Raw genomic sequence first — 113,831 nt, 5'->3', positions numbered from 1 at the left:
GTGGCCCTTAAAAATGTGCGCGAGGGGCAAACACTTGCCGATTTACTGGCCCTTCCCGACGTGGCAAGCAATCCGATTGTCAGCCAATTGGCCGAACGGTTTGATGCGTTACGATCCGAATATGCCACCCTTGATCAACGTTACGGTCCCAAACACCCGGTGATGAAAAGCAAAGCGCGGGCGCTTGATGATTTGCGTGCAAAGGTTATGGAGGCGGCAAAGGCGGCATCGCGATCAGCCCACCACGCGCTGGATTTGGCGGTGGCCGGGGCGGCGGAGAAACTTAAACTGGTCACCGCACAGCGCGATCAGTGGCAAGCGCGCTTGATGGAACGCCATGACCGTATGCAAGGGCAGGCGGCGTTGCTGCGCGCGGTGGAAGCTGCCCGGTCAGAGGTGCTTGAACTTGGTACCAAGACCCAAAATCTGCAGCGTGAATTTGCAGCCTTTCGTGGGGATATGGATATTTTACGCCCCGCTGCGGTTCCGAGTACGGCGGAGTTTCCCAATCGGCGTGATCTTTATCTGATGGCGGTGCTTGCGGCTCTGTTTGCGGCGGTGGTCGCGGCGATGTTGCGCCATTATTTTGATCAAACCATCGATGATGATTTTGACGTCGAAGCACGTTTTGGTTCGCGTCTTTTTGCCCGCATCCCGATGATCGGGCCGCATGATTTAAGTGCTAAAACCGACACTGCCGGCAATGAAGCGGTTGGGCATTTGGCGGTGTTGATGCGCATTTTACGGCAAGGGGTGCCGGGCGAAAAGGACGCGCCAAGTCGAGCGCAAGCCCAAGTCATCGCGATGACGTCGGCGATGAGTGGGGAGGGTAAAAGCCACCTAACCCGACATGTTGCGCGTGTACTTGCGGAGTTTGGCGCGCGCATTTTGGTGATCAATGCCGATTTGCATGATCCGGGCACGGGGTTGGTGCACGAAGGGGCCGATACGCCGCGTGATGTTAACAGCGCGATCATGGGCGACATGACTGCGGTGTTGGCCGGGGATTGTGCGGTTGGTGATGCGATTTGTCGGGTTGATGCGGGCGGCTATGACTATCTTGGTGCGAACCTTCCTGTGCCCGGCAATATTGCGACCGGGCTTCTTGAAGCCGGGTTGGGGGACCTGATTTCTGGGCTTCGGGGGCACTATGATCACATCATTGTCGATACGCCGCCGATCTTGTCGGTTGCCGATGCGATTGTCGCGATGGGGGCGGCGGATGTGCGGTTATTTGTGCTGCGTTGTGGGCACAGCAAGAAACGCGATATCGCGCAGGCGATGGACCAAATGCTGGCCGTTGGGATTGTGCCCGATGGCGTGATCCTAAACGGTGCACGGCCCAGACGGGCCTATGGCGTGGCGCCGTCCGCTACCCCGTTGACGGAGGACATGGGATGAACTTTCCGTCATTAAGGGGCTGGATGGTTTTGGCCGTTGGGGTGATGATCTTGGCAGTGGGCGGCGTGCGGCTGGCGCATGAAATCGATGCGGCGTTGGCGGTGGATCGTATCGAAAACGGGTTTCGCAATGGGGATGGATTTGCGGCGCAGGCCCGGCAGGAAGCATTGCGGGACGCTGTTACTTCGGGCGACACCGAACACGTGCGCGAACAGGCAATCGCGTATTTGAAATCGGCCCCGTTTGATCCGGTTGTGATGTCGGTGCTGGCCCATAGTCGGATGGCAGAGGGCGATGATGCGGGGGACCTTGATCTTAGGGCTTTGTCGGCACGCTTTGATCAGGCGGTGCAGATTGCACCCAAAAATCAGCTGGTGCGTGCCCTTCGCGATGACGCGCAGCATCGGCTGCTTTTGCGCAGCCAACCCACAAAAGCCCCAGCGGCAAAATAAGGGCAGGCAATGTGATGACCCATCCGACCGAGGCACTAACAACAAAGATGCATATGCCCGCAAGAAACAGCGCGCGGTGGTTTGGCGATTGCGTGCTGCGCCAGGTTTTAACACCGGCATATAGCGCGGTGATCAGCACGAGTAGCATCATTGGAATGCCAAGCGTTAGGGCGAGGTCGAGCCAGAGATTATGGCTGCTAAACCAGTTGGCATCGGTATTTAGGCCGGGGGTGGCAAAATGATCCATGACGCGTGCAATGCTGCCCGGGCCAAATCCGGTGATGGGGCGTGCCATGATGGCATCAATCGCACTGGCCCACGCATCATCGCGCTGGATCAAATCACGGCGGGCAAGATCGGCAAAGCGGGCGGCGACTTCAGGGCTGGTCAGGGCGATCAACACCCTGCCAAACGCCGCTATTCCAGCAAGGCCGAGTCCGATCAGGGCACGGTGCGACCATCGGCTGGTGGGTATGTGCAAACAGCCAAAGACGATGAGGCAAAGACCCGCGATGACAAGGCCGCTGCGCGAATGGCTTTGCAGCAGGGCAAAGCCAAACACCATCGCAAGCGCCAGCCAGCCGCCCTGTTGATCCAGCCGTTTGCCAATCGACATGCTGGTTTGTCGCATGAAGCAAGACAGGCTGGCGATGATGCCCAGCACCATCAAAACAGCAAAGGCATTACGGTTGGCAAAGCTGCCGGTCCAGTCGCTCAGATGGGCCGTTTTGGCAAACCAGAACGTCGTTTTCCACCCCATCATATCGGCGAGGGCCGCAAGCCCAACTTGAATCACGGCCGCACAGATGATGGTGATACAGACTTGCTGAACAAAGCGATGGGGCTGCGTTTGGGCGAGCAGCGCGCCAAGCGTAAGCGATGCGGCACACCAGATGAGATCTGTAACGCTACCTTGCCACGCATGGGGATAAAGCGCGATGTGATCGGCCTTAAACGGGGTGGGTTGGCTTGGCCAGATGGGCAGCGATTGCAAGATCATCCATCCCGATACCAACCCCACCAAAAGCCAGAGGTTTCGAATGTAGCTTGGGATGAGGGGTGGTTTGGCTGTCGTGCGGCTGAGGCTGATCGCGATCAAGCCGATGCCGGTCAGGATCGACAAAATGCCCATGGCCCAAACCCGTGCGCCGCCCAACAAAATCGCCGCCAGAATGATCTGGACCAACAGGCAAATATGGGCCAACCGATAGAGCAATCAAACCCCCGCGTCGCATTCCTTTGGTTGAAAAACAAGGCATTAAAGGTAGCGCAAAATTTCTTTGTTGTCGCATGTTCTGATCCGCGTGCTGTGCGGTGGGGCAGCCCATGAGCACAGGAACCCGTCCGATCACCCAGCATATGTGCGTAAGCACAGCGGCGCATTTCCCCATCTGGCTGTTGCTGGTCGGCAATGGAGTGATGATGACGTCGCTGTGGTTGATTGCCGCCGGGGGGATGTCGGCCAAGATTTTGCTGCTGGCGTTTTGGGCGATGATGCTGGCCGGGCAGGGACGGCGCATCGTGATCCCGCCCGGCATTTTGGTCGGGCTTCTGATGCTGGTTGGGCTTTTACTCGTTGTGGCATCGGGCAGCGGGGCGATGATCGAAAAGCTGCGTTTGATCGGCAATATTTTGATGTTGCCGGTGGGTTTGGCGGCGGGGGCTGTGATCGGGCGGGCATGTTTGGGCGTTATGATGCCTGCCCTTTTGATTTATTTGCCGCTGTCGAGTGCGTTTTACATCACCCATGAAGGCTTGCGGCTTAATCAACCATTTCTGTTTTTGGGGCTTTTTGCCCTGTGTTCGGTGACGATGGCAGGTACTGGCACGGCTGTTGGCAAAGGCATTGGCGCGGTTTCTGGCATCGCAGTTTTGCTAAGCCAGACCCGGATTGCGGTACTGGCGATGCTGGTGAATGCGTTTGGTTTGCTGCGCCTGTCACGCGCCAAGACGTGGCTTCTGGGCTTTGTGGTCCTGATGACCGTGGGCGTGATCGCCTCTGAGGTCTTGCCGAGGCTATCGATGACGCACAGTAGCGGGCGGCTTTTGTTTTGGCAGGCCTTTGCCGATATGTGGATCAATGCCTCCAGCACGCAGCAATGGCTGGGATTTGGGGCGGGCGCGGTCGAGGATATTTTATCGGGTTTTGCATCATTTTCCGCTTTCGGCGCACTGCATAATGATCATTTCCGCATCCTGTTTGAAACCGGCATTGTCGGTGCTTTCTTTTGGATATTGGGCTGGATCGTGATGATTTGGCGGATGCGTTCATCGCGATTGGCGGTGTGCATTTTACTGTCGGTGGTGCTGACCATGGTGACGGATAATACGCTTACTTACGGGCATTATTTGATGTGTTGCGGCCTTGCCGCCGGGATTGCGTTGAGATCGGATAAAGCAAATGGATAAGGCGCGCCTGATTGAAGCACGTGACCGGGTGTTGCGCCAGATTATCGCGGCGGATTATGCCGGGGCCGATCCGTTTGACGGGCTGGAAAGCCAAGTGTTTAAGGCATCTGGCCTTGGTCGGTTTCGTATCGCACGGTTGTTATGGGTGCAGGCGATCAAGCGTGGACCGGGCGCGTTGCGCAAAGCCGCCGTGATCCCGGATATGGTGAACCCGAAAACGCTGGCCCTGATGAGCGGGGCGGGGGGCGGCGTTGTTTTGTGTGATGTCACCGCACGTTTGGTTGGCTTGCAAAATCATGATGGCGGGTGGGGATATCCGTTTGCGTGGCAGGCGCGTGCGTTTTACGCCAAACGTCATCAAAGCAACGCGATTGTCACAAGCTTTGTGATGGATGGCCTTTTGGCGGCGGGGATGGCGCCAGATCATCCGGTGCTGCAAAATGCGGCCGATTTCATCGAAAGCGCGCTTTGGCGGGATGGATATTTCGCCTATTTCGCCGATACGGATGCCGAAATTCATAATGCCAGCCTTTGGGCGGCGTTTGTGCTGCTTTCGGTACGACCGGGGAATGACAAGGCGACGCACGCCGTTTTGCGCGTGGTAGCTGCGCAAAACGCCGATGGCAGTTGGGCCTATGGCATCCGGCATCATCATCAATTTGTTGACGGGTTTCATACGGGGTATGTGCTCGATCTTTTGGATCGGCTGCGCCTTGGCGGCATGATGGGGCTTGATGAGGCGATTGACCGGGGCTTTGCATTTTATCGCAGCGCATGCTTTGACACCAATGGCCTGCCGCGCAATTTTGCCGGACGCGATGGGCCGATGGATGCCCATAATGTCGCGCAGGCGATGGCAACCCTATGCCGGTTTGGCAATTACGCGGGGGCAAGTCGCATTGTCGATTTGGCCGTGAAACATTTGTATGATGAAAGGCGCGGGCTTTTTTATGCCGGGATTGGGCGGTTTGGCCGGTTTGGTCCAGACCGGCGGGTTTATCTGCGCTGGACGCAAAGCTGGATGGTCTGGGCACTGTCGATTGTGATAGAAAACGGGGCTATGACAGAGTTATGTGATCCACAAACGCCGCTTTCATTTGCCCACCCCGACCCGGATCGGGCGGCGAAGGAAAAGGCATTGCAGAATATGCCCGAAGATGATTTTCGTGCCTTGTTCGCGGTGACGCGCAAGGCGGCATCGGCCAAACGCAAAGCGGGTGATATGGACGGGCTTTATGGGCTGACGCGCGGGCTTAAGACCCTGCAACGGATTTCCGGGGATCGTGGGTTTGTGTTGCATGCTGGTCCGTCGGAATTGCCGAAAAAAGCACCGTCGTGACCTTATGAATTGCCCTTGGCCCGGATTTACGAAATAACCGCGACACGCCCCCGAAACTGAAAGCCACCAATGTCCAACGCCTTTCCCACATTGCCCATTGATAGCGTCCTGCCGGAGCTGTGTTCTGCGCTGGAGAACGGGACCAATGCGGTGTTACAGGCCCCACCGGGCGCGGGCAAGACGACCAAGGTGCCATTGGCACTTCTTGATGCCGGGTGGCGCGGGGATCAGAAGATCATCATGCTTGAACCACGGCGGCTGGCAGCGCGTGCAGCCGCCCGGCGCATGGCCCATATTTTGGGCGATACCGTTGGCGGGCGTGTTGGTTATCGCGTGCGGTTTGACAGCAAGGTGAGTGATCAAACCAAGGTCGAGGTCGTGACCGAAGGCATTTTGGTCCGCATGATTCAGGATGACCCGGAATTGTCCGGGGTTGGTGCGGTGATCTTTGATGAATTTCATGAACGATCACTTGATGCCGATCTTGGCTTGGCACTGGCGTTGGAAACGCAGGGTGCACTTCGTGATGATCTGCGCATTGTTGTCATGTCGGCCACCCTTGATGGCGATCCGATTGCCAAGCTGATGCATGATTGCCCGGTGATCACCAGTGAAGGCCGGGCATACCCGGTTGATACGACCTATATCGCGCCGCGGGTGGATAATTGGGGCAATATCCGCATTGACGCGGAAATGACATCGGCGATCAAGGCGGCATTGACCCGCGAAACCGGATCAATTTTGGCATTCCTGCCCGGACAGGGTGAAATCACGCGGGTTGCCAATGCGCTTCAGGGCAATGTTGGCAAGGACGTGATCATTGCACCGCTTTATGGTGCGATGGATACCAAGGCGCAGGATATCGCCATAGAACCGGCCCCTGATGGCCTGCGCAAGGTGGTGTTGGCGACGTCGATTGCCGAAACGTCGTTGACCATTGATGGCATTCGGGTGGTGATCGATAGCGGGTTGCAACGCCTGCCGCAATTTGATCCGGCATCGGGGATGACGCGGTTGGTAACGGTGAAATCATCGCAAGCCAGCGCAGAACAACGCCGGGGCCGCGCCGGGCGTTTGGAACCGGGCAGTTGTTATCGCCTGTGGGCAGAGGCCGAACATCGTGCCCGCCCGGCCTTTACCCAGGCCGAAATATCGGTAGCGGATTTGGCCCCCCTGACCTTGGAATTGGCGCGCTGGGGCGTTTCGGACCCGACCAGCCTGCCGTGGCTTGATGTGCCGGATGCGGCCAAAATGGATCAGGCGCGTGATGTTTTGCGCGGGCTTGAGGCCCTTGATGACGCCAACCGCATTACGCCAATGGGAACCGCCATGGCCGGGTTGCCCGTCCATCCGCGCTTGGCGCATATGATGTTGCGCGGCGATATGTTGGGCTTGGTCGATCAAGCTTGCGCCTTGGCGGCGTTGCTGTCGGACCGCGATTTCATGCGCGCGCGTGGGGCGGATTTGCGCCTGCGGGTGGAGGCGATTTTAAACCGCCAAGCCCCCAAAATGATCACCGAAGCCGCCAAACAGCTTGGACGTCGGTTAAGGGATGCGGCGAAAAAGGCCGGTCTTAAATTGAAATCCGCTGGCAAGGTGGATCGCGTTGATGAAGTTGGCTTGCTTCTGACTTTTGCCTATCCCGACCGGATTGGCGAACGGCGCAAAGGACAAGACGCGCGTTATCGCCTTTCGGGCGGGCGCGGTGGGGTGTTGCCCAATGGCGATGGGTTGGCCTCAGAACCCTATATCGCGGTGGCGGAGCTTGATGGGCAGGCCCGCGAAGCCAAGATTTATCTTGCCGCACCGTTGTCGCGCGCGACCCTTGAAACCCATTTCGCCGAGCAGATTACCGAGGGCACCGAAGTTTTCTGGGATGCGCAATCAAGTGCGGTGCGGGCGCGCTGGCAACGGCGGATCGGGGCGCTTGTGTTGGAGGAAAAAGCCACCCATGACGCAGCCGACCCGGATGCGATCACGACCGCGATGATCGAAGGCGTGCGCCGTTTGGGCCTGCATTGTCTGGCGTGGGATAAGGCGTCCGAGGGATTGCGTGAACGGCTGGCGTTTTTGCACCGGATTGATGGGGATACGTGGCCGGATGTCAGCGATGATGGATTGCTGGCGTCGCTTGAAACGTGGTTAGGCCCGTATCTGAGCGGGATTACCAAACGTGCGCAGCTTAAACAGATCAATATCAGCGAAGCATTGCTGTCGGGGATTGATTGGCAACAGCGCCAAGAACTTGATCGCCTTGCACCGACCCATTGGCAAGTGCCGACCGGATCAAACATCCGCATTGATTATAGCGGCGATACACCGGCCCTTCCGGTGCGGATACAGGAAATGTTCGGTGCGACCGAAACACCGATGGTGGGCGGTGGCAAGGTGGCGGTGACGCTGCATTTACTGTCGCCCGCCCAACGCCCCATTCAAGTGACAAGCGACCTGATCGGGTTCTGGAAAGGATCCTACGCCCAGGTCAAAGCCGACATGAAGGGGCGCTACCCTAAACATTATTGGCCCGATGACCCGCAACAAGCCGAACCAACCCGGCGGGTGAAAAGCAAGATGTGACGGGGCGTAGGTCAGCTGCGGATTTAAGGTTTTTACGCGCTTCGGTGCTGATGTAAATCGCTCTGCCTAAGAAATGCGAGCCGGTTACGGCTTTTCCCATTCCATGATGTGGAAATACGGAGCCCGGCGGTATCGCTCGTACATGGTGCCATGTTCTGGACCGGGTAGCGGTTCGTCAAAATGGCGGAGCACGAGATTGTGCGATAACAGAATTTGCATATAGCGGCTAAACGGCCGATGCCAGTTCTTGATGCGAATGCCCCGCCATTGAACCCATTCGGCGCGTTCTTCCATATAGCGATCAAGGCAGAAATGCTCCGAGCCATTTTCACCTTTCACCCAGGTTGTTGGCGTTGCCGCGGTGTTGAAACTGTTCAGGTTGGCAATAAGTAACGTCCCGCCAGGGCGCAAAACACGCACCATTTCAGAAACCGCCGTGTCAATATCGGTGATATCGATCATGCTGAGATAACTGGTGACGAGATCGAATGCTCCGTCAGGGAGATCAAGGTTTTCGGCATACTGAACATGGTATGTGCCGTTTGGGTGACAGGACCGGGCATGTTCGATGAGGCGTTCTGTGGGATCAATGCCAGTGGTGGTGATGCCCAAATCGGAAAGCATGCGACAAAACCGTCCTTCACCGCAGCCGACATCAAGAGCAGTGGCAAATTTTTGTTTTTTAATGCGTTCGAGCATGGGGCGGTCGAGGACATGTTGACGGCTAAAATCGCCATCGGTGGCGTTATCAGCAATCCACGCGTCAGCAGATTCATTCCATCCCGTAGACATTTTGGGGCTCCGTTAATGGTGAAGATAATTTAGAGGGCGGCGTTAGAACGGATTGCAAAGGTACGCTATGCGTGAAGTTTGTGTGTTTTGATGGCGCGGGAAATCACGATAGACGCGTTGCGCGAGCTATACCGCGTAGCTGACCTTTAGGACTTCCAGCTCATCCTCGCCCGATGGGGTGCGGACGGTGACGACGTCGCCGACACCTGATTTCATCAGCGCACGGGCGACGGGGGAGATCCAGCTGATTTGGCCATTGAGGCTGTCGGCTTCGTCTTCGCCAACGATGCGGATGGTTTTTTCTTCGTCGCGCGCATTGATGTAGGTGACCGTGGCACCAAAGAAGATATGGGCGTGATCGGGTTGTTCTTCGGGGCGGACAACTACGGCGTCTTCGATCCGTTTGCGCAGATACCTTACCCGGCGGTCAATTTCGCGCAGGCGCTTTTTGCCATAGATGTAATCGCCATTTTCCGACCGATCGCCATTGCCCGCCGCCCAATGAACCACGGCGACGACTTCGGGCCGTTCCTTTTTCCAAAGGTGGTCGAGTTCGCTTCGTAAGGCATCGAGGCCTTCGGGGGTGATGTAAATCGGTTTGTCCATGGCCGGGTTTTACCCCAAAGCATGGTCGACGAAAAGGGGGGAAACAAAAGCCGCCCCCGGATGAGGACGGCCTTTGTGAACTGGTTAATTCGAACGTGTTGGCAATTACGCCTTCGCCACCCGTAATGCGCGGTCATCGATGGGCATATGGACCAAGGCGGCAAAGACGCCAAGGGCGACCGAGGTCCACCAGACCGCATCGAAATTGCCCGTCAGGTCATAGACAAGGCCCCCCATCCATGCGCCAAAGAACGCGCCGATTTGGTGGCTGAGCATGACAATGCCAAACAAGGTCGCCATATAGCGCGGGCCAAACACCTGTGCAATCAGGCCACTGGTCAGCGGCACGGTGGAAAGCCAAAGCGCGCCCATGGAGGCGGAAAACAGCAAGATGGTTTCCGATGTTTTCGGGGCAAAGATAAAGATCATGATGACAAGCGCGCGGGTGCCATAAATGAAAGACAGTCCATTTTTCTTGCGCCATTTGCCGCCAGCCCAGCCCGCCGTCAACGTGCCGACAATGTTAAAAAGCCCAATCACCGCCAAGCCGTCAGCGGCGACAGAGCGCGGCAGTCCACAAAGTTCGGTAAAGGTTGGCAAGTGGGTGGCAATCACCGCGATGTGAAACCCACAGACAAAGAACCCGGCATTGAGCAAGACAAAGCCGCGATGTTTGCGCGCCTCGTGAAAGGCGGCGATCAGGCCTTGTGGCCCCATGTCTGGGGTGGCATTTGGGCTGCCGGCTTCGGCCTTGCCGGTCATGGCAAAGGCAGCCGGGACAATCAGCATCGAAATCGCCGCCAAAATGCCAAGGGTGGTGACATAGCCCATGGAACTGTTGAGCGCCTGCGATGTCGGGGCCATGATGAATTGACCAATCGATCCGCCGGCCGAGGCCAAGCCAAGCGCAAAGCTGCGCCGTTCGGGGCTAAAGGCGCGGCTGATGGCGGCCAGCACCACCGGGAAACTTGTGACACCAACCCCGGTGCCGATCAAAACGCCCGCCGTCATATGCAATTCGCCCGGCGTTCCCGCCACCCCCATCAAATAAAGGCCCGCGGCATAAATACCGGCCCCCGCAATCAATGTGCGTGTGGTGCCAAACCGATCGGCAATCGCGCCAGCAATCGGTGCGGAAATGCCCCACATCAGGTTTTGAATGGCAAAGGCAAGGCCAAAGGTTGTCGCCGTCCAGCCGGTATCGGTCAGCATGTCTGGAATGAACAGGCCCAGCGATTGGCGCACGCCGAGGTTGAGCGACAGGACCAAGCAGCCGCAGAGCAACACCAGCCATGGGAACCATTTTGTGGCGCGCAAGATGGTCATGCGCGTCGGGCTGGGCGGGGCCATTTCAATTGGTTTGCCTGGCCCGGGGCCAGCATTGTTCGTGGGGCGCATCGATATTCCTCCGAGGGGCGCGTTTTTTTATTTGAGGTTGATTTTGCCAGCGACGGCGCACGACGTCCAATTCATTTGTCGTATCAGGCAGATAACTTTTGCGCATTGTGGGCGTTGGACATGCTGCCCGCTGTGATCACGATGTCGCGGACCTTGTCGATAATATCGGAAAGATCGCTGTTGGATCGCCGATGGATCAAGGCAATACCCATCGGCCAATTCATGCCCGGAATATTAAGGATGCGAATATGGTCGCGGGCGGGGCTATGCAGACAGAAACGGCGTGCCATGATGCCGTAACCCGCACCGGCGGCAACCATTTCGATTTGTAATTCAAGGGCGGAAACTTCGAGCACGGATTTAAAATCGATCCCGTTTTTGCGCGCCCATGCTTTGCCTAGGGCGCGGAATACACAGCCTTCGGGCATCAGGACCATGGGTTTTTGGGCCAATTCGTCGATGGTGGTCGGCGGGGTTTTGACCGATTTCGGGCCAATTGCAACGATTTGATCATCAAGCAGTTTTTCGCTGTGTAAATGGGCCGGAAGATCGCGGCTGAGATCAATGCCGACATTGCCGTGAAGGCCATCAAGCGACAGCATGGCGTCAATTTCGCCGCGGCGCAAAAGCGGGAGTAATTCGGTTACCCAGCCGCTTTTTATCGATAAGGCGATGTCGGGGAAGGATTGATGAAGTTCGCGCAATTCCGATGCGGCCATGAGCGGCGCGACACCGTGGCTTAGGCCCAGTCGAAAGGGCCCTTGCGTCATTTTGTCGCTGGTGACGGTGGTATTGAACCCTTCGAGACGACGCAAAAGATCGCGGGCTTCGCGCAGGGCACGATGGCCCGCTGGTGTGGGTTGGAGGGGCTTGGTTGTGCGGTCAAACAATGATGTGCCGATTTGCTGTTCAAGCCGTTGGACACGGCGACTAACCGCAGGCTGGGTCAGGCCCAGCCGGTTGGCGGCATTATGAAAGGACTGGGCGTCGGCAACGGCAATCAAGGTTTCAAGTTCGCGGGTGTCCATGGCGCATTCCTGACCGGTCAACGATCATGAAATTGTCGCGCAAAACCAAACGTCATACAAGAAATCTATCATAAGTTGATTTTGATGCATTTTACGCATCGCAATCTTTAATCGGTTTGGGCGTTTTTGAGTTTGTCTTTATAGACGACAGATGCCGCCGTATAGCCGCCTTCGCCACCATCCAAGAAATGGAAATGGGCGTCATTGGTGATGGAGGGCACGATGCAGGTCATGATCGCCGATTGTTGGCGATGGGTGCCAAAATAAATATCGCCGCGCTGTTCGGCATCTTGCAGATAGCCGTCAATGTCATCGGCCAGTTCTTTGCTGCAATTGACCGTCATCCAAAGGCCATCGCCGAACTTTTTAAAATCGGTGTTGTAACCGGTATAGTCGCGGTAGCGTTTGGGATCAAAATCGCCCAGTTTCCAGCCGGTTTTCATCAAGATGAACGCCACCAGCGCGATATAAAGGGCTTTGAACCAGGCCTTTATATAGCCGCCTTCGATATGTGCGGTGGCCTCGGCTTCAAGGCGTACACCCGATGGTGGAAAGGCAAAGTCTGGCCCGTCTTTGGGGATGGGGCTGCTATTGCGCGGGCCGCGTTCAAGGAGCTTAAACAGCCCGGTGGTGACAGCTTCGAACTTTGCCAAGTCGGATCGCGGTTGGACAATGATCGAGACGATTTTATCGGTGCCCTCAGCCGTGATGGGTGACCAGCGACAGGATAAACCGGTGAGATCAGGGCGTGTGCCGGGTGGGGCGGGTTCAACGGCGTTTTCGCCGTCTTTCATGCGGTCTTCGGCCCATTTTAGGCCCTTGCCATTAAACATGGCATAGGCAACCGGCTGAGACACGGCATAGCGGGCAACACGCACATCCCGGCCCGTGGCCCGGATATCGGCAATCGAAATCAATGCGACGCGCAGATCAAAATCAAGGGTTTCAGCAGCCCACGTTGCGGTGGCGGCAAGGGCTTGGCGCACGGCATCGATTTTATCGGGCGGGCAGGCAAAATTGGCCCCGTCACCGCCAAAAATAAATGGATAGTCCGAATGGCCCAAGGCGTTGCTGACCGCACAAATCACCGATGCGCCAACGATGTTCACATCCTTAAACCGGCCGTCTGCGATGGCCTTGGTCGAGCCGACAATATCGGATGTGCCAATCCACCAGTCATCGGGAAGCGGTTTGTAAACCGAGCGATCAAGACCCTGGGCAAAATCATCAAAGACCGGAATATCAAGATACGCATTGGTCACGGCATGTTTCCATGTGAAATATTCGGTATCAGGCACGATTGCCCTGACCAACATGTTGATGGCAAAGACTGTTTTCAAGAGTCCATGCGTCCATGCCCGCCCGATTTACACCCCGGTCATGTGATCAATAATGGGGGGGCGGTGCGTCGTCTTCGGGGGCGGTGCGCAGGAAATCGACCATCTGTTTGACATCGTCGGTCATTAATTTATTGCGGCGTTCCAAAAGGTCGATGCGGTCCCACTGGCTTTTGATCATGTCAGACAGGTCATTAATGACGGTGTCCATGTGGGCGATCTTGGTTTCAAGATCGGTAATGCGGCTTTCCGCGTCTTTGTGGCTCATGCTGGTATCTTCTGGAAATGAAATTAATGAGGCGTTGCGACAGTTCCTACCCTGTGGCAGGAGTGAGGTCACCCTAACATATTTTGTGAGCTCATGACCGATTTATCCGTGCTTGTTTTCGTGGTGATGATTTCGGGCCTGATTGCGCTTTATGCGATCCGGTTAAAGGCGGTGCCGATGCCCAGTTTTGCCAAGGCGCGGTCTGAAATCATCGCCTATATCCCCAAGGATACCAAAACCCTGACCGATTTTGGATCGGGGTGGGGGGATTTGGTGATTGATATTGCGCGTAATCGCCCCGACATCGCGGTGACCGGGATTGAGCTTTCGCCCGTGCCCTATGCGATCAGTCGAATGCGTGCGGTGTTGGCGGGCAAGCCCAACCTGACGCTGATGCGCGGGGATTTTCGCACCTTGGATCGCGATCCGGGCGATGTGGTGGTGTGTTTTCTGGACCCGCGCATTATGGCCGATGTGGGGAAGGTGCTTGAATCGCGGATGGCCGAGGGCGCGATTGTGATTTCGCGCGCCTTTGCCATTCCCGGCTGGCAAGCGTTTGGCGAGGTGCCGATGAAATCGGGATCAGATTATTTGTATCTGTATCGGATCGGGCGTCATCGCGCTGCATAGGCCGCCATTTGGCATAGCGGGATGCGGGGCATAGGTGCGCGCGGTGGTTGGCGCATCAGCCGCCCAGCATGGTGTTTGACGTAATTTCATGCTGCGCGGCAGGGTGCGTTTTGTCGTTAGTCTTCTTCGTAGACTTTGATCAGGGCGGAGTGATCAAGATTGCCGTCGCCCATGGCAATCAGTTCGTCATAAAGCTCGAGCGCCAATCGTGAGAAGGGCAGTTCAAGGCCCAATTCGCCCTCGGAAAATTCAAGCGCCTGATAAAGGTCTTTGCGCTGGGTGACAGCCTTGCCGCCCGGTTCGAAATTCTGTTCGATCATGCGTTCGCCGTGTTTTTGCAAAATCGTTGAATCGGCAAAGCCACCGGTCAAGGCTGTGCGCAGTTTGGCCATGTCCACGCCCGCTTCGTCGGCCATGGAGAAGGCTTCTGAGACGGCACCAATGGTGATGCCGACAATCATTTGATTGGCTGCCTTGGCAATTTGGCCCGCCCCGACATCCCCGACATGGGTGACCCGTGACCCCAACACATCAAAGACGCGTCGGACACGGGCGAAATCTTGTTCATCGGCCCCGACCATGATCGACAGGGTGCCGTTTTCAGCCCCAACGGTGCCGCCCGAAATCGGGGCGTCAATCCAACTGCCACCGGCATCTTCGACCGCCTCGGCAAAGCGCCGCGTGGCTTCGATGGCGGTGGTGCCCATATCGACAACAATGGTGCCTTCTTCGATGCCGTCGACAATGCCGTCTTCGCCAAGAAGCACGTTTTCAAGGGCATCGGTATCGGCAACGCAGATGATGACGATGTCCGCATCGGCAGCGGCATCGGCAGGGGTGCCTGCGGTGGCAATGCCCTGATCCTCAAACGCGTTGAGGGTTTCGGGGTTGCGGGTGTTGACTGTCAGGACCGCACCGGCTTTTTCAAGGTTTAGCGCCATTGGGCGCCCCATTAAGCCAAGTCCGATAAATGCGATATTTTCCCCGGAAAGAGCGGTCATGATAGCAGTCCCTCATTATCGGTGGTCAAACGCAAAGGCGCGTTCAAAAAAGGTACAAAGATACCTACGTGCACAAATATCCTTGCGTCTTATGACGCAAGGATGTGTCGGCAAGTTGGCAAGGCCATATCACATTGTGGCATCGCGGGTCTGTAACCTAAATTCAACAGACCCTTATAAAGCTGCAATTAGGGGATTTGTTCCCGATGCGCTTTTGGCGTGCCCCACATTTCGATCCATGGTCTTTGCGCAATTTTCGATGAGTACAGCGAACAGGGATGTGGTGTCGTGGTGGTTAGAAATCGCCCGGTCGGACATAGCGCGCGGCCATGGCGCGTTCGATTGCGGCCCCTGCAAGACGATCAATATCAAGCTTATGACGCAGCAGTTCGAGCATGCGCAATTCTTCCTGACTGATTTCACCGTCCGACAAGACAATCTCGCAAGCGAAGACATAGGCAGTTTCGCGCAGCTTACGCGGCAGGGCGTCGCGGATCATGTTAAGCGCGCGATCCATCCCGTCATCTTCGCTCATCAGTGCGGCGCAGTCGCGCGCGACACTTGTCACTGCGTCATTGTCAAAACCAGCGAAAATCGGAAGATACCGAACCCGTCGACCCATCGCCGAAAGTTCGGCATCGGTGATGTCGTTGTCCGATGCGGAAACCATAACCATGGTGTAGATCAAGGCATCATGATGCGTAATCATGTAGGGTTCTCCTTATCCAAGACGCTTGCTTGGCTTTTAGTACGCAAAAGCATGTCAATCGGGATCACCCGAAAAGTGTCGATGCATGTGTCCCAAGCGTTTGACGGAGAGCAAAACGCAATGTGACACGCGCTAGACAAGAAAAAAGGTAAGCCGATAATCGCCGTCGGGCAACAGTTAACCGATTAAACTTTCTTGATTTTAAGGATTGCGTAGGGAAATCGCCGCATTCTAGACGTGCTGATCGTTCGGGGTATTTCGCGGTATCGTTGAGAACAGCGTTTGGGGATATAATAAAAAAGACACAGGTGCAAAAGAATAGCAAAAACACCGTAAACGGGTAGGGTTTCGGGAAAAATGCCTTTGCACGCGATGGGGTAGAAGTTTATGGTCGCGCAGCGATAACAACGATGACGAATAAAGCGGGTATGGGAGACATCAACCCAATCAATTCTGCGGGAACCCTTGCGGAACTGATCAGAAATTTGCGTATGCCATCAGGTGTCTATGACCCTGTCGGTCAGCGTGCGCTTGTTAACGCGCCGTGGTCTTTGTTATGTCCATCCAAAATCGAAGCCGAGGTCTGGCACGATGTTAAGGACCTTGGTCGGCTTTCAACAATTCTGTCCGATTTGCCTGATGAAATCAGCAGCACCAGCGGCTATTACAGTCGCCGGGGGGAAGATGATGGTAAGTCGGTTATTCTTTTTGCCTGGACCCAGCTGGTTCAGGGCCAAGAATATGTGCGGTTTTTGGTGCTTGATACCAAGGCCCCGTTTGGGATCGGATCGCTTGTTTCGCCGTTGCCGGTTCTGATCTTTGAGAAAGATGGCGGTTTGGCCTGTGCCAATAAGGCCGCCGAACGCATTTCCATGGATATGGGGTTTGCATCCCCGCTTTCGCTGGCACATCCAAATGATCAGCGCGCTTTGTTTGGCGCCGATGGCCCGCAATTTAACGACGATTTTGCGCGTACTGTTCATTACGGACAGCGGTTTTTCGTGTGGCAATATATGACGTTGCTTGGCACCGATTATGTTGTTTTGTTCGGCCAAGAACGCACGCGCGAAGAAAGTTATCACCGCGCCCTTCGTCATGTTGTGCACGGCATTGTCGATGTGAACGCGCAAGGCACCCTGATCAGTGTGACCGAAGAAACCGCCACCCTGTTTAATTTTGACTCGGTCCGGGACGTTGTGCAGGCCTATTCGCGCCATCCTGAAACGTTTTTTGCCGATGATGCTGATCGCATCCAATTGCGCCGCGATCTTTTGGCGGGCACCGGTGTGCATGGCCGCGATGTTGAAATGCGCCGGTCCGACGGCAGTCAGCTTTGGGTGCGGTTTAACGCCACTGAAATTCATGCCGAAGGTGGCAAGTTGCTTGGTTATAGCATCACGGTCACCGACATCACCAAAACCCGTCAGGCGGAATACGACCTGCGGCGGCGTCAGGAACGTTATCGCGCGTTGGTTCAAACCGCGGGCAGCGTGATTATGTTCCTGGATGCCGATGGGCGCATTCTTGAATATAACCGCGAATGTGAATGGACGTTTGGCTATTCCTGGATGGAAGCCGCCGGGCAGAACTTTTTTGATTTCCTGTTGGTGGAAGAAGACCGCGACCGGGTGCGCATGGCCATCCGTCGGTTGTTGTCGGGTGAAATCATCAAGGACGAGGTGTTTTCGTTTAAACGGCGCGATGGCGATATCCGGCTTTTGCAATGGAATGCGCGCGCGCACTTTGGCGAAGACGGCGATGTGGCCGGGGTGATTTGCATCGGTCAGGATGTGACCGAAAAACTATCGATTGAGCGTGCCTTGCGGCTTGCCGAAGAAAAGTATCGCGGCATTTTCGAAAACTCCGCCGAGGGTCTTTATCAAAGCAATCCGCTGGGCAGTGTTTTGTCGGCCAACCCGGCACTGGTTTCGATTTTGGGGTATGGCTCGGTCGAGGAATTGCTGGCCCAAAATCAGGAGTTACACCGCCATTACTTAAACCCGGTCAGCCGATTTAGGATGGCGGGGCGGCTGTTGCGCGATGGCTATGTGCAGGGCTTTGAAACCGAACTTCGCCGCGCCGATGGCAAAATCATCTGGGTCGAAGAAAATGCCCGTCTTGTGCGCGATGAAAACGGACGACCGTTGGTGGTTGAAGGATCGATCACAGATGTCACGGGCCGTAAACGCAGCGAAGCCCGCATTCAGTTCCTGGCCCATCATGATGGGTTGACCGGCCTTCCGAACCGGACCCTGTTTCAAGAACGTCTTGCCCATGCGGTTGAAACCAGCAAACGCGACCGGCGCAATTTCGTTTTGATGATGTTTGACCTTGATAACTTCAAGGACATCAATGACACGCTGGGCCATCCGATTGGCGACCTTTTGCTGCAAGGTGTTGGCGAGCGGATGCGGGTTTGCCTGCGCAACGAAGATGTGGTTGCGCGTTTGGGCGGCGATGAATTTGCGGTTCTGATCCATGAACCGGGCACGGTTGAGGAAATTACCTTTGTCGCGCAGCGTTTGATCGAACGCGTGTCCGAGCGGTTCATGCTTGATGGCAATGAAGTACAGGCGTCAACATCAGTCGGGATTTGCTTGTATCCGCAAGACGGGCGCGATGAAAAAGACCTGCTGCGCAATGCCGACCTTGCGCTTTATTGTTCCAAGGCCGAAGGGCGCAACCGGTATCATTTCTTTGAGCCGCGGCTTCAGGTTGAGGTTCAGGAACGCAAAGCCATGGAGCGCGATCTGGGCCATGCGATTGAGCATGACGAGCTTGAGCTGTTTTATCAACCGATCATGGATATCACCCGCCATCAGATCATTGGCATGGAAGCATTGGTGCGCTGGTTTAGCCCGTCACGCGGCGAAGTCAGCCCGGTCGAGTTTATTCCGGTGGCCGAACGTATGGGCATTATCGCCGATATCGGCAAATGGGTCTTGTACCGTGCGTGTATGCAGACCAAGGCATGGTTCGATGCGGGCTATGGCGATTTGACGATTTCGGTCAATTTGTCACCGCTGGAACTGGCCCGGCACGAAGATTTGATCGAAAGCGTTGGCGATGTTTTGGAACGATCCAAGCTTAACCCCCAGCAGCTTCAATTTGAAGTGACCGAAGGGGCGGTGATGGATAATCCGCGCGAGGCGGCCATCACGCTTGGCATTTTGCGCAACCAAGGCATGCGGATTGCGATTGATGATTTCGGTACGGGCTATTCATCGCTGGCGTATCTTAAACGGTTCCCGGTCGATAAGATCAAGATCGATCGATCCTTTATCATTGATATTGATAGCTCCGACGGGGATGCGGCAATTGTCCGCGCGGTGGTGTTCCTGGCCCGGTCATTTGGCATGGCGGTCAATGTCGAAGGGGTCGAAACCGAAACCCAGCTTGAATATATCGCATCCGAAGGGGTGGATGAGGTGCAGGGCTTCTATTTCAGTCGGCCCATTCCGGCTGGTGATATGGAAGTGTTGCTTAAGGCCAATGTGGCTGGTGCGACCACACTTCCGGTGAAAACATCTGGCCCGGCCTTATAGGTTTTTTTGATCGGGCGTTAACGACCAGCGCCGAATGCGACGCAGCGATCAAAACGCACAAAGTTCGAACCTAGTTTGAACATTATCAGGCCCGCCAAAGGATATTGGCGGGCCTGTTTTTTGCGAGATGTGCAGATTAAGCGGCGGACTGTTCGCACAGATTGCCAGCCCGTTCACACAGCTTTTCGCGGTTGATCTGAACCCGACAGCCAAAGACAGGATTTTTGGAAATCACGCCTTGGCGTTTGAGGTCGGCAATCATCCGGCTTGCGGTTTCGGTGGTGGTCGCGATGATGCTGCCCAGCTTTTCTCGGTTGGGCAGGGCGACTTCGTCCTTGTTTGCCGCCCATAACAGGAACCGGCAAATCCGGCGCATGGCCGACCCTGTGCCAAAGCTGATCTTAAGCTGCTGACCATCCATGACTTCGCTTGCCAAAAGCGACATCACGGCGGATTGCATGCGCGGATCGTTTTGCTGTGCGATGCGGAGCCGTTTGATCGCAATGCGCTTAATCACAGATGGCGCAATGGTTTCGATCATCAGTGACGGCGTCGATACCGCCAGCATTTCAAGGCCGATCAAATCGCCGGGGCGATAGACCCGACACACTTGTCGTTCGCCGTCTTGGGTGTATTGGCAGCGCATGGCTAGCCCACTTAGAACCAGATGGGCATAGGTTCCGTCTTCGGCATGGTGGCCCAAGCAGGCGTCTGACGGCAGGGTTAAAGCAGCTGGTTCTGCAAGTTTTTCAATTAGGTTTAAGGCGTCTGCTTTGTTCATGGGTTTTCCCCCATTGGCAAAATGGAGATACGCGGCAAGGCGGGTCGCGTATCGACACCAGTCTGTGGACCCGGCATGGCATCCGGGAACTGCCCCAAAAAAGGGGGCAGATATCGCTGTTTTAAGGGATCACGACAGATACACCGATGGCGTTAAGTGCCAAGATTGTGCACCCAATGCGACCTTATTTCAGGGGATCGTCGCCCGATGGTCGTTGGGCCGTGCGGATCTGAATTTAAAACAGGCTTAGATAAGATTTAAATCGCGTGGGGCGGTGCGCGCGGCGAGGCAGCGATGGGGCAAAAACCGTGCAGCCGTGCCGTGATATGAAGGGCGGTTACCTTGTTAGAAAGCTTAACCCGATGCACCATCGGCAGTTCGGGTTCAACCGGCATGCCCACCGCATGATTGCCAAGGCCGCAACTGGCACACTGGAACCCTTCATAGTTGCTTGAACTATGCGGGGACGGACGGCCGTTTTCGGCGGCTTCTGCCGGGATCGAGATCGTTTTGATCCCGTTTGCGGTACAGATGATCAGCGGGACATAGGTTTGGGCGCTTTCCGACTGTGCGCTGGCTGCTTTGTGTACGGTCGCCGCCAGGGCAACAGGGGCGTGCATGAAGCCGAACATCACCGAATGCACAAGCAGCAACCACCCCACAAGAAGGGAGAGCATGCGACGGGCAACCGATATGTGATTTCGGACAACGAACACGTCTTTTCGATCCATATTGGAAAGATACGGATTTTCAATAGACCTTTGATGACCGCATGTCAAAGGCCCGATCTGTGAACCAGTTCCTTGTTTTTCTTTATAATCGTTCTGAAAAGACGGGCTGATCGCCGCCATCGGGCGTCACGTGGTTTTTTTAGGGATGGATGGGCCGGTCGAGAAACGGAATATGGTCACCCCGGCAATGGCAATACTGCCCCGGACAAGGGCGAGAAAATCAGGTGTCATCGCACTTAGACTCCATACCCGTACGATGGCAGATATTCCCAGCATTGAGGTCAGCCCACGCCGTGACATGCCGTCAGGTAATCAGATCGATAAATGCGGTTTCGTAGTTTGGGATTGATCTTCAAACCTGGGCAATTCGCGACCTGATTAGACCTTTGTCCGAAGGCGGGTATATATGCCTCGCGGTTGGGGGCGTTTGGGCATAGGGTTCTTTGATCGCACAGTTATGAAGAGTGATGAAGTTCTTGGAATTGGCGCGCATTGGCGCCCAGTAGGTCATCAGCGGAGACCGCCATATGCCCGTGCCCAAACCAAAAACACCCACGCCCAAAGCAGACAGTGGTGTGAAATCCGCAGATAAAGCCAGCTGGACAGCAGCGCATCTGAATGTTGCGGTGCTGGTTTTAACCGTTGGTGCGATTGTCCTGCATTTTGCCCTGATGCCGTTTGCATGGCCACGGGTGATGGGATTTGATCTGATCAATTTGCCGCTGTTTGCCATCGTTTTGTTTGGTGGCGGGGTGTTGGTGGCCGAGATCATCGCCAAGGTGCTGAGCCGCGATTTTGGTGCGGACTTTTTGGCCGTGCTGGCCTTTGCCACTGGGGTTGTCCTTGGTGAATATCTGACGGCAACGTTGATTATCTTGATGCTGAGCGGCGGGCAGGTGCTTGAAGCGTTTGCCATGCGTAAGGCGTCTTCGGCGCTAAATGCGCTGGCCGATCGGATGCCGACGGTGGCACACCGCAAGGACGGCGAAGACATTACCGATATTGCGCTTGAGGAGATTGCGGTTGGGGACTTGATCGCGATTTTCCCCCACGACACGGCCCCGGTTGACGGGGTGGTGGTCGATGGGCATGGCAGCATGGATGAAAGCTATTTGACCGGTGAACCTTATGTGGTGGCAAAGGCACCGGGCGCGTCCGTTTTGTCGGGCGCGATCAATGGCGATGCGGTCATTGTCATTCGTGCTGAACGCCGCGCCGATGAATCACGTTATGCCCAGATCATGCAGGTAATGCAGGATGCGGAGCAAAAACGCCCGAAAATCCGCCGGATTGGGGATCAGATCGGGATATGGTTTGCACCCTTTGCCCTGCTGGTGGCGGGATTGGCATGGTATTTCAGCGGGGATTCTGTGCGATTTTTGGCGGTGTTGGTGGTGGCAACGCCCTGTCCGCTTTTGATCGCCATTCCGATCACGATCATGAGTGCCATTTCCATGGCGGCCCGGCGCGGGATCGTAATCCGAGATCCAACTGTGCTGGAACGTTTGCCGACCTGTCGCACGGCGATTTTTGATAAAACTGGTACATTGACCTATGGCCGCCCGGAATTGGTGGAAGTGTTGCCCGCATCCGGTCATTCCCAAAGCGATGTGTTGCGCTTTGCCGCCAGTCTGGAACGGTATTCCAAGCATCCCTTGGCGGTGGCTGTTTTGGCCGCAGCGAAGGAGCGCAATCTGGCGCTTGGCGATGTTGGCAAGGTATCGGAAAAGCCGGGGCAGGGATTGGTTGGGGTGGTGGATGGTCATGATATTGCCGTGACTCACCGCAATAAGCTGGTAAAGGCCGATCCGGGCATGGCCGAGATATTACCGCCCAGTGTCAGTGGGTTGGAATGCGCGATTATGATTGATGGGGCATATGGCGCGACATTTCGGTTCCGCGACAGCCCGCGGGTTGAGGGGCGCGATTTTGTCGGGCATCTGGGGCCGGTGCATCATTTTAAAAAGATCATGTTGCTGTCGGGCGATCGCGAAAGCGAGGTCAGCCACCTTTCAAAGTTGCTCGGCATTGATGAAAGCCTGGCATCGCAAACGCCCGAACAAAAAGTCGCAATTGTGCGCCGTGAAACCGCCAAGGCCCCGACATTGTTTATGGGCGATGGCATCAATGATGCCCCGGCCTTGGCGGTGGCAACCGTCGGGATTGCCTTTGGCAAACATAGTGCGGTGACCGCCGAGGCGGCCGGTGCGGTCATCCCGGAAAGTTCGCTTCAGACTGTCGATGAGCTTTTCCATATCAGCACGGCGATGCGTGTGATTTTGCTGCAAAGTGTGATTGGCGGGATGGTGTTATCCACTCTTGCCATGGGGTTTGCGGCGATGGGCTATATCAGTCCGGTGATGGGGGCGGTGCTTCAGGAAGGGATTGACGTGATTGCGATTGTCAATGCGCTGCGTCTTGCCATCCGTCATGACATCCAGGCCGACATGACCGGGAATGACGCCGGGGATTAATCGGGCGGTGCGATTGGGAATACGCCATAAAAAAACGCGGCCCGGATTGGGGCCGCGTTTTGTCATAGGCGTTTGAATTGGCTGAGTTGATCGGGTGTTAGGCCCGGCTTTCGCGCAGTTTACGTTGCGGCAAAACCACCAGATAGCGATCAAGCAACCAAACCACGATCATGGATGCGCCAACGGTCGGGTAAATGATCCCGCCAATGGCAAGGATGGCGGTTACGACGGCGAGCTTGCGGGTGTCACGCGGCATTGGCGGAACACCCAGCGCACCCGACGGGCGGCGTTTCCACCACATCACCCCTGCCGAAATCGACATGAAGATGATCAGGGCACAGACCGCCAAAAGGCCAAGCTGATTGGCGACGCCAAATTCCTGACCCATGTGGATATTGATCGCCAGTTCCATCAGTCTCCCAAAGAACCCGTAATCGTGATAGCCCATGTCAATCAGCGGGCGACCAGAATATTGATCAAGGTGAATGACCCGTTGCTGATCAAGGTCATTGGGGTAAACGGATGCACTATAAACCCCGGTTTCGCCACGCGGCATCGCCACGGTATAGCCCGGTTTAATGCCCATGGCGTTGAAGTCGGCAATGGCGGCATCAATGCCAATCGGTTTTGGTTTGACGGCGTTTTCGGCGGTTGTATTGCCATCGACCGATTGCGGCAGCGGGATGTTTTCGTTGGTCCAGCTTGTATCGCCAAACGCATCAATCATCGGCACGGTCGACAGCGGCACATCAACACGCACACCAGACGGATAGCCGTTTGGCGTGCCATTGGCGAACTTGTTGGCATATTTGCCCCAAAGCGGGGACCAGAACATGCCGGTTGCCGCCATGAACAGGATAAATACGCCGATGAAAAGCCCGGTCACGGCATGGGCATCGCGCCACCAAATCCGACGTTTTGGCGTATCACGCAAAGAAACAACGCCGCCCTTTTGCGCGTTGCGCGGCCACCAAAGATACATGCCGGTCAAAACCAACAGAACGACCCAACCCGCCGCAATTTCAATCACGTAATTGGGGATGGTGCCAAATTCGACCAAGCTGTGAATATGGCGCACCGTCCACATCAAGGTGGTGCGATCAGGCATGTGACCAAGCACTTTGGCGTTATAGGGATCAACATAGACCGCTTCGCGCGTGCCTTGCTCGGTCGTCATTACGATTTCGGTGCTGCGATCCGCAGAGGCGGGCGGGGTGACCTTAGCCGGGCTGCCGGGTACGACTTTTTGTGCGGCTTCGATTTGTTGTTCCATCGACACCGGGGTGCCAGATGTATCTTCGACGAATTTCAGATCGGAATGATACCAGTCGTCGATTTCATCGCGGTAGATATAAGCCGCCCCCGTGATCGACATCATGATCAGGAAGGGCAGAACAAAAAGGCCCGCGTAAAAGTGCCAGCGCCAGACAGCGCGATACAGGCTGTTATTGCCCTTGTTGCCATCTGCAACCGCGGCAGAGGAATTGGTAGATTGGGTCATTGATTTAGTCCGTTCACAGATGTCGCGCATCCAAGCATGCCGTGGCACGCCGGGGCAGACATCGTAATTTCAGAAAATTCGAAAATCCCAAAGCCGATCACATGCGTTTAGATCAGGCACAGCGTGCGATGACGCTGTGGTGCTGTTGATCGAAACGCGATCAGGCCGTGGTGAAATGGGGAACGGACGGGCGTGGCGGGGCACGCGGTGATGCCGCAATCGGGCAAAAATCATGCAGCCGTGCAGTGATATGAAGGGCGGTAACCGCGTTGGACAGGCGGACACGCACCATGTCGGGCAACTGGGCCTCGACCGGCATGGCGAAGGTGTAATTGCCCAGCCCGCATAACGCACATTGGAAACCCTTAACGGCGGGGGAGCCACCGTCTGGTGTGGTTTTTTCCCCATCGGGGGACACAAGGATGGTTTCCAGCCCGGTGCCCGTACAAATGACAATCGGGATGTATTTCTTACCATTGACGATAGAGGCCAGCGATACGCCTTCGGCCTTGGCCATTGGCACATGCATAAAGCCAAACATCACGGTATTGCACAGGAAAAACAGCGCCACCACAGCCGAAAGGCCGTGTCTGCATCGCAGCGGAATGTGGCGGAACATCAACACAATAGGCAATCCATGAAAGGTAAGTCTGCTATCGTGTAATCCGCAACGCGAGACTTGTCAAAAACTTGTGCCATGCGTGTTCTACATGGTGATGTGTTTGGTTGCCTGAAGCTGTTTAGGTTCATCGAAATTGCTTTGGGACGATAAGCGAGACTATTTGATATCGGAGCCTAATGTTAGTGAACGCTTATATCACTATGCTACTCTATCGACTTGGCGCTTTAACCAATGAGCTTGTGGGTGAGTAAATGACACGCTTTTTTACGGCAGTTATCGGAGCCTTGCTTGCGTTGTTTTTCTATCGACCGACCTATGCCGCAGATTTGGCTACTTGTGGAGTAAGTGAAGGTTACGCTTATTATCCTAAGATCGGCATGGCAGCATCGGACCCAGCAGCAGGGCGATGGTCCGAAGATCGTATAAGTGATGGACGTTTTACTCTTACGCTTGCCGAAGATGATACGCTGGACCTTCTTGTGCTTGATGCTTTAGGAGGGATTTTTTCTGCGCGGGCGGCTGGTGGCTTAGTCAGGCTAGCTGGAAAAACAGATGAAACACTTACGGTTGTCGTCCTTTATCCTGAACGATCTATCGAAACGTATACCTTTGTTCGCGATAAAGAGGGGAAGGCCGAGGCGATCTGGACCGTAAATCGCTTCGGTTCCGCTGTTCCCAAAGCTGCCGCTTTTCGGGCCAGTTGTAGTTTCTTGTCATTCTAGCTGGCGTCTATGGCAGGGCTCTACAAAAAGAGGCCACAATGAGGTGCGTAAAATCCCGAGAATAATTAAAGCGCAACACGTTTAGGCTAATTGGCATGCAGGTTACGTAACCGGATTAGCTGGAACCATGTTGTCGCGCCTGCGTTTATGGTGTCTGATACGTTTTAAAGATATTGGCGAAAACAAACCAAAAGGACAAAAGCCATGACCATTGTGGTAAATGACGGCACGCCGGAAATGCGCGGGTTGCTGGAACGAGGACGCAAGCGTCTGCGCAATGTTGGCGTGATCTTGATGATCCTTGGGGTTCTTGCGGTGGCGTTTCCCTTTGCCACGACGATTGCGTTTAAAACCCTGATTGGCTGGCTGTTTATCATTGGTGCGGTCGGGTATTTTTACGGCGCATTTCATACCGATACGCCAAGTCGTCGCGGGCTTGATGTGGTTCTGGGCGTGGTGTTTGGCCTGATTGGATTTTGGTTGGCGTTCTTCCCATTGACCGGGATTGTGACCCTAACAGTGTTGCTGGCAATTGCCTTTGTCGTGCAGGGCCTTGTCGAAGCCATCATGGCGTTCTGGCTTAAGGAATTTCCCGGCTGGAAATGGATGCTGTTTTCCGGCGCGATTGCGATTTTGGTCGGCGGCATGATTTTCGCCGAACTGCCAAGCTCCGCCACGTGGGCGATTGGCCTTTTGCTGGGCGTAAACCTTTTGTCGTCGGGCTTTGGTTATTTGATGGTGTCTATGGCGATGGGCAAAGTTTCCAAGCCAGAAGAAACGCAGGCTTGATCGTTTAAAGTCTTAATCGGCTGAACGCGCGGGTTTATTCCTGATCCTTGGGATGCAGGAAGGCCCGCGTTTGTTCAATCGCCTCACGCAATCCAACGCGCTGCACATCGACGTCTTCGGGGAAGGCGCCCAAAAGGCGTGATGGCATGCGGTTATCAAGCAGGACAAACACGCCGCGATCTTCGGCACGGCGGACAAGGCGGCCAAAGGCCTGCTTCATGCGCAAGCGCGTCAGCATGTCGTCATAGCGTGCGCCGTGGAACGCGGATTTACGTGCCCGGTGCAGAATGTCGGGGCGCGGCCATGGTACGCGGTCAAAGACGATCAAACGCAGGCTATCACCCGGCACATCGACCCCATCGCGTACCGCATCGGTGCCAAGCAAGCAGGCATCGCGTTCGACGCGGAAAATATCAATCAGGGTTGAAACATCCATGCCATCAATATGCTGGGCCAGCAATTGCAGACCCGCATCATCCATCGGCCCGGTCAGGCGTTCATAGACCGCACGCAGGCGCGTGATCGCAGTAAAAAGCCCAAGTGCGCCACCGCCTGATGCCAAAAACAGTTCCCGGTAAGCCGCGGCAATATGGTCCGGGTTATCGCGGCCCAGATCATTGACGATGAACACACGGGTTTGTTCGCGGTAGTTATAGGGGCTTTTCATGGCTGCCCGGACCGCAGGAAGCGGCATGTGCGATGCGCCTGTGCGATCCTCGGCCACGGCCCAGTCGAAATCTTCGTCCCCGGTGCCATCGCGAAGCGTTGCCGATGTCACCACCATGCCATGTGCGGTGGGGGCCAATGCCAAGGTCAGCGGCAAGGTCGGGTCAAGGTAATGGCGGTGCATGCCCACATCAAAATCGCGGCCAAACTGGCGTTCGATGGCAAACCAATCAACAAAGGTTTCCGGCGTGCTTTCGACCAAGGATGCCAGCATTTCGCGCCAGGCTGCGACCTGCATGATTGCGCGGCGTTCGAGGGACCGAATGGCGGCGTCAAGGCGTTGACGTTCGGCGGATTCAAGTTCATCGGCCTTTTCATCAAGCATATGGGCGATGATTTTAATCAGCAATTTGGCCGGTTTTTCCATCGCGCCAAGGGCGCGGTCCAGATCCGCCGCACTGGCCAACACCGCATCGACGGCGGGCTTGCAATCGGTTTCAATCGAATAGCCGCGATCCCCGTCAGCAGCACGTGCGATGACTTGCGCGCGGACATGGGCCAAAAACGTTTCCGCTGGGCCCTTGGCATATTCAGAACCATCATGAATGCGCGATAGCCATCCCTGTTCGGGCAGGCATTGGGCGGCGACAATGACGGCATTGACCGCATCACGCAATTCATCGCGATCGACAATCAAGGTTTCAAGCCGCTGTTTCAGGCCGCGGGCGCGTGATGATCCTTTTTGCTCCGCCCCCAAAAGCCAGCGGCGCAGTTCTTGGCCTTCTTGGCCGGTCAGGTGCGATGAGAACGCCTTGTCGGCGGCATCAAACAAATGATGGCCTTCGTCAAAGACATAGCGTGACGGCATCGATGCATCATCAAGCCCACCAAGTGCGGCCTGAACCATCACCAGTGCATGGTTGGCAACCACGATTTCGGCCGAGCGCGCCCGACGCACGGTTTTTTCGATAAAGCAGCGCGAATAATGTGGGCAGGCAGCATAAATACATTCGCCACGCTGATCTGCAAGCGCACCGGTAAACCGGTTGCCCAGCAATTCGGTCAGCCATGCCGGAAAATCGCCGCCGACCATGTCGCCATCGCGGGTATGCAGCGCCCAACGGGCAATCAGCCCCAGCGGGGTTGCCTGATGGGGTTGCTGATTAAGCGGTCTTTGGGCTTCTTCGAAATTCAAAAGACAAAAATAGTTTTCCCGCCCTTTGCGCACGACGGCCTTAAGGCGTTTGTCCTTGGGATCGTCATACAGACGGTCGAGTTCCTGATCGATTTGGCGTTGCAGGTTGCGGGTATAGGTGGAAATCCAAACCGCGCCGTCATTTTTCTGCGCCCAAACCGATGCGGGTGCGACGTAGCCAAGGGTTTTGCCGGTTCCCGTTCCGGCCTCGGCCAGAACAATATTGGGCGCGCCATCATGCAGGCGCGGGCCAAAGGCCGAACATACCGAGGACGCATAATCGGCCTGTTGCGGGCGTTCTTCGGCCCCGTCGCCCAAAAGTTCTTTGAGGCGTTTACGCGCATCTTTGGGATCAACCGGATTGTTGGCTGGCGGCGGGGGCGGGGCATGTTCCGCCCATTCGCCCAGTTTCTTCCAGACTTTCAATCCTTCATAGACCGCGTAACGATGCGGTCCGTCCCCATCGGCCCCCAAAGCGGCCAGAACCGACACACCCCACGGCCAATGCCCGCGCGCCATCGGCCATGCAATGGCGGTGGCGGGCGCACGTTTATTGCGATGAAGGGTGGCAAGTTCCTGCAACAGGCGTTTCATCGCCTCGGCCAAGGCTTGCGCCTGTCCGATCAGATCGTCGGCCGGCTTTTGCCCGGTGGCCAGCGCAATGCCGCGCGGGGTTGGCACACAAAATTGTGCCGGGCGGACAAAGGCAAACAGTTCAAGCAGATCATGGGCCGGAAACGGATCGGATTTCAAACGCCGGGCACAGGCCGGGGTATGGACCAAGATCGGCCGCGATGACCGCGCACGTTTTGCCGCCGCCCCATGCGGGAGTTCTTCGATCTCGCCATCGGGGGATAAAAACACAGCATGGCGCAATCCCACGACCATAACAGGCGCGTTAGGCGGCACAAAGCGAGGTGTGTTTTCGTCGGAATGATGATCGAGCATTTGGGGCACTATAAGCATAGCCTTCGGCTGGCGCCACAGGGGAAATTAACCTATGTTGGAATTTATCGAACTTGACCCCAATCGCAAGAAGACGACACCCGATGGCAGCCCCCAATACCCGCAATCAACATTTCTGGCGTGATGAGACATTACCGTTTGTCGAGTTGCGGCGTGTGGTGGATGGGCATGCGGTTTGTTATGAGCGCCACAGCCACGATACGTTTTCCATCGGGGTGGTGACGGGCGGTTTTAGTACCTATTGGAACCGGGGCAAAACCCTTGAGACCCAGGCCGGGTCGGTGGTGATCTTGAACCCGGAAGATGTGCATGGCTGCAATCCGGTTCAGGGGGCGGATTGGTGTTATGACATGTTGTTTGTCGATCCCGATTGGCTTTTGGACGTTCAGATTGAAATTGATGCCGATGCGGCGGGAAAATTTGCCATGTTTTCCGACACGATTAGCCATGATCCTCGCCTATATGATGGCCTGCGCGATGTCGCCGATACCCTGATCAATCCGGATGTCGATGCGTTTGGCAAGGAAACCGCGCTGGTGTCGTTCTTTGGGGATTTGCATGTGCATCTGAACCAAAACGGGGTTCTGCGTGGGGCGGCAGTTGCGGCGGGCGCGACCGGGGCTGTTAATGACCGTAAAATGGCCGAGGTTGGCGAATATATCCGCACCCATTATGCGCAAAACATTCAATTGACGGAGCTTGCCGCGTTGGTCGGTTATTCCCGGTCCTATTTGGTGCGCGCGTTTAAAAAGACATTTGGCATGACGCCCTATGCCTATTTGATCAATTGCCGCATTCAGCAGGCGCGCCATGCGCTTCGGCGCGGTGAACGGATTGTTGATGTGGCAATTGATACCGGCTTTGCCGATCAGGCGCATTTCCAACGGATGTTTAAACGCCTGACCGCGATTACGCCACGTCATTATGCCCGGCCACAGGCGGCGTGATCGTTTGGGGTGTGGCCGAGATATGCGGCGTTATTCCAAAACCAGATAAAGCGCGCTTGCGGCAAGTAAGCCAGCCATGACGCGGTTAAACAATCGAATGCGCGCTGGTTCGCCCAAAAAGCGCGATAAAAACGCCCCGGCATAGGCCCAGCATGCGATTGAGCCAAAGCAGATCACAAAGTAAATCGCGGTAAATTCCCAGATCAAGCTGGTGCTGCCATTGGCGGCATAGGCCCCCATGCCAGCAATTGAGGCCAGCCATGCCTTGGGATTGATCCATTGCATCACCGCACCGGTCAGGGCAGAGGGACCGGCGAAAGAAAGGCGTCTTTGTTTGCGGTCGCGGTTGCCAAGATCGCCGCTGCTGGTGAACAGTTTAAAGGCCATAAACAGCAAAAACGCGACCCCCGCCCACTGGATAATGACGGTCAAGTGCGGGAAATCATCAAGCAATTGATGCAGACCCAGCCCAATCAGCAGCAACAGCAAGCAAAAGCCAGCCGTGGCGCTTAAGACCAATCCCAAGGACCGGCGAAAGCCAAGCTGCACGCCAGATGTGAGGACGACAATATTCACGGGTCCCGGCGTGATCGAGCAGGCCAAAGCAAAGGCCGCCATGGAAAGATAAAGGCTGAGTGCGGAAAGGGTGGAGGCATCTGCGTGCATGGAACGTTTCCTGTGATCGGCTGTTGATTGCCGCCAATCTGGGCCAAGTCGCGCAGGGTTTATTGAATGAAATAATCCTTTGGCCAAAAACGCACAAAAAAACGCAACCGAACGGGGGGGCGCTCGGTTGCGGGAAATTTGGCTGTTCGTGTTCTTATGTTTTTGGTGTTTGCGGTGCTTTTGGTCTTAGTTGACCTTTAGGTCCATCAGCAAGCCAGCGCAGGCGGCGGCAATTTCATCGGTTGGCTCGGCGTTGCCGGGCATGGTGGCCCAACCTTTGGCAATGACGAAGTCATCACGTTTGTACGAGCTTTCATCGCGCAGCGCTGCAAGCTGTTCGAGCTGATTATTCGGTGTCATGGTCTTGAACTGGGCAACGCAAATCGGCGCCATGGCCGAGATGGCCGATTGTTTGGCGCTGTTGTCCGCCATTTCTTGCGCGGTTGAGCCTGAGACGACGGTGTCGGTGCTAAAGCCAACGATGGTGATAAGGACCGCACCAATAATACCGCCCCAAATTGCGGGTTTGACCCACTGGGGGATTGTCATAGACATCATAAAATTCCTTTTGTCAGGCGACGTAAGTGGTTTTCACCGCGCCATTGAATGGAATTACAATATCACGTCTGTATATTTTAAATTGTATTATATTATTATATTTAACTAAGGGAAATAACGTTTTGGGTGTAGGGTGCTGGGGTTCGATTTTTATTTTTGAAATTGACCGAATATTTAGAGTTCCAGCATTAATTCAAAATAAAAGATGCGATCCACGCCGCGCCGCCAGCAATCATGGCATAGCGCGCCGCCTTACCCAGCGTGACCAAGATTAGAAACGGGATAAAGCGCACCCGCATCACCCCGGCAAACAGGGTTAGCGGATCACCAATGATCGGCAGCCACGAAAACAGCAACACCCAAAGCCCGTATTTGCCAAACCAACGTGATGCGCGATCCAGCTGATCAGGCGAAACCGGGAACCAGCGCCGATCCCGGAACTGATCAATGTAAAGCCCCAGCACCCAATTGACCACCGATCCCAAAACATTGCCCGCCGTTGCCACCACAACCAAAAGCCAGGTTGCGTGATGGCCATTGGCAATCAGCCCCGCCAAAGCCGCCTCGGACGTGCCGGGCAGAAGGGTGGCGGAGGTGAAGGCCGATAGAAACAGGCCCGCGAGCAGGGTGAATGTCGTGGTCATGGGGTTCGATAGACCGGAATGAGCGGGGCGTCCAGCACGTATCGATCACAAACTGTGCACGAGTACGTCAGAAAAGCACACTCATAATAGGTGTTTCATGATGTCAGATAGCGTGAAAATCAAAAATTCGATTGAGACTGTCGGAAAACTCGTAAAGACAGTCATTGCAGATATTCAGGCGCGGCCAGATTACTCCGGCTCGGGTCAGTTAAAGGCAATGGTCAGTCAGTTGCGCACATTTTCCCAGCACGTCTTGAATAATGAGACCAACGGGACAGCGCAGACCTATCAGGAGTTGCGGGCAGAAGCATTGCAGCGGATTGTCCCTGAAGTTCATAAACTGATAGATGCTAATATTGAGATGGCAGGCCTTGGACAGCTCAATACCGCAAGAAAAGTTCAACCATCCGTCCTGCAATCACAGAACAAGACGCTGCAAACTTTACTCAACGCTCTTGAAATGATGATTGCCCTAATTGGCGTGCCGTCATCTACCTCTCAATCCAGTGGCACTGGTGCCCACCCGTCTGGCACAGAAGCAGCGGGGAAACCCGAACCAGCAATTCCTTCTGCGGATGTTATGGCGCCCGCGCCTCCTGATCAGCGATTTACGGGTACAGTTTCTTTCGATGGTGTCATGCCGTTCAAGGAAGTCGAACAAAGTGTTTCCGCGTCGCTCATGAGTCATCAATAAGGTCAATCGGAAGGATTATAAAATGTGGAATATCGATCTGACCAATTTGCTGACTGCGACGATTGCCAATGTTAATCGCGCCAACGTCATCAAATTCAACAACAGCTGGGTCCATGCAGGAACCAACAATAACGTACATGACTTTGTGATGGTCTATCGCGCCATGGTTTACCATCCGTTTGCCAATCCGGCACCTGTGTTGCCAGGACAAAACGGAACCCCATGGGCCGCAGGATGGCTGGGGGCAATAGGCAACGCCAACGTCGAAGCAACCGTTCCGATCGGTCGGACTGATCGATATTTCGATGGTGTTGGTGTGGCGCATATTCAAATTGATACCACTCAAAACGTCCCACAAAATGCAATCAATGTGGTGAATGATACCATCCTTGAAAATACTGACGGGTTTGAAGATCCTCGTATTTTCCGTGCTTATGGGCAGTATTATTTGCATTCGCATCGCTATCAGCCCGACCCGACACGCGCGGCGCCAGCACCGGCAGATCCGGTTTATGATGTTCAAGGAAACGTTGTTCAGCCCGCGGCAGGTCACGTGTTATGTGTAAAGGTGAACGAGTTAACCATTGATTTGGTCAATCATCAGCATGCTCTAGGTCCTGGGCGCTTTTATGGTTTGAATGTTTCAACCCAGATGGAGAAAAACTACGGATTCTTTGAAAAGAATGGATATTTGTGTGCGGTTTATGGATTGACCCAGCAAGGAAATCCACTGACCGTTTTTCAAACACAACAAAATGCCAATACCGGGAACGCGTTGTTTGCGACGGCTGTTAATGATGATCTACGCTGTAACAGTGCGCATCCAAACCCAGGCAGCATGGTTTTGGATGTCGAAAATTATATAAATGACATGTTACCGGGGGCAGCGCCCCTTGTGATGTTTTCCAGCAGCGGACCCTTGATTCCCAATCCAGCAAACAACAACACAAGGATCGGGGTTGGGCATGTCAAAATTATCCACCCGGTTTTGTACAGCTATACTTGGTTTCTGGCTGATCTGATCGTGCTTATTGCAAGCCCTGGGCAAGCAAATATTCCCAATCGTCCAATGGACGGTCCTGCTGCAATTGCCGCTTATAGAAATAACAATGGATTTGCTGATTTGGTAGATCAGTATTTCGCGGTAAATTCAACATGTGGGGATACTCTTTTCGCGCAACGTTTTGGTCGTGTTGCTATACCTGCAGATAATCAGGCGGTCTTGAATGCTCTGCAGCGGCGGTTGTTGAGGAGTTCGCTTGCTGATGTGGTGCTTACAGCAAGGAACAACGCGAATGGTATTGTGATGCCGTGGGGTAATAACCGTTTTGCCTGGGCAACGGGCATTTTGGCCAATCCTGCTGGAAATGATCTTATTCTCCATCCGATGGCTTTCTATTTCAGCTTCTTTTACGAACTGGATATGAATAACGATAGCATGGTTCGACTTTCGAATGCTTGGCTGGTTCATGATCAGGCAAATCCTGCATATTTGCAATTTGCTGAAAATGTTGCCCCGCTTGGCGGTGACCTGATCATGGGATTTGGTGAAAATGACAACCGAGTAAAGTTTTGGCGGTTGTCCGGGAATGAGTATAATCAAAAAATGATTCATATACCGCAGAACTTTAACCCCGCTAACTTCCAGTTTCTCCGTCAAGGTATTCAACAGACTGTTTTGTAAAAAAAACAGCCCTGTTTGACCGTTGGCGAATGGAAACGAGAAAGGCCCGGTGCAGGGGAACACCGGGCCTCTGTATGCCGATCGACGATTGCGTGAGGTGCCGACCAGCAGGAGGGAGGTCGTGCTTAGGCAATCGTCGTGGTTACGTCGACATTGCCGCGTGTGGCATTGGAATACGGGCAGATGGTGTGGGCCGTTTCGACCAGTTTTTCAGCATCGGCTTTATCAAGGCCCGGAAGTGAAACTTTGAGTTTCACGGCAATGCCAAAACCGCCTTCGCTGCGTGGGCCAATGCCAACTTCGGCATTTACCGTCACGTCGTCAGGGACTTTGATTTTGGTCTGACCTGCGGCCGCTTTCATCGCGCCGATAAAGCAGGCGGAATAGCCCATGGCGAACAGCTGTTCTGGGTTGTTGCCATCCCCGCCAGCGCCACCGAGTTCTTTTGGTGTGGCCAGCTTGATATCAAGGCTGCCATCATCGGTTTTCGCGCGGCCATCACGGCCACCAGAAGCAGAAGCGTGGGCGGTATATTTTACATCAACAGACATGGTTTTCATCCTTTGTGAGAACAGTGGTTCGGTTTGGGTGATTACCCGGCTGCCAATTTGATATGTCGCCGGGAGGCGGCGGGCGCAACCGCACCCACCAGAATTAATTTGAAACTTTTCGACTTATTTGTCGTGCAGGGCGCTATGCAGATATTGACCGGCCTGGGCAATTGCGCCTTTGGCAGCCGGGGTGTCGGCCAGAACATTGAGCATGACAAAGTCATGGATTGTACCGTTGTAACGTGTGGTAGTGACCTCAACGCCAGCTTGTGCCAGCTTACGGGCATAGGCTTCGCCTTCGTCGCGCAGCACGTCATTTTCAGCCGTGATCACAAGGGCGGGTGCCTGGCCTGATAACTGATCGGCAGTCGCGTGGATCGGCGTGATTTTCGGATCTGTGCGGTCTGCCCCGTCTGGCAGATACTGGTTCCAGAACCAATCCATCGCCGGTTTGGTCAACCACGGGCCATTGGCAAATTCGGTATAAGACCCATTGTCGAAATTGGCATCGGTGACCGGGTAAAACAGGACCTGTGCGGTGATGGCCGGTTCGCCGCGTTCCTGTGCGAGTAGGGAAACCACTGCCGTCATGTTGCCGCCAACACTGTCGCCAGCAATCGCCAGGCGGGTCGGGTCGATATTTAGCTGTTCGCTGTGATCGGCGACATATTTGGTCACGGCGTAATCTTGCTCGATGGCGACCGGATAACGCGCTTCGGGGGAGCGTTCATAATCAACAAAGACCAGCGCAGCATTGGCGCGCACAGAAAGTTCACGGACCAGTCGGTCATGGGTTCCTGTATCGCCCATCACCCAACCGGCACCATGGAAATAGACAATCACCGGCAGACGATCCTGATTGCCTTGCGGGCGGATGATCCGAACCTTGGTCGCACCGGTCGGGCCGACAGCAAAGGTGGTATCGGTGATATCAACAGCCGGTTTGGCAACATCGCCTGATTGGGCGCCAGAAAGAACGTCACGGGCCTGGTTCGGGGTCAAGGTGTAGATGGCTGGGCCACCCGATGCCGACAGAGCATCAATGAAGTTTTGCGTCGCAGGTTCAAGAACCGGGTTCGCCAACGCGGTGGACGCAGACAGGGCTACGGTCAATGCGACGGCGGCTGAAGCAACTTTGGTTTTGAAATTGGTCATGGTCTTAATCCTTTGGTTTGGCCTGCCAGCTTGGCGGCGTTTCATTTTGCTATTTTTATATCGCACACGATTTAATCGTTCGCGATATAAAAATAGCTATGCCAGGTATGCAATAAAATCGCTTGCAATTTGATCGTGTGCGATTTAAATTGATGGGCTTTGACTTCAAGAAAGCTATTGGGCCGCCAAAAGTAGTTCGGCCCCACGCCGTCTCTTTTGGCGCATGGACGGGCCGGGTTTCTTAAAGCTGCAGAGTTACAAAGAACTGTTGAAAACGGGATGAAGCCGATGGACGACACACCAAATAAGGACGACTTTCTGCAACTGGAAAACTTTCTGTGTTTTTCAGTCTATGCTGCCAGTCACGCCTTTAACCGTATCTATAAGCCGTTGCTTGATCGGCTTGGCCTGACCTATCCGCAATATTTGGTGATGGTGACCCTTTGGCAGGATGATGATCAATCGGTGCGCAGCATTGGTGAGAAACTGTTTCTTGAGTCCAGCACGTTGACACCGCTTTTGAAGCGGCTTGAGGGTAATGGTCTTGTCACGCGTAAGCGCGACCCCGAAGACGAGCGTTCTGTGCGTGTCAGCCTGACAGAAGAGGGCAGGGCCTTGCGCGAAATGGCGCTGGAAGTCCCAGCCTGCATTTTGGATGCGACCGGGCTTGATATCGCGTTAGCAAAACGTCTGAACCGTGATCTTAGAACGATGCGCGATCAGCTTGAGGCGGTTGCCAAGCAGCTTTGAGACCGGCCTATGCCGAACCGGCGGCTTTGCGGTCCAGGTGATAGGTCAGGGCCCAGCCAAGTGCTGTTTTAAGTGCCTGTTCAGTTAGGGGCTGATCAAAGGGCAGGATAATCGCCCGATTGCCCTCGCACGTTAGGTCGGCGGATAGAAGACTGCGGGTGCGGTCAATCAGATCGGTTTTGCAATCAAAGAATACCATGACCTGATCGGGTGTTTTTGCCTTCCAGTCGGCGCGAATGGTGATGCCCGATCCCGATTTTGCCCGCCATGCCGGTTCGCCCCACTTTAGGCTTTCGGTCAAGGGGCCGATGGTTTGATCGCTTTGTGCAATGTCAAAAATCCAGCCGCGGATGGTCAACATCACCTTTCGGGCTTTCGGTGGATAGTGATCAAACTTCGCCGCGATACCGGCATTTGCAAAATCGGGATGTGTCATCATCAGCCGTGGGTTAGATGCCGGTCGACAGGCGGCTGATGGTTTGAACCAAAAGCCAAACGCCACAGACCACAAATGTCAGATGCTGCATCAAGACGCCCGGCACGATCAGGCTGCTGGTGCGGGTCAGGGTGCCAATGGCGTGTAAAACACGCGCCACAAACAGAACCAACGCAACCAACCAGATGGCATCAGACGTTGCCAAAACTGCCTCAAGGGCGAGGATCAACAAAATGCACATCGGTGCATTTTCGATGAAGTTGCCATGTGCGCGGATGCGCCGACGCAAGATCTGATCATCGCCATCCCCCATTGCCAAGCCCAGTTCGCGGCGGCGGAGAGAGACAAACAAGCTAAGGGCGGTGAGCATCAAGGCAAAGAGAGCGGTCAGGCAAATCGTCACGGGAAGCGGCAGCATGGTGCAATGTTCCTTATTTCAGTTGGGCGCAGGGGCGCTCCTATTGCCAATAGAACCACCGAATGGGTCTGCTATCAATAAGGTCTATTAAAACCTATCTCGATCTCATGAAAAGGGCGGCCCCGTTTTCACAGGGCCGCCCGGTTTTGTTTTAGAATTTGATCGCCGTGTTAGATATTGCGCAGGCGATCAAGGAAGTTTTTGACCTGCTCATCAAGGTTGCGGGCTTCTGCCGCGAGTTGGCTTGCACCTTCTTGGACGTTGGAGGCCGCTTCGCCGGTTTCTTGCGACGTATTACGCACAATCCCGATAGAGGAAGACACTTCGTTTGTCCCAGCAGATGCCTGTTGGATATTGCCGGAAATTTCGGCAGTGGCGGCACCTTGTTCTTCGACGGCGGATGCGATGGCCGTGGCAATTTCGTTGATGCTTGAAATTGTGGCGGTCACCCGGCCAATCGCGCCCCCGGTGTTGTGGGTTTCTGATTGGATCGAGCCGATTTGCTGGGCGATTTCATCGGTTGCCTTTGCCGTTTGATTGGCAAGGTTTTTGACTTCTTGTGCCACGACGGCAAAGCCTTTGCCCGCTTCGCCAGCGCGTGCGGCCTCAATTGTTGCGTTCAGGGCCAGAAGGTTGGTCTGAGCAGCAATGTCGCTGATCAGGCTGACGACTTCGCCAATTCGATCGGCGGCCTCTGCAAGGCCGGTGACCATCTCGTTGGCATTGGATGCTTCTTCGACGGCGGTGTTGGCGATGTCAGACGATTTGGATACCTGGGAACTGATTTCCTGAATGGAAGCAGACAGTTCTTCGGTTGCCGATGCCACGGTTTGAACGTTGGCACTGGCTTCGTCGGCGGCCGCGGCGACAACGGTTGCCTGTTCGGAACTTTGATCCGCAGCATTGCGCATCTGATGGGATACGCGTTCCATGTTTTTTGCACTGTCAGACACATTGACAACAATGCCGCCCACCGATTTTTCAAATTCGTCGGCCATTTGGGTGCGGGTGCGGTTGCGTTCTTCGCTGGCGCGTTTTTCGGCTTCGAGTTTTTCACGCTCCGCCTGTTGCATGCCAGCCGATGCTTCCTTAAAGGATTCAAGCGCCTTGGCAATCGCACCAATTTCATCGGAACGGTTCAGATAGGGGATTTCAACATCGAAATTGCCCTGTTGAAGATGGTCAATCACACCGGCAACCCGGGTCATTGGACGGGCAACAAGGGTATTGGTGGAAAACAGGATAACGCAAATCACAACCACCAAAAGCACGACGCCACCAATCAGGGTGACATTGCGAAGATTGTCCGCCGGTGCATAAACGGTGGCCAGCGGCACATTGACCACAACGCCCCACTTATCCGGGTAGCCATTAATTTCGACAGGGACAATCATGTGCATGGTGTCGCTGTCGTCGATGCGGCGCGCTTCGCCCGATTTCAGGGCGTCAAGAATGGCAGCGTCAATTTCGTTTGCATTATCAAGTTTGGTGCCACGGATATCGGGATTTTCATGGGCAACCCAAGTTCCCTGTGCCGAGACCAAATTAACCGTGCCGGTGCCAAACGGTGTCAACTCGGCAAAGCGTTGGGAAAGTGCGTTGAGTTCAAGGTCAACACCCAGAACGCCGATGAATTTGCCCGCTTCGTCTTTTACCGGGTAGACAAACGAGGTCATCACCACGTCGCGCCCTTGAATGTCATAGGTAATGGCATCTGTGACATAGGGCTGATTGGTGGCTTTGGGGGTGGTGTAGTAGGCGTTTGCTTCTGGGTTATCAAGGCCGGTCAAATGGTACGGCGTGATGCCGTTGCCGAAATTATAGTAATAGGTGATGTATTTGCCCGAACCGTCGCCAAAGGGATCGCCTTCGTTCTTGTAATCGGCGTCTTTGCCATCAAGCGCATTTGGTTCAAAACCGGCCCATGCGCCCGCAAGGGATGGATTGTTGATCAGGGTGCGATTGAGAATTTCGTTATAGGCGGCGCGATCTGCCCCGTCGTTACCGCGAATGGCACCAAAGGCCCCGGCCAGGTTTTTTGCCGCCGACATGCCGCTATTGAGCACGCTACCAGCTTGTTCTGCGTGGTGACGCGCCACCGCGCGGGCTTCGCCAGCGGTGAGCTCTTCGGTTGTGTCACTGGTTTTAACTGTTTGAAGAAAAATGCCGACAATCAAGCAGGCTGCAATTGCAATTGCACTGACAAGTGTCAGCTTTGCGCCCAACGACAGGTTAGAAACGCCCATTTAACCATCCTTTTCAGCCTACGCTTATGGGTAGTGGTGACTTAAGATGTATCTTTATTATTGTTTCAACATCTTAGATGAAAGCGCAAGACAATAGTTTACGCACCTTATACTTTCGTACGTTGGCAGTATTGATGGAATTTCAAGCGGTTGGCGAAAGAATATTTATGAAACCTGATCTTCGTTGCGTATCTCTCCAAACACTTCGTGGGCGGGAACGGGTTTGCTAAATAAGAAGCCCTGAAACTCAGGACAGCCCATTTTGCGCAGGAAGTCACATTGTTCAGGCGTTTCGATGCCTTCGGCTGTGACGCGCAAATCCAGTGCGTGCGCCATGGCGAGCATGGCTTCGATAAGGGCGGCGTCGTTGTTGTTATCGGGCAGTCCTTTGACAAAGGCGCGGTCGATTTTAATCCGTTCAATCGGCAGGCTTTTGATCGACCGCAGGCAGGAATAGCCCGTGCCAAAGTCATCAATCGCGAGCGAAACCCCAACATCGCGCAATTCATGAAGCATGCTGATCATGCTTGCTTCGTCTTGCAGCATGCTTTCGGTGATTTCGAGTTCGAGATATTCCGCCGGAAGGTCAGCCGCGGTTAACGCATAACGTACCGCATCGGCGAAGCTTGGCATCTTTAATTGGCGTACCGATACGTTGACGGCGATTTTGATGTTTTTGCCAAGTTCAACTTGCCAGCGTTTTGCCTGTGCGCAGGCTTCGCGCAGCACCCAATCGCCAACTTCAATGATCAGACCACTTTGTTCTGCGACGGGGATGATTTCGTTGGGGCCAATCAGGCCGCTTTGGGGGTGGTTCCAGCGCAGCAGTGCCTCGACCCCCAAAAGGTCGCCGGTCATTGCGTCGACTTTTGGCTGGTAGTGCAAAACCAATTCATTGTTTTCCAACCCGCGGCGTAGCTCAAGCGAGCGCGTCATATATTTGGTCGCCGTTTCGGTCATTTCGGACTGGTAAAATGCATAGGTGCGCCGACCGCGTTTTTTGGCAGCATACATTGCCGTATCGGCCAGTCGGATCAGGTCTTGGCGCGCGGACGTATCGGCAGGATAAAGCGCAATGCCGATGCTTGCGGACATGGTCATTTCATGGCCGACAATGTAAAACGGGCGCTGTAATTCGGTAAGGATCGCCTGCGCCAGTTGGGCGGCATCGGCCTCGTCCATGATGTTTTCACGGATAATCAGGAATTCATCACCGCCAAGGCGCGCGGTTGTATCAAACCGATTGGTTGCGGCATTAATCCGGTTTGCCGCCACCAAAAGAACCTGATCGCCAGCCGTATGACCCAGTGTGTCATTGATGTTCTTAAAATCATCAATATCCAGAAACAGACAGGCCAACATTGAATTGTTCAGATCGCACCGTTCCACCGCACGGTTCAGGCGATCTGTTGCCAGAACCCGGTTGGGCATGCCGGTCAGGCCATCATATTGCGCCAGATAGCGCAATTCTTGTTCGGCCTTGCGAATGGCGGTTCGGTCGGTCACAACCGCGACAAAGTGGGTCAATTCATGGGCATCGTTTTCAACGGCAATAATGCGGATGGAAAGTGACAGTTCATTGCCGGTGGCATCGGTGATTTCCACGTCATGCTGCCAATGGCGGGTACGGCGCAGGGTTTCTGATAATTGGTGATAAAAGTCCGGGATGTCCGGATTTTCATCGATGAAATAGGGCGGTTTATTGAGCGTGTTTTCCGCATCTTTGCCCGTAATCCGGTAATATGCGTTATTGGCACTTGTAACGTTAAGGTCCGTATCAAGGATCAGAATCCCGTCCTGTGTGGTTTCATAGACGGTGGTTGCATCGCGCAGCTTTTCATTGGCTTTGCGCTGTTCGGTGATGTCTTGCATCATGCCGACAAGACGGCGCGTTCCAAGATGTTCGTTGATAAACAGCTTGCCGCGGGCGCGGATCCAGCGGACTTCGTCGTGATCGTTAATTCCCTTGAACACGACATCATAAAAATCACCATGTTCGATGGCGTGATTGAACGCCTTCTCAACGGCGCTGCGGTCTTCTGGGACCACGCGGTCAAGAAACGTTTTCAAGCTTTCGGTGACGGTTTCGGCATCCGTTCGTACGCCAAAATGCCCGATGCCCGCACTTTGCATTTCCTGGGTATGAACATCAATTTCCCAGCAGCTCATTTGGGCGGCGGTCATTGCAAGCGACAGGCGCTGCTGGGTTTCGCGCAAGGCTACTTCGGCTTTGCGCCGTTCCAATGCCATTTGAATGGTGGCGTGCAATTCACGTTCAGAAAACGGCTTAAGCAAAAAGCCGTAAGGGCGGGTTTGCTTGGCACGGGCCAAGGTTGAATCTTCGGAATAGGCGGACAAATAGATCACCGGGATCATCAGATCCTGTGGGATCCCAGCCGCCGTTTCAATGCCATCGATATCACCATCAATACGGATGTCCATCAAAATGATGTCTGGCGGATCAAGCGATATCGCCTTAAGCGCATCGGCCCCTGCACTATGTGCTGACGTGCGTTCATAGCCGAGCTTTTCAAGTTGCTTGCGCAAATGCAGCGCAATCACTCTTTCATCTTCGACAATCATGACATGAACTGACTTGGGCACTGCGCATTAGTCCTTTATGGTGAAGGTAATGGTAAAGCAGGTTTTAGGTGTGGTCTCGATGCTCAGTTTTCCACCAATTTGTTCGGTGAGAAGCTCAATCAATTGAAGACCAAGACCAGAACTATTTGAGATGGAAAAGTCAGTGGGGAGCCCAATGCCGGTGTCTGAGACACTGAGCTCCACCGTTTGGGCATCGGTCATTTTCGTGGAAATCAGGATTTCACCCGACTGATCTGCGTTAAAGCCGTGTTTTAACGCATTGGTCAAAAGTTCATTGGTGACCAGACCACATGGCACGGCCTGATCAATTGCCAGCTCGACATGGGCCAGTTCACTTTTGATCCGAACCTGATCGGGATCGATGTTATAGGCCGCAAGCAACGAAGAAATCAGGGATTCACAGAAATTGGCAAAATCGACTTTGGCGATGTTTTCGCTTTGATACAGCGACTGGTGGATTTGCGCCATTGATCGCACCCGGTTGCAGCTTTCGATCAAGGCTTCGCGGGCTTGATGGTCTTCGATGGTCGCAGTTTGCATGTCCAAAAGGCTGTGGATGATTTGCAGGTTGTTTTTGACCCGGTGGTGGACCTCGGAAAGCAATGTTTCCTTTTCCTTGAGTGACCGGGCGATTTGTTCTTCGCGGTGTTTGCGTTCGGAAATGTCGGATATGGCAGCCAAAATCACCTGCCGGTCGCCACTGGTGATCGGGTTTAAGCCGATTTCGACGGGAAATTCGCTGTTGTCTTTGCGCAGTGCATACAGATCACGCCCCGGCCCCATCGGGCGCGCATTTGGATTTTTGGCATAGGCACTGCGTAGGTGCGGATGGCCATCGCGCATGCGGGCAGGGACGAGCATTTCGATGGGCTGTCCAAGAAGCTCGGCCCGGTCATATCCAAAGATGATTTCGGTTTGGGCGTTAACCATTTCTATTTGCCCGTCGGCACTAATCAAGATCATCGCGGTTGGCGCATATTCGACCACGCGTTCAAATCTTTGGTCAGCAGTATCTGCTGACGGTGTTGGGGCCATAATCTGTGATACGGCATCGCGTTGCGACATTCTTAAACCTCAGAACACTCTGGGCATGCATACAGTTCTGATTGTTTTGCCAAGAACTGGGATGACATGCTTGGTCGCTATATATGGCGGACCTTGCAAAGTTGGGTGCGCAGGCTCCGCCAATGAGATGGTGTCGCAATTCTCTAAGTTTTCTCATATTTGCGTTTTTAGAAAGATTACAACTACACTTTTGGAGGGGAGGTAAATTGTTTTATTGGCCTGATTATCTTGAAAAAGGCCGCATTGAAGCCCTTGCGCGATTTGACGTCTTTGCTGGGTTATTGGGGTGTTTGGGGCCGTGATAATTGGCTGCTATGTGCAACAGATACTTGATCTTGGCGGTGGGTGAGGTATAGCTTCGCGCACGCGCAAGATTGTTGTGATCCTGTGCGACCATATTTTCCGTAAATTCAACCACCCAACTGATAAACAAGGTTTCAAAAATGACAGCCGATCTTCGCGATGCCGCACTTAACAGCAACGTCTGGGCTTTTCAGGAAGCCAGCAAGCTGGTCAAGCGGTATAAACAGAAGGCGCCTGAAAAGGGCTATGTCCTTTTTGAAACCGGTTATGGTCCGTCGGGTTTGCCCCATATCGGGACCTTTGGCGAAGTTGCCCGCACGACCTATGTGCGCCGCGCCTTTGAAACCATGTGCGATATCCCGACCAAGCTTTTCTGCTTTTCCGATGATATGGATGGCCTGCGTAAAGTGCCCGACAACATCCCCAACAAGGAGATGGTTGCAGAGCACCTTGGCAAGGCGCTGACATCGGTGCCAGATCCGTTTGGCGAACATGAAAGCTTTGCCCACCATAACAATGCGCGCCTGCGTGAGTTTTTGGATGGCTTTGGTTTTGAATATGAATTCAAATCATCAACCGATTGTTATCGTTCGGGCATGTTTGATGAGGCACTTCTGCGTCTGTTGGAACGCTATGACGCGGTTCAGAAAATCATGCTGCCGACCCTTGGTGAAGAACGCCGGGCGACCTATAGCCCGTTCATGCCGGTTGAGCCGGGCACCAATAAAGTCCTGATGGCGAAAGTTACCGAACTGAAACCCGAAAGCGGATCAATCGTTTACGAGCATCCGGAAACCGGTGATTTGGTTGAAACGCTGGTGACGGGCGGCAATTGCAAACTGCAGTGGAAGCCAGACTGGGCGATGCGTTGGTATGCGCTGGGTGTTGATTACGAAATGGCCGGCAAAGACCTTATTCCGTCGGTGGAGCTTGGCAACAAGATCGTTAAGGCGCTCGGTGGTACGCCGCCAGAAGGCTTTAACTACGAACTGTTTTTGGACGAGAACGCACAGAAAATTTCCAAATCCAAGGGCAATGGCCTTTCGATGGAAGACTGGCTGAAATATGCGCCAGAAGACAGCCTGTCGCTGTTTATGTTCCAGAAGCCAAAAACTGCCAAACGTCTTTATTTCGATGTCATCCCGAAAACCGTCGATGAATATCTGACCTTTGCCGAGAAACTGAAAACCGAAACCGATCCGACCAAGATTTTGCAAAACCCGGCGTGGCATATCCATGCGGGCACCGCACCGGACCGCAAAATTCCGCTGTCCTTTGGCATTTTGCTGAACCTTGTTTCGGTCTGTAATACCGAAGACCGCGATCTTCTGTGGGCGTTTATTTCGCGCTATGCCAAGGGCGCAACGCCGGAAACCTCACCGTATCTTGATAAACTGGTTGGCTATGCGATCAATTATTATCGCGACTTTGTGAAGCCGACCAAAAAATACCGTGCCGCGACCGAGGCAGAGCAGGCCGCATTGAAAGACCTGCGCGATGCGCTGTCAAAGGTTGCACCGGGCACCGAGCCGTCTGACATCCAGACCGAAGTGTTCACGGTTGGGAAGAACCACAATTACGAAAACCTGCGTGAATGGTTCAAAACCCTTTATGAAATCCTGCTGGGGCAGGAACAGGGGCCGCGCATGGGCTCGTTCATTGCGCTTTACGGCATTGACGAAAGTGTCGCCCTGATTGACCGCGCATTGGCGGGTGAAGACCTTAGCGCGTAAGTCTGACATACAGAATTTCCAAAACAAAACAGCCCTGCATCGATCCATGATGCAGGGCTGTTTTGTTGTTTGATGGGGGGCTGTGTGTTAGTCGGCCTGCAAAGCCAGACGGCGCTTGTCCATTTCGATGCGCCAAATGGTGATGATGTTTGTGGTCATCACCAGACTTTCGGCCAAAATCCCACCGAGCGAGCCGATGGCGACGTTGCTTAGCACCCAGAAGAAAGCGGCAACAAACAGCCACCAGCGCATGATGCTGCCGCGAAAGGCGAACATGCCGACGGTACCAAGAATGCCCGCAATTAAGGCCGGTGCATCTTTCCAATCCTGCCAGCCGACAATGGCAACCCCAATCGTTGCTGCCAAAAGGGCCGCCATGATGAAAAGGTTACGGTGATAGCGCCGTGCAAGAACGATCCGGGTTATGACAATGCAGGTAACCCCCGCCGATACCCAGCTTCCCAGCAGAGCAAACTGCACGGCAAAAGCCACGTTGGCGGCAATCAGAATGAGCAGAAGTTTGTTGTCATCTTTATTGGCAAAACCGGCAATGCAGAGCGCAAGGGCCAGAAAGGCGACGGCTTGGCCGATCAGCCAGCGCGGAGTTGCGTCGATGAGAAGCGTATCAAGCATGGGGCTGCCGTTGTTTGGTGTGGGTTTGTGTGGGCGGCTTGGAGGCTCGGCGCGCGTGTGGCGTGCGTTGGGTGGCGGGGCAACGACCTCAGCGGCGTAGGGGCTGCCGCTTTTCTGCGTCGGATTCAAATGGCCCGCCGGTCGGGGCGGGCCATAAAGGTTTCGTAAATGTGTTTTGTCGGTTAGCCGGGTTTACGCATGTCGTAATCGTCAGGATGGCGGAAGATAACGGCGCCAGCTTTGATCTTCAAACGGGGACAACACGATGTGGCGGGCTTTTTGCCAGCCAAAGCCAAACGCCATCACCAGACCACCGACGATAAAGCATACCAGTGCCACCGTGATGGAGGGATCAATGGACGCTTGATTAAAGCCGGAATTTGCCAAATAGCCGACATAGATCAGGCCGCTTATGATCGGAGAGCGTCGATCGAGGATCAGCGAAAACAGCATGGCAATGATGATGACCGGGATCATTACAAGCGCGGCAGCATCAAACAAGGCCGCGACCGAATGAATGGTCATGGGCGCGCCGATCACGTAAAGCCAAAAGGCACATTCCGCCCAGCCATTGACGCGCTTGGGATCCTTTGTATCGACAACAACACCCAACGCCAGCAGCAAAAGCCCGGTCAGGGTGATCATGTAATCGATATACTGGTTCAGGCTTTGGCCAAAGGCGGTTAAAAGCAGCGACCACAAAACCCCAACAATGCCAAAGGCAATCAGGGCAAAGGATGCCGGCAGGCGGTACCGCAGGAAAAACGCGACCTGAAAGGTAAAGCCGACAACCGCGACCAACAGGGCGGTATTGACCGATGTGCTGCCAAGGGCCCAGACGCTATCGAGGTTAAAGAATTCCGACGATGTGCCGATTGCCTGCATGTAAATCATCACGGCATAGATCATTAAAGTCGCGCAAAGCGAGACCATAATCACAATCGATGGCAGGGTGGCTTTGAGCTTGCCTGCGACATATTCGGCCAGCAAAACAAACCCGATCATGGCCGCCAATGGTGCGATCCAGAAAGAGGCGCTGTTGGAAAACAGGCCCCACAATATAAACCAGCCGATGCTTAGAACGCTGATGCCCAAGGCCAGAAAGATGTCGTTCATGCCGCGAAACAGTGTGAATTTTTCTGTTTCAATTGCTTCTGGCGCATGGTTGGTCAGGTACTGCGCAAGGGCGATATAGGCCTCGCGGTCGAGCACCCCGGCAGATACGGCTTCCTCGATATCGGCAAGCGAGTATTGGTTGTTTTTCACAAATCGGCTCCGGCCAGGCTTTTATGAATTGGGGGCACCAAGGGCCATGCATTATCGTCCTTGGTGTTGGGGGACTGTTGATACACGGTCAGCCCCTTGGACGCAATTTTCCAAAATTTCGGCCAATCTATTGGGGCCTTAAACCGCGGTGCTTAGCTCATCATTGGTGATCAAAAATCGGGCGCATATCATTCAATAAATGCTGTTGTGCCTGTGTAAACTGGATAAATAGCAAGATCACGAAACAGGATATTTTCAATGGGGATGTGGCAGAAATCAATGATCGCCGTGGCATGCAGCAAACCGTTGCGCGCAATCGGCGAGGCAATTGGACATAAAACCGGGCTGGCGGATCAGTTCGTCAGTGCCGGGGATGTTGCGGGCCATGTTGCACGTGCCGAGGCGCTTGCGCGTGATGGCATACGTGTTTCAAGCTTCTATCTTGGCGAATATGTCACGGATTTAAGCCAGGTGCGCGAAACGGTGGCGCAATTGGACGCGCTGGTGCCCGTTCTTGATCAAACCGGGCTGGATATTCACATTTCCATCGATCCGTCGCAATTGGGCTATATGCAGGATCAGGCGATTTTGGATCGGAATGTTGATCATCTTGCCGCCAAGCTAAACGAAATTGGTCTGGAAACGCCCCATCGCACCATTCGTCTGATGATCGATATGGAAGATATCGACATGGTTGATGATACCTTGCGCCTGCATCATCGCTTGGCCGATGGCGGATACCAAGTGGCGCAAACGTTGCAAGCGCGCCTGCATCGGACCAAGGCCGATCTGCGCGATATGATTGCGCGCGGTGCGATGGTGCGGTTGGTAAAAGGGGCGATGGCCCCGCCCGATGATGTTGCCTTTACCAAGCGCGATGATATTGACGAAAACTACTTTCGGTTATCCACCATGATGTTATCGGCCGAGGCCAAACGAAATGGGTTTTTCCCGGTGTTTGGGACGCATGATCGCAAATTGGCATGGACGATCATTGAGCATGCAAAGGCACAAGGCTGGTCACCTGAGCAGTTTGAGTTTGAAATGCTTTATGGTGTGAACCAACCGTTGCAACGCGAATTGGTGGCGGCGGGGCATCGTTTGCGGCTTTATGCGCCGTTTGGCAAAGATTGGTGGGCCTATGCATGGCGCCGGGTTGGCGAAAACCCGCGGAACCTTGGGCTTTTGATGCGATCAAGTATGTCCAAGGGGCGCTAACGCGGCCCTTATGACGCCGCGAGTTTATGTGCTCGCGGCATTTCCTGTTGATTGGCGGGGCGCGACGCCGTACCTTTGCTATAAGTTAGTTAACTTACTTATGGTGATAGGTGCGCGTGATGGCCGGTAAATTATCCTCCGAAGAAAAGCGTGCGAAGCTTGCACGGGCGGCGATGAATGTGATTTGGCGCGATGGCTATCATGCGGCCACCATTCAAACCGTTGCCAAGGAAGCCGGATTACCCGCCGGGGGCGTGTTTTACCGGTTTCCCAAAAAGCATGACTTGGCCTTGGCGGCGATGGAAACCATGCAAGATGAGTTCATTCCGCTTTTGGCGACGATTGCGCCCAACGGCACGCCCAAACAGCGTGTGTCGGTATTTTTTGATTATCTGGATGCGATGACACCGCGCCGGGTGATGCATGGCTGTCCGGTTGGGAAATTGATGCTTGATCTGCCCGGCGATACCGATTTTGCCCCGACACGTGAAACCGGGCAGGCGATTTTTAACGCCCTGATCAATTGGCTGGCCGATCAAATGCGCCAAGCTGGCGTGTCGGGGGATATTGCCCATAAAACCGCCCAGCGTATGATCGTGCGTTGGCAAGGCGCGATTGTTTTGGCGCATGCAATGAATGATCGCAAAATCCTTGATGATGACATCAACGATTTGCGCCAGTTGGCCGGGGACTTGATGGATCGCTGAGGATAGTATGTCTGGTTTGGATGGCGGTTTTGCCAACCTGTGAACCGATCGGCAGGACCGGGAAGATCAGCGCGATTTGATATATTGCCATGATGGAGCCAATTTTAGGCGCTATGGTTGCAGATAAAGATTTGGGCACATCGGCGAAAACAGCGATTGTTTTGGCAAAGGGAGCAACAGCAACACCATGAAGATTTTTAAAACTGCGATTGCGGGCGTTTTGGTGGCGATGCTGGCAGCCTGCGCAACCGGGCCACGCGTTTATACCGATGCTGACCCGGCCACGGATTTTGGCCGTTATCAAAGCTTTGCCTTTATGGAAGGGGCCGGTAAGGCGGAGGACGGGGATTATAAAACCCTGTCGGGCCAGCGGATTGAGGATGCGGTTACCAGCGCCTTGCAAGCCCGCGGGTATCAGCTTGATATCCATAATCCCGATTTTCTGGTGAACTTCAATCTGGCGACAGAAGAAAAAATTCAACGATCCGCACCGGTTTACGTTGGCGGACGGCACGGATATCGCAATGGCATGTATGTCGGCTGGCCGGGCTATGTTCAGCCGGGATATGCCGATAGCTATACCCAAGGGACCCTTAATATCGATTTCGTGGACCGCGAGACCAATCAAATGATCTGGGAAGGATCGGCGGTTGGTCGTGTCACGACATCCATGCGTGACGCGCCAAATGCCGCGATCCGCAGTGCGGTGGCATCGATCTTTAACAAGTACCCCTATGTCGCAGGGCGCAGCGCGCCGATGGCCCCAGCGCAGTAGGAACCGCCAAATTATTCTGAGACGCAAAAGAAAACGGGCCGGAAATTCCGGCCCGTTTTGTGTTGTCTGAAAGTGTTTTTTAGTCTTCGCTGGCGTCTGTGAAGGCCATGTAAAGCTCTTGCGCGCGGCGCGTGATTGGGCCAGCTGCAAGGGTGCGGTCATCCAGTTTGACGCACGGGGCGACCTTGTAATAGTTGCCGGTACCAAAGATTTCGTCAGCGTTTTCAACGTCGCTGTATTTGCAGGTTTTTTCAACAACCTCGAACCCGTCGTCGCGCAAAAGCGTGATGACGCGCTGGCGGGTCAGGCCGTTCAGGAACGTACCGTTGATGGCCGGGGTGTAAACAACGTTATCTTTGGCAAAGAACAGGTTGGCATAAGAAAATTCAGCAACATTGCCAATCGGGTCGAGCATCACGCCGGTGTCAAAGCCATCGTCATTGGCCTCGGTCACGGCACGGCCGACATTGGGGTAAAGGCAGGCGGCCTTTGCCTCGGTCGGGGCACTTTCGGGGGATGGACGGCGGAAGCTTGATTTGCGTGCGGTAAAGCCGGTTTTGACCGCTTCGGGCATTTCCGTGACCGAGATGCACAACACAAACTGCGCGCTTTCCGGGGTCGGGGCGAGGAAACCTTCGCCGCCAAACACAATAGGCTTGATGTAAAGTGCCAGGGACGGGTCGAACTTTTTGACACCTTCTTTGACCAAAGCAACGATTTCATCCGCGGTGATGGCGGGTTTAAGGCCCATTAATTCGGCCGAGCGGATGACGCGCGCGCAATGCGGGTAAAGATCGGGCATCTTGCCGTTCATGCGGCGCGCACCATCAAACACGGTCGACGCCATCCAGACACCATGGGTTTGCGGACCAAGGATGTTTGGGTTGCCTTCTAACCATTCGCCTTTGAACCAGGTCCAGGTTGTGACAGCGGTGGCGGTGTGTTCAGCGGTGGCATGAGCCATTGGGATGCTCCTGATTGACTTTGAAAGGGCCAAGGACGCAGCGATTTGTCGCCAAGGTCTTGGCATTATTTGTGGGGCGATGTGTTCTTCGGCAACGACAATAAGGTTTTTGCCCGATGCGGGTCAAAGAAAAGATCACAGTTTATCTTCAATCTATATGTGACAAATAATGTCATCAAATCTTTCAATACGTGTAGATAAATGATTTTGTATAGCTGTCTGCTTGATCAAAAATATGACCGGGCCAGATCAGCCCGGAAAACTGATAACAGCCATAGGACGCATGAGTATGCCTGATCTTGAAGCACGATTTTCACACGCACGCGACGTCATTCGCGAGGCGGGCAAACGCGCCGTGGACTATTATGACGGCACGGCAGGTGATCTTAAGATCGAAATGAAGACCAATGCGCTTGATATGGTCAGTATCGCCGATAAAAACGTTGAAGCGATCATTCGTGACCGCATCGCCGATTCCTTTCCCGAGGATGGATTCCTGGGCGAGGAAATGGGGATTGAAAAAGGTGACAATGACTGTCTTTGGGTGATTGATCCGATTGACGGCACGGCATGCTTTGTCAATCACATGCCGACCTGGTGCATTTCGGTTGCGCTGATGGTGGGCAATGAGGTGGTGTTGGGCCTTATTTATCATCCGTGCGGGGATGAGCTGTTTACCGCGATGAAGGGCGATGGGGCCTATGTGAATGGTGAACCCATCGAAGCATCGCGCTGCGCAAAAGTCAGCGACGGTGTTTTGGGGATTGGTATTTCGCATCGGGTCGGCAGTGACGCAATTGTGCCGCTGATTGGTGATTTGCTGGACCGTGAAGGCATGTTTATCCGCAATGGTTCATGTGCGTTGATGATGTCCTATGCCGCCGCCGGGCGTTTGATTGGCTATTACGAGCCCGATATCAACGCATGGGATTGCATGGCGGGCATCATTCTGATGCGTGAGGCAGGTGGTTGGACCAATGCGTTTTTGGAAATTCCCGATGTGCTTGAAAAAGGCGGGCCGATTTTGGCCGCCGGGCCGCATGTGGCAGATGAGCTATCGCACATGACCGGGATTATGCGTTAAACGCCACAGACCAATCGATTTGGCCGACGAAATAGGGGCGGGCGATGTTATTCGCCTGCCTTTTTCTGTTTGGCACGGCGTTGATCCAGCATCCTGTGTTCAAGGCGCGATAGTTCGCTGTTGATGGCTTTGATGTCGAGCGGTTTGGTGCAATGGGCATCAAAGCCGGCCTCGCGGAAGGCCGACAGATTGTCGTTTGAAATATCGGCCGTAAGCGCCAGAACCGGAATATCCGCCTTGATCGGATCATCAAGTTGACGCACGGCGTGGGTGGCGGCAAGACCATCAAGAACAGGCATATGCACATCCATCAAAACCCCGTCGAAATCCTCGGTCGATAGGATATCAAGGGCGGCCTGACCATCGGCAGCGGTGGTGATGGTGTGGCCCTGCATTTCAAGAAGCTTCTGGGCCAAGATGCGGTTGATTTCGATATCTTCGACCAGCAAAAGGTTCCAGGTTTGCGTGCGCGGGCCTTCGTCAACGGGGGCGTCTTCCGCGGTTTGCGAGGTATCGAGCGCATTTTCACTGGCACGGGGCAAGGTAATATCAAACGAGAAGGTGCTGCCGTCGCCTTCCTTGCTTTCGACCTTGATCGTCCCGCCCATGGCATGAATGATTTTCTGACAGATCGCAAGACCAAGCCCGGTCCCGCCATAGCGCCGGGTGGTCGAGGTGTCGGCCTGTGCAAAGGCCTCGAAAATAGATTTCAGTTTGTTGTTGGGGATGCCAATCCCGTCATCGCGCACGGCAACATGGATCGACAAATCGTCATCGGTCACAGCAACCGGCGTGACATCAAGCGTGACATTGCCCGATTTGGTGAATTTCACCGCATTGGAGACAAAGTTCGTCATGACCTGTTTCAAGCGGACCGGATCACCCACCACCCAGCGTGGCATGTTTGGCGCGATGTTAAGGTGAAGGCTGTTTTGCTGTGCGCGGGCCGGCACAAGCATCATCGAGGAGACTTCTTCGCAGACTTGGTGCAGGTCAAACGGCACTTCTTCGAGAATGAGTTTGCCAGCTTCGATCTTTGACAGGTCAAGAATATCGCCAATCAGCGACAAGACGTGCTTACCGGCACTTCGGATGGTGGCAAGGTAGCCGCGCAATGTGTCCTGCGAGGGATCTGCATCGAGCGTATCTGTTGCCAACTGGGTATAGCCAAGGATTGAGGTCATCGGCGATCTGAATTCGTGGCTCATATGGGCGATGAATTCTGATTTGGCCCGGTCGGCTTGTTGCGCTTGGTTCATGGCATTTTCGGCATCGGCGCGCGCGTGTTCAAGTTCGCTTGTGCGGATTTCAATCAGCTCGACAATTTGCCGTTCTGTCCGGGTCAGCGACCGCAAATACATCGTCAGCAAAATCGATATCGTGGTGCCGAAAATAAAGATCGCCCAAGGTTGCCAGTACAGAATGCCGGTAAAGGTCGTCTTTGATTCGTGAAGATTAATCGTCCAGTTGCGATAGCCAAAGCTGAATGTTGAAATATTGGGGTTAAAGGGAATAGCGCGTTCGTTGGCGAGCTTTTCAAGTGCATCATCAGCGCCGAAGTTTGAATAAATCAGACGCGGTCCCCCATCGGCATCAAAGTCCGCCAGATGAAGTTCATAGTTTGACGGCAGGCGAGCAACACGCGCCGCACGGGCGATCATGTCGGTCAGGCGCAAGATGCCAATTGCGATGCCAAGCGGTGGCCCATCCGGATCGCGCCGGTTTTTCACGCCCAACAATGCCAGCGATGTCACAACCGTCGACTTTGATGGGGTCAGATTAAGCGGTTCGGTCAATGTCACGTTGCCGGTGCGAAGGGCCCTTTCAAGCGCCTTTTTGCGGGCAGGATCACTGGCAAGGTCAAAGCCGGTACTGCGTTCATTCCCGGATCGCGGGAAGACATAGAAAATCGGGTAATAGGCATCGCTTTGCGGGGCGCGAACGAGTTTCCCGTTTTCAAGGCTGCGGATTTCGAAATCTTCGACGCCGCGCAGATGCGCATTTTCCTCGACCAACTCACGCGAACGGTGATCAACATAGGGTGCCCATTCAAGGGCCGCGACACCCGGCCGACGATTGACCCAAGGAGCGATCATGGCATCAAAAGTGTTGAACGACACATTGCCATGCACATCAAACAGGGTCCGCACCGCGACGAGGGAGTCTGTGCCACGGCCCAGTTCTTCGCGAAGGGATGCTTCGAACGCGCGGCGATATTGTTCGGTTTGTGCGCGGTCGGCCTCATCTAGTTGGTCATAGGTGTACCAACCGGCAACGGCCGAAAGCAAAACGCCGAAAATAGCAACAAACAGCGCCAGATTGCCGCGCAGGCGGTGAATGTCTTGGGATACTTTGCCATCATGCGCGCGCTGCGTGATGTAGGACATCTTTTCAAGGCTTGCGGCCAAGACGATGGTGATCAGCGTGACGGAGATGATGTAGCTGTAAATCTGGCGCGTGCCGGCACCGAAATTCTGCGAAACGAAACCGCCGGTGCCATGCGACGTAAAGACGATGATGTCAAACATGATCAAGGCATTGATCAAGGTCGCGCCCAGCAAACCAAAGCGAACGGCCGCCCAGATCAGGAACGGCAATGACACAAAGATAAAGATGAATTCAGACCGCGAAAGCGGCGGTGTCATCAAGACGACGGAGCTTAGTATAATCGCGGCAAGGGAAATGAAGGCCAGTTCAAAATAGTAGCTTGGTTTGTGGTCCTTCCACGCATGATCAAACAGCCGCAAAATGAGCGGCGTTCCAATCAATGTGCCCGCCATGCTTGAAAGCATCCAACCTTCCCAAAGGGCGGGCAGGCGATCAATATCCGCAAAACCCGTAGCCAAACTAATCAAGCAGCCCAAAGATGCCGATAGCAGTGGTGCGCCGGTTGCCGCGACAACAAGGAAGCCGGTCAGGCATCGCATCGATGAAAACGGATTGGCCGAACAATACCGATTGATAATGAAAGCAGGCAGGGCGGTGGAAAATGTCGTGCTTATGGCAAACAAGACCCCGGTAAAGATCGGGAGCGTGCCTGTCATAGTAAGGGTCAACGCGCCGCAAAATACCGCCGGGAAATAGCGCCAGCCCCACATGATCAGGCCGGCCATTGCAATGCCGGTCGGCAACCAGATCAACCATTGCGCCGTTTCATGATACGGCAGCAGAATCCCCGCCTTTCCGGTCAGGAAATACGCGGCCGCAATCGCCAAAAAGCGTAAGATCTGGTGGCGCTGCAAATGCAAGTAACGTCCTTCCCGGGATTAAGGTTGCTGAGCTTAATGTAGGGTTGAGGATTAACGATTTGAATAACGGATGCCGCTTACATGCAACATTATTTTTGCGTGCAAATCTAGCTTTGTTCTTTGCTTACTGGCTGCACCATAAAATACGCGCCACCCAATCAAGTTCCTGGGCGGTGATAAAGCGGTCTTCATAGGCTGGGTTCAGCGATTTAAGCTCAACACCAAGTGCGCCGCGGCGGACCAGTTCCTTGGCCATGACTTCGCCCTCGATGGTTTTAACCACAACCCGGTCATGGGGGCGGATGTTTGACGCGGGGCTAACAATGATCAAATCCCCATCGCGAAAGACCGGTGCCATGGAATCGCCTGCAATGCGCAGCCCATAAGCGGTTGGGTCATGCATGGCGGGGAATGTAATGTCTTCCCACGCGCCGCCAACCGGATAGCCCGCATCATCGAAATAGCCACGGTTGCCCGCCTGGGCAAAGCCAATCACCGGAATGCGCCCGGCACCATTGCCGTCAACAAGTTCGGAAAACTCGCGAAAACTGACATCGGTTACCGAAAGTACTTTTGAAATGCTTTCGGTCGATGGCCAGCGGGTTTTGCCCTGACTTGTGGTGCGTTTGGATCGGTTAAAGGTCGTTGGGTCCAACTGTGCCAAACGCGCCAATCCCGACGGTGTTAAACCGTGGTCGGCAGCAATCTGATCAAGGGCGGCCCAAATTTGTTGATGTCGGATCATGCGATATTCTAACAGGAAGAAAAGAGAAAGCGGAAGGAATTAATTCCTCACCTCTGGAGGCAGTGGGTGGAGCTTTGCGCGACCTAGCGCACATCTCTTAATCTGAGAAAGGAATCCGCAAATGGAAGAGGTGCTATTGTAAAAAGTAGACTATTCGCAGAAGAAACTGGTTTTGCGGTATCCATCGACAATATAGTCGCCCCCAGTTTTTTTAGCGGTCAGTGTGTGAATGCAGGAATCTGAATACGGGATGTAGGTGGTCGTTGTTGGCCCGGAAACCGCCGTCATTCCACTCGTTATGACCTGCCATTGATAGGCGCGTCTTCCGTCATCAAGCTCGATTACGTTGATGGGGGGACCGTAATCGAGCATGGGTTCTTTTATTGATTTACCGATATAGCTGTTCATCATTTGGCTGGTGCAACTTGCCAAGACGAATAGCCCTAAAAACACGAGTGCTCTCATATCGATTTCCCCCCTTCGATAACGACACAAAATCATCTCATACTCTTGCTGTAAAATCGACCTCATAGAGAGAATTACGGGTGATGCGCGCACAGAGTATGGTTATGGGATGTTCTTATAAAAGAGGGAAATTAATCCTAGTTGTATGCTTGATGTACCCCAACGTCCTAAGTGCGTTTGAAATCAAACGAGACCGGATGTTCGATCTGACGCACGGCAATGCGCCATTGCAGGAATAACAATGCGGGCAGCGGAAAGCTGATCATGGGAGTGTTGGCAAAGAAAAACCTGCCCTGAATGTCAGGGCAGGTTTCAAGATCATCTTTGAGATTGGTAACGGTTTAGAATGGCATCGAAACGCGGATTTCGAGCGATGATGTGTCGGCGTCATCATCGTCATTGGCAATCGACATCATGTGGCTAAGCGCCAGTTCACTGGTCAGTTGACCGCTGTCAAAGCCAAGACCGGTTCGCATGCGCTGATTGCCAAATTCATTCAGGTTGCTGGCAAAGAACGGTTTGACGATGCCTAGATTGCGTCCTTTATCGTCATGGAGCGCAAAGCCATAGGTCACTGTGCCGCCGATGGTGTATTCGGTGTAATCGGTTCGTCCCGCAAGGTAGCTTGCCTCAAGCGCTGCATTCAGGCCGGTGTTCCGATCAGAAAGCCGCACGCCGCCGCCGATGTTAACGGCCATTGCATCATCGTTGATTTCATCGGTGAAATCATAAACGATTTCGGCGTCGGCAAATGGCGTTATCGCAAGGCTGTTTGTGGGGTGAAGGTCATAGGATGCCTCCAGCGACGGGGTGATCTGGCGGGTATTGGACCGGATGGTTCCGACGGCTGTGCCGTTGCTTTCGGTATAGCTGTCGACTGTCTTGTGGGCGGCGATCACGCCAACCGACGGTGTGACGGCAAAGTATGGCAACTCGGTCAGCGGGGTAACGCGGTAAGATCCCCTAAGGGCGGCGTACCACAATTGGGACTCCGTCTTGCCTTGCACTGCACGGTTGTCCCGCGCGGTGTCGATATTACCCTGGCCAAATCCTGCTTCGGCGACGACAGTAAGATTATAGATCGGGCGGTAAATCGCATAGGGCGAAACGACCCAGCCTTTTTCTTCGTAGGTGCCGGAATTGAAGCTGGTCGTCAGGTTGGTGTCATTATAGCCCAGTGACACACCCGCCGTGAGCGCCGGGGCAAAACTGTAATCGAGCCCGATATTATATCCCCAGACATCGCCGTCATACCGGTTGTCAGTTGTGCCGGAAACATAATCATTATCAAGCGAGGTAAAGGACCCATGGCCCCAAACGGTGAAGGGGGACGGGGTGTTTAACGCCGACCGTCCGTCCATCGCGTTTGTGCCGCCGTTCATACCCTGATCCGTCGGGCCAAGGCCAAGTGCCGTTAAGCCCGCACCGGTCGAGCTGTCAAAACTGCCCATCATGGCCATCCGGCGCAGTGCATCACCGCCATCGGTGATGCTGTTGCTGTTGCGAGTGCCGTTGTTATCGGAAAAGGGCGCGGTCAGGTTGCCTATGAGGTTTGTTGTATCGTCGTCCGTCGGGCTATCTGCGCCATCACCTGCAGTACCAGCGCCGCCAGCGCCACCAGCTGCACCCGATCCGGCGGCCCCGGTGACAGCGGAAACGCGCGCGCCGATATTCTGCTGGATCACAGTTGTTTGCGAGCGTGAGACCGAGGAAATCGCGGTTTTACTGGTGGTTTCGTCTGAGGTGTTTGAGTCTGTGCTCAGCGCGGTACAGGTGACTGCGAAGGTCATATTTGCAGAACCTGACGGGTCATTTAAAATAAGTTTTGCGTTCGAATCGGTCGTGGTTGCCGTATAGGTAAAGACTTTGAAGGCACCATTTGCGAGCGCTTCGCCATTTACCCCGCCAGAGGTAATGAATGGCGTTCCGTCGCTGTTATCATATGCAATGCCGATATTTACCGAACTTCCTGATGAGTTCTGAGCGGTAAACGAATAGCTGTCCCCCGTATTTCCCTGTCCCGTGAGCGACAGTTGGGAATAGGTGTTGCCATTAACTGTCGCGCAAATGTTCGCTGCCCCATGAGCACTTGTCGTCAGAAAAGACGCGCCCGATAGCCCTGCTATGACAGCAGAAGCAGCAACAATACGGTTGCGCTTTTCATAGGTAAAAATACTCATGGTTTCCCCTAAAATCCACTTTTTCAACGTTGGGTGTAGAGGGGTTGACAGTGCTTGTCTATAGGAACCGTTCGGGGGGCATGTCTTTTCTTAATTATTGATTTTAAAAAGGTTCTTCTTCTTGAGCACGTGCGACACGGAAAGAGTGAACTGTTACAGCTTGGGAATATGATCCACTACCAGCAGATTCTTTGCGCAACGGCGCGCTACCATTGGTTGTGTACCGGAAGATGGCCGAAATGCGCCGCTTTGTCGGAAAGCGGGAATCGCATCCTTTCAGGCTGTTTTTGAAAAATAGGAAATTAATCCTTTACATAAAGAACAAAAGGGGATTATAGCTTGTGCATCAACACCGGAATTGCATCCGGAGGTCGCAGCGATTTTATCGAGTTGGGGCATAGAACGGCTTGCACAGCAGCCGTCACAGTATGTAGCGCCCGGCTTTTGATGGCTTCGCGATAAGGGGAAATCACTGATCACCACGCATTTCAGGCGCATGGATATGCCATGCGTCAACGGTCGATCACATCCTGTTTTTGGCGGTTGGCGTACGTTTTGGGCGTGCCGGTGTTGAGATGGAGTTCAACAAGCAGGAGGGCGACGTGACCGAACAACGACTTTTTCCAAAACCGCTTTCTGAGCGGCCCATTACACGGTTCGCCAGTGCCGAACAGGCGTGGTTTTGGTTTGTGCGCTGTCAAACCGCACGGATCGAAGGGGCGCGTGTGGTTGCCGATGCGGGCGAGGTGGTTCGTCCGTGTGATCCCGATGATGTTTATAACGCGGTGATGCGCCTGGCGCGCGACGGGGTTTTAACCAACCGGCATTTGCAGGTCCTTGAATATTATGGATTAATTGAACGTGCACCCGATCCGCGCGATGCCCGCGAAAAGCCGAAATATGACCTTTGGTGTGCGACCATGGACGCGCTTGAGCCGGTCTTGGTGGCCCGCGATATTGTCGAGGTACGCCCGCCGGAAACCTTTCACGATGAAGACGTCATGATGGAAATGATCGGGGATTTATCACCATGCGGAACGTGACATTTCGGGGGAATCCTGGCGAAAAAAGCGATGCGGTTGTGGGCCGTGCCGATGTTCGCGGCATGGCACGCAATTGGGCGGAACAATCTGCATCCGGTCGGGAGGTTTCGGTTCTGGTGGTGTTTGGCGACGCCCCGGAAAAGAAGCTTTTGCGCTTGCTAAAGCCCGGCTTTCGCCATTGTTTTGTTTTGATTTCCGGGGCGCGGGCCGGGGAATGGATTTGCCTTGATCCGCAAAGCCATCGCATCCGATGTGAAAGCTGGTGTTATTCACCGCTGTTTGATCCGGCATCTTATTACCGGGCGATTGGATATCATTGTATTTGGGCGTCTTATCCGGCGTCGGTCGCCCATCATATCCGACTGGGCCCGATGAGCTGTGTTGAGCTGATCAAGCGGCTTTTGGGGGTTTCCGGGGTTTGGATCATCACGCCATGGCAGCTTTATCGTGCACTTGTTAAGCGCGGTGAAAAGACGCTGACATCGGGGGATGTGCATTTTTCTGAAAAATGTTCTTGATTTGTTCTTTTTAATGTGACATAAGAGACAAATCAACACCACAACTGCGCCCGCACGGCTTTTGGCCTTGCGGGCTTTTTGTTTTGGGCGGCGCAGAACGCGACCCGCATCGGCAGTGATGTCGGGACCGCCCAAACAATCACCAAAATAATGACCCGAGCATTCAACCCCCCGCGCACTTAACCAAAAGGAGGCCCCGATGGGCAGTTTGTTTTCAACGCCAAAGCCGGCGGCCCCGGCCGCACGACCATCGGCGCAACCCGCACCACCCAGCGAAAGCGAAAGTGCGGAGGATGCCGCACGGGCAGCACGGCAAGAAGCGTTGGAGCGTCGGTGTTATGGCCGGGCGGGCCTGATTGCGACGGGGCATCGTGGCTTGTTGTCAGATCGGATTAGCTCGGCGGTGAACGGGGCGGCGGGCGGTAAAAACCTGTTGGGGGATTAGGCATGGCACGCAGATCAAAGCGGACGCGTCACAATGGGGCATCTGGTCGAGGCGGTAACGCAGCAGTGCATGCAAGCATCCGCGCCGGGGAAAATGGGGGAATTGGATTGGAACACCACCAAACCAAAGACACGACCAATGCCAATACGGTTACCAATACGGTCGGCACCAGCCAAGCTGGATCGACCGGCGTCGCGGGGCAATCGAAGGCCAGCGGCGATAAGCGTGAGATTTCGATTCCCGCCCTGCGTCACCGTTATCAAAAGGCGCTGGGCCAGCGGCGCACATGGTTGGCCCATTGGCAGGAATGTTATGAATTTGCCCTGCCGCAACGCAACGGGGCAGCAACCCAAGCCAGTGGCAGCAAACGACTGGATCGGGTGTTTGATTCAACTGCCCCCGATGCAGTGGAACAATTGGCAGCCAGTTTGATGGCGGAAATCACGCCGCCGGCAGGGGGGTGGTTTGACCTTGATCCGGGTGGCAACGTCGCGGACGAAGATCGGCAAGTGTTGACCGCGCAATTGCGGCGGGCGGTTCGCATTTTGCAGGGGCATTTTGATCGGTCCAATTTTGCGGTCGAAATGCATCAGGCATTTTTGGATTTGGTCACGGCGGGCACGGCCTGTTTGCGGCTTGAAAGTGATGATTTCAAAAGCCCGTCGGCCTTTCGTTTTGCCGCCGTTCCGCTGCGTGATCTGGTGTTTGAAGAACGCGCCAATGGCAAAATGGACGCGGTGTTTCGCAAAATGGACCTGACCCGGTCCGACATCTTCGCCAATTGGCCCAATGCCAAATTGCCGATGGCGGTTAAGGATAGTGATGACGCGCAAACGGGCGAAAAACGTTACGGCGTGATTGAAGCGGTAATGCCCTATGCCGATGGGCGACAAGGGTATTGTTTATGCGTGTTTTTTGCCGATGCGACGGGCGAGAACAGTATGTCGACCGGTGATGAGGTTTTGCTGCGCGATCATTTCGATGTGTCGCCGTATATCGCCTTTCGCTGGATGAAGGCACCGGGCGAGGTTTATGGACGCTCCCCGGTGATGAAGGCGCTGCCCGATATCAAAACCGCCAATAAGGTGGTGGAACTGGTGCTTAAAAACGCCTCCATCGCGGTGACCGGCATTTGGCAGGCCGATGATGATGGGGTGCTTAATCCGGCAACCATTCGCCTTGTGCCTGGCACGATTATTCCAAAGGCGGTCGGGTCGGCGGGGTTAAAGCCGCTTGACGCGCCGGGTCGGTTTGATGTGTCGGACTTGGTACTTTCGGATTTGCGCGATCGTATCCGGCGTTGTTTGCTGGCCGATCGATTGGGGCAGGTTGATCAACCGGGCATGACCGCGACCGAGGTGCTGGAACGTGCGTCGGAAAATGCCCGATTGTTGGGGGCGACCTATGGCCGGTTGCAGGCCGAATTACTGTATCCTTTGATTCGGCGCGCCTTGTTCATCTTGGCCAAGCGCGGCGAACTTCCCGACATTCCGATTGATGGGGATGTGGTGGTGTTGCGCCATGCCGCCCCGTTGGCCCAACTGCCCAAACGCGTGCAGGCCGCACAGGCCCTTGATTGGTTGTCGCGTATTGCCGGTCTTGGCCCGGATGCGATGAACGAGGTTGATGTGCCCGCCATGGTTCATTGGCTGGCCGATCAGTTTGGCGTGCCTGACCATTTGTTGCGCCCGGTTTTGCCACCTGAAATTCAGGCGTTTGACGGACCAGTTTCCGACATGCAGGAGGCCCCATGACGAACGCAACTGAAAGTGCCAACGGCTGGAACTGGTTTGATGCGGCGGGCGAAGAACCAGAAGCCATTAGGGCCAAAGAGATTGATCATTGGCAGGCATGCTTTGCAACGCCTGCCGGGCGGCAAGTTCTGCGGGATCTGGAGCGGCAGTTTATCCAAACCTCGCTGGGTCCGGCGTCAAACAATGCCGCCCTTTGGATGCGCGAAGGACAGCGCGGCTTGGTGTTGCAGATGATGCGCTTGGCGCAGGCCATCGATATTGGCCAAACCGATAAAGCGTCAAATGCAGGCAAACAAAATAGTCAGGAGACAGCGGTATGACACACAGCGTTTTAAGCAACGATACCCTGTTGTCCCCGGATGGTGTTGGCGCGCAGACAGCGGATGCTTCCGCGCTAGCGCCGGGGGATGGTCCGCTTTTGAACGCCACCCCTTTGGATGGGGGCAATCCGGCGGATGAAGCCCTGACCAGTGATGCGGCAGAGGTTGCTGACCCCGCTGGGCAAGAGGGGCTTTTGGAGCCGGAACTCGTTGCGGTTGATCCCGATTTGGTTCCGGAAAGGCCAGAGGATTATGCGCTGAACCTTGATGAAAATCTGGGGGATGCAGATCCGGCGTTGAATGCGCGGTTGCATGCGGCGGGGTTTAACAATGCCCAGGCCCAGCTTGTTTATGATCTGGCTGGGGAAATTATCCCGACCATGGTCGCGCAGGTCCAACAGGCCGGACAGCGCGCCACAGATCGTGCCGCCTTGGTCGCGGAATTTGGCGGTCCGGAAAGCTGGAAGGCACTGGCACCCAAGATTGAAAAATGGGGCCGTGAAAACCTGCCCGATGCCGCCTTTGATGCGATGTGCCAAACCGCAAGTGGTGTGCGCGCCCTGCATCGATTGATGACCGGGGGCCGCGAAACCGGATTGGGCAATGCAGGGGCATCAGACGCCCAATCCGATACACGGTCGGATATCCAGCGCAAAATGAACGATCCGCGCTATTGGCGTGACCGGGACCCCGTCCTCATTGCCGAGGTCCAAGCCGCCTTTGCCCGTATGCGAGGTTAATCTTTGGCGTTGGTGTGCGTTGCCCCGTCTGAGAAATGCGGGGTCGGTTGCTCTGCTGCGGTTGGATAAATCGACACGGCGACGGGGCTGTGTCCTGCCTCAATCGCGGCATCGACCATCAGCATGATGTCACGCAGATCGTCACTTTCAAGCGGGATGCCATTCTTGGGCGAGCAACCACCATTTAGAGCCAGCTCAGACGCCGATGGTTTGGCCGGGGCTGTTGATGCCGTTTCTGTGTCGGTTGCCGGTGCAGCATCATCTGCTTTGGCACGACGGAGCATCAAGGATGCGTGATCGTCGCGGTTTAGGATGATGTCGCCTTTGGTGATGCTGTAATCGCCAAGATAATCGACAAGGTCGCCGTCACGGATGGCATCGCTGCAGAACGGGAAAATATCAAGCGGACGGAACCGATCCCCGTCACGCAGCCAAAGGGCAACCGCACCGCTTTCGGTCATAATTTGCAGGGCAACGGGCGCACCTTTGCTTAAGCCGACTTTATCAAGCTTGGCCTGAAGGCGCTTTGGCAAGGTGACAGGGGCCTTGGGGGCTTCGCCAAACAGCAGGCTAATGCGATGGGTAACGTCTTTGAAATAGGCCGGGATCGGGGTGAAGGGCAGCGCAAAATATCCTGCCGCACCGATACCGATCAGGGCAATCAAGGCAAACAGTATTTTACGCACGACACAGCTCCAACTCAAATTCTGATCTAACGGGGAAAATGCTTAAGGATGCGCAAAAGGCCCAGCTTAGCTGTTCAATCTTACCACCCCAAAGGCACACATGCCGCCAATTAAACGCCCAAGAATGACCAAAAGATGACCGGGTCGGGGTCGAAATAAGGCGGGGCTGCCTTTTTCATCATCGCCGCACAACAGGACCAACCAAATCAAGGGGAAACCACACAATGAGCGATACGATTGATCAAAGTTTTGTCGACCATTTTCAGGCCGATGTGCATCAGGCCTATCAACGGATGGGATCGAAGTTGCGCAATACGGTGCGGGTTAAAAACAGTGTGAAGGGCGCGACCACCGTTTTTCAAAAAGTCGGTAAGGGCACCGCCACCACCAAGGCCCGCCACGGCAAGGTGCCGGTGATGAATGTCGACCATGAAGCCGTGCGCTGTGATCTGCGCGATTATTACGCCGGTGACTGGGTTGATGCGCTTGATGAGCTTAAAATCAACCATGATGAAAAAATGGTTCTGGCCAATGCGGGCGCCTATGCACTGGGCCGGAAAACAGATGAGCTGATCATTAATGCCCTGACCGCGACGGCGGATGTTTTGCCCGACAATACCGATGGCATGACCTTGGATAAGGTCATGATGGCGTTTGAAGGATTGGGCGAACGCGATGTGCCCGATGATGGTCAACGCTTTGCAATTGTTGGTTGGAAACAATGGTCTGAATTGCTTCAGATCGACGCGTTTTCGCGCTCTGACTATGTCGGGGATGATGATTTGCCCTGGAAGGGAACACAAGCCAAACGTTGGCTCGGGACCCTTTGGATGCCCCATTCGGGCCTTCCGGTGGCAAGCGGTATTCGGTCTTGTTTTTGGTATCACCGCACGGCGATTGGCCATGCGATTGGCTCGGAAGTTCAGTCTGATATCACTTGGCATGGCGATCACGCAGCGCACTTCGTCAATAATTCCATGAGCCAGGGTGCAGCCCTGATTGATGGCGATGGCGTGACCTGCATTCAGGCGCAGGAATAACGCGCAGACTTACCCCGGTTTCTATTCAGTATGCCGCGCGAGATTCCCGCCTTCGCGGGAATGACTGGCGGTTCATGCGTCGGCTTTGGGCACCGTCCCCCCCCGCGCAGAGCCTGTGCCCGCGAAGGCGCGGTACGGAGGCCTCGCGCCGTAAACGCCCAACCTCATAACGATCAAACAAACAGGAGCTTCTGATGGCAGAAGGTTTTAAGGCCCGGAACCTGAGCGTTCTGGCCTATGCCAATGGTTTTACCCTTTGGCATTATATCACCCCGGATGTGGCCGCGGATGTTGATACGTCGGGCTATTTTGCAGATGCGCGCGATATGTTGCGGGTGGGTGATTTCATCATCGCCAACACCAACCGCGATGCCACCATTTCAGGCGGCATGTTCGTTGTGGCGGCTTCGGGGGCGAATGGCGTTGATGTTCGCGACATGACCGCGATTGGCACCGGTAATACGGATTAAGCCAAAGCACGCCGCCAAAACCGCATTTCCTCTTTCATCTTTTCCCTTTTCCACCCGCCTCGGCAGCAAGCGTTGCCGGGGTTTCTTTCGTTCTAACAACGGGATTGTATATGTGTAACTGCAACAAAATCACGATTTGTACTGAATTTGATCCGGTTCAGATTGCCGGCCTTCAGGTGCCGATTGCCTCGATCCATGCGTTTGCGACCCAGATCGTTCCGGACGGCTATCTGATCTGTGATGGTTCGGAAGTCTCGCGGACGGACTATGCCGACCTTTATGCCGCCCTTGGCACCGTATGGGGCGAGGGCGATGGCACGACCACGTTTAATATTCCAGACCTTCGCGGCGAATTCCTGCGTGGTTTTGACGCGGATCGTGGTGTTGATGCGGATCGCCAGTTTGCCAGTGCGCAGGCCGACATGTTTAAGCAGCATGGCCATACGTCGTATTACAGCTCTCACTACACAGGATACGGCACAGGCGGAAATTCATGGGCTTCCAATTTCGCATCTGAACCAGGCCATCCGGCGAACGCCAATATGCGGACGACCATTGAATTTATCTCCGACTCACTTGATGCGTCGGCAGGTACTGAAACCCGTCCACGTAACGTGGCGGTGACTTATGCGATCAAGGCAGCCAATCCGGCTTCAGCCTGATATCCCAAACCCTTAAGTCAGCATCTTTTCCTTCTTCAAACTCCCCCGGCAGCGTGCGTTGCCGGGGTTTTCTTTTGACCAACCAAGGAGACTGCCCATGCAAGGTTCTACCCCAATGGAATGCGAAATTTTGAACGTCATTCAAGGGGCCGGCATCTGGCCTGACTGCGATGATAAAACCCAATTGCTGCAGGCCATCGAAACCCTGATTTCGGCCGGCGGTTCTGGCAGTGGCAACACCGTCGTGATCGGCAGCGAAATCGGCACCGTTTCGGCCTTTGCCATGCCAACCGCCCCGGAAGGCTGGCTTGTCTGTGATGGTTCGGCCGTGTCGCGCACCGATTATGCTGATTTGTTTGCTGCCATTGGCACGGTTTGGGGCCACGGTGACCAGATCACAACCTTTAACCTGCCGGATTTGCGCGGTGAGTTTGTTCGTGGCTTCGACGATGGTCGTGGTGTGGATGAAGGGCGTGTGTTTGGTTCGACGCAAAGTGACGAAATCTCCAGTCATGACCATGGCTTCGCAGATCAACTCGGTGCAGCAACTTATAGTAGCGACGGATATATCGTGGCTGGTGGACCTCCGATAAACCAGTTGCTGACCAACTCCGTTACCGACGCATTTGGCGGATCTGAAACCCGCCCACGCAACGTCGCGATGACTTATGCGATCAAGGCGTTTTATCCGACTGCGCCGTCGGGTCAGTAAGTCGTCTAACCCAAATCTTTTTCGTCTTTGTTTGCCCCGGCGAGTTGGTCTCGCCGGGGTTTTTTATGCCTAAAATGGAGAATACATATGCAGTGTTTGAGCCCTGTTGAAAGTGAAGTTCTGAACGTCGTTTTGGCGGCAGATATCGTTCCGAACCGGATGGATGACACACAGCTGTTGCAGGCCCTTGAAAGCCTGTTTGGCGCTGGTGGTTCTGGTGGCGGTTCCGTCCCGGTTGCAACCATTTTGCCATTTGCCGGAATGAGTGCGCCGGATGGCTTTATGCTGTGTGATGGCGCCGAACTTCTGGCGAATGAAAACGTCGATCTGTTTTCTGCCATCGGCACCACCTATGGTACCGGGCAGGCACCGGGCAGCTTTAAGCTGCCAGACCTTCGCGGTCGTGCGCCGATTGGTACCGGGCAGGGTGACGGTCTGACGGAGCGAGTGATCGGTTTTATTGGTGGTGAAGAGGTCCATCAGCTCACTGTTGACGAGATGCCGCGCCACCCGGGACACATCGATGCAGGGGTGGGGCAGTCCGGCGATAATGCTGGTTCATCTTCAAGTTACAACGGGATTTTTGAGGGCGGTGATCAGCCGCATAACAACATGCAGCCTTATCTGGTGGTGAATTACATCATCAAGGTTTGATGATTTTCGGGGTCCGGTTCGCCGGGCCCCGTTTTTGTTTGGGGGATCAAATGGCGTTAAGTGATGTGGCCCTGTGTGCGCGTGCGTTGGTGATGATCGGGACGGCGCCGATTTCATCGTTTGAAGAAGACAGTGCGGAAGCTGAAATTGCTCGGATGCTGTATCCGGTTATTCGCGATGGCATGTTGGCGGGCTATCCCTGGCGGTTTGCCGCGCGCAGCGCATGGTTGGCACAGTTAAGCCGACAGGCAAAGGCCGAGGCCGATGAAACATCTGCGTCGCCGACACGTGGATCAAACTTGTTTGCACTGCCCGGCGATTTTATTCGGTTGCTGTCGCTTGAAACCGATGGTGGGAAAATCGGGCGGTTTGAGCTGCGTGATCAAGCGGTTTTGTGTGATGCGGGGTCGGCGCATCTGACCTATGTCGGGCGGCTACCCGAGGCGCGGTTTCCGGCCTGGTTTGATCTGGCCTTGATTGCGCGGTTGGCGGCCGAGTTTTGCCTGCCACTGACCGAAAGCAGTTCGCGGGCGGAATATCTGTTTAAACGGTCCGAGGACCAGTTTCGCGCCGCCCGCCTTGCTGATGCGCAGCAATCCACCCCGCATGCGATTGATGATTTTTCGCTGATTGCGGCACGGGGGTAGGGGCAGAACCTGTTTGGCGAGATTCCTGCCAGTGCTGGAATGACGGCGTTGCATTTCATGGTTTGGGCATCGTCATACCCGCGCAAGCGAGGATCTAGCGCCGCAGAGCAAAAGCCCGATTTAACACGCATTTATGCCAATGACAGGAGCCCCAGATGGCACGCCGCGTTCTTGAGAAAAACACGTTTTCGACCGGGGAGCTGGCGCCGGAATTGTGGGGGCGGTCGGATTTGAATGCCTATGCCAATGGCGCAGCACGGCTGCGTAATGTATTTATTGAGCCGTCTGGTGGAGTGCGGCGCCGGCCGGGCATTCGGTTGCTGGGCAAATTGCCCGGTCCGGTGCGGTTGATCGCGTTCGAGTTCAATACAGAGCAGGCCTATATTCTGGCGTTTGGCGATTATGAGGGGCTGGTGTTTAAGGACGGGGTGGCGACCCATTGGTTTGAAACCCCGTTTGGCGTGCAGCACCATGATCTTTTGAACTGGACGCAAAGTGCCGACACATTGTTGGTCGTCCATCCGGATGTCGCCCCCATGCGCTTGACCCGCACCGCGGATAACAGCAATGCCCCATCGGGCGGATGGGTGATGTCGCGATGGGTGTGGCGGGTCACGACCTTTAAGACCTGGCATCCCTATTACAAATTTGGCGAGCCGGCATTGGCGGTGAAGCCATCGGGGATCAGTGGCACGGTGACGATTACGGCCAATGCCGATTTGTTCGTGGCGGGACATGTTGGGACGTTGTGGCGGGTGCAGGGGATTGAGGGCGAAATCATCACGGTGATTGATGCGCGCACCGCGAAATTCGCGTTAAAGCAGCCGCTGCCAAATGCCAATGAAACCAACGACTTTGAAGAACAGGCCTTTTCGGATGTGCGCGGGTGGCCGCGCAGCGTGACCTTTCATCAGGACCGTATGGTGATTGGCGGATCGCGCGATTTGCCCAACCGGTTGTGGATGTCCAAATCGGGGGATTTGTTTAACTTTGACCTTGGCGAAGGGTTGGATGACGAGGCGATTGAATTTGCCCTTTTGGCCGATCAGGTCAATGCGATTACCGGCGTGTTTGCCGGGCGGCATTTGCAGGTTTTCACCAGCGGGTCGGAATGGATGGTAACCGGTGATCCGTTAACACCGGCCAATATTCAAATCACCCGCCAAACCCGGATTGGCAGCCCAAGCGACCGTACCGTGCCCCTGGTCAATATTGACGGGGCGACGGTGTTTGCCGGGCGCGGTGGGCGTGAAATTCGTGAATTCCTGTTTACCGATGTTGAGCAAGCTTATGCGTCGGCGGATTTGGCATTGCTGTCACGCCATCTGGTGCATCAGCCAAAGGATCAGGCCTATGACGCGGATCGGCGGTTGCTGCATGTGGTGATGGCCGATGGCAGCCTTGGCACATTGACCCTGTATCGCAGTGAAAACATCACCGCCTGGTCATCGCAATCGGTCAAAGACAGCCGGTTTCACGCGGTGGCGGTGTCGGGGCGGGATGTTTATGTCGCGGTTCACCATCCAAATGGATATTTCCTGGGCGTGTTTGATGCGGATTTGGGGCTTGATCTGGCGATCCACCAACATGTTGACCCGGGGCAGGCACCGCGCCGTCATTGGGGAAACCTTGATGCGTTAAGTGGTCAAACGGTTGCGTTGTGGGCGGGCGGGCAATTGATCCCCGATCAGACCATTGGCGGTGGAACCGTGACGGTGCCCGCAGATATTGGTGCGGTTGATGCGATCAGTGTCGGTTTGCCCTTTACCCACGAAATTACCGCCCTGCCACCGGCCGCGTCGGACGGCACACGCCCGCATGGAGGCAACGCGGTGCGGCTGATTTCGGCGACCTTGCGACTGCAAAAGACCGGGCAGCTTCGCATGGATACGGGTCGGGGCCTGCGCGATGTGCGGCTGCCGGTGTCTTTGGCGGGGACTGTTGATAGGACTGGTGATGGGACCGGTAATGGGGATGTTGGCGCAGATGGCGCAGGTGGCGTAGATGCACCGCACGGGCTTTATAGCGGGGATATCACCCTGCGCAGTCTGGGGTGGCGGCGCGGCAGCGGCGGGACGATCAAAAGCGGATTATGGCGGATTGCCGGGGACCTTCCCCGGCCTTTTTTATTGCTGGGTGTGGCAAGTGAATTGGGGGTGAATGACTGATGGGTGGATTTTCATCAATTGTACCAATGGCAGCATCGGCGTTGCAAACCGGGCAGCAGATTTCGGCCAATCAGGCAAGGCAGCAAAATGCCGTTGCCCAAACCGAAGCCCAACGCAAAGCCGACCTTGCGGCGGTTGCCGCCGCCAATGCCGAGCGCGACGCCAAACGTGCCGAGGAACTGCGCATCCGTAAGGCGCAAATTCGGGCCCGGCAAGGCGCATCGGGCATGATGGCCGGTGGTGCGGGATCGGCCAGCGCGGTCTTGGCTGGATATGACACGGTTGCGGCACGTGAAGGCGCACGCGATGACGCCAAAACCGCACGGTCGCGCCGCCAAATCAATCAAGATGCCGATTGGCGCGAAAGGTCGCTTTTGCGATCCGCACAGGATGACACGGTGGCCCGGTTAAGTGCGTGGTTTGCCCGACGCGATGGGTGGAGCAACTAACCGAATAGGCATATCGAATTGCGGTAAATCAGGGGACGGAGGGATCAGGGATATGGGGGCGGTTTTTACCAATCAGGTGACGGCATCGGTCGGATATAAAGGCGATGGCCTGCGCAAAAGCTTTCCGTTTGGGTTTGATGTGTTTGATGCCGGGGATGTGCAGGTTTCAGTCAATGGCAGCGTTGTGACGGGCGGATTGCACATTGCGCTGTCCAGTGGCGATACCGGAACCGGCGGCACGGTTGTCTTTGAAACGCCACCCGCATCGGGGGCCGATATCATCATAGCCCGGGTACTGAAATTGCGCCGTTTGAGTGCCTATGGCGCGGTCGGCAGTCCGCGCGGGGATGCGATTGATCGCGATCTGGATTATCTGACCGCCGCCCTTGGCGATGTGGACCGCGCCCTTGGCGGGGCGTTGCGCCTGCGGGAACCCGATTTGGATCAGGCATCGATGACGTTGCCAATGATTGATGCCGGGCGGGCCTTGGTGTGGAACGATGCGGGTAATGGGTTGTCGAACGGCCCCAACGCCACGGAAATTGCGCAAGCCGAGCAAAACGCGGTTCTTGCCAGCACGGCCGCCAACCGGGCAGAAGCGGCGGTGATCCGGTCAGAAACCGCGCAAAAGGCCTTTGTGCAAAATGATGCGGGGGCGGTGCTAAACCTTGATTTTCGCAGTCAGAACCTTTTGGGCTGGGAAGATGAACGGCGCATGCCGGTGATCGATACGCCGACCAATCGCAGCATGGATATTCGCGAAACCGGATCGCTGGTGCGGTTGTCAAACGGGGCGCGTTTAACCTTGCCGGTGGCGAGTGTGGCGCGCAACGGGGTGCGGTATCGGGTGTTTAACGGGGATGGCACGCAGGTCGATATCATGGCGGCCAGTGGCGATGTGATCAAACCGGTTTGCGGTGCTGCGGATACAAACCTTTATCGCCTGCCAATTCGCGGCGATGTGGTGGATGTGGTCTGTGATGGCGGGAAGGGCGGCGCTAATGGGGCGGAGGGCACGAATGCACGGTGGTTTGCCGTGCCGGTGCGTGAAAGTGGCCCGATCGTCAAATTGCTGCGGACTGCGCGCCAAGATATACCGGCCGGGGGCGCGTTTTTGATCGAATGGGATCAGGTGATTGAGGATAGCCACGGTCTTTATGACAGCGCACTTCATGGCATTAAGGACCTGATGCCGGGCTTCTATCATGTTGATGTTGGCGTGAAATTCCCGGTCACCGACGAGGTGGTGATGGCGAACCTGTATCTTGAACGGTTGGCCGGGGCTGGAACAGGAACAGGTGCAGGAACAGGAACAGGTGCCGGGGCTGGGGTTTGGTCGACCCACCTGCAATCATCGGACATTACCGCCATTGGCACGGGGGCGTATCATACCTTGCGGCTTAGTGGGGTGGCGCGGATTGATGCGGGTGGGACAAATGGCCTTCGGGTTCGGTTGATCCATAGTGACGCGACCACCCGCCAGATTGGCGATAGCAGCCTTTTGACCTGGTTTCACCTGCACCGCATTGGCGGATAGCACGTTATCGGTTTCCAATACGCAGATTTTAACCATAAGGAGCGCATCAGATGGGATTGCGTTATCAGCCGCTTTCGGCCTGTTTGACGTTTCGCCGGGCCAGCACAAAGCTTATCTTTGGCCGCGATGGCGTGCTGCAAACCCGCGCCATTGATGTGCCGGGGGATGATTATGATGCGCTTGGTCGGGCCAAGGGGCTTTTGATCGAAGGGGCGGCGACCAATTTGCTGCGCTATTCGACGGCATTTTCAAATGGTCTTTGGCAAAAGGATGCCGGTGTTAGCGTTACCGAAAGTGCGATTGCCGCGCCGGATGGCAGCATGACGGCGATGGTGCTTGATCTGGCAGGTGGTGCCGGTGACGCAAATGGCCTTTATCAGACTGTCGGCGATTTGGTCGTGGGCGAAACATACAGTTTTGCGGTATGGATGCGGGCGGTTTCGGGCACGGTCGACATTACCCTTGGCGGGATTGATGGCGCGTCACCCCGTGGCTTTACGGTGGATGAAAAATGGCAACGTGTCTCGATAACTGCACCGGCGTCGGACAGCACGCGCTATCTTAAAATCAGTGCCGATGGGGGAAACGTTCCGGCGTCTGTGGTTATTTGGAATGCGCAGCTTGAACGCGGCGTGACCCCGACCAGCGACATCATCAGTGATGGCATTCCCGCCAGCCGCGCGGCCGATGATGTGCGGCTTGATCCGGGTGATTGGTTCGCGCAAGGGACCGGGACGTTTGTGTTTGATCTGTCCTTGCCACCCGCCTGGGATGGTATTTGGCGGATTGTGCAGCTTTATTCCACAAGCTTGAATGATGATCATCTTGATCTTGGCTATGACAGTGCGGCCGATCAATTGCGGGTGAGCTTGCGCAAAGATGGCACCTCCATCGTGACCCAGTCACTTTACGGCAGGCTGACACCCGGAACCGATGCACGCATTGCGCTGGCGTGGGAAGATGACGGGATTGCGGTTGGCCTGAATGGCGCTGTCTTGCGGTCGCCAGATGGCTTTGCCATGCCGCGCAATTTAACCAACATCGTGCTGGGAAGCTTTGGCGGCAGCGACATGGCCTTAAACGGGCATGTGCGCAATTTGTCCTATTGGCCGGAACGGCTTTCAGACGCTCGGATTTTGGCACTTTCGGCTGTGTAAGGATGGGCGATGAACGAACCAAACAACACCGATCCATTGACGGCTTTGCGCCAGGATCTTTTGCGGGATTTACCCGGTGATATCAAACGGGTGCGCAATGCCTATCGCCGGGCCGCACAACAGGCCGCCCTTTTGCGCGAAGCCAAGGATTTCACCGCCCATCAGGCCGCCTGCAAGGCGGGGCTTAGCCATCTTGAAAGTCTGATTAAGCTGCTGCGCTGGGCGTCGGGTTCCGACAACGGGCCCAACAACCGGGATGGAAGCGGCAAGGGGAAGGTCGGTGAGGATGTTGAGACGTTGATTAAGGAGGCACGGGCGGCATTGGCGGGGCGTGAAGGGTAGGCGGGGCGTTTCTGACATTAGGGTAGTGGAGCGTTTGGCTTGAGGTCCCCGCCTTCGCGGGGATGACGGATGTTTAATTGCTGCACAGAACAAATCGTCATGCCCGCGCAGGCGGGCATCTCGAGGATTGGGGACGTGCGGGTGCTTGTGACGGATCGGGAACGTTTTGCCATTTGGCGTAATTATGCTATATATATGCCAAATGGAGGTGCGTGATGGAATTTGCGATTGTGGAGCCGACGGGCGCGCGGCCCGGAACGGCGGCGATTACCGAGGAGGAAGCGGCGGCATTGGCGCGTGCCACGGTTAATCTGTTTGGCGTTTGGGGTTTGAGCGATCAGGAAGCGCGGGTTCTTTTGGGTGATATGCCCGCACGCACATGGGCGCGGTGGAAGAAAAAGGATATCGGGCGGATTGACCGTGATTTGCGAACGCGCATGGCGATGCTGATGGGGATTCACAAAGGGTTGCGATACCTGTTTCGTGATCCGGCACGCGGCTATGCGTGGATCCGCAAGCCCAATGCGGCCCTTGGCGGTGTCAGCGCGCTTGACGTCATGATGCGCGGCGAAATCATGGATATTGCCGATATTCGAAGTTACCTTGATGCCGAACGTGGCGGTTGGTAATGGCGGGCGATGATGTTGTCACCCGGCATGTTGCTTGGCCGAAATCGGTGCGGATGATCCGATCCATTTATCCGCCGATTGATCTGTTTGAAGACATTGCCGATCCCGCCGATTGGGAGGCCTTGGCATCCGCCGAAGCCAAGATGAACCCACGCATTCGCGATAGCATTGGCAATCTTTCAAAGGTGCCGGTCGAGAGGCGGGTTTCCGGGCCGGGGGCGGGTTATGTGATGGCGCCGGTTGTGCATTGTTCCCCCTATCGACCGGGGCGGTTTTCCGATGGCACATATGGGCTGTATTACGCGGGGGATTGCCAGTCAGTGGCGATTGCCGAAACCGTGCATCACCATGCGGCAACCATGCGTGCCACCAATGAAGAACCCGGTTGGACATCGCAGTTTCGCGAACTGGTCGGCAAGATTGATCATGTTTTTGATGATGTTAGCGCGATGGGTGATCTACTTGACCCGGATGATTACGCAGCGTCGCAGAAATTTGGTGCCGCCCGGCGCGAAGCGGGATCGGATGGGCTTTATTGGCCCAGCGTGCGCTTTGACGGCGGGCAGTGCATTGCGGCGTTTTGGCCCGATGTGGTGAGCATCCCGGTGCAGGGCGATCATTTTTCCTATCACTGGAATGGCGAGGTTGTTGATTACGTTCGCAACCTGACGCGCGAAGAGACGTGGCGGGTGATTTAGGTGGGCGTGTCCCGTGGTTTGGGGCATGGTGCGCGAGATCCCCGTCCCCGCCTTCGCGGGTACAGGCTCTTGGCGGGGCGGACTGAGGGAGTGGCGAAAAGCACTGAGATCTTTGTGTAATGGCATCACATCCGTGATTGCCGAGACGTCCTTGAACGCTGCCGACTTCGGATGCGCAGCGATGTATATCCAACATTCGAAAGGACTTATCATGAAGAATGCGATGATTTTTTTGGCCAGCCTGATGCTTCTGGCGACCCCCGCCCTTGCAAATGGTAGTGGTGAGGAATCGTCGAGCTCAAGCTCGCAAGACAGCCTGATTGAGTTTGCTCAGGGCGCAACCCAAAAACAGCAATGCTGGTCAGCCAAAAACTGCACCGGCAAGGTCCTGAGCAACCGTGACGCCCACAACTGCAAGGTCAAGTCCAAGGGTAAATCCTGGGAAAGCAAGTTTGGGGTATGCACAAACCTTTGAGGTGAAATTTCCATCATCACGTAAATGGCATTCGGCGGCAATCGTCGCCGGATGCCTTTGTATATTGGGCATAGAATAATATGATCGTGTGGGGGATCGCGCAAATGGCCCGCTTTGCCGAATTCGTCTGGATTTGGGATCGGATGTTGGGGCTGTCGTTGCCAGCGCATCATCGCACAATGGCCGATTGGCTTGAAGAATGTTGGAACGCCGGGCGTCATGAGCTGTTGCTGATGGCGTTTCGCAATTCGGGCAAATCAACATTGGTGGGGTTGTTTTGTGCCTGGCTTTTGTATCGCGATGCCAATCTGCGCATTCTGGTCTTGGCGGCCGATCTTGATTTGGCGAAAAAGATGGTGCGCAATGTCAAACGCATCATCGAGCGCCATCCGCTTTTGGGGACGTTGGTGCCAGGCGGTCAGGCCGATTGGGGCACGGAGCGTTTTACGGTCACGCGCGATGGGGTGTTGCGCGATCCATCCATGCAGGCGGTGGGGATTGGCGGTAATATGACCGGATCGCGGGCCGATGTGGTGATTTGCGATGATGTCGAGGTGCCCAAAAACAGTGATACCGGCCATAAACGGGCTGAACTGCGTGAAAAGCTGTCTGAGATTGCCTATGTGCTTTCGCCGGGCGGGACACAGCTTTATGTCGGAACCCCGCATAGCTTTTATTCAATCTATGCCGATGAAATCCGGCCGGAAACCGGCGAAGCGGCGCCGTTTTTAGATGGGTTTTCACGTTTTTGTTTGCCCATCGTCAATAAGCACGGGGGCCCAAACTGGCCTGAGCGGTTTGACGCTGCGGCGATTGACGACATCCGTGCCAGAACGCCCGCGCGCAAATTTCAAAGCCAGATGATGCTTGAAATGGTAGCACCTACCGCGGGGATTTTGGACCCGGCGAAGCTTAAATTCTATGACGCGCCGCGCGTGCTGGAGCAGGCCAATGGGCGGCTTCGGCTTCGGATTGGGGATCGCAATATGGTCGCATCCGCCTGCCATTTTGATCCCAGTTTCGGATCGGCCAAGGGCGATGGTGCGGTGGTGGCCTGCATGTATATCTGCGATCAGGGGGAATATTGGCTTCATGATTTGGCATGGTTGCGCACATTCCCGCCAGCACATGGCGCACATGACACGACCATTCAGGGGCGAGGGGCGGCCAGCGAAATACCCGCACGCACCGATGAAGCCAGCCAGCTTTGCGCGCAGGTGGCGGAGTTTATGGCAAGCCATCACCTGCCATCGATCCGGGTGGAAACCAATGGCATTGGCCGTTTTTTGCCCAATATCCTGCGGCGCGAACTGAAATCTTTGGGCTGGGCGGCAAGCGTGTTGGAGCATCATGAAAGCACGCCGAAAGCCACCCGGATTGAAGATGCCTTTGGCGCGGTTTTGGGGGCAGGGTTGCTTCATCTGCATCGGGCCTTGGACAAAACGCCGTTTTTGCGCCAGATGCGCGAATGGCATCCCGATGGCAAGGATCATGATGATGGGCTTGATGCGGTGGCCGGTTGTATCTTAAGCGAACCGGCTCGCCTTCCCCGGGTGGATATGCCGCTTAAACGGGCCGATTGGCGGGCAACTGGCGGGGCGTTCATGGCCGAAAACGGGTTTAATCCGTAAAAGTTGCAAAAAGTTTTCACATAAAACCAATTGGTTAGTGATTTCTTGCATCAGAAATTTGAAATATTCATGGAATTTTTAAATTTGATGCCCAAGTTATACTATATGAAAGTATAGTTTTGTCGATTTTGACACGATTTAGGGATCGGTTTTAGACAAGGCAAAGACGGTGCGCGCGCAGATGCCGCCTTGGTCAATGTGTTGATCAATTTAGCAGTCCAGGACATCAAGACGCCCCGGTGGGCGCACCTGACTGTCAGGAGGCGTGACCATGTTTAAAGTGCTAAGCCTGATTGCTGTGATGGCAGGTGCCGTTGCGATTGCATCGCCAGCAAATGCCCAGTCATCATCGCGGGTCTGTGGGGACCGTGCCAAGGTCATCGACAGTCTGAGTGCGAAATATTCCGAGCAGCCCGTGGCGGTTGGCGTGACCGCAAGTGGCGGTGTGATCGAAGTTCTTAAAGCCCCGGACGGACTGACCTGGACCATCTTGTTTACCTATCCGTCCGGCCCAAGTTGCCTTGTTGCCTCTGGCGAGGCGTGGCAGGAACTTGAAGAAAAGATCAAAGGACCGGCCGCCTAAAGGCGCGGAAGCACGGTGTTTTGAATAGAGATTGAAGAGATGCAGTTTACGTCGAACCTCCCTGAGGATGGTTACTTGTCAGATAACCTCCTGAACTGACCCGCAAGCCTTCTGGTTTGCGGGTTTTTTTTATCCAAAACCGACCTTTCCCGATCCTGATTTTACAAAACCATGAGGCCCCCATGACCCAACCTGTCGATGTGATCTGGTGGATCACGGCGGTCGAAATTCCGGCTGTGGCCAGCTTGTTTTGGCTGCATTGGCGCATGCGGTCCGAACTGCTTAGTCGGATTGAACATCAACGCAGCCACCACGAGCGCGACATCTGTGACCTGCGCGATGGTTTGGCGGAATTCAAGCTCGACGTGGCGCGCAACTACGTCTCGATCCCGTATCTCAAAGACATCGAAAAACGCCTGACTGGCCATCTTTTGCGCATAGAGGCCAAGCTGGAACCAAAAGGAACTTGCCAATGACGATTGATATTTTTGCTTGCCAACAAGCTGCTCCAACCGTGCCGACCCCGGTTACCGATCCCGCACACTTGCCCGACGGCGAAATTTTGGCCCGCACACTTTATGGCGAAGCCCGCGGCGAGGAGCTTGCCGGGATTGAGGCGGTGGCGTCTGTGATCCTTAACCGGGTGGCGTTTGCCAAGGGGCGGGGGCGCTATTGGTGGGGCAATGACATTAAATCGGTGTGCCTTAAGCCCGGTCAGTTTTCCTGCTGGAACGCAGCGGATCCCAACCGCAAAAAGCTTTTGGCGGTCAACCCGCGGGATCGGGCTTATCGGCTGTGTAAACGCATTGCCAAGCGGGCCGTGGACGGGGTGCTGCGTGACGCCACCGATGGGGCGACCCATTATCACACCCATGCGGTTGATCCGTATTGGGCGCGCGGCCATGTGCCAGTCGCCGAGATCGGTGGGCATTTATTTTATCGCGGTATTGCGTAAAAAGGAGTTTTCCGATGATCCCAGCATTGCTTGCCCAAATCGGCCTGCCGCTTTTGATCAAGGCGGTCGGTGCCGGGCTTGATCACATCGACAACCCCATCGCCAAAACCGCCGCCGAGACCCTGAAACAGGTCGAAGTCGCGGTCACCAAGGGCGATGTCACGCCGGCCCAAATCACCGAGGCCAACCGCCATACCGAACATATGGCCGAAATCGAATTGGCGCGCGATACCGAGACGCTCAAATCGGTCAACCGCACCATCCGTGCCGAAGTTGCCAGCGAAGATGCCTTTGTGCGTCGCTGGCGGCCCAGCTTTGGCTATGCCGTCGCACTCACCTGGATCATGACCATGGGGGCGATTGCGGCGGCGATTATCCTGACCCCGCTGCAAGCCCCGGCCATCATCGCCGCCTTGGTCAATACCAGCCCGATTTGGGGGATTGCCCTTGGGGTGCTGGGTGTCAGTGTGGTGAAGCGGAGTTCGGATAAGAAGTTGGGGTGATCCGGGGTGGGGAGCATGTGGCGACATGGACCCCCGCCTTCGCGGGGGTGACGGAAGGAAATGTGACGTTCTCAGATGTGATCTGCGTAATTGTCGTCATGCCCGCGAATGCGGGCATCCATTTAGCCGAAATCAGTTGTCGGGACGCATATTCGCTCCGTTATTCTCCAGTTTTGCCAAAAGAAGGTTTACATCGTGAAGCTGACTTTTACAAATGTTAGCGTTGTGAATATGTTTGGCTTGGCTAAAAGTCTTAAAGGCTGCCTCAATTTGGTTGGCGGCCTGTTTCGCTAAGTTGACATCAAGGGTGCGTTCCGCAATAAATTGCCTAGCAACCCCCTGATTGTCATACGTCATCGCCCATTGAAGTGGCAAGATATCTTGCCTTCGTTCCTGCAGAGCTAAAGCGTAGTTCTCAACGGCTTCCTTCAGTCGCGCAGTTCCAGTTTCGCGGTAACCAAGTATTAGAAGAGCATTGCCAAGGTTGTTCTGAGCCATGGCCCAGTCGAGTGGCACTCGTTCTCTCCTGTATTCTTTTAGCGCCGATCTGTAGGCAGCAATAGCTTCCTCAATACGTGCAGTTCCGTTTTCGCTCTCGCGCTGACCCAGTGCTAACAGCGTATTGCCAAGGTTGTTCTGCGTTTCTGCCCACTGGAGAGGCACGAGTTCCTGCGTTCTTTCCTCCAAGGCCGAACGGAAAGCTTTAACTGCATTCTTTAGCAGTACCGTTTTGTTTTCGCTATCGCGCTCACCAAGCCTAGAAAGTGCACTGCCAATGTTATTCTGGGTCCTTGCCCACTGGAGAGGCACGAGTTCCCGCATTGTTTCCTTCAGAGCCAAGCTGAAGGCTTTAACGGCTTGCCCCAGCAGCTCCGTTGAGTTCTCGCGCTCACCAAGCCTTGCAAGTGCGACGCCAAGGTTACTTTGCGTCATGGCCCATTGGCGGCGATCGCTGTGTCGACTGTATTCTTCCAGCGCCGAGCTATGCGCAACAACGGCCTCTTTAAGCTTTGCCGTCCCACGCTCGCGGTCACCAAACAATGACAGGACGTTGCCGAGGTTGTTCTGGATTGTGGCCCATAGGATCGGTACTCGGTCCCGAGCCGTTTTCTCCTGCGCTAAATGGAAGGCTTTAACTGCCATCTCAAGCCTCACTGTATTACTCTCGCGCATGCCTAATCTTGAAAGTGCGTTTCCGAGGTTATTATTCCAATGACCCGGTTCGCCTCGTCGAGATTCAAGTACTTGGACTGCGATTTCGATTGCAACTTCCAGATCAAAATTCAGCCCCTTGTTCTGACCACGTTCAAACCATTCGTCAAAGGCAGCATCGAGGCCAGAAAGTTGATCGGATTGATTGTCTGGATGTTGAAGTTCTGATATTCGGGTGATGCGTTTTGCGGCAGAAGTGGCATTGTGGCGCAGGATGTCCTGTTTTAGGCCCGACTTTAGAATTTTCAGGCCCACCTGCAGGGATTCGTTCTTTCTTTCAGCCTCGCGCTTCTCCCACTCGACAAAACCTTTATCGGCTTCGGCGGCGGCGGCATCGAAATCATTGGCGTCATATTTCTCTCTCACACGCGCAAGCACAGCCTCGACAAAAGCTCCAAGGTTACTGCCGCCGCGTCCTTCTCTCTCTACCTCAATCGCGATTTCTGCGTGAGATTCCAGTTCCTTGAGCGCCTGATCTGGGTCATTGATGTTTAGGGCAGTGCGCCGTGCAATTGCCATTACTTTTTGCTGTGTGACGTTTGCTGCTTCCAGCTTTCGGGATAATTCGTCGTTTTTCTTCAGTTGTTTAACGAGTTGCTCTGCAAGTTCATTCTTCTCGTCAACAGAGTTTTGAATTTTGTCTAGCTTGTCCTCCATTCGGTCAAGCTGATGCTTTACGTCCGTCATAAAGCCGGAAAGGTCCGGAAACTCTGTGCGCTTTTGGTCGACAAGTTCATTAAGCATTCCGCGAATGTCAGCAAATTCTGTGGCGAAAAAGATCGAGCGGAAGCGTTCGTTGGTTTTTAGTTCTTCGGTGACAAAAAGCGAGAAGGCGTCATACCAGCCCGCAAATTCTTCTTCACCCTTGAATACTCGCTCAAACAGGGCAGGGGGTGTGCGCCCTGCGTCGCGAGTGATTTCTTGGAGGGCTCGCTCTTCGCAATCTGCCTGTGCTTCGCGGTTCAAGTCAGCATAGCTTTGATGCGTGGTGGCAGTGGCAAGATGCTCCAGAACATCTTTGATTTCCTCCGCACCGAGCACATCATGATCTATACTTTGATCGCTAAGGAATTTGAGGCGGGTGTCGATGAAGGCGCGCAGGTTGTTTGCAAACGCGCGGTCGTCCGATCCGATTTCATGGACCGGTAATGTCGTTAGCAGATGGGCATAGCGGCGTGCAACATGATCAAGCGCGCAGATATGTGCAGTGCGCACGCCGTTGACCAGATCGTGATTGCGTGGAGTTAAGCGACCTGCGACTGCCCGTACTTTGCATCCGTGCAGCCAATCTTTGACCGGTCCGATCTTGCTAACTGTTTCAGCAGCTTTGCCAACTACCCCTAGGATAGATGTCGCGGTCGCAGTGGCAATCAATTCTGGCAAATTCATCTCCGCAGGGTGAACGCAAAACGCAGCACCATTTTGGCGGGAGTGTTGCTTGCTGACTACTTGTTTTTTGACGGGATCTTTTGGAGAAAAGGGTGTTATCCCTTTTTGATGATGTCGCAGGCCTAATTTAACGCTGTGAATGTTGAATAAACGCCTCAATATCCTCCGCTCTATACCCAAGCAATTCCCCCATCCGGCGTGAATCTTCATCGTGATCTGTGACCTTTCCCGCCCAAAGGTTTCGGCGCAGGGTCAATGCTTCTTCAATGCGCCATTCCTCGCCGGGTAGGGCGAAAAATAGGTAGCGGATATCGTAAGGGGTGTCGGGGATGATTTCTTCGACGCGGATGATTTTACCGGCTGCGACGTGGGGTGCGAAACCCGCATCCGGGAAATAGTCGCTGACATGAACTGCATCTGAAAACATCGCCATAGGCTTTGTCCCCGCCAGCATCAGTTCCAGTTCCCGATCATTATGCGGGCCAATGCCGGGGGGAAGTTCGAAATCATCCTGCGTCATTGCGAAGCTGTCCTTGTCTGGTTGCTGGGCGCCGCCTTTATCGCTTATGCCATGTTAAGTTAGCACGAGAGGTCAGCGCACTTCATTTGCAAAGATGCAGCGTTCGCGCATGGTTCGCGCGTGTTCACGTTGGTCATTTGACACTGGCCTTGCCGAAACAGGTTGGGATGCCTATTTTCCCCGCATGACAAACGAAGCAAAAACACAACAAGCAGACCACAGCACGATTTACCGTGTTCTTGGATCGGATGAATGGGCGCAGGCCTTGTCCGATGGGCAATATGACGGTGCGCCGCATGATGTTGCCGATGGTTTTATCCATTTCTCGACGCAGGAAACTTTGGCCGCGACGCTTGCGTTGCATTATGCCGGGCGGGACCATTTGAAGCTTCTGCGCGTGCCGGTCGCACCGATTGAAGGTAAGCTGAAATGGGAGCCTGCGCGCGGTGGCACGCTGTTCCCGCATCTTTATGATGTGCTTTCGGTCGAATATGTCACGCAGGTCGATGACGTGCGGCTTGACGATGACGGGGTTCACATCCTGCCTGATGATTTGCGCTAAGCGTATTTAGGTCCTCAGCCTGGGATCATCGGCGGGGCTAAAGGCCCCCTGGGTTTCCATAAAGGCCCTTGGGTTTCCAAAGATAAAGCCGACCGCCGCCCTTTTTTGTCCCGGTATCGATCACACCGGGCAGCTTTCCCGCCCGCACTGCATTAAGGAAGGCATGGCCGATTTTGACCTTGTCGCCAATGTAGAATTGATCCCAATCCGCACCGTAAAGTTCGGCCAGGTGAAACGGGCCGGGGGCGCGGTCCTTTAGGGTTGATTTAAGCGCATCGATATCAAGCTGTGTCATGTGCGCAGGCTATCATATCCCTGTCTTTTATGCAGTGTCTGGCGTGGTGGTGAAACATCTGGGCTAATCGTGCGTTGTCAGGGAATGCATATCCTTCAAATCCAGTTGCGAAAGTCCCGGTGATGACGGCCCCAAAGAATGCACGTGTCGAAGACATCCTCGACCGGATTGGCAAGCGCGCGGCCGACGAAAAACGTATTTCGGTCGGCGATATTGTCTCCGAGCTTGGTCAGCGCAGTCAGGGCCCGTTCCTGTTGGTGCCGGCCTTGATCGGATTGACGCCGATTGGTGCTATTCCGTTTGCGCCGACCTTTTTGGCCGCGATCATTGCGGTATTTTCCCTGCAAATTATCATCGGGCGCACCGAACTGTGGTTGCCCGATGTTTTGGCAGATCGAGAGATCGAAGGCGATAAGGTCTGTTCGGGTGTTAAGCGGATTGGCGGTGTGGCCGAGTGGATGGATCGCTGGTTCGGCGGGCGGTTTGAAAGCCTGATCAGTGGTGTCGCGGTGCGGATCGCAGCCGGGATGTGCCTGGTGCTGTCACTCGGCATGCCGATGTTTGAGCTTGTGCCGTTTGCGGCCTTCGCCCCGATGACGGCGATTGCGGCTTTTGGGCTGGCGATCCTTGTCAGTGACGGGCTTTTGATGGTGGCCGCCCTTGCGATTACGATTGCGACGTTCATCTTCTTTATCGAGGTTATTCCCGCGATCTAGAAAACGCGCCCTTAAAAATGCAAACACCCCGCCAGAAGATGTGGCGAGGTGTTTGGCGTGATGTTTTGACGGCTAAAAAGGTGTTTTAGACAAGTTCGCTTAAGGATTCTGGGCTGAAGTCCTTAAGGCTGTCAAACGCGCCGTTTTTAACTTTATTGGCCCATTGCGGATCGGTAATCAGCGCACGGCCCACCGCGATCAGGTCAAATTCACCCTTTTCCATACGCTCGGTCAGGGCATCAAGACCGGCTTTTTCCGACTTCTCGCCCGAAAACGCGCCGATAAAGTCCGAAGACAACCCGACAGAGCCAACCGAAATGGTCGCAGCCCCGGTCAGCTTTTTCGCCCAACCGGCAAAGTTCAGACCCTTGTCACCGTCAAGTTCGGGGAATTCCGGTTCCCAGAAACGGCGTTGGGAGGCGTGAATGATGTCCACACCGGCATCAACCAGCGGGGCCAGCCAATTGGTCATTTCATCGGGGGTTGTGGCAAGGCGGGCGGCGAAATCCTGCTGTTTCCATTGGCTAACACGCAGGATAATCGGGAAGTCTTGCCCAACTGCTTCGCGCATGGCTTTGACCACTTCGCGGGCAAAGGTGGACCGTTCCTTGATGGTTTTGCCGCCAAAGCGATCGGTGCGCAGGTTGGTGCCTGACCAGAAGAACTGATCAATCAAATACCCATGCGCGCCATGAATTTCAAAGGTATCAAACCCGGCATTCTTGGCATCAAGGGCCGCCTTGGCAAAGGCCGCGATGGTGTCGGCAATGTCGGCATCGGTCATTTCCTTGCCGCGCGGATCATTCGGGGCGACAAGGCCCGACGGGCTTTCGACCGGGGCATCTGGTTCCCAGCTATCTGGTGTGCGGGTTGATCCGGTGTGCCAGATTTGCGGACCCATTTTGCCACCTGCGGCATGCACGGCGTCGGCCACGGATTTCCAGCCGGCCATCGCCGCATCACCATGGAAGAACGGAATATCGGGAAGGTTACGCGATGCCGGGCGATCAACAACTGTACCTTCGGACAGGATTAGACCAACGCCGCCTTCGGCGCGCTTGCTGTAATAGGCGGCATTGGCGGCACCGGGAATGCCGGCCGGGGCCTTGTTACGTGTCATCGGGGCCATGACGATACGGTTGGCCAGTTTTAAGGTTTTCAGCGCAAAGGGCTGAAACAGAATGTCGGTGTTTGACATTGGGGTTCTTTCGGTTGGAATTTCTGTTTGGGTGGCATCTAGATATTCCAGAAACGGCCGCTGTCAATTGGTTGGGCCGTTCAAGGGGCTTTTTAGGGGGGCATGTTAAACCCTGCCCGAAGTCGACGCCGCCACAAAGCCAGTGACAAGCGCATGCATGAGAATGCCTGAGCTTTCTTTACCTGCATTGAACCTTGCCCATTGCGGCCCACACGCGTAAGAAAAGAGCAGGTATTTGCAAGCAAAGGGAGCCTTCGCGTGGGGTGGTATAAGTCACTGGTTTTGCCGATTGTCCGCTGGATCGATGCGGAGACCGCACATGGTCTTGCCATCTGGGCGCTGAAAAACAATTTGGTGCCGCGCGCTGATGACGCGACGGATGCAACCCCGATGCTTGAGACCGAGGTGTTTGGCCGCAAATTTGCCAACCCGGTCGGGCTTGCTGCCGGTTTTGACAAAAATGCCGAAATCCCCAATGCGGCACTGTCGCATGGCTTTGGGTTTGTCGAAATCGGATCGGTGACACCCCAGCCCCAAGCGGGCAATCCCAAACCCCGCCTTTTCCGTCTTTATTCCGACCGTGCGGTGATCAACCGCATGGGGTTCAATAATGACGGGGCCGATGTGGTGGCAAACCGCCTGCGTAAACGTGCGCGCCGTGGCGTTTTGGGGGCCAATCTTGGCAAAAACAAATATTCCGAAGATGCGGCAGATGATTACGCCAAGGGGGTCGCGGCCCTTGGACCCTATGCCGATTATCTGGTGATCAATGTGTCATCGCCCAACACGCCGGGCCTGCGCGCGCTTCAGGGGCGCGCCCCGCTTGAGAAGCTGTTGAAAGCGGTGCTTAAGGCGCGAAATAACGATGCCAAAGGTGTGCCGGTGTTGCTTAAGGTCGCACCGGATTTGACCGAAGAAGACAAATCCGACATTGCCGCGGTGGCGTTAAAGGTCAAGATCGATGGCCTGATCGTGTCCAACACCACCATTGATCGCCCGGTCGGGCTTAATTCCTATGATCAGGATGAAAAGGGCGGTCTTTCCGGCCCGCCTTTGATGGCACCATCGACCAAGGTTCTGGCGGATTTTTACCGCCTGACCGAAGGCAAAATTCCCCTGATCGGGGTGGGCGGGATTGCATCGGGCAAAGATGCCTATGAGAAAATCCTCAATGGCGCGTCGCTCGTACAGCTTTATTCCTCGCTGGTTTATCACGGCATGGAGCTGGTGACCGAGATTAAGGAAGACCTGCAACGCCGCCTGCGCAAAGATGGCTTTGCCAATGTCAGCGATGCGGTTGGTGCGGCCTTCCCGGAAATTTCGGGCAAAGGCATTCCGGTCGACGAAGCGCGTGACGCCAAAGCAGCCCATGCCGCCAAAGAAACCGATGCCAAGGCGGCGGAAGCAAAGCCAGTTGAGGCCAAGGCAACGGCTGCTAAGGCCGCCGAGGATAAAGCCCCTGCGGCGAAGTCACCGAAGGCCAAAGCAGCTGCGCCTAAGGCAACTGCGGCCAAGGCCACCAAAGCCAAGCCAGCAGAAGCTGCAAAGCCTGAAACGTCGAAAGACTGAGCCTTTGGCGCGAGGGTCCCGTACCCGCCTTCGCGGGCGGGCTCTTTGCGGAAATAACAGTCGCTCCTTAGTGCCGTTTTAGGTTTCGTAATCCCCGCCAACGCGGGCATCCATCTTGCCACCCCCACACCCCGTTATGTCTCGTAAACAGGAACATCCGCATGCCGACCACTTCCTATAAAATGATCAATGGCCTTTCTGACGTGATCGGCAATTATGATGCGGTGATCCTTGATCTTTGGGGCGTGGTGCATGACGGGGTAACCCCGTATCCAAGCTCCATCCCGGCCCTTGAAGCGCTTAAAAAGGCGGGGGTGCCGGTTGCCCTTTTGTCCAACGCGCCGCGCCGATCCTCGGTGGTGATTGCCCGGATGGAAGATATGGGCATTGCCCGTGATCTGTATGGGCCAGCGGTGGCGACCGGGGAAATCGCCTATCACCAACTGCTGAACCGCACCGACCCGTGGTATGCAAAATTGGGGCGCAAGGTGTTTATGGTTGGTCCCGTGCGCGATATGTCGATGTTTGAAGGTCAGGATGTCGAGATCGTCAAGACGATTGATGATGCCGATTGGGTGATGGTCACCGGCCCGAATGATGACCATGATCCGGTGTCAAAATACGAAGATATGCTTCATGCGCTTAAAGCCCGCGATTTGCCGGTTCTGTGCCCGAACCCGGACCGTGAAGTGATCCGTGGCGGCGAACGCATCATTTGTGCCGGGGCGATTGCCGGGCGGTATGAAGAACTTGGCGGCAATGTCCGCTGGGAAGGCAAGCCATTGGCCAGTGCCTATGATTTCTGCCTGCAGGCGTTTGATAAGGGGCCGGATGCCAAATTGCTCGTGGTGGGTGACAGCATTTCAACCGATGTGACCGGGTCTAACAATGCCGGGCTGGATATCGCCCTTGTGACCGGCGGCATCCACGCCGAAGAACTCGACGCCCCGCGCGGCACACTGCCCGATAAAGGCAAGCTTGATGCCCTTCTGTCCGCGACAGGCCGCCACATCACTTATGCGATGGGGGATTTCTGCTGGTAGGCAGAGGCGATTAAGCAAAAGGAAAACCCATGCTGACCGATGATATCCGCGATTATGCCAAGCGATCTGTGTTGTGCTGGTTGGCGACCTGTTCTGACGAGGGGCCGTCGGTCAGTCCCAAGGAAATCTTTGCCTGTTTTGGCAAGGACCGCATCATCATTGCCAATATCGCCTCGCCACATTCGGTCAAGAACATCCAAGCTGATCCGCGTGTTTGTGTCAGCTTTGTCGATGTGTTTAGCCAAAAGGGCTGGCAGCTTTATGGCGACGCGGTTTTGATGCGCGCTGGCGATGACGGGTTTGATGACCGGCAGGCGATCTTGCAAGCCATGGCCGGGGAGGCGTTTCGGGTCGCGACCCTTTGGGATGTGACCGTAACCAAGGCCAAGGAAATCATCGCGCCGAGTTATCGGTTTAACCCGGACGTCAAAGAGGCCGATATGCGCGACGGGGCGATGGAAACTTATAGCGTGATGCCACGCGATTAGGGTTTGGGTCTAATCCGAAGTCCCATCGCATGTTCGTAGCATTGCTGAATGTATATGCCGATACGTCCCTGAGTATTCCGATAATTATCATTGTCTGAAATTATGGTTTTTACGTCTCCGTCTGTTAAATGGCCGCAGTAGACAAGCCATCCAACGAGGTGTGGTGTCGTTCTTACACATAAATTGCCGACTATGCGCTCGCCAACTTTTTTCGCAACTCTATCATCGGTTATGAAGCCGCTTCGATACTTACGGGCAAGTGCGAGTGCAGCCAATTCTCCTTTGTCAAAGCGGCGGATGTCGCCGACGTCAGCGACCAAGTGTTGTATATCTTCTATCTCCAACTCGTGGAGGCTGAAGTGTTTGCCACTCGTGATTTCCTTGCGTAGTTGTTCTCGCAAATGGAGATCTTCGCTAGGTTTTTTTCGAGGTTTATCAAGGCATTCATATAAAACAAACTTGGCTAGCGTGAGATGGCATCGGCCTTTGATAGCTGAAGATAAAGTTCTACTTGATAATATATTCCAGACAGCGCAGGTGTCGGCGGATGCGACCGCAGGAAATTCGAGTATGGCTTGATCTCTTGGTGCATTGCTCATTTTATAACCTAAACCCAAACAACGTCGCGATATCGTCAAGCTCTTGCGATGACGAGAGAAGCATATCTGCTGCTTTTGCACGAGAAATCAGTTTCCGGTGTTGGGCTTCGAAAACTTTGCGAACGTACTTGTCGTGCAGACCTTGTTCAAGAAGGTGTGTTTTTCTCTGCTGTTGCTGGCTTGTTAAGTCGCCCGAAAGTTCAGCATCAATCTTTGTATTCTTACTTCGCAAAACAGATCTTAGTTCAGCATGTTCTTCGTCGCTTATAACTTTATCCCGTTTGAGGGCCGACAAAAGTGCCGGAACTGTAATGAACAACCTGTCAGCTATCTCAATTATGTTTTCAGATGAGCTCCAATATGTTTTTCCAAACATCGCAAGTTGCTCAGGTGAGATTAAGAAGTTTGAAGCGAAGGAATTAGCACGTATCTCAACCAATTCTCGACTGTTCTGATCTCCAGGAGTGGAAATGTTGTAAGCCTTGTCCGCATCTATTAGGGCATGGGCAACTTCGTGAGCGAGGCTGAATCTCTGCCGGTATAAGTTTTCAGTAAAGTTTATAAGTATACATTTTCCAGCTTCTGGGTGGTTAACGAACAATCCGGAAACATTTGAGTTTGGAAGTGATCTTCTAAAAATGTGGAGACCTGTTTGCCGAAACCAATCAAAAACATCTGGAATATAAGCATTGGGTTTAAGGCCAAAATGCTGACGGAGTTTTCGAGCGCAGTCTGCTCCGTGCCCAATGTAGTACGTGCCTCGTGGAGTGAAATTAAATGGGCGCTGAAACGTGACAGTTTCTAACTGCTCGTCAAGAAACTGCTCGCATTTGCAAAGATGTAGGAACTCAGCGATAGCGTAGCGGTCAGTTGATGGGATTTCTTCTTCGGCGGCGCGGAGCATCAAGTTGATGTTCTCATCCGGGTTGCTAGATTCATTACTGAGAAACCATTTTAAATCGCACTTGAAGAGATCAGCCAAAATCAGAATTTCGTCTCCAGTCGGTGCTAGATCACCCATCTCAAAAGACTTGATTTTTGCACCGTCAATGCCTGTTCCCTGCACAACGTCTACGATACTCATACCGACATTTTCTCGTGCGCGTCTGAGCTTGGAAGAAAAAACAGTGGCAGTGAAGCTCATCCTTTCCTTCCTTTCGCTCGTTGGTTGCTGGATTAATCTTGGCAATCTTAAAGGTTGCCTTCAGCTTAGAGCATAAAGTGGTTTTTACACAATGGTCGCATAACATTCAGTTCTACTGAGCGATCAATTTCGCAGGGAACTTTTACGGAAGATCAGAAACAGGCCGCTTGCAACAATGATCTTTGCAACGACGAAGGTCAGGAAAACTGGTATCCTCCCAGAAATACTATCCAAATGCTGTGGCCCAGATCACGGCGGTGTAATCAAACGGTGCGACGACTGGGGGCTCTCAGCCAAACGTAAGGCCTGCGTGATCATGGCTATGCGGACAGATGCCACGACCAGCTATGGTGGGAAGCCACGCTATTAGGGTTAGGGCAGGCCTCGATCAGCTTTGCGCCTCAACCTTGCTTTCGCGGAAGATGATGAAGATGCCGCTTATTGTGATGATGGCGGCCCCGACAAAGGTCAGTGCATCGGGCTTTTCGCCCCAGAAAATCCAACCAAGCCCGGTGGCCCAAATAAGGGCGGTGTAGTCAAACGGGGCGACGGTTGGGGCCTCTGCCACGCGGAAGGCTTGGGTGATCATGGTCATGCCCGCCGTGCCAAACATGGCAATCGCAATAAACAGCCAGATATCTTCGGCCCGGATCGGGGTCCAGAAAAACGCCACCATCGATCCGGTGATGATCGCGCTGGTCGCGCTGAGATATAGCAACAGCGTCCACATGCTTTCGCGGGTATCGACAAAGCGCGCACTGAGCATCAAAAGCGCATAGGAAAACGCCGTTGCCACCGGCAGAAGCGAGACCAGTTCAAAACTTGCCGCACCGGGACGGACAATCACCAAGACCCCGACAAAGCCAATGCTGACCGCGGCCCAACGCCGCCAACCGACGCGCGCGATAAACAGTGCTGAAATGGCGGTGATGAACAAGGGCGCGACAAAGGCAATCGCGGTGGCCTCGGCCAGGCCCATCAGGTGGATGCTGCTAAAGAACAGGACGGTGGCCGTGATCCAGATAAAGCCACGGATAAAATGCACCCCGATCCGATGAGACCGCAACGCACGTCGCCCGCCCATTTTAAGGGCCAGCAAAACGGCAAAGGGAAGGGCGATGATATTGCGCAGGAAAATGATCTGGATCGGGGAATAGTGATCCATCAGCTTTTTGGCCAAGCCATCATTGATGCACAGAAACGCCACCCCGGCACACATCATAAGAATGCCGGTCAGATTATGCTGGCGTAGCTGGGGCTTCATATTCACGGACGGCTTTCCCTTGTGCTGTGCCAGACTTTTGTCTTGTTGAATTAAAGTTCACTATCCAGATACCCAGTTTGCAACTCATGGTCGAGCGATTTCATCACATCGATAAAGGCGCGCAGAGAAGGCGGGACCCTTCGATGGTCCGGGTAATACAGGAAAAGGCCGGGTATTTCGGGCAACCATTCATCGAGAACCGTGACCAGTTCGCCGTTGGCAATGGCGCGCGCGGCATAGATTTCCGAAACATAGGCAATGCCCAGTCCCTGACGGGCGGCATCGACCATCAGATCATGACGATCAAGGGTCAGGGGACCCGCAACATCAATCGAGATTTCCTGTCCCTGATTTTCAAAATCCCAGTGATAGATCTTGCCACTGGGGAAGCGATGGCGGATGCAGTCATGCGCGCGGAGGTCATCGGGGGTTTTCGGCGGGGTTCTTGATTTGAAATATTCCGGCGCGGCAACCGCGAGAAAGCGAAACGGCGGACCAAACCGCACAGCAATCATATCAAGCGGCACGGTTTCGCCCAACCGCGCACCAGCATCAAAGCCCGCTTCGACAATGTCGACCAGCCGTCCTTCGGTGACCAGATCAATCGATACATCGGGGTAAAGGTTGCGCATTTCCGGAATTACGTGACGGGTCAATAATCGGGCCGCACCATCGGTGGCGTTGATGCGCACGGTACCCGATGGCCCACCCGTGCGAAAACTTTCAACCGCCGTCATGGCCTCTTCAATGTTCAGAACAGCCGGGCGCAACCGATCCAGAAGGCTTTCGCCCGCCTCAGTCAAAGAGACACTGCGTGTCGTGCGATGAAGCAAGCGAACATTCAGGTTCTTTTCCATGTTGCGCAGGGCGTGGCTGAGGGTCGAGGGCGCAACACCCAATTCATCGGCAGCGCGGCGGAAACTGCGATGCTCGGCAACGGCGATGAAAAACCGCATGTCGTTTAAGGACGGCTGGTTAATTGATGGCATATTTTCACTAACCCATCCAAATTAAGCTAGGTTATCACATCAGTCATTGGCTTCTATCTTTCGATCATGTTCAGAGCAAGAAAGAAAGGGTGCTGACATGACGAAGACTTGGCTTATTACCGGCGCGTCATCGGGTTTTGGTCGCGGGATGGCCGAACGGTTGCTTGCACGGGGCGATCAGGTGATTGCAACTGTGCGCCGCCAGGGGGCGCTTGAAGATCTGGCCGCGCAGTATGTTGATCGGTTGCGGGTTGTGTATCTGGATGTCACCGATACGGTCGGGGTGCAGGCGGCGGTCAATCACGCCTTTGCCGATTTCAACCGCATTGACGTGATTGTCAGCAATGCCGGTTATGGCATTTTGGGGACGGTTGAAGAAACCAGCATTGATCAGATGCGCGATATCATCGAGACCAACCTTTTGGGATCGATGATTTTGATCAAGGCGGCTTTGCCGCATCTGCGCGCGCAAGGGTCCGGACGCATTGTTCAGGTGTCGTCCGAAGGCGGGCAGATTGCTTATCCCGGGTTTAGTCTTTATCACGCAAGCAAATGGGGCATCGAGGGTTTTGTTGAATCTCTGTCCAAGGAAGTTCAGCCGTTTGACATCGAATTCATGCTGGTGGAGCCCGGACCGGCGCGCACGAACTTTGGTGCTGGTCTGGTGCTGCCTGATCCGATTGAGGACTATGACGGAACGCCGGCCCACGACCTTAAAGAAGCCGCCTTTGGCGGTGGCTGGGTGATCAAGGGTGATCCGGACCGGATGGTCGATGCGATGATCACGGCGGCAGATGCGCCGGAAATGCCCTTCCGACTGTTGCTTGGTGCGGATGCCTATGCCGGTGTGCACGCAGCCCTGACCGAAAGGCTTGCGGTGCTGGAGGCCGGAAAAGACATCACCATTTCCGCCGATTTTACCGAGGAAGAGCTTGCCACCATTTAGATGGCTTTACCGCGGATACCGAACCCAAAAACGCCGCCCGGAAATTGGGGCGGCGTTCTGCGTTTCGGTCAAAGAGTATCGCGCGCGATTAGATCGCGGTATCAAGGTTGGCTTTGATGTAAATTTCGCGCAGGCGTTTGGCGATCGGGCCCGGGACACCTTCGCCGATTTTCTTGCCATCGATTTCCGCAACCGGGCAGACAAAGCCTGATGCCGAGGTCGAGAAGGCTTCTTTGGCGTTCTGTGCTTCTTCAAGGGTGAAGTGGCGCTCTTCGATTTTAAGCTGCAACTCTTCGGCGCATTTCAGGACCGATGCGCGGGTGATGCCATGCAGAATATCGTTCGACAATTCGCGGGTTACAATCGTGCCATCCTCGGTCACGATATAGGCGTTGTTTGACGATCCTTCGGTGACAAAGCCATCCAGCAACATCCATGCATCGTCCGCACCCTTGGCGGCGGCTTCGGTTTTGAGAAGCGACGCATAGAGCAACTGAACGGTTTTGATGTCCGACCGGCGCCAGCGGATATCCGGGAAGGTGATGATTTTCTGACCGCGTTCGGCCAGCGGCGACTTGATCAGGGATTTTTCCTGGGTGAACATCACGATGGTCGGTTGGGTGTCTTTTTTGATCGCGAAATCACGATCGCCAGCCGAACCGCGCGATACCTGAAGGTAAATCAGGCCTTCGGTGATGTTGTTGAGCTTGATCAGTTCACGGTGCGCTTCGAGCAGCTGATCGATATCGGGCTTGAATTCATAGTTCAGCTCAGACAATGAGCGCTGAAGGCGCGTCATGTGGCCTTTGAAATCGATCAGTTTGCCCTCAAGCACCGAGGTGACTTCATACACACCATCGGCAAACAGGAAGGATCGGTCAAAGATCGAAATCTTGGCTTCGTTTTCTGGCAAAAACTGGCCGTTCAGATAAACAGTACGCATGGCAACTTCCCTGTCTTTGGCAGCGGACCCTTGATAATCCGCCAATGATGGATGTAAGCGACGTTTCCGTTGGTCAGCCATTCGCATGCTTGTACATACATATGCAGCCTTTTGGTCCGACGCTCTTTACCTATTCAATTATCACAGCCAATGGCAAACTGTCGCGCAAAAGCTTTATATCTTGCGTGTAAAAGATGGAAAGTTGCTTTGATGGGCCATAAATCGCGGTTGGGGTGAATAATGTGGCGGGTTAATTTCACAATTATTCGCAGAATATTCGATTTCAAAAGATGGCGTTTTTTCGCATTGACCTAAACTTAACTTGAGGTTCTATCGTCCGCTCCATGAGATGAAAACATCCCCGGCAAGCCGGGCAAATGGAGCTTTATGATGAACATCCCCATGCCCATCGCAACAGATGCGACGGTTCAGAGCGGCCACAACAGTTTGCAAAGTCAGGTCGATGCCTGTTGGGCCATGTTAAGCGGGCGGCTCACCGATGCGGCCAGCGTTGACCTTGATGCCTATTTCGAGCGGATTGGCTATGACGGCCCACGCACCGCAACGCTTGATGTTTTGCAAACCCTGCATGCGTTGCATCCGGCCAATATCCCGTTTGAGGCGATTGATGTTTTTAACGACACCCCGATTAGCATCGCGCCAGAAAAGGTGGATCAGAAACTGATCCATGACGGGCGCGGCGGGTATTGTTTTGAACAAAATTCGTTGTTCGGGCGGGTGTTGCGCAGCCTGGGGTTTGCCGTCGAAGGTTTGGCAGGCCGGGTGTTGTGGGGATATGGGCCCGATGATTTGCCCCGTCCGCGCTGCCATATGGCCAATCGGGTGACGATTGATGGTGAAGCATGGCTTGCCGATGTTGGTTTGGGCAGCTGTGTGCCAACCGCCCCGCTTTTGCTTGATATCGAAACGCCGCAAGTCACCCCGCATGACATCTATCGCGTGATCAAGGGGGCGCATGCGTACCGGGTTGAAATGGAACGCGGTGGTGTGTGGAATGCGGTGCATGAAATCGATTATGCGCCGGTTTCTGATCTCGATTACGAGGTCATGAATTGGTACGCATCCGATCACCCCGATAGTGACTTTTGCAAAACCCTGATGGTCGCACGTTCAGCCCCGTTTGCCCGGTTTACGTTGCGCAATAACCGCCTGACCATTCGGTTGGTCACGGGCGAGGAAGAGCACCATAGCTTAAGCGTTGGTGATATTTCGCAAACGCTGAAAGACATCTTTGGGATCGAGCCGGACCCGCGGTGGCAGGCGGCTTTTGACAGATTGGTCACGCGCAATAACGGGTAAACGGTTGTGCGGTGTTTATTCCGGTTGTGAATGGCCAAGGGCGGGGCGTTTATGGCGCTCCGCCTTACTTTTGCGTGGCTTAATCGCGGTGACCGGATGCGGTTCGATCAGATCGACACCGGCGGCAAGGCCCGTGTTGGCGTCGGTATCAATGGCGGGTAGATTACATTATGTCCGTGTGATCGGAAAAGGTCTTGATGCTCCAGTCGATAAAGGCGCGCACTGTGGGAGACATATGGCGGTTTCGTGGGTACATGATCGAAACAAGCTCTGGTGGGGTGGTGACATCGGGCAGGATTTCTAAAAGCACCCCGCTTTGAATAAGGGGGGCGACGATATAGCTGGCTGCCCGTATGAGCCCAAGTCCCTCAACCCCGCAGGAAACATAGGTATCGGTGTCATTCACAATCGGGCCGTCATTTGCGCGGATGTGACGTTGCCCGTCATTGGTGTCAAAGGTCCAGTGGATCGGTCGCCCTGTCGTGCTGGAGATGTATCCGACAAGATGATGTTTTGCCAGATCATCAATATCTGTGGGGGCGCCATATTTTTCGACATAGGATGGGGCGGCACAGACAACCCAGCGAAAAGTGCGCAGTCGACGTGTCATCAGGCTGGTTGTATCTGCTGGTGTGCCGGTGCGGATCACGCAATCAATACCGTCCTCAAACAGGTCGCTGACGTGGTCGTGGGTAGATAGAAACAGTTTCACATCTGGATAGAGTTCCTGAAAGTCGTGCAGTTTTGGAACGATAAAATGTCGGGCAATTGACGTCGTTGTATCGACCCGAAGGATGCCATGAGCACGTCCGGCACGGCCAGGGAAGGCGGACTCGACCAGATCGATATCGTCAAGAACACGTTTGCAGTCTGCAAAATAGGATGCGCCCTCGACCGTTAGACTGATTTTTCGGGTGGTTCGATTTAAAAGTGTGACCCCGAGGTAATCTTCGAGCTCCTTGAGCGCGCGTGTCACTGTCGATGCTGGCACCAAGAGCGTTTCTGCCGCCTTGCCAAAACCGCCAGCCTGAACAACACGGACAAATATTTCCATCGCTTTCAAACGGTTCATGGGGCCTCGTCCTTATCTGGAAAAGTGAGGCAGTTACGAGAAGATAATTGCATTTTATGATGGAAAATATGGAAGTATTTTCCTGGAGGGATTTGTTTTGTATTCAAAAATATTTAATATCAATAGTTTATATGTTGTCTCAGGTCTTTTTATTCTTCAATTATACCATTTTTGCGAATAAATTAAATCAGATTGCGTCATAGTCATTCGGGTCAATTCTACGTATCCAATCCCTATTGATCGGCCGGAAGTGAATCCGGCTTATTTAGAAAGGAAACGGATATGACCGAAGAAAATACACAGCTTAAAAAGCCGATGCTTGTGCTTGGAGCAGGGCAACTTGGGCTTGCCGTCTTGCGCGAACTTGCCCCGCGCCTTGATCCCGCAAAACAGCCTTTATCCGTTTTGCTTGCACCGGGGATGATGGAATCCCGGAACGTAGCCGACCAAAAAATTGTACAGGAAGTCCGCGAATTGCGCGCCGATATTGTCGAGATTGACCTAAAGACCGTATCGGTTGGTGATCTGACCGATCTGTTTAAGCCATTCCACACGGTGGTCAGCTGCACCGGGTTTGTCGGGGGCAAGGGGACACAGCTCAAGATGACAAATGCTGCGCTTGATGCGGGAGTAAAACGTTACTTCCCTTGGCAGTTTGGTGTCGATTACGACATTGTCGGACGCGGAAGCCCGCAGGATGTCTTTGATGAGCAATACGACGTCCGGCTGTTGTTGCGCGCGCAGAATAAAACTGAGTGGGTGATTGTTTCGACCGGTATGTTCACCAGTTTCCTGTTCGAACCGTCTTTCGATGTCGTCAACCTTGAGAAAAAAACGATTAATGCTCTGGGCAGTTGGGACACCAAGGTCACCGTCACAACGCCGGAAGATATCGGGAAACTGACGACGGACATCATTTTGGCGCAGCCTCATTTCGCAAATGAGGTGGTTTTTGTTGCCGGAGATACCCTTTCTTATGGGCGGCTTGCAGAAATTGTTGAAACGGTGTCAGGTGAACAGTTCAGAAAAACCGAATTGACCCGCGAGATGTTGGGCGCCTTCCTGACCGAAAATCCCGACGATGTTATGGGAAAATATCGCGCAGCCTTCGCGCAGGGCGATGGCATGCATTGGGACAAGGCGACCACCTACAATGTTGCCAATAATATCCCGACCGTCGATGTCAAAGGATGGTTAGAGGCACATTTGGATGAAACGCGCTAGAAAGGTGTTGAAGACTATCGCGTGATGGATTGGAGGCGGGGAGTTTGATGCTCCCCGCCTATTTTTTTTGTTTTAATCGCTATGCCCGGTATGGGGTTCGGTCAGGGGCGGTAAACGCAATTCGGATGAGCTGTCGAACACGTGGACCTTTTCCATGTCAAATGCGACATGGATAAAGCTGTCGACGGCATAGTCGGGGCGATCCATGGTGAAGATCTTGATCGGCTTGCCCGCCAGTGTGGCATGCACAAGGGTCGAAAGACCCATGGGTTCGATCAAGTCCACACGGGCCGGAAGGCCGTTTGCGGCATCTTGCACGATGGTGATGTGTTCGGGCCGGGCCCCAAGGGTGACGGGTTGATTGGTGCTTGCCCCTTGCGCGGGCAGGACCGGGACCAAAGACCCATCGGATAAACGAATACCCGCCCCCTGATCGCCATTATCGGCCGTGGTTTCATAGGCCCCTTCAAGGAAGTTCATGGCGGGGGAGCCGATGAAGCTGGCGACAAAGATGTTGGCGGGGCGGTCATAAATTTCGACTGGGCTTCCGACCTGCTGGATGATGCCGTCATGCATGGCGACAATCCGGTCGGCCATGGTCATGGCTTCGATCTGGTCATGGGTGACATAGACCGATGTCGCGCCAAGGCGATGATGTAGTTTGCGAATTTCGGTGCGCATTTGTTCGCGCAAGCGCGCATCAAGGTTTGAAAGCGGTTCATCAAACAAAAACGCTTGTGGTTTACGGACAATCGCCCGGCCCATGGCAACGCGTTGGCGCTGCCCACCCGAAAGTGCCTTGGGTCGGCGTTCAAGCAACGCGCTTAGGCCCAGAATATCGGCGACATTGCCAATGGCGTCGGCGATTTTATCCTTGGCAGTTTTGCGGAGTTTCAGCGCGTAACTCATATTTTCCGCGACCGACATATGCGGATAAAGCGCATAGGACTGAAACACCATGGCGATGTCGCGGTCTTTGGGTTGCAGGTCGTTAATCACGTCGCCGGCGATGGAAATATCGCCAGATGTGATGTCCTCTAGTCCGGCGATCATGCGCAAAAGCGTTGATTTCCCACAGCCAGAAGGCCCGACAAGGACAATGAACTCGCCGTCGCTGATGTTCAGGTTAATGCCGTGCAGGACATCAACTGCACCATAACTTTTGCGGGCATTTGCAATTTCAATAGAAGCCATAAAAGTCGTCCTCTTATCCTTTGACCGCACCTGCTGTCAGCCCCTGCACCAGATAACGCTGGATCAGCAGGAAGAACAGACAAGCGGGAATAAGTGCCAGCACACCAGCAGCCATCATCTGGCCGAAATCGACGCTGAATTTTGAAACGAATGACAAAAGCCCAACCGGGAAGGTCGAAGCAGACTCACTGCTGACCAGCATCAGGGCGAACAAAAGTTCGCTCCAAGCGGCGGTAAAGACAAAGCCAAGCGTTGCCGCAACACCCGGAAGGGTCAGGGGCAAAATGATCGCGCGAAAAGCTTCGAACCGTGTATTGCCGTCAATCATCGCGGCTTCTTCGAGGTCCTTGGGAATGCCGTCAAAGAATGACTGCATCAAGAAGGTCGCAAACGGCACATTAAAGGCGGTGTAAACAATGATCAGGCCGGTCAAACTGTCGGTCAGGCCAAGTGGGGCCAGAATTTTAAAGATCGGCGCGATCAGCATGACCAACGGGAACATCTGGGTGATCAACATCAGGGCAACGATGATCACCTTGCCGCGAAAGGCAAACCGCGAAAACGCATAGCCGGTCAGGGCGGCAATCACGGTTGTCACCGCGGCTGTTGTGCCCGCGACAATCACGGAATTCATGAAGTAATGGGGGAAGTTGCTTTGGGTGAGAACAAATGTGTAGTTCTCCCACGTGGTGCGTGACGGCCACATCCGAACACCTTCGGTATAGAGGATGTCGTTTGGCGTCACGGAAACCTTAAGCAACCAGTAAAGCGGGAACAGCGCAAACAGCACAAAGGCGGCAATCATCAGGTAATGACTGCCCCAATAGAGCATTTTACGCGTTGTTGTGTGTCCGGTCAGGGTCATTTGGAAATTTCCCTAGTTATCTGCGTGCGTCATGGCACGGCGCAAGCCAATCACAGCCAGGGCATACGCCAGCAACAAGACCAGAAGCACGGCCGCAATGGCGGATGCATATCCAAAGTCAAGTCGGCGGAAGGCCTGGGTAAAGATGTAAGAGGCGACAATCTGGGTGGAATCTGCCGGGCCGCCTTTGGTCATGACGACAATCAAATCGGCGAAATTGGCAATCCAGATGGTGCGCAACATCAAGGTGATGGCGATGGTGGGCGCAAGGAAGGGCAGGGTGATGCTGATGAATTGCTGACGTGTGGTTGCCCCATCAATCGAGGCTGCTTCGTACAGTTCCTTGGGGATGGACTGCAACGCGGCCAGCATCGTGATGGCAAAAAATGGGATGCCAAACCAGATATTGGCAATGATCGGCCCCCACATCGCAAGATCAGGATCAGAAAGGATATTAAACGGTTCAGCCATAAGGCCAAGGGATGTCAGCCAATGGGGCAAAGGCCCGACAACCGGGTTAAACATCCATGCCCAGTTTAAGCCCGACAGGAACGTTGGCACAGCCCACGGCAGAAACACAAGTGCCTGGATCAAGCGGCGGCCGACGAAATCGCGGTTAAGCAAAAGAGCAAGAATAAGACCAAGGCCAAACTGAAAAAACAGCGAGCCGAACGTCCACCATGCGGTATTGATCAGCGCGCCCAAGAAGGCCTGATCAGACATCAGGGTTTCAAAATGCGCGGTTCCGACAAAGCCGCCGCTAAACGGATTGAGGATACGGATATCGCGAAAGGCATAGCTCAGACCAAGGACGAGCGGCATCAACATAACCGCGAGGATCAGAACCAGTGCCGGCGAAACATAAAGATAGGGTTCGATGATACCGGACAACTTCTTGGAGAAGACACCCCGTCTTTCGACGGGGCGTTTTCCGGCGTGCGTTGCCAAGGTCACTGGTTTGCCTGCATCCATTTTTTCTGTGCAGCGGTCAGGTATTCTGCCCACTGATTGGCGAGTTCTTCGGGCGTGATCCGGCCCAGCATGGCTTCTTGGCTGGTGCGAATGACAAGGCTGTCTTTGAAGAAGGCGAATTCTTCAAGATGGGTCGGCATGACGGTCGGATAAACATCCGGGTCAGACAGTTCTGCGAACCAGCCTTCGAATTGCGGGCTGGCAAAGAACGGATCGCTTTCAGCGCCATCATGGATCGGCAGCGCGCCAATGCGTTTGTTCCAGGTAAGGTTGCTTTCCTTGGACTCAAGATGGGCAATCAAATCCCATGCTTCGTCTTTATGCTCGCTATTGGAAAACATCGACCAACCGGCATAGCCAATGGTCGGAAACGCTTTGCCAGACGGGCCTTTGGGCATGGTGGTGACGCCAAAGTCTTGTTCTTTCATGCGGCTTGAAATCGCAATCAGGGCGTCAGGATCCTGATCAAGCATCGCACAGGTGCCCGAATAGAAACCGGCAACAATTTCGTTAAAGCCCCAGTTCAGGCTGTCTTTCGGGGCAAGGCCGTCTTTGTAAATATCAATCAGATATTCAAGCCCGCTTTCCCAGCCGTCCGAGTTAAAGGTGCTTGAACCGTCCTCGGTGAAGAATTCATTCGATCCTGCGGCGGTCGCGCCAAACATCACCCAGCCATTCAGGCCGCCGGGCCCGCCGCGCATGCAATAGCCGGCCTTACCGGGAAGCGCGGATACCTTTTCGGCGGCGTCGCGGAAATCATCGAGTGTGACTGGAATGTCGGTGACGCCAGCTTCTTTGAACAATTTCTTGTTGTAAAACAGCGCACGCAGATAGAAGCCATACGGCAGCATATAGGCGGTATCATCGGTGGCGCGGGCAAATTGAAGGGCGCGGTCATTGAGCGTCTTGCCGCCTTCCCAGTCTTTGATATAGGGCTCAAGACTTTCAAGCGCGCCGTTCTTGGCATAAAGGGTTAGCCAGGTATCAGGCATTTCAACGATGTCAGGCGTTTGTCCCGCAGACACCATGGTGGCAAACTTTTCAAAGGCCTGCCCCCAGGGGAGTGATGTGATTTCAACGGTGACACCGGGATGGTCGGCTTCGTATTCGGCGATAAGCCCTTTGAGGGTTTCGGTGCGTTCCGGGCTGGTGATGACTTCGACCAGCTTTAAGGTGGTGTCGGCATAAGCCTGCCCTGTGAGTACAATAGAGGTCACACCTGCCAGTAGCGTTGTTTTCCAGTTCATTGTGAAGTTCCCTGTTTTTTAACGATGGTTTTTTACTTCAGGCTTGCCTCGATTGCAGAGGCCAGATCAGACCAAAGGTCGTCGGCACTTTCGAGGCCGATATGCAGACGCACCAGATTTTCGGGCACGCCAAAGCGTATCGCCGAATTTGGTCCGCCCACTTGCGCCCGCGTTACCAGCGCGGGGACAATCAGGCTTTCATGTCCGCCCCAGGACACGCCGATTTTGAAAAACCGTAGCGCATCGACAAAGGTCGGAATGTCGATTTCGGGTGAAAATTCGAATGAGAAAAGCCCAGACGATCCACTTAACCCCGGTGCGGCCGATGACATCAGGCCGGGGTAATGAACCGCGGTGACATGGGCGTGGTTCGCAAGGTTTTGGGCAATGATCATGGCCGAACGTTGATGTTCGCGCATGCGCGCCGGAAGGGTGCGCAAGCCGCGCAGCAACAACCAACTATCAAACGCCGACAGCTTTGACCCCAGATAGGGCAAGATGTTGGACCGCACATTGCCAACAAATTCCTTCGTCCCGGCAATCACCCCGGCGACGACATCGCTATGCCCGCCAAGATATTTCGACGCGGAATGAATGACCACGTCGCAGCCAAGTGTTGCGGGCTGGCAAAAGATTGGCGATGCCCAACTGTTGTCGATCATGGAAACGGCGCCATGTTCGCGCGCGATCGCACAGAGGGCGGCAATGTCGTGGGTGTGAAACGTCCAACTGGTGGGGGTTTCAAGATATAAAATCTTGGCGCCGGGCAGGGCGGCACGCACCGCATCAATATCGCGACCATCGACATAGTCGACCGACACATTCATGTCGCGCAGGAACATTTCGAAAAAACGGTAGGCATCGGGATAGCAATGTTCGACCGATACAATCCGGTCGCCGGGTTTAACAACCGATAGCACCGCCGATGAAATCGCGGCCATGCCACTGGCAAGGCCAAGGGCGTCTTCGGTTTTTTCAAGTTGGGCAATTTTTTCTTCGAATGCGCGCACGGTCGGGTTTAGCCCGCGTGAATAAACCGGGCGGACTTTACGCCCGGAATAGGTTTCGACCATGTCGTCGAAATCATCAAAGGTAAATAACGAGTTCTGAAAAATCGGTGGCACAACCGCATTGCCAAAGTGGCTTGCGTCATAGGCGACGATGCTTTCGGGGGCGGTAATCGGGGCTTTGGGGGCTTGGGATTTATTGTTGTTCTTCATCAGACATTCTCACGATATCGCGTTCGACGATTTCAAGGATGGCAAGGGTATGCTGGCGGGCTTGTTCGGGGTTTCCGGCAACAATTGCGTCAAACAGCATGCGGTGAAATTCAAAGGATTCACGCGCGAAATCAGGACGGTTAAACGGTTGGGCAAAGAAGCTTTCAAAGGCTTCGCGCATCTGGCTGAGAAGTTGCTCAAACAGGGGGTTGCCCGATGCGTTGTAAATCGACAGGTGAAAGACAAGGTCGGCCTGACCGGCGGTGCCAAATTCAAGATGTTCGGCCTCCATCGCATCAAGGGCGGCGCGCATTTTGTCGATGTCATCGGCGGTGGCGCGTTTGGCGGCCAGCATGCTGGCCTCAACCTCAAGCCCGCGGCGAACTTCAAGGGTTTGAAGCAGGCCATCACGCTGGGTGGCGATGGAAAGGGGCATGAACAGGGTCTTTTCCGAGACCTGCCGTTTCAGATAGGTGCCTGATCCGCGTTTGATTTCAACAATGCCCAAGGCCTGTAGATGGCCGATGGCTTCGCGGATGCTTGATCTGCCGACTTTCAGGCCCGCCATTAATTCACGTTCTGGCGGCAATTGGTCGCCGGGGACCAGATTGGAACGGACGATAAAATCGGTCAGGGATTCCAGGATCGCATCGCGACGCCCAGATGTTTGTATTGGTCGAATTGTAGCCCCATCCGCTTGCGGCACATCACACCTATTTGCTTGTCACAACGGGTCTGAGGAAGCTGAAATCATTCATTTTTGGTCAGCCATCAGACGTCAGACCAATTTTTGTTTTGAACCGGTTCAAGTCAAGCAAAAATTTAAAATCGCCTTGCAACGTGCAATCAAGAATGGAGGTGGTGGTCGTTACCTTTGCCCTGAAAATCGGCAAGGGTGTGCGCTGTCTGGCCGAATTGGAAGGTGGCCTGCAGATGCGTAATTACCTGAACTTTAAGCTGCCGAAAACAGCGTGTAATCCGTGGTCAAAGATGTGGATGGTTGAATTGCCGTTAGAGTCGACGGCATGAAAATGGGGTGTTGGGGGCTGAAACGGAACTGCGCTTTTGGCGTTTGAACGCCAGAAAGTCGGGGCTACTTTAGGGCTTTCTTTAACCGCGTCCCGATTTAACGGTCAATAGCGCAGCTTCAGGCCAAATTTTTCGACCAACTCGCCATAGGTGCCGGTCGTTTTGACGGTGTTGAGTGCGACGTTAAAGCGTTTGAGCAGGACGTCGTTTTGGGGGAAGGTTTGCGCGGTCATTAAATATAGCCCAGCCCCTTCGACCAATGGTTTGTCGAGCGTATAGAAATGGGCGACTTCCTCAGGCGGGAACAGGGTTTTGATTTGATGCCAGCCCATGGTGGTGGCGGTGGAAAACAGATCGATGCGCCCGGCTTTGAGGCGGCGGAAATTCTGTTCTTCGGAATTGGCATAATCGACATCAAGCCCGGCCTGTTCAAACCACGGTTCATAGTAATAGCCATTGATGCCACCAATCCGATAGCCGCGCAGATCGGTCAGTTCATCAAACGTGGCGCGGGGTTTGTGCCCGTCGGCGTCATAACCAAAAAAGTGGGAATCCTGCAAATAGATCGGTTCGGAAAAGGCAAAGGTCTTTTCGCGGTCTTCGGTCTTGCGATAGGGAATTGCGCCCCAGGCATCGTGATTTTCGACCTGTTTTTCACAGCGCAGCCACGGCAGAATTTTGAATTCAAACCGAACGCCCATTTCCTTGCCAATTTCGTCAAACAGGGCGGGCAGGAAACTGTTTTGCACATCCTCGGTCACATAGGGCGGATAGATGTTGCTGACCACCACAAGGGATTGCTGTGCCTTTGCACCCATGCTGCCAATAAGCATCAGGCAGACAAATGCAACAATCTGTACGATACGGTGCATGTGGACCTCATGTAAGCGAACAAACGCAGTCTTTTCAGATGGGGCGTTTGTTGCGCATTTACATCACGTCGCATGAATTTATCGGATGGTGTGGCTGCTGTTGCAGTTGTTGCCACTGTTGCTGTTGCGGCTGTTGCCGCCGGGGCCGTTTATGGCGGATTAACCATCGGCCTTGGCATTTGCTTGGCGGGTCAGTTCGCCAAGATAGACCAAAAGATCGGCGATGCTTTGCGGTGTTAAGGTGAATTCCGGCATGGTCATGTCATCATGGGAAACCGAAATACCTTCGGCCAGGGCTTCTTCCAGGTTTTCAAGCGGCCAGCGTTGCCCGAAACTTGCCAAGGGCGGGGCACTTGTCACATCGGGATTGGGCAGGGGATCACCGGCAAATTTGGTGTGACAGCGCAGGCAGGTCTGTTCGGCAATGGCTTGGCCGCGCGTGACATCACCGTGTTCTTCGCCCTTGCGTGACATGTAATCACCAATGCCCCACAGGCCCGCCGCGACAACGCCGGTGGCAAGAATGACAAGGCTAATTTTTTGCAAAGGTGATCTCCCTTAAACGGTTGGTTTGCATTATTGGTTTGCGGTGTTGGTTTGCACTGTATCGGGGCATGGTAACGAATTTCCTAAAACCATATCGGCGGCACAAAAAAGGGCGGAGTTTCCCCCGCCCTTTGAGTTTTAGATGATGTTTGTGCGGCCATTCCCTATTCGCGGAACTTTTCGCGGGCTGGGCTGCCGCCTGCGCCACGACCGCGTTTAAGGCTGGGCAAGGCCAGCATCGCCAAAACGAACAATCCGGTCGCCAGTTTCAGGTCGGGCGGGGGCATGCCCGCCGCCAAGCACAGCGAAACCAGTTGGTAGTAAATGATCGCCCCGACAAACGGTGCGAGCAATTGCCGCCAGACTGATTTTTTGCCGACAACCGCCTCGCCAATCATAAGGGCGGCAAGGCCGTTAATCAGAATGCCAAGCCCCATATTCACATCGGCAAAGCCCTGTGACTGGACCATCAGCGCGCCACTGGTGGCGGAAAAGGCACTGGCAAGGCCGACACCGACAATGGTCGATACCCAGACAGAAATGCCTTGTGCCTCTGCCATGGCCGGGTTGGAGCCAACCGCACGAAGGGCCGTTCCCTTTTCGGTTTTAAAGAACCAGTTCAGGGCCAAAAATACCGCCGCACCAATCAGCCCGGCGACGATGATCTTGCTGACCGGGAAGCCCGGGGTGACAAACGGTGCCCAGTTATAGACGCTGTCTGATCCAAAGATCGACAGGTTCGATTTGCCCATGATCCGCAGATTGATGCTGTAAAGCATCGTCATCATCAAGATCCCGGCAAGCAATGTATGAATGCGAAACCGCAGATGAATAAGGGCGGTACAGCAGCCCGCCAAAAAGCCACAGGCAAGAGCGGCCAAAATCGCAAGGGCCGGGTTGACCCCGGCGGCAATCAAAACCCCACAGATACAACCGCCCAGCGGATAGGCGCCTTCGCTGGTTAAATCGGGGAATTGCAGGGTGCGAAACGGGATCATGATCCCCATCACGACAAATGCCAGAATGAAACTTTGGGCAAGTGTGACGGGCACGAGTGCCACATAGCTTGTGAAGGTCGAAGAAATGAATTCCATCATAATAGTTTATCCGCCCCTACGCGCCCAACATCATGGCATCGGTTTTGACCGCGAAATGGTCCACCAGTTTTGCCACCGTGACATTGGCCTTATCTTCGCCGCCAATTTCCAATTTGACCCGACCGGCATCCAGCATGATGACCCGGTGACCAAAATCAACCGCATGGGCCATGTTATGGGTCACCATCAATGTCGTCAGTTTTAGTGTATCGACCGCACGCACGGTGGCCTGCATGACAAGGTCGGCTGTGCGCGGATCAAGGGCCGCGGTATGTTCATCAAGCAACAATAAATCCGGCGATCCGCCGACCGCCATGATCAGCGATAAGGATTGGCGCTGCCCGCCAGACAGCAATTCAACCTTGGTATCAAGGCGGTTTTCAAGGCCAAGACCAAGGGCCGAAAGGCGGTCCTTATAGTCGGCCAGACGTTTGGCATTTAGCCCGCGCGACAGGGTGCGTTTGGAACTGCGCAAATCGGCAAGTAGCATATTTTCCGCAACGGTCATGCTGGCCGCGGTGCCAAGCATCGGGTCCTGAAACACGCGTGCGATACGCTTGGCGCGCAGATGGACCGGGGTGTTGGTGACGTCATCGCCGTTAATGGCGATTTGGCCGCTATCAAGGGGAAGGGCCCCTGATACGGCATTGAGCATGGTACTTTTGCCCGCACCGTTTGATCCGATGACAACGCCGAATTCGCCGGTTTGAAGCGTCAGGTCAAGGTTATCAAGTGCGACTTTTTCATCCGGCTGACCGGCATAAAAGACTTTTCGTGCAGATCGGATTTCAAGCATCCGTCTTCTCCTTGGGGCATGATGCCAATGACAAAAAAGCAAAAGATATTTGGCACCTGCCCGAATGGCATTGGCGCCGACGGGGGGACCCGCGCGGCGCCAATCTGTGTTTAGGGTCGGGCGAAGTTAGTCGACAATGCAGCCGCAATCGTCAAAGGATGCCGGGATTTCAACACCAAAGGCCGCAGAAGCCGATTTTGAAATCAGCGGCGCATGGGTTTCATAGGTCGGCGCAGACGGCGGAATATCTGCCGGTGATTTGCCGTTCAGGATTTCTGCGGCGATTTTACCGGCATTCAGGCCAACCTGCTTATAATCGACCGAGAAACTGGCCGGGACGGTGCCATCGGCAACGGCTGAGCTATCGGAATTGACAATCGGCACACCGATCTGGCGTGCGGCCGCCGACACAGCGGCAATTGCCGGCTGGATCAGGTTGGATGCCGGGGTATAAATGACGTCGGCCTTACCGGCGACGGATGTGATGCGCTGCAAGATGTCATTGACGTTATCAATGCCCACCGGCACGACCGAGAAACCAGCCGCCGGGGCCAATTCTTCGACTTTTTCAAGCAAGGCGACATCGTTTGCTTCGCCCGGGTTATAGGGCACAGCAAGACGTTTGGCATCGGGCAGGAATTTACGTGTGAATTCCAGAACCGCTGCGATGTCTTGCAAATCCGATGCGCCGGTCATGTTTTTATCGCCTTCATCCCAAGACGGGACCAGTTTGGCGGCAACCGGATCGGTGACAGCGGAAAAGACGATTGGAATGCCCGATCCAGCCAAAAGTTGTTTGGCGATCTGGGACACCGGGGTGGTGACGGTATAGATCAGTTTGGGACTTTCAGCCTGCAACTTCGTGATCATTTGGGGGACCAAAGATGCATCAAAGTTGGTGTGGCTTTCGGAATAGGTAACGTCGGTTCCGTCGACAAAGCCGTTTTCGCTCATGCCTTCCTTAAAGCCCGCAATCGCGGCGTTCAGCTGCGGATGTTCGCCAAAATTGGCGATGCCAACCTTGATGGTGTCCGCCGACGCGCTGCTCATGGCGGCAAAAAGGCTGCCTGCGACGACCAAGCCGGACAAAAGACCCGATTTGTTGATTTTCATTGTCAGAAACTCCCTCATTTTTTTGAACCGGCATGTTTGAACTGCCAATCGTGTCGCGGATCATGCGAAGTTCCGACAGGGGCGTCAATAAGATGTATGGGTGAAATGCCCTTAAAGCGCAGAAAAAGCCCGGCTTGAGATCGAAACCGAATTGCCAGCCGGGTCTTTCATATTGGCAAAGCCATACCCATCCGCCTGATGCAGCGCCCCAACCTTAATGCCGCGTTCGATCAATTGGCTGCGCGTGTGTTCAACGTCACGGACATCAAACACCAACTTTATCAGGGACTGCCCGGCGCGTTGTCCCTTGCTTGCGGGATGAAGCATCAAGATCAGGCCGCCATGTGCGGGGGTGAGTTCAACAATGCGGTCACCGTCTTTCTGATCGGCGTGATAGCCAAAGTGATCGGTATAAAACTGCACCATTGCATCGATATTCTTGCAATAGATCACAATGCGGCTGCACGGACCGGTGGAAACAGGGCGCATGTCGGGATCGGTTTTTGCCATCATTTGGGGCCCTAAATTCCGCGATAATCAAAACACCGCAATGTTAGACCGGCAGTTTGGGCGTGCCAATTGTTATGTCCGTTTTTGGGAGCGGAGGTTTCTGGGGCAGGGGGCTTTGCGGCGCCCTGACATGCCAAAGGCGATCCCAAGTCGCGTGATCTGGGATCGCCTTTTGGGGCAAAGATAACGCTGCCATTATGATGAAGCAGACGTGTTATTTTGATCCGGATTGATCGGCTGGGGCTGGCCAACCACATAGAAGCTTTGGACCGCCAATCCGGCCTCGGCGGTGGCAAGGGCGCGGCTGGCATCAAAGGGCTTGGTATCCTTCATAAAGTTGGCCGCGATGTTAAGCTGTTGAATGGTGGCATCAAGGGGCATCAGAACCTGAATGGTGCCCAAACTTGTTTGCGCCATTTCCGGGGCAGCTTTATCGGCCTTTTGGGTCGTGTCCGATGCCTTGGTTGCGGTTGCTTTCGATGCTGCTGCGCTGGTTTGATCGGCTGAGGCGGATGCGGGCACAAGCACGTTTTCATCCACGATTTGCTCGACATTGATGGTCAGGATGCCTTTGGCACCGTCTTTTTTGATATCAGACAGCGACTTCTGCGCTTGATTGATCAGCGTGGTCGCGTGGTCGATGTCTTCGGCGGCGATGGCGATGCGTGCGGCGCGCACTTTCTGGATCGCCTGAAACGCTTGTTCGCTGTATTTGGCGTTTATCGCGGCTTGTTTTTCATCTTGTTTATGCGCGGCCTTGGCTTTGATTTGATTAAGGTCCTGTGCGCGTTTGGCTTCGCGGGCGTTATCGTTGCTTGCGGCATTGGCGATAATCGGGGTCATGGTTGTTGCAGCAATCCCGGCAATCAATGTGACCATGGCGACTTTGCGAATAGGGTTTTTCATGGTTCTTATCCTTTGCGAAACACGGAAAGATCTGTTTTCGCCCGTTCGGTCCTCGGAAATCGTTTATGGGGATCGGCGGGGGCCAATTTGTTGTTGGCTGCTGTGATCTTTGCATCAGCCGTGCCAAGTCATAAGTCTTTGATTTATAGGGATTTTGGTTGGTGGTCGCTTGGCTGGTCGGGCAAAGTGGGGGTTATTTCCCCCACTTGGTGGTTGTTGATTTTGGGATGTTGGCGAGGTGGCGAGGTGGCGCGGTGGCTAAATCTGGCGGATGGGCGGTTGCCCCAGATGGCGGCGTGAGCCCGCCTTTGACGCAAAAAAAAACCGGGTGCAAAGGCACCCGGTGAAGTTTGACAAGGGACAGACAAAAAAGTCTAGGGAGCAGAGGGGGTATTAGACGTCAGGTACGAAGGTCACGGTTTGCAGGCTCAGCCCATGTTCAAGGTTGGCAAGAGCGTGTTTTGCGGCGTTCCGGTTGCTGTTGATCAGTTCCTGGTGAGCGAGGTTGAGCAAACTTTTGGCGGTGCCAAATGACATATTCACGTTGGTCACGCCGATGTCGGTGATAACCGGCTGAAGGACAGTTTCAGGGTCGCCAGCGCTGTTTTTAACCTGCGATTCAAGGACGTCCTGATTGACCGTCATTTGTTTGGCGATGATGAGGTTGCCGGCACCACCTTTATTGTAGATGTCACTGGCAAGGGCGCGGGCTTCGTTCAGCGCTTTTTTGGCGGTGACAATATCATTGCGGTCAAGGGCAACGCGGGCTTCATGGGCTTTTGCCATGATGATCGAACCCTGGGCGGCAAATTGCTGGGAGTCCTTCGGCGCCGCTTTGACTGGGGTCTGGTGTGCTTTCCAGATGTCATATTCTTTGCGTGCGCTGTGGCCGTTGGTGTTGTTTGGAACAAACTCGGTCTGCGCTGCGGGCGCTTGCGTTTCGGCAGCGTTTGCGATGACAGGGGACAAAACTGCGCCAGATACGCCCAAAGCCAGTACTGCAGCAGCGAATTTGTTTGTAAAGTTTTGCATTTTTCCGTTCCTTTAAAGACACTCGATGAAAGATTCCCAGAAGGTCCGTGACAGTGTGTTGGTCGGTGGTCCGTTCCGGCGTTGTCTTAACGGCAACTGTCATAATCATTGCACTTGGCATGCCAATTCATAAGTCATTGAAAATAAACAAATAAGTAAAATTCTGGCACGGGGATGAGGACGCAGTGGTGGTTATTCCCACCATGGTTGGGGGCATAGGACCAGGGTGGTGCACGGGGTTTGCCCAAACTGGCATGCTGGGGAATTGCGTTATGTCGGAATTGGCGCGCTAAGACATTTGCGTGCCAGTGTGGCCCACAAACAAAACGTGCCAGATGGGGAATGTCTGGCACGTTGTAAAAATTGGCTGTTGGTCGTTGGGGGATGGCGTTTGGGGCCGGATGTTACGACTGATTTTGTTCGATCAGGCGATCCAGATTATATTTGCGAATGCGATAGCGCAGGGTTTCGCGCGTCGTGCCCAAAATACGCACCGCGCCCATGACATTGTAGTTTTGCCGTTCCAATGCGGTTCGGATGATCTGTTCTTCCATGCCCTCAAGGGTCAGTGACCCATCCAGCGGCAATTTGATCACATCTTCTTCGTCGGTCGCAGACGCAGCATCGGGGCGCGCGGTCGGCGTAGGCGATGTCACGGATGTTGTTGCTGCTGAGGAGGACGCGGAGGGCGTGGATGGCGCAGACGCGGGACCGCCCGGAAGCCCCAGCCACTCGGCGGTCAGTTCCGGCCCGGTTGCCAGCATCACGGACCGTTCAATAACGTTGCGCAGTTCACGCACATTCCCCGGCCAGCGATAGGCACAAAGACGGTCCAACACGTCACCTGGTAAGATATGCACATTCTTGCCGATGCGCCGGCTAAATTCCGACATCAGGCTTTCGACGATCAGTTTGATGTCGTCTTTGCGGTCATGCAGGCTGGGCAGGCTAAGTTCAAACACCGAAATACGGTGATACAGGTCGCTGCGAAATTCGCCGCGATCCGATGCACCGCGCAAATCCCGGTTGGATGCGGCGATCAGCTGAATATTGACCGATATTTTTTGCTCTCCGCCAACCCGGCGAAAGCTTTGTTCTTCAATCGCGGTCAGAAGTTTTGCCTGAAGGCCAATGTCCATTTCGCCGATTTCATCAAGAAACAGCGTCCCGCCATCGGCCTGTTCCATCAGGCCACGATGTTTGCCTTTGGCCCCGGTAAACGCGCCGGGTTCATGACCAAAAAGTTCTGATTCCAGCATGTCCTTGGGGATGGCGGCACAGTTGATGTCAATAAATGGGCCTTCGCGGCAGGTGCCCGAATAATGCAGGATTTTGGCAACCAGTCCCTTGCCCGTACCGGTTTCCCCGCCGATCAGAATGCTTGATAGGGGGATTTGCACCAGTTGGGACAGCATCTTGCGCACCTGCTCGGCGGCGGGGCTG

109 protein-coding genes (2 of these 109 cut by a window edge) are annotated in these 113,831 nt (G+C 54.5%); 52 read left to right on the top strand and 57 right to left on the bottom strand.

Going from position 1 to position 113,831, the window contains the following annotated elements; translation table 11 throughout:
• Positions 1 to 1,401 carry the 3' portion of a GumC family protein gene (locus HCZ99_RS06665; protein WP_167446177.1) on the top strand. 750 nt of this gene lie to the left of the window's left edge, so only the last 1,401 of its 2,151 coding nucleotides appear in the window; its start codon lies off the left edge, out of view; its stop codon occupies positions 1,399 to 1,401.
• Between the two features lie 315 nt (positions 1,402 to 1,716).
• On the opposite strand, the gene HCZ99_RS06660 is transcribed toward HCZ99_RS06665, so the two are convergent.
• Positions 1,717 to 3,069 (bottom strand): O-antigen ligase family protein, encoded by a 1,353-nt coding sequence (locus tag HCZ99_RS06660; protein WP_167446176.1) that lies wholly within the window; start codon positions 3,067 to 3,069, stop codon positions 1,717 to 1,719.
• A gap of 110 nt (positions 3,070 to 3,179) precedes the next feature.
• Here HCZ99_RS06660 and HCZ99_RS06655 point away from each other — a divergent pair, with 110 nt between their 5' ends.
• The 3 genes from HCZ99_RS06655 (at position 3,180) to hrpB (ending at position 8,178) form a co-directional block, all read left to right on the top strand.
• A complete protein-coding gene (locus HCZ99_RS06655) occupies positions 3,180 to 4,262 on the top strand; it encodes an O-antigen ligase domain-containing protein (protein WP_254869497.1) in 1,083 nt (360 codons plus the stop codon).
• The gene (locus HCZ99_RS06650; protein ID WP_167446175.1) at positions 4,255 to 5,601 is read left to right on the top strand and encodes a hypothetical protein; all 1,347 of its coding nucleotides are present in this window, start codon (positions 4,255 to 4,257) and stop codon (positions 5,599 to 5,601) included. The genes HCZ99_RS06655 and HCZ99_RS06650 overlap by 8 nt, the downstream gene beginning before the upstream one ends.
• A gap of 69 nt (positions 5,602 to 5,670) precedes the next feature.
• On the top strand, positions 5,671 to 8,178 hold the full coding sequence (hrpB, locus tag HCZ99_RS06645; protein WP_167446174.1) for an ATP-dependent helicase HrpB: 2,508 nt from the start codon (positions 5,671 to 5,673) through the stop codon (positions 8,176 to 8,178).
• An 84-nt stretch (positions 8,179 to 8,262) separates the two neighbouring features.
• Here the strand turns inward: hrpB and HCZ99_RS06640 are convergent, their stop codons facing one another.
• The 6 genes from HCZ99_RS06640 to HCZ99_RS06615 all read right to left on the bottom strand — a co-directional run bounded on the left by HCZ99_RS06640 (position 8,263) and on the right by HCZ99_RS06615 (position 13,607).
• The gene (locus HCZ99_RS06640; protein WP_167446173.1) at positions 8,263 to 8,970 is read right to left on the bottom strand and encodes a class I SAM-dependent methyltransferase; all 708 of its coding nucleotides are present in this window, start codon (positions 8,968 to 8,970) and stop codon (positions 8,263 to 8,265) included.
• 126 nt (positions 8,971 to 9,096) lie between these two features.
• The gene (greB, locus tag HCZ99_RS06635) at positions 9,097 to 9,576 is read right to left on the bottom strand and encodes a transcription elongation factor GreB (protein ID WP_167446172.1); all 480 of its coding nucleotides are present in this window, start codon (positions 9,574 to 9,576) and stop codon (positions 9,097 to 9,099) included.
• 105 nt (positions 9,577 to 9,681) lie between these two features.
• Complete coding sequence (locus HCZ99_RS06630) at positions 9,682 to 10,974, bottom strand: MFS transporter (RefSeq protein WP_254869496.1); 1,293 nt, start codon at positions 10,972 to 10,974, stop codon at positions 9,682 to 9,684.
• An 83-nt stretch (positions 10,975 to 11,057) separates the two neighbouring features.
• Entirely contained in the window at positions 11,058 to 12,002 is a 945-nt protein-coding gene (locus HCZ99_RS06625) for a LysR family transcriptional regulator (protein WP_167446171.1), read from the bottom strand.
• A 107-nt stretch (positions 12,003 to 12,109) separates the two neighbouring features.
• Positions 12,110 to 13,300 carry a DUF3095 domain-containing protein gene (locus tag HCZ99_RS06620; protein ID WP_368484237.1) on the bottom strand — a complete coding sequence of 397 codons (1,191 nt, stop codon included), beginning with the start codon at positions 13,298 to 13,300 and terminating at the stop codon, positions 12,110 to 12,112.
• An 88-nt stretch (positions 13,301 to 13,388) separates the two neighbouring features.
• Complete coding sequence (locus HCZ99_RS06615) at positions 13,389 to 13,607, bottom strand: SlyX family protein (protein ID WP_167446170.1); 219 nt, start codon at positions 13,605 to 13,607, stop codon at positions 13,389 to 13,391.
• A gap of 93 nt (positions 13,608 to 13,700) precedes the next feature.
• On the opposite strand from HCZ99_RS06615, the gene HCZ99_RS06610 reads away from it, so the two are divergent.
• Positions 13,701 to 14,237, top strand: coding sequence for a class I SAM-dependent methyltransferase (locus HCZ99_RS06610; protein ID WP_167446169.1), 537 nt, complete (start codon positions 13,701 to 13,703; stop codon positions 14,235 to 14,237).
• Positions 14,238 to 14,353: 116 nt separating this feature from the next.
• On the opposite strand, the gene HCZ99_RS06605 is transcribed toward HCZ99_RS06610, so the two are convergent.
• Both HCZ99_RS06605 and HCZ99_RS06600 read right to left on the bottom strand, forming a co-directional pair.
• Positions 14,354 to 15,238 carry an NAD(P)-dependent oxidoreductase gene (locus tag HCZ99_RS06605; RefSeq protein WP_167446168.1) on the bottom strand — a complete coding sequence of 295 codons (885 nt, stop codon included), beginning with the start codon at positions 15,236 to 15,238 and terminating at the stop codon, positions 14,354 to 14,356.
• Between the two features lie 295 nt (positions 15,239 to 15,533).
• Positions 15,534 to 15,947: a tellurite resistance TerB family protein gene (locus tag HCZ99_RS06600; RefSeq protein WP_167446167.1), complete on the bottom strand. Its 414-nt coding sequence runs from the start codon at positions 15,945 to 15,947 to the stop codon at positions 15,534 to 15,536.
• Between the two features lie 410 nt (positions 15,948 to 16,357).
• Between HCZ99_RS06600 and HCZ99_RS06595 the strand changes: the two genes are divergently transcribed.
• On the top strand, positions 16,358 to 19,492 hold the full coding sequence (locus tag HCZ99_RS06595) for a sensor domain-containing protein (protein WP_254869495.1): 3,135 nt from the start codon (positions 16,358 to 16,360) through the stop codon (positions 19,490 to 19,492).
• Positions 19,493 to 19,628: 136 nt separating this feature from the next.
• On the opposite strand, the gene HCZ99_RS06590 is transcribed toward HCZ99_RS06595, so the two are convergent.
• Entirely contained in the window at positions 19,629 to 20,273 is a 645-nt protein-coding gene (locus HCZ99_RS06590; RefSeq protein ID WP_167446166.1) for a Crp/Fnr family transcriptional regulator, read from the bottom strand.
• Between the two features lie 257 nt (positions 20,274 to 20,530).
• Positions 20,531 to 20,950 (bottom strand): DUF2946 family protein, encoded by a 420-nt coding sequence (locus tag HCZ99_RS06585; protein WP_254869494.1) that lies wholly within the window; start codon positions 20,948 to 20,950, stop codon positions 20,531 to 20,533.
• Positions 20,951 to 21,531: 581 nt separating this feature from the next.
• Between HCZ99_RS06585 and HCZ99_RS06580 the strand changes: the two genes are divergently transcribed.
• Complete coding sequence (locus HCZ99_RS06580) at positions 21,532 to 23,478, top strand: heavy metal translocating P-type ATPase (protein WP_167446164.1); 1,947 nt, start codon at positions 21,532 to 21,534, stop codon at positions 23,476 to 23,478.
• Positions 23,479 to 23,575: 97 nt separating this feature from the next.
• On the opposite strand, the gene HCZ99_RS06575 is transcribed toward HCZ99_RS06580, so the two are convergent.
• Complete coding sequence (locus HCZ99_RS06575; protein WP_167446163.1) at positions 23,576 to 24,979, bottom strand: PepSY-associated TM helix domain-containing protein; 1,404 nt, start codon at positions 24,977 to 24,979, stop codon at positions 23,576 to 23,578.
• Positions 24,980 to 25,139: 160 nt separating this feature from the next.
• Positions 25,140 to 25,598 carry a DUF2946 domain-containing protein gene (locus HCZ99_RS06570; protein WP_167446783.1) on the bottom strand — a complete coding sequence of 153 codons (459 nt, stop codon included), beginning with the start codon at positions 25,596 to 25,598 and terminating at the stop codon, positions 25,140 to 25,142.
• A 254-nt stretch (positions 25,599 to 25,852) separates the two neighbouring features.
• On the opposite strand from HCZ99_RS06570, the gene HCZ99_RS06565 reads away from it, so the two are divergent.
• Positions 25,853 to 26,323: a hypothetical protein gene (locus HCZ99_RS06565; RefSeq protein WP_167446162.1), complete on the top strand. Its 471-nt coding sequence runs from the start codon at positions 25,853 to 25,855 to the stop codon at positions 26,321 to 26,323.
• Between the two features lie 204 nt (positions 26,324 to 26,527).
• Entirely contained in the window at positions 26,528 to 27,112 is a 585-nt protein-coding gene (locus HCZ99_RS06560; RefSeq protein ID WP_167446161.1) for an HdeD family acid-resistance protein, read from the top strand.
• Positions 27,113 to 27,146: 34 nt separating this feature from the next.
• Here the strand turns inward: HCZ99_RS06560 and HCZ99_RS06555 are convergent, their stop codons facing one another.
• Entirely contained in the window at positions 27,147 to 29,921 is a 2,775-nt protein-coding gene (locus HCZ99_RS06555; RefSeq protein ID WP_167446782.1) for an ATP-dependent DNA helicase, read from the bottom strand.
• Between the two features lie 101 nt (positions 29,922 to 30,022).
• On the opposite strand from HCZ99_RS06555, the gene HCZ99_RS06550 reads away from it, so the two are divergent.
• Entirely contained in the window at positions 30,023 to 30,886 is an 864-nt protein-coding gene (locus HCZ99_RS06550) for an AraC family transcriptional regulator (RefSeq protein ID WP_167446160.1), read from the top strand.
• Between the two features lie 30 nt (positions 30,887 to 30,916).
• Here the strand turns inward: HCZ99_RS06550 and HCZ99_RS06545 are convergent, their stop codons facing one another.
• The 3 genes from HCZ99_RS06545 to HCZ99_RS06535 all read right to left on the bottom strand — a co-directional run bounded on the left by HCZ99_RS06545 (position 30,917) and on the right by HCZ99_RS06535 (position 32,754).
• Positions 30,917 to 31,552 (bottom strand): LysE family translocator, encoded by a 636-nt coding sequence (locus HCZ99_RS06545; protein WP_167446159.1) that lies wholly within the window; start codon positions 31,550 to 31,552, stop codon positions 30,917 to 30,919.
• Positions 31,553 to 31,738: 186 nt separating this feature from the next.
• On the bottom strand, positions 31,739 to 32,107 hold the full coding sequence (locus tag HCZ99_RS06540; RefSeq protein ID WP_167446158.1) for a hypothetical protein: 369 nt from the start codon (positions 32,105 to 32,107) through the stop codon (positions 31,739 to 31,741).
• Between the two features lie 191 nt (positions 32,108 to 32,298).
• Positions 32,299 to 32,754 (bottom strand): YqaA family protein, encoded by a 456-nt coding sequence (locus tag HCZ99_RS06535; RefSeq protein WP_167446157.1) that lies wholly within the window; start codon positions 32,752 to 32,754, stop codon positions 32,299 to 32,301.
• A 100-nt stretch (positions 32,755 to 32,854) separates the two neighbouring features.
• On the opposite strand from HCZ99_RS06535, the gene HCZ99_RS06530 reads away from it, so the two are divergent.
• Positions 32,855 to 33,448, top strand: coding sequence for a hypothetical protein (locus tag HCZ99_RS06530; protein WP_167446156.1), 594 nt, complete (start codon positions 32,855 to 32,857; stop codon positions 33,446 to 33,448).
• A gap of 22 nt (positions 33,449 to 33,470) precedes the next feature.
• Positions 33,471 to 35,132 (top strand): hypothetical protein, encoded by a 1,662-nt coding sequence (locus tag HCZ99_RS06525; RefSeq protein ID WP_167446155.1) that lies wholly within the window; start codon positions 33,471 to 33,473, stop codon positions 35,130 to 35,132.
• A 125-nt stretch (positions 35,133 to 35,257) separates the two neighbouring features.
• Here the strand turns inward: HCZ99_RS06525 and HCZ99_RS06520 are convergent, their stop codons facing one another.
• The gene (locus HCZ99_RS06520) at positions 35,258 to 35,683 is read right to left on the bottom strand and encodes an organic hydroperoxide resistance protein (protein ID WP_167446154.1); all 426 of its coding nucleotides are present in this window, start codon (positions 35,681 to 35,683) and stop codon (positions 35,258 to 35,260) included.
• Between the two features lie 123 nt (positions 35,684 to 35,806).
• Positions 35,807 to 36,838 (bottom strand): alpha/beta hydrolase, encoded by a 1,032-nt coding sequence (locus HCZ99_RS06515; RefSeq protein ID WP_167446153.1) that lies wholly within the window; start codon positions 36,836 to 36,838, stop codon positions 35,807 to 35,809.
• Positions 36,839 to 37,126: 288 nt separating this feature from the next.
• Between HCZ99_RS06515 and HCZ99_RS06510 the strand changes: the two genes are divergently transcribed.
• Positions 37,127 to 37,588: a MarR family winged helix-turn-helix transcriptional regulator gene (locus tag HCZ99_RS06510; RefSeq protein ID WP_167446152.1), complete on the top strand. Its 462-nt coding sequence runs from the start codon at positions 37,127 to 37,129 to the stop codon at positions 37,586 to 37,588.
• Positions 37,589 to 37,595: 7 nt separating this feature from the next.
• Here the strand turns inward: HCZ99_RS06510 and HCZ99_RS06505 are convergent, their stop codons facing one another.
• From HCZ99_RS06505 to HCZ99_RS06485, 5 genes are all read right to left on the bottom strand, one after another.
• Positions 37,596 to 37,949: a DUF1801 domain-containing protein gene (locus HCZ99_RS06505; protein WP_254869492.1), complete on the bottom strand. Its 354-nt coding sequence runs from the start codon at positions 37,947 to 37,949 to the stop codon at positions 37,596 to 37,598.
• A gap of 88 nt (positions 37,950 to 38,037) precedes the next feature.
• Positions 38,038 to 38,442, bottom strand: a complete 405-nt coding sequence (locus HCZ99_RS06500) for an MAPEG family protein (RefSeq protein ID WP_167446150.1) — start codon at positions 38,440 to 38,442, stop codon at positions 38,038 to 38,040.
• A 170-nt stretch (positions 38,443 to 38,612) separates the two neighbouring features.
• Entirely contained in the window at positions 38,613 to 40,688 is a 2,076-nt protein-coding gene (locus HCZ99_RS06495) for a methyl-accepting chemotaxis protein (protein ID WP_167446149.1), read from the bottom strand.
• Between the two features lie 165 nt (positions 40,689 to 40,853).
• Entirely contained in the window at positions 40,854 to 43,292 is a 2,439-nt protein-coding gene (locus HCZ99_RS06490) for a two-component system response regulator (protein ID WP_167446148.1), read from the bottom strand.
• Between the two features lie 6 nt (positions 43,293 to 43,298).
• On the bottom strand, positions 43,299 to 44,357 hold the full coding sequence (locus HCZ99_RS06485) for a sensor histidine kinase (protein ID WP_167446147.1): 1,059 nt from the start codon (positions 44,355 to 44,357) through the stop codon (positions 43,299 to 43,301).
• Between the two features lie 443 nt (positions 44,358 to 44,800).
• Between HCZ99_RS06485 and HCZ99_RS06480 the strand changes: the two genes are divergently transcribed.
• Positions 44,801 to 46,393 (top strand): lysine--tRNA ligase, encoded by a 1,593-nt coding sequence (locus tag HCZ99_RS06480; RefSeq protein WP_167446146.1) that lies wholly within the window; start codon positions 44,801 to 44,803, stop codon positions 46,391 to 46,393.
• Between the two features lie 87 nt (positions 46,394 to 46,480).
• On the opposite strand, the gene HCZ99_RS06475 is transcribed toward HCZ99_RS06480, so the two are convergent.
• The gene (locus tag HCZ99_RS06475) at positions 46,481 to 47,026 is read right to left on the bottom strand and encodes a YgjV family protein (protein WP_167446145.1); all 546 of its coding nucleotides are present in this window, start codon (positions 47,024 to 47,026) and stop codon (positions 46,481 to 46,483) included.
• Between the two features lie 210 nt (positions 47,027 to 47,236).
• Positions 47,237 to 48,292 carry a hypothetical protein gene (locus tag HCZ99_RS06470; protein ID WP_167446144.1) on the bottom strand — a complete coding sequence of 352 codons (1,056 nt, stop codon included), beginning with the start codon at positions 48,290 to 48,292 and terminating at the stop codon, positions 47,237 to 47,239.
• 258 nt (positions 48,293 to 48,550) lie between these two features.
• Between HCZ99_RS06470 and HCZ99_RS06465 the strand changes: the two genes are divergently transcribed.
• The 3 genes from HCZ99_RS06465 to HCZ99_RS06455 all read left to right on the top strand — a co-directional run bounded on the left by HCZ99_RS06465 (position 48,551) and on the right by HCZ99_RS06455 (position 50,992).
• Positions 48,551 to 49,510 (top strand): proline dehydrogenase family protein, encoded by a 960-nt coding sequence (locus HCZ99_RS06465; protein ID WP_167446143.1) that lies wholly within the window; start codon positions 48,551 to 48,553, stop codon positions 49,508 to 49,510.
• Positions 49,511 to 49,629: 119 nt separating this feature from the next.
• Positions 49,630 to 50,217, top strand: a complete 588-nt coding sequence (locus HCZ99_RS06460) for a TetR/AcrR family transcriptional regulator (RefSeq protein WP_167446142.1) — start codon at positions 49,630 to 49,632, stop codon at positions 50,215 to 50,217.
• A gap of 187 nt (positions 50,218 to 50,404) precedes the next feature.
• Positions 50,405 to 50,992: a DUF4136 domain-containing protein gene (locus HCZ99_RS06455; RefSeq protein WP_167446141.1), complete on the top strand. Its 588-nt coding sequence runs from the start codon at positions 50,405 to 50,407 to the stop codon at positions 50,990 to 50,992.
• A gap of 79 nt (positions 50,993 to 51,071) precedes the next feature.
• Here HCZ99_RS06455 and HCZ99_RS06450 read toward each other — a convergent pair whose 3' ends face one another.
• Positions 51,072 to 51,956 (bottom strand): branched-chain amino acid aminotransferase, encoded by an 885-nt coding sequence (locus tag HCZ99_RS06450; protein WP_167446140.1) that lies wholly within the window; start codon positions 51,954 to 51,956, stop codon positions 51,072 to 51,074.
• 289 nt (positions 51,957 to 52,245) lie between these two features.
• On the opposite strand from HCZ99_RS06450, the gene HCZ99_RS06445 reads away from it, so the two are divergent.
• Entirely contained in the window at positions 52,246 to 53,040 is a 795-nt protein-coding gene (locus HCZ99_RS06445) for an inositol monophosphatase family protein (protein WP_254869491.1), read from the top strand.
• 47 nt (positions 53,041 to 53,087) lie between these two features.
• On the opposite strand, the gene HCZ99_RS06440 is transcribed toward HCZ99_RS06445, so the two are convergent.
• From HCZ99_RS06440 to HCZ99_RS06425, 4 genes are all read right to left on the bottom strand, one after another.
• Positions 53,088 to 56,282, bottom strand: coding sequence for an ATP-binding protein (locus tag HCZ99_RS06440; RefSeq protein ID WP_254869490.1), 3,195 nt, complete (start codon positions 56,280 to 56,282; stop codon positions 53,088 to 53,090).
• 130 nt (positions 56,283 to 56,412) lie between these two features.
• The gene (locus tag HCZ99_RS06435) at positions 56,413 to 57,033 is read right to left on the bottom strand and encodes a S24 family peptidase (protein WP_167446137.1); all 621 of its coding nucleotides are present in this window, start codon (positions 57,031 to 57,033) and stop codon (positions 56,413 to 56,415) included.
• A 150-nt stretch (positions 57,034 to 57,183) separates the two neighbouring features.
• Positions 57,184 to 57,498 (bottom strand): hypothetical protein, encoded by a 315-nt coding sequence (locus tag HCZ99_RS06430; protein ID WP_217701468.1) that lies wholly within the window; start codon positions 57,496 to 57,498, stop codon positions 57,184 to 57,186.
• Between the two features lie 341 nt (positions 57,499 to 57,839).
• Positions 57,840 to 59,678: an autotransporter outer membrane beta-barrel domain-containing protein gene (locus HCZ99_RS06425; protein ID WP_167446136.1), complete on the bottom strand. Its 1,839-nt coding sequence runs from the start codon at positions 59,676 to 59,678 to the stop codon at positions 57,840 to 57,842.
• 602 nt (positions 59,679 to 60,280) lie between these two features.
• On the opposite strand from HCZ99_RS06425, the gene HCZ99_RS06420 reads away from it, so the two are divergent.
• The 6 genes from HCZ99_RS06420 (at position 60,281) to HCZ99_RS06395 (ending at position 64,498) form a co-directional block, all read left to right on the top strand.
• The gene (locus tag HCZ99_RS06420; RefSeq protein ID WP_167446135.1) at positions 60,281 to 60,721 is read left to right on the top strand and encodes a hypothetical protein; all 441 of its coding nucleotides are present in this window, start codon (positions 60,281 to 60,283) and stop codon (positions 60,719 to 60,721) included.
• Complete coding sequence (locus HCZ99_RS06415) at positions 60,709 to 61,239, top strand: hypothetical protein (RefSeq protein WP_167446134.1); 531 nt, start codon at positions 60,709 to 60,711, stop codon at positions 61,237 to 61,239. The genes HCZ99_RS06420 and HCZ99_RS06415 overlap by 13 nt, the downstream gene beginning before the upstream one ends.
• A 199-nt stretch (positions 61,240 to 61,438) precedes the next feature.
• Entirely contained in the window at positions 61,439 to 61,684 is a 246-nt protein-coding gene (locus HCZ99_RS06410; protein WP_167446133.1) for a hypothetical protein, read from the top strand.
• Positions 61,685 to 61,686: 2 nt separating this feature from the next.
• Entirely contained in the window at positions 61,687 to 63,438 is a 1,752-nt protein-coding gene (locus HCZ99_RS06405) for a portal protein (protein ID WP_254869489.1), read from the top strand.
• Positions 63,435 to 63,758: a Bbp19 family protein gene (locus tag HCZ99_RS06400; protein WP_175581428.1), complete on the top strand. Its 324-nt coding sequence runs from the start codon at positions 63,435 to 63,437 to the stop codon at positions 63,756 to 63,758. The genes HCZ99_RS06405 and HCZ99_RS06400 overlap by 4 nt, the downstream gene beginning before the upstream one ends.
• Positions 63,755 to 64,498: a capsid assembly protein gene (locus tag HCZ99_RS06395; RefSeq protein ID WP_167446132.1), complete on the top strand. Its 744-nt coding sequence runs from the start codon at positions 63,755 to 63,757 to the stop codon at positions 64,496 to 64,498. The genes HCZ99_RS06400 and HCZ99_RS06395 overlap by 4 nt, the downstream gene beginning before the upstream one ends.
• Here HCZ99_RS06395 and HCZ99_RS06390 read toward each other — a convergent pair.
• Positions 64,495 to 65,184, bottom strand: a complete 690-nt coding sequence (locus tag HCZ99_RS06390; protein ID WP_167446131.1) for a hypothetical protein — start codon at positions 65,182 to 65,184, stop codon at positions 64,495 to 64,497. The genes HCZ99_RS06395 and HCZ99_RS06390 overlap by 4 nt on opposite strands.
• 224 nt (positions 65,185 to 65,408) lie before the next feature.
• Between HCZ99_RS06390 and HCZ99_RS06385 the strand changes: the two genes are divergently transcribed.
• From HCZ99_RS06385 to HCZ99_RS06295, 19 genes are all read left to right on the top strand, one after another.
• On the top strand, positions 65,409 to 66,224 hold the full coding sequence (locus tag HCZ99_RS06385) for a phage capsid protein (protein WP_167446130.1): 816 nt from the start codon (positions 65,409 to 65,411) through the stop codon (positions 66,222 to 66,224).
• A 194-nt stretch (positions 66,225 to 66,418) separates the two neighbouring features.
• Positions 66,419 to 66,694, top strand: a complete 276-nt coding sequence (locus HCZ99_RS06380) for a hypothetical protein (protein WP_167446129.1) — start codon at positions 66,419 to 66,421, stop codon at positions 66,692 to 66,694.
• 110 nt (positions 66,695 to 66,804) lie between these two features.
• Positions 66,805 to 67,356 (top strand): phage tail protein, encoded by a 552-nt coding sequence (locus HCZ99_RS06375; RefSeq protein WP_167446128.1) that lies wholly within the window; start codon positions 66,805 to 66,807, stop codon positions 67,354 to 67,356.
• Positions 67,357 to 67,453: 97 nt separating this feature from the next.
• Entirely contained in the window at positions 67,454 to 68,068 is a 615-nt protein-coding gene (locus HCZ99_RS06370; protein ID WP_167446127.1) for a tail fiber protein, read from the top strand.
• Between the two features lie 87 nt (positions 68,069 to 68,155).
• Positions 68,156 to 68,722, top strand: a complete 567-nt coding sequence (locus HCZ99_RS06365; RefSeq protein ID WP_217701467.1) for a phage tail protein — start codon at positions 68,156 to 68,158, stop codon at positions 68,720 to 68,722.
• A gap of 50 nt (positions 68,723 to 68,772) precedes the next feature.
• Positions 68,773 to 69,369, top strand: coding sequence for a hypothetical protein (locus HCZ99_RS06360; protein ID WP_167446126.1), 597 nt, complete (start codon positions 68,773 to 68,775; stop codon positions 69,367 to 69,369).
• A gap of 155 nt (positions 69,370 to 69,524) precedes the next feature.
• Positions 69,525 to 71,537 carry a hypothetical protein gene (locus HCZ99_RS06355; protein WP_167446125.1) on the top strand — a complete coding sequence of 671 codons (2,013 nt, stop codon included), beginning with the start codon at positions 69,525 to 69,527 and terminating at the stop codon, positions 71,535 to 71,537.
• Positions 71,537 to 71,986 carry a hypothetical protein gene (locus HCZ99_RS06350; RefSeq protein WP_167446124.1) on the top strand — a complete coding sequence of 150 codons (450 nt, stop codon included), beginning with the start codon at positions 71,537 to 71,539 and terminating at the stop codon, positions 71,984 to 71,986. Before HCZ99_RS06355 ends, HCZ99_RS06350 begins: the two co-directional genes overlap by 1 nt.
• A gap of 52 nt (positions 71,987 to 72,038) precedes the next feature.
• Positions 72,039 to 73,523 carry a hypothetical protein gene (locus tag HCZ99_RS06345; protein WP_167446123.1) on the top strand — a complete coding sequence of 495 codons (1,485 nt, stop codon included), beginning with the start codon at positions 72,039 to 72,041 and terminating at the stop codon, positions 73,521 to 73,523.
• 50 nt (positions 73,524 to 73,573) lie between these two features.
• Complete coding sequence (locus HCZ99_RS06340; protein WP_167446122.1) at positions 73,574 to 74,680, top strand: phage head spike fiber domain-containing protein; 1,107 nt, start codon at positions 73,574 to 73,576, stop codon at positions 74,678 to 74,680.
• Positions 74,681 to 74,689: 9 nt separating this feature from the next.
• Positions 74,690 to 75,022 carry a hypothetical protein gene (locus tag HCZ99_RS06335; RefSeq protein ID WP_167446121.1) on the top strand — a complete coding sequence of 111 codons (333 nt, stop codon included), beginning with the start codon at positions 74,690 to 74,692 and terminating at the stop codon, positions 75,020 to 75,022.
• A 215-nt stretch (positions 75,023 to 75,237) separates the two neighbouring features.
• Entirely contained in the window at positions 75,238 to 75,651 is a 414-nt protein-coding gene (locus HCZ99_RS06330; protein WP_167446120.1) for an antitoxin Xre/MbcA/ParS toxin-binding domain-containing protein, read from the top strand.
• Positions 75,651 to 76,349, top strand: a complete 699-nt coding sequence (locus HCZ99_RS06325) for an RES family NAD+ phosphorylase (protein ID WP_167446119.1) — start codon at positions 75,651 to 75,653, stop codon at positions 76,347 to 76,349. Before HCZ99_RS06330 ends, HCZ99_RS06325 begins: the two co-directional genes overlap by 1 nt.
• Positions 76,350 to 76,530: 181 nt before the next feature.
• The gene (locus HCZ99_RS06320; protein ID WP_167446118.1) at positions 76,531 to 76,824 is read left to right on the top strand and encodes a hypothetical protein; all 294 of its coding nucleotides are present in this window, start codon (positions 76,531 to 76,533) and stop codon (positions 76,822 to 76,824) included.
• A gap of 104 nt (positions 76,825 to 76,928) precedes the next feature.
• On the top strand, positions 76,929 to 78,455 hold the full coding sequence (gene terL, locus HCZ99_RS06315) for a phage terminase large subunit (protein WP_167446117.1): 1,527 nt from the start codon (positions 76,929 to 76,931) through the stop codon (positions 78,453 to 78,455).
• 271 nt (positions 78,456 to 78,726) lie between these two features.
• Positions 78,727 to 79,038, top strand: coding sequence for a hypothetical protein (locus HCZ99_RS06310; RefSeq protein WP_167446116.1), 312 nt, complete (start codon positions 78,727 to 78,729; stop codon positions 79,036 to 79,038).
• A 182-nt stretch (positions 79,039 to 79,220) separates the two neighbouring features.
• Positions 79,221 to 79,514 (top strand): hypothetical protein, encoded by a 294-nt coding sequence (locus tag HCZ99_RS06305; RefSeq protein ID WP_167446115.1) that lies wholly within the window; start codon positions 79,221 to 79,223, stop codon positions 79,512 to 79,514.
• Positions 79,511 to 79,993 (top strand): cell wall hydrolase, encoded by a 483-nt coding sequence (locus HCZ99_RS06300; protein ID WP_167446114.1) that lies wholly within the window; start codon positions 79,511 to 79,513, stop codon positions 79,991 to 79,993. Before HCZ99_RS06305 ends, HCZ99_RS06300 begins: the two co-directional genes overlap by 4 nt.
• A gap of 14 nt (positions 79,994 to 80,007) precedes the next feature.
• On the top strand, positions 80,008 to 80,496 hold the full coding sequence (locus HCZ99_RS06295; protein WP_167446113.1) for a 3TM-type holin: 489 nt from the start codon (positions 80,008 to 80,010) through the stop codon (positions 80,494 to 80,496).
• A gap of 132 nt (positions 80,497 to 80,628) precedes the next feature.
• Here HCZ99_RS06295 and HCZ99_RS06290 read toward each other — a convergent pair whose 3' ends face one another.
• Both HCZ99_RS06290 and HCZ99_RS06285 read right to left on the bottom strand, forming a co-directional pair.
• Positions 80,629 to 83,091, bottom strand: a complete 2,463-nt coding sequence (locus HCZ99_RS06290; protein WP_167446112.1) for a tetratricopeptide repeat protein — start codon at positions 83,089 to 83,091, stop codon at positions 80,629 to 80,631.
• 133 nt (positions 83,092 to 83,224) lie between these two features.
• Positions 83,225 to 83,617, bottom strand: coding sequence for a hemin receptor (locus HCZ99_RS06285; protein WP_167446111.1), 393 nt, complete (start codon positions 83,615 to 83,617; stop codon positions 83,225 to 83,227).
• A 184-nt stretch (positions 83,618 to 83,801) separates the two neighbouring features.
• On the opposite strand from HCZ99_RS06285, the gene HCZ99_RS06280 reads away from it, so the two are divergent.
• The gene (locus HCZ99_RS06280) at positions 83,802 to 84,179 is read left to right on the top strand and encodes a DUF952 domain-containing protein (RefSeq protein WP_167446110.1); all 378 of its coding nucleotides are present in this window, start codon (positions 83,802 to 83,804) and stop codon (positions 84,177 to 84,179) included.
• 37 nt (positions 84,180 to 84,216) lie between these two features.
• On the opposite strand, the gene HCZ99_RS06275 is transcribed toward HCZ99_RS06280, so the two are convergent.
• A complete protein-coding gene (locus HCZ99_RS06275; RefSeq protein ID WP_167446109.1) occupies positions 84,217 to 84,474 on the bottom strand; it encodes a DUF1413 domain-containing protein in 258 nt (85 codons plus the stop codon).
• A gap of 122 nt (positions 84,475 to 84,596) precedes the next feature.
• Here HCZ99_RS06275 and HCZ99_RS06270 point away from each other — a divergent pair, with 122 nt between their 5' ends.
• Positions 84,597 to 85,190, top strand: a complete 594-nt coding sequence (locus HCZ99_RS06270; protein WP_167446108.1) for an exopolysaccharide biosynthesis protein — start codon at positions 84,597 to 84,599, stop codon at positions 85,188 to 85,190.
• Between the two features lie 85 nt (positions 85,191 to 85,275).
• On the opposite strand, the gene HCZ99_RS06265 is transcribed toward HCZ99_RS06270, so the two are convergent.
• A complete protein-coding gene (locus tag HCZ99_RS06265; RefSeq protein WP_167446107.1) occupies positions 85,276 to 86,388 on the bottom strand; it encodes an NADH:flavin oxidoreductase in 1,113 nt (370 codons plus the stop codon).
• Positions 86,389 to 86,646: 258 nt separating this feature from the next.
• Between HCZ99_RS06265 and HCZ99_RS06260 the strand changes: the two genes are divergently transcribed.
• From HCZ99_RS06260 to HCZ99_RS06250, 3 genes are all read left to right on the top strand, one after another.
• The gene (locus tag HCZ99_RS06260) at positions 86,647 to 87,957 is read left to right on the top strand and encodes a quinone-dependent dihydroorotate dehydrogenase (RefSeq protein ID WP_167446106.1); all 1,311 of its coding nucleotides are present in this window, start codon (positions 86,647 to 86,649) and stop codon (positions 87,955 to 87,957) included.
• Between the two features lie 161 nt (positions 87,958 to 88,118).
• A complete protein-coding gene (locus tag HCZ99_RS06255; protein WP_167446105.1) occupies positions 88,119 to 89,000 on the top strand; it encodes a TIGR01459 family HAD-type hydrolase in 882 nt (293 codons plus the stop codon).
• Positions 89,001 to 89,029: 29 nt separating this feature from the next.
• Positions 89,030 to 89,488 (top strand): pyridoxamine 5'-phosphate oxidase family protein, encoded by a 459-nt coding sequence (locus HCZ99_RS06250; RefSeq protein ID WP_167446104.1) that lies wholly within the window; start codon positions 89,030 to 89,032, stop codon positions 89,486 to 89,488.
• Here the strand turns inward: HCZ99_RS06250 and HCZ99_RS06245 are convergent.
• From HCZ99_RS06245 to HCZ99_RS06230, 4 genes are all read right to left on the bottom strand, one after another.
• Positions 89,485 to 90,087: a hypothetical protein gene (locus tag HCZ99_RS06245; RefSeq protein ID WP_167446103.1), complete on the bottom strand. Its 603-nt coding sequence runs from the start codon at positions 90,085 to 90,087 to the stop codon at positions 89,485 to 89,487. The genes HCZ99_RS06250 and HCZ99_RS06245 overlap by 4 nt on opposite strands.
• Before the next feature lies 1 nt (position 90,088).
• Positions 90,089 to 91,231, bottom strand: a complete 1,143-nt coding sequence (locus HCZ99_RS06240; RefSeq protein ID WP_167446102.1) for a helix-turn-helix domain-containing protein — start codon at positions 91,229 to 91,231, stop codon at positions 90,089 to 90,091.
• Positions 91,232 to 91,619: 388 nt separating this feature from the next.
• Positions 91,620 to 92,495, bottom strand: coding sequence for a DMT family transporter (locus HCZ99_RS06235; RefSeq protein WP_167446778.1), 876 nt, complete (start codon positions 92,493 to 92,495; stop codon positions 91,620 to 91,622).
• Positions 92,496 to 92,545: 50 nt separating this feature from the next.
• Positions 92,546 to 93,484, bottom strand: a complete 939-nt coding sequence (locus tag HCZ99_RS06230; protein WP_175581426.1) for a LysR family transcriptional regulator — start codon at positions 93,482 to 93,484, stop codon at positions 92,546 to 92,548.
• A gap of 97 nt (positions 93,485 to 93,581) precedes the next feature.
• Here HCZ99_RS06230 and HCZ99_RS06225 point away from each other — a divergent pair, with 97 nt between their 5' ends.
• Positions 93,582 to 94,430 (top strand): SDR family oxidoreductase, encoded by an 849-nt coding sequence (locus tag HCZ99_RS06225; RefSeq protein WP_167446101.1) that lies wholly within the window; start codon positions 93,582 to 93,584, stop codon positions 94,428 to 94,430.
• 88 nt (positions 94,431 to 94,518) lie between these two features.
• On the opposite strand, the gene HCZ99_RS06220 is transcribed toward HCZ99_RS06225, so the two are convergent.
• Positions 94,519 to 95,373, bottom strand: coding sequence for a D-amino-acid transaminase (locus HCZ99_RS06220; protein ID WP_167446100.1), 855 nt, complete (start codon positions 95,371 to 95,373; stop codon positions 94,519 to 94,521).
• Between the two features lie 402 nt (positions 95,374 to 95,775).
• Between HCZ99_RS06220 and HCZ99_RS06215 the strand changes: the two genes are divergently transcribed.
• Positions 95,776 to 96,693, top strand: coding sequence for an arylamine N-acetyltransferase family protein (locus HCZ99_RS06215; protein WP_167446099.1), 918 nt, complete (start codon positions 95,776 to 95,778; stop codon positions 96,691 to 96,693).
• Positions 96,694 to 96,856: 163 nt separating this feature from the next.
• On the opposite strand, the gene HCZ99_RS06210 is transcribed toward HCZ99_RS06215, so the two are convergent.
• Positions 96,857 to 97,765, bottom strand: a complete 909-nt coding sequence (locus HCZ99_RS06210) for a LysR family transcriptional regulator (RefSeq protein WP_217701466.1) — start codon at positions 97,763 to 97,765, stop codon at positions 96,857 to 96,859.
• Positions 97,766 to 98,047: 282 nt separating this feature from the next.
• Here HCZ99_RS06210 and HCZ99_RS06205 point away from each other — a divergent pair, with 282 nt between their 5' ends.
• Positions 98,048 to 98,989 carry an aromatic alcohol reductase gene (locus HCZ99_RS06205; protein ID WP_167446098.1) on the top strand — a complete coding sequence of 314 codons (942 nt, stop codon included), beginning with the start codon at positions 98,048 to 98,050 and terminating at the stop codon, positions 98,987 to 98,989.
• A gap of 72 nt (positions 98,990 to 99,061) precedes the next feature.
• Here the strand turns inward: HCZ99_RS06205 and HCZ99_RS06200 are convergent, their stop codons facing one another.
• Genes HCZ99_RS06200 through HCZ99_RS06175 form a run of 6 tightly spaced genes read right to left on the bottom strand, consistent with a single transcriptional unit; the run spans position 99,062 to position 105,193 of the window.
• Positions 99,062 to 100,183: an ABC transporter ATP-binding protein gene (locus tag HCZ99_RS06200; RefSeq protein ID WP_167446097.1), complete on the bottom strand. Its 1,122-nt coding sequence runs from the start codon at positions 100,181 to 100,183 to the stop codon at positions 99,062 to 99,064.
• A gap of 13 nt (positions 100,184 to 100,196) precedes the next feature.
• Positions 100,197 to 101,048: a carbohydrate ABC transporter permease gene (locus HCZ99_RS06195; RefSeq protein ID WP_254869488.1), complete on the bottom strand. Its 852-nt coding sequence runs from the start codon at positions 101,046 to 101,048 to the stop codon at positions 100,197 to 100,199.
• A 12-nt stretch (positions 101,049 to 101,060) separates the two neighbouring features.
• A complete protein-coding gene (locus HCZ99_RS06190) occupies positions 101,061 to 102,020 on the bottom strand; it encodes a carbohydrate ABC transporter permease (protein ID WP_167446096.1) in 960 nt (319 codons plus the stop codon).
• Complete coding sequence (locus HCZ99_RS06185) at positions 101,999 to 103,267, bottom strand: ABC transporter substrate-binding protein (protein ID WP_167446095.1); 1,269 nt, start codon at positions 103,265 to 103,267, stop codon at positions 101,999 to 102,001. Before HCZ99_RS06185 ends, HCZ99_RS06190 begins: the two co-directional genes overlap by 22 nt.
• A 32-nt stretch (positions 103,268 to 103,299) precedes the next feature.
• Positions 103,300 to 104,487 carry a PLP-dependent transferase gene (locus HCZ99_RS06180; RefSeq protein WP_167446094.1) on the bottom strand — a complete coding sequence of 396 codons (1,188 nt, stop codon included), beginning with the start codon at positions 104,485 to 104,487 and terminating at the stop codon, positions 103,300 to 103,302.
• A complete protein-coding gene (locus HCZ99_RS06175; protein ID WP_217701465.1) occupies positions 104,471 to 105,193 on the bottom strand; it encodes a FadR/GntR family transcriptional regulator in 723 nt (240 codons plus the stop codon). The genes HCZ99_RS06180 and HCZ99_RS06175 overlap by 17 nt, the downstream gene beginning before the upstream one ends.
• A gap of 155 nt (positions 105,194 to 105,348) precedes the next feature.
• On the opposite strand from HCZ99_RS06175, the gene HCZ99_RS06170 reads away from it, so the two are divergent.
• Positions 105,349 to 105,516, top strand: coding sequence for a hypothetical protein (locus HCZ99_RS06170; protein WP_167446093.1), 168 nt, complete (start codon positions 105,349 to 105,351; stop codon positions 105,514 to 105,516).
• A 104-nt stretch (positions 105,517 to 105,620) separates the two neighbouring features.
• Here the strand turns inward: HCZ99_RS06170 and HCZ99_RS06165 are convergent, their stop codons facing one another.
• The 9 genes from HCZ99_RS06165 to HCZ99_RS06125 all read right to left on the bottom strand — a co-directional run.
• A complete protein-coding gene (locus HCZ99_RS06165) occupies positions 105,621 to 106,388 on the bottom strand; it encodes a substrate-binding periplasmic protein (protein WP_167446092.1) in 768 nt (255 codons plus the stop codon).
• Positions 106,389 to 106,547: 159 nt separating this feature from the next.
• Positions 106,548 to 106,934 (bottom strand): c-type cytochrome, encoded by a 387-nt coding sequence (locus HCZ99_RS06160; RefSeq protein ID WP_167446091.1) that lies wholly within the window; start codon positions 106,932 to 106,934, stop codon positions 106,548 to 106,550.
• A gap of 164 nt (positions 106,935 to 107,098) precedes the next feature.
• Entirely contained in the window at positions 107,099 to 108,031 is a 933-nt protein-coding gene (locus HCZ99_RS06155) for an ABC transporter permease (RefSeq protein ID WP_217701464.1), read from the bottom strand.
• A 16-nt stretch (positions 108,032 to 108,047) separates the two neighbouring features.
• On the bottom strand, positions 108,048 to 108,827 hold the full coding sequence (locus HCZ99_RS06150) for an ABC transporter ATP-binding protein (protein WP_167446090.1): 780 nt from the start codon (positions 108,825 to 108,827) through the stop codon (positions 108,048 to 108,050).
• 126 nt (positions 108,828 to 108,953) lie between these two features.
• Entirely contained in the window at positions 108,954 to 109,940 is a 987-nt protein-coding gene (locus HCZ99_RS06145; RefSeq protein WP_167446089.1) for an ABC transporter substrate-binding protein, read from the bottom strand.
• Between the two features lie 111 nt (positions 109,941 to 110,051).
• A complete protein-coding gene (locus HCZ99_RS06140; protein ID WP_254869487.1) occupies positions 110,052 to 110,453 on the bottom strand; it encodes a VOC family protein in 402 nt (133 codons plus the stop codon).
• Positions 110,454 to 110,645: 192 nt separating this feature from the next.
• On the bottom strand, positions 110,646 to 111,356 hold the full coding sequence (locus tag HCZ99_RS06135; protein ID WP_167446088.1) for a YfdX family protein: 711 nt from the start codon (positions 111,354 to 111,356) through the stop codon (positions 110,646 to 110,648).
• 393 nt (positions 111,357 to 111,749) lie between these two features.
• Complete coding sequence (locus HCZ99_RS06130) at positions 111,750 to 112,388, bottom strand: YfdX family protein (protein ID WP_167446087.1); 639 nt, start codon at positions 112,386 to 112,388, stop codon at positions 111,750 to 111,752.
• 404 nt (positions 112,389 to 112,792) lie between these two features.
• Positions 112,793 to 113,831: the 3' portion of a sigma-54-dependent transcriptional regulator gene (locus HCZ99_RS06125; RefSeq protein ID WP_167446086.1), read on the bottom strand. It continues 440 nt past the right edge of the window; only the last 1,039 of its 1,479 coding nucleotides appear in the window; the start codon falls outside the window, past its right edge; its stop codon occupies positions 112,793 to 112,795.

Origin of the sequence: Thalassospira lucentensis, assembly GCF_011806425.1 — a bacterium.
Classification (GTDB): domain Bacteria; phylum Pseudomonadota; class Alphaproteobacteria; order Rhodospirillales; family Thalassospiraceae; genus Thalassospira; species Thalassospira lucentensis_B.
The sequence above is the reverse complement of the archived record's forward strand: the minus strand, read 5'-3'. Positions and strand labels throughout refer to the sequence as shown.

What these genes read in the sequence shown, in the direction of transcription:
- HCZ99_RS06570 (WP_167446783.1), bottom strand. Translation starts at nt 25,598, where the DNA reads ATGTTCCGCCACATTCCGCTGCGATGCAGACACGGCCTTTCGGCTGTG.
- HCZ99_RS06515 (WP_167446153.1), bottom strand. Translation starts at nt 36,838, where the DNA reads ATGACCAATTTCAAAACCAAAGTTGCTTCAGCCGCCGTCGCATTGACC.
- HCZ99_RS06295 (WP_167446113.1), top strand. Translation starts at nt 80,008, where the DNA reads ATGATCCCAGCATTGCTTGCCCAAATCGGCCTGCCGCTTTTGATCAAG.
- HCZ99_RS06615 (WP_167446170.1), bottom strand. Translation starts at nt 13,607, where the DNA reads ATGAGCCACAAAGACGCGGAAAGCCGCATTACCGATCTTGAAACCAAG.
- HCZ99_RS06500 (WP_167446150.1), bottom strand. Translation starts at nt 38,442, where the DNA reads ATGCTGCCGCTTCCCGTGACGATTTGCCTGACCGCTCTCTTTGCCTTG.
- HCZ99_RS06380 (WP_167446129.1), top strand. Translation starts at nt 66,419, where the DNA reads ATGGCAGAAGGTTTTAAGGCCCGGAACCTGAGCGTTCTGGCCTATGCC.
- HCZ99_RS06400 (WP_175581428.1), top strand. Translation starts at nt 63,435, where the DNA reads ATGACGAACGCAACTGAAAGTGCCAACGGCTGGAACTGGTTTGATGCG.
- HCZ99_RS06655 (WP_254869497.1), top strand. Translation starts at nt 3,180, where the DNA reads ATGAGCACAGGAACCCGTCCGATCACCCAGCATATGTGCGTAAGCACA.
- HCZ99_RS06495 (WP_167446149.1), bottom strand. Translation starts at nt 40,688, where the DNA reads ATGGGCGTTTCTAACCTGTCGTTGGGCGCAAAGCTGACACTTGTCAGT.
- HCZ99_RS06355 (WP_167446125.1), top strand. Translation starts at nt 69,525, where the DNA reads ATGGCACGCCGCGTTCTTGAGAAAAACACGTTTTCGACCGGGGAGCTG.
- HCZ99_RS06265 (WP_167446107.1), bottom strand. Translation starts at nt 86,388, where the DNA reads ATGTCAAACACCGACATTCTGTTTCAGCCCTTTGCGCTGAAAACCTTA.
- HCZ99_RS06480 (WP_167446146.1), top strand. Translation starts at nt 44,801, where the DNA reads ATGACAGCCGATCTTCGCGATGCCGCACTTAACAGCAACGTCTGGGCT.
- HCZ99_RS06565 (WP_167446162.1), top strand. Translation starts at nt 25,853, where the DNA reads ATGACACGCTTTTTTACGGCAGTTATCGGAGCCTTGCTTGCGTTGTTT.
- HCZ99_RS06510 (WP_167446152.1), top strand. Translation starts at nt 37,127, where the DNA reads ATGGACGACACACCAAATAAGGACGACTTTCTGCAACTGGAAAACTTT.
- HCZ99_RS06600 (WP_167446167.1), bottom strand. Translation starts at nt 15,947, where the DNA reads ATGATTACGCATCATGATGCCTTGATCTACACCATGGTTATGGTTTCC.
- HCZ99_RS06340 (WP_167446122.1), top strand. Translation starts at nt 73,574, where the DNA reads ATGGGATTGCGTTATCAGCCGCTTTCGGCCTGTTTGACGTTTCGCCGG.
- HCZ99_RS06405 (WP_254869489.1), top strand. Translation starts at nt 61,687, where the DNA reads ATGGCACGCAGATCAAAGCGGACGCGTCACAATGGGGCATCTGGTCGA.
- HCZ99_RS06325 (WP_167446119.1), top strand. Translation starts at nt 75,651, where the DNA reads ATGGCGGGCGATGATGTTGTCACCCGGCATGTTGCTTGGCCGAAATCG.
- HCZ99_RS06505 (WP_254869492.1), bottom strand. Translation starts at nt 37,949, where the DNA reads ATGTTGACCATCCGCGGCTGGATTTTTGACATTGCACAAAGCGATCAA.
- HCZ99_RS06285 (WP_167446111.1), bottom strand. Translation starts at nt 83,617, where the DNA reads ATGACGCAGGATGATTTCGAACTTCCCCCCGGCATTGGCCCGCATAAT.
- HCZ99_RS06135 (WP_167446088.1), bottom strand. Translation starts at nt 111,356, where the DNA reads ATGAAAAACCCTATTCGCAAAGTCGCCATGGTCACATTGATTGCCGGG.
- HCZ99_RS06435 (WP_167446137.1), bottom strand. Translation starts at nt 57,033, where the DNA reads ATGATCCGACATCAACAAATTTGGGCCGCCCTTGATCAGATTGCTGCC.
- HCZ99_RS06300 (WP_167446114.1), top strand. Translation starts at nt 79,511, where the DNA reads ATGACGATTGATATTTTTGCTTGCCAACAAGCTGCTCCAACCGTGCCG.
- HCZ99_RS06275 (WP_167446109.1), bottom strand. Translation starts at nt 84,474, where the DNA reads ATGACACAGCTTGATATCGATGCGCTTAAATCAACCCTAAAGGACCGC.
- HCZ99_RS06535 (WP_167446157.1), bottom strand. Translation starts at nt 32,754, where the DNA reads ATGACCACGACATTCACCCTGCTCGCGGGCCTGTTTCTATCGGCCTTC.
- HCZ99_RS06590 (WP_167446166.1), bottom strand. Translation starts at nt 20,273, where the DNA reads ATGAACAAAGCAGACGCCTTAAACCTAATTGAAAAACTTGCAGAACCA.
- HCZ99_RS06520 (WP_167446154.1), bottom strand. Translation starts at nt 35,683, where the DNA reads ATGTCTGTTGATGTAAAATATACCGCCCACGCTTCTGCTTCTGGTGGC.
- HCZ99_RS06575 (WP_167446163.1), bottom strand. Translation starts at nt 24,979, where the DNA reads ATGACCCAATCTACCAATTCCTCTGCCGCGGTTGCAGATGGCAACAAG.
- HCZ99_RS06140 (WP_254869487.1), bottom strand. Translation starts at nt 110,453, where the DNA reads ATGATGGCAAAAACCGATCCCGACATGCGCCCTGTTTCCACCGGTCCG.
- HCZ99_RS06560 (WP_167446161.1), top strand. Translation starts at nt 26,528, where the DNA reads ATGACCATTGTGGTAAATGACGGCACGCCGGAAATGCGCGGGTTGCTG.
- HCZ99_RS06130 (WP_167446087.1), bottom strand. Translation starts at nt 112,388, where the DNA reads ATGCAAAACTTTACAAACAAATTCGCTGCTGCAGTACTGGCTTTGGGC.
- HCZ99_RS06395 (WP_167446132.1), top strand. Translation starts at nt 63,755, where the DNA reads ATGACACACAGCGTTTTAAGCAACGATACCCTGTTGTCCCCGGATGGT.
- HCZ99_RS06455 (WP_167446141.1), top strand. Translation starts at nt 50,405, where the DNA reads ATGAAGATTTTTAAAACTGCGATTGCGGGCGTTTTGGTGGCGATGCTG.
- HCZ99_RS06240 (WP_167446102.1), bottom strand. Translation starts at nt 91,231, where the DNA reads ATGAGCTTCACTGCCACTGTTTTTTCTTCCAAGCTCAGACGCGCACGA.
- HCZ99_RS06650 (WP_167446175.1), top strand. Translation starts at nt 4,255, where the DNA reads ATGGATAAGGCGCGCCTGATTGAAGCACGTGACCGGGTGTTGCGCCAG.
- HCZ99_RS06335 (WP_167446121.1), top strand. Translation starts at nt 74,690, where the DNA reads ATGAACGAACCAAACAACACCGATCCATTGACGGCTTTGCGCCAGGAT.
- HCZ99_RS06525 (WP_167446155.1), top strand. Translation starts at nt 33,471, where the DNA reads ATGTGGAATATCGATCTGACCAATTTGCTGACTGCGACGATTGCCAAT.
- HCZ99_RS06145 (WP_167446089.1), bottom strand. Translation starts at nt 109,940, where the DNA reads ATGAAAATCAACAAATCGGGTCTTTTGTCCGGCTTGGTCGTCGCAGGC.
- hrpB (WP_167446174.1), top strand. Translation starts at nt 5,671, where the DNA reads ATGTCCAACGCCTTTCCCACATTGCCCATTGATAGCGTCCTGCCGGAG.
- HCZ99_RS06250 (WP_167446104.1), top strand. Translation starts at nt 89,030, where the DNA reads ATGCTGACCGATGATATCCGCGATTATGCCAAGCGATCTGTGTTGTGC.
- HCZ99_RS06205 (WP_167446098.1), top strand. Translation starts at nt 98,048, where the DNA reads ATGACCGAAGAAAATACACAGCTTAAAAAGCCGATGCTTGTGCTTGGA.
- HCZ99_RS06585 (WP_254869494.1), bottom strand. Translation starts at nt 20,950, where the DNA reads ATGCTCTCCCTTCTTGTGGGGTGGTTGCTGCTTGTGCATTCGGTGATG.
- HCZ99_RS06165 (WP_167446092.1), bottom strand. Translation starts at nt 106,388, where the DNA reads ATGCACCGTATCGTACAGATTGTTGCATTTGTCTGCCTGATGCTTATT.
- HCZ99_RS06360 (WP_167446126.1), top strand. Translation starts at nt 68,773, where the DNA reads ATGGCGTTAAGTGATGTGGCCCTGTGTGCGCGTGCGTTGGTGATGATC.
- HCZ99_RS06485 (WP_167446147.1), bottom strand. Translation starts at nt 44,357, where the DNA reads ATGTCGCAACGCGATGCCGTATCACAGATTATGGCCCCAACACCGTCA.
- HCZ99_RS06330 (WP_167446120.1), top strand. Translation starts at nt 75,238, where the DNA reads ATGGAATTTGCGATTGTGGAGCCGACGGGCGCGCGGCCCGGAACGGCG.
- HCZ99_RS06425 (WP_167446136.1), bottom strand. Translation starts at nt 59,678, where the DNA reads ATGAGTATTTTTACCTATGAAAAGCGCAACCGTATTGTTGCTGCTTCT.
- HCZ99_RS06605 (WP_167446168.1), bottom strand. Translation starts at nt 15,238, where the DNA reads ATGACCGCTCTTTCCGGGGAAAATATCGCATTTATCGGACTTGGCTTA.
- HCZ99_RS06180 (WP_167446094.1), bottom strand. Translation starts at nt 104,487, where the DNA reads ATGAAGAACAACAATAAATCCCAAGCCCCCAAAGCCCCGATTACCGCC.
- greB (WP_167446172.1), bottom strand. Translation starts at nt 9,576, where the DNA reads ATGGACAAACCGATTTACATCACCCCCGAAGGCCTCGATGCCTTACGA.
- HCZ99_RS06580 (WP_167446164.1), top strand. Translation starts at nt 21,532, where the DNA reads ATGCCCGTGCCCAAACCAAAAACACCCACGCCCAAAGCAGACAGTGGT.
- HCZ99_RS06190 (WP_167446096.1), bottom strand. Translation starts at nt 102,020, where the DNA reads ATGGATGCAGGCAAACCAGTGACCTTGGCAACGCACGCCGGAAAACGC.
- HCZ99_RS06310 (WP_167446116.1), top strand. Translation starts at nt 78,727, where the DNA reads ATGTTTAAAGTGCTAAGCCTGATTGCTGTGATGGCAGGTGCCGTTGCG.
- HCZ99_RS06465 (WP_167446143.1), top strand. Translation starts at nt 48,551, where the DNA reads ATGGGGATGTGGCAGAAATCAATGATCGCCGTGGCATGCAGCAAACCG.
- HCZ99_RS06430 (WP_217701468.1), bottom strand. Translation starts at nt 57,498, where the DNA reads ATGAGAGCACTCGTGTTTTTAGGGCTATTCGTCTTGGCAAGTTGCACC.
- HCZ99_RS06625 (WP_167446171.1), bottom strand. Translation starts at nt 12,002, where the DNA reads ATGGACACCCGCGAACTTGAAACCTTGATTGCCGTTGCCGACGCCCAG.
- HCZ99_RS06220 (WP_167446100.1), bottom strand. Translation starts at nt 95,373, where the DNA reads ATGCGTACTGTTTATCTGAACGGCCAGTTTTTGCCAGAAAACGAAGCC.
- HCZ99_RS06150 (WP_167446090.1), bottom strand. Translation starts at nt 108,827, where the DNA reads ATGCTTGAAATCCGATCTGCACGAAAAGTCTTTTATGCCGGTCAGCCG.
- HCZ99_RS06215 (WP_167446099.1), top strand. Translation starts at nt 95,776, where the DNA reads ATGCCCATCGCAACAGATGCGACGGTTCAGAGCGGCCACAACAGTTTG.
- HCZ99_RS06475 (WP_167446145.1), bottom strand. Translation starts at nt 47,026, where the DNA reads ATGCTTGATACGCTTCTCATCGACGCAACTCCGCGCTGGCTGATCGGC.
- HCZ99_RS06545 (WP_167446159.1), bottom strand. Translation starts at nt 31,552, where the DNA reads ATGCACGCAGATGCCTCCACCCTTTCCGCACTCAGCCTTTATCTTTCC.
- HCZ99_RS06640 (WP_167446173.1), bottom strand. Translation starts at nt 8,970, where the DNA reads ATGTCTACGGGATGGAATGAATCTGCTGACGCGTGGATTGCTGATAAC.
- HCZ99_RS06320 (WP_167446118.1), top strand. Translation starts at nt 76,531, where the DNA reads ATGTATATCCAACATTCGAAAGGACTTATCATGAAGAATGCGATGATT.
- HCZ99_RS06200 (WP_167446097.1), bottom strand. Translation starts at nt 100,183, where the DNA reads ATGGCTTCTATTGAAATTGCAAATGCCCGCAAAAGTTATGGTGCAGTT.
- terL (WP_167446117.1), top strand. Translation starts at nt 76,929, where the DNA reads ATGGCCCGCTTTGCCGAATTCGTCTGGATTTGGGATCGGATGTTGGGG.
- HCZ99_RS06270 (WP_167446108.1), top strand. Translation starts at nt 84,597, where the DNA reads ATGACGGCCCCAAAGAATGCACGTGTCGAAGACATCCTCGACCGGATT.
- HCZ99_RS06555 (WP_167446782.1), bottom strand. Translation starts at nt 29,921, where the DNA reads ATGCTCGATCATCATTCCGACGAAAACACACCTCGCTTTGTGCCGCCT.
- HCZ99_RS06460 (WP_167446142.1), top strand. Translation starts at nt 49,630, where the DNA reads ATGGCCGGTAAATTATCCTCCGAAGAAAAGCGTGCGAAGCTTGCACGG.
- HCZ99_RS06245 (WP_167446103.1), bottom strand. Translation starts at nt 90,087, where the DNA reads ATGAGCAATGCACCAAGAGATCAAGCCATACTCGAATTTCCTGCGGTC.
- HCZ99_RS06410 (WP_167446133.1), top strand. Translation starts at nt 61,439, where the DNA reads ATGGGCAGTTTGTTTTCAACGCCAAAGCCGGCGGCCCCGGCCGCACGA.
- HCZ99_RS06235 (WP_167446778.1), bottom strand. Translation starts at nt 92,495, where the DNA reads ATGAAGCCCCAGCTACGCCAGCATAATCTGACCGGCATTCTTATGATG.
- HCZ99_RS06155 (WP_217701464.1), bottom strand. Translation starts at nt 108,031, where the DNA reads ATGATGGAATTCATTTCTTCGACCTTCACAAGCTATGTGGCACTCGTG.
- HCZ99_RS06230 (WP_175581426.1), bottom strand. Translation starts at nt 93,484, where the DNA reads ATGCCATCAATTAACCAGCCGTCCTTAAACGACATGCGGTTTTTCATC.
- HCZ99_RS06210 (WP_217701466.1), bottom strand. Translation starts at nt 97,765, where the DNA reads ATGAACCGTTTGAAAGCGATGGAAATATTTGTCCGTGTTGTTCAGGCT.
- HCZ99_RS06370 (WP_167446127.1), top strand. Translation starts at nt 67,454, where the DNA reads ATGCAAGGTTCTACCCCAATGGAATGCGAAATTTTGAACGTCATTCAA.
- HCZ99_RS06415 (WP_167446134.1), top strand. Translation starts at nt 60,709, where the DNA reads ATGCGGAACGTGACATTTCGGGGGAATCCTGGCGAAAAAAGCGATGCG.
- HCZ99_RS06225 (WP_167446101.1), top strand. Translation starts at nt 93,582, where the DNA reads ATGACGAAGACTTGGCTTATTACCGGCGCGTCATCGGGTTTTGGTCGC.
- HCZ99_RS06610 (WP_167446169.1), top strand. Translation starts at nt 13,701, where the DNA reads ATGACCGATTTATCCGTGCTTGTTTTCGTGGTGATGATTTCGGGCCTG.
- HCZ99_RS06195 (WP_254869488.1), bottom strand. Translation starts at nt 101,048, where the DNA reads ATGACCCTGACCGGACACACAACAACGCGTAAAATGCTCTATTGGGGC.
- HCZ99_RS06365 (WP_217701467.1), top strand. Translation starts at nt 68,156, where the DNA reads ATGCAGTGTTTGAGCCCTGTTGAAAGTGAAGTTCTGAACGTCGTTTTG.
- HCZ99_RS06350 (WP_167446124.1), top strand. Translation starts at nt 71,537, where the DNA reads ATGGGTGGATTTTCATCAATTGTACCAATGGCAGCATCGGCGTTGCAA.
- HCZ99_RS06345 (WP_167446123.1), top strand. Translation starts at nt 72,039, where the DNA reads ATGGGGGCGGTTTTTACCAATCAGGTGACGGCATCGGTCGGATATAAA.
- HCZ99_RS06450 (WP_167446140.1), bottom strand. Translation starts at nt 51,956, where the DNA reads ATGGCTCATGCCACCGCTGAACACACCGCCACCGCTGTCACAACCTGG.
- HCZ99_RS06255 (WP_167446105.1), top strand. Translation starts at nt 88,119, where the DNA reads ATGCCGACCACTTCCTATAAAATGATCAATGGCCTTTCTGACGTGATC.
- HCZ99_RS06305 (WP_167446115.1), top strand. Translation starts at nt 79,221, where the DNA reads ATGACCCAACCTGTCGATGTGATCTGGTGGATCACGGCGGTCGAAATT.
- HCZ99_RS06530 (WP_167446156.1), top strand. Translation starts at nt 32,855, where the DNA reads ATGTCAGATAGCGTGAAAATCAAAAATTCGATTGAGACTGTCGGAAAA.
- HCZ99_RS06445 (WP_254869491.1), top strand. Translation starts at nt 52,246, where the DNA reads ATGCCTGATCTTGAAGCACGATTTTCACACGCACGCGACGTCATTCGC.
- HCZ99_RS06630 (WP_254869496.1), bottom strand. Translation starts at nt 10,974, where the DNA reads ATGCGCCCCACGAACAATGCTGGCCCCGGGCCAGGCAAACCAATTGAA.
- HCZ99_RS06280 (WP_167446110.1), top strand. Translation starts at nt 83,802, where the DNA reads ATGACAAACGAAGCAAAAACACAACAAGCAGACCACAGCACGATTTAC.
- HCZ99_RS06375 (WP_167446128.1), top strand. Translation starts at nt 66,805, where the DNA reads ATGTGTAACTGCAACAAAATCACGATTTGTACTGAATTTGATCCGGTT.
- HCZ99_RS06385 (WP_167446130.1), top strand. Translation starts at nt 65,409, where the DNA reads ATGAGCGATACGATTGATCAAAGTTTTGTCGACCATTTTCAGGCCGAT.
- HCZ99_RS06185 (WP_167446095.1), bottom strand. Translation starts at nt 103,267, where the DNA reads ATGAACTGGAAAACAACGCTACTGGCAGGTGTGACCTCTATTGTACTC.
- HCZ99_RS06595 (WP_254869495.1), top strand. Translation starts at nt 16,358, where the DNA reads ATGACGAATAAAGCGGGTATGGGAGACATCAACCCAATCAATTCTGCG.
- HCZ99_RS06550 (WP_167446160.1), top strand. Translation starts at nt 30,023, where the DNA reads ATGGCAGCCCCCAATACCCGCAATCAACATTTCTGGCGTGATGAGACA.
- HCZ99_RS06540 (WP_167446158.1), bottom strand. Translation starts at nt 32,107, where the DNA reads ATGTCTATGACAATCCCCCAGTGGGTCAAACCCGCAATTTGGGGCGGT.